Here is an 83,000-nt window from a genome sequence, read left to right as displayed (position 1 = left end):
AAGCAGGAAGGCGAGCGTGAGGCGGTCAGCAAGAGCAACATCAATATTGAAGCCCACGAGCAGACTAACTCCGTGGTGTTGTCTGGTAGCCCCCATATTATCCGTAATCTCGCGGATGTGATTTCCAGTTTGGATATTCGTCGGGCGCAGGTGTTGGTTGAAGCCATCATTATTGAACTGACAGATCGCCGCGCGAAAGAGCTGGGTGTGCAGTGGCTGTTCCGTGGAGACCCGAATGGCACGGCGCCGATTGGTGGTATTAATTTCGGTTCCACAACACCTGCAGGCATTTTCAATGTGGCTGGTGCGGCAAGTGCCGGTGGCGATGCGCTCGGCTCAGTACTGGGCAGCTTGCAAGGGGTCTCTTTGGGCGTCGGCAAAATTCGTGAAAACAGTTTCAGTTTCGGCGCGCTGATGACAGCACTGGCCAGCGATACCGAATCCAATATTCTGTCGACGCCGAGCCTGCTTACCCTCGATAACCAGGAAGCGTCAATCCTGGTGGGTAGCGAAGTACCGGTGATTACCGGGTCGACTGCCAGCTCCAATAACAATAACCCCTTTCAGACCATCACCCGTCAGGAAATCGGTATCAAGCTGACTGTAACGCCCCAGATCAATGAAGGGGATGCAGTACAGCTGAGCTTGGAGCAGGAAGTTTCCTCCCTCAGCGGACTGTCAGCTTCAGACATCATTACCGACAAACGGACCATTGCCACCACTGTGCTAGTCAATGATGCGCAGACTATTGTGCTCGGTGGTCTGATTGATGATGACATTCAGGAGTCGACGGAGAAGGTGCCGATTCTGGGAGATATGCCTATTATTGGTCGTCTGTTCCGTGCGGATCGAACCCAGAAGGTCAAACGTAACCTGATGGTGTTTATTCGCCCGACTATCATACGAGACTCGGAAACCCTCCGTGGCCTGTCGAGCGAGAAGTACAACTATATCCGCGCACAGCAGATACTGATGCACGATGGAGGCATCAATCTGTTCCCGGCCGCCAAAGCGCCGGTATTGCCGGTGTGGACTGGGCTTGATCCCTCACCGGCGGGCATGTTGCCGGAGCTTGAGGCCGAGGTTGATCCTAACGACATGCCCGAGGATTAAGGACGCGTATGCTTTCCTACTCCTACGCGCGCAAGAATCAGGTGCTTTTAAATGAAAGCACCTTGCTCTACTGCAGAGATACGCCGCCGGAGGCTTTGGCCGAAGTGCGGCGAGCGGTTGGCAAAGAGCTGGCGGTAGAGCTGTGTGAATCGGCTATTCTGGCCGAGAAGATCAATGCCAATTATCAGCAGCAGTCCGGTGCTGCCGGAATGGAAGCGATTGGTGATATCAGCAACGAGGTTGATCTCGACAAGCTGATTGAAGAAATTCCCGAATCACAGGACCTGCTGGAGTCTCAGGATGACGCACCGGTTATCCGGCTCATCAATGCATTGTTTGCCGAGGCCCTGAAGCTGGGCGCGTCAGACATTCATATCGAAACTTACGAAAAGACCATGTCGGTGCGGCTGCGGGTAGACGGCATTTTGCAGGAAGTGCTCAGCCCCAATCGTCGATTGGCACCGCTGCTGGTATCGCGTATCAAGGTTATGGCTAAGCTTGATATTGCTGAAAAGCGGGTGCCTCAGGATGGTCGGGTTTCGCTGAAAATTGCCGGGCGGTCGGTGGATGTGCGAATCTCCACCATCCCTTCAAGTTATGGTGAGCGAGTGGTTATGCGCCTGCTGGATAAACAGGCAGCTCGCATTGATCTGACGCATCTCGGTATGCCCAAGGGCACACTTGATCGCTTTACTCAGCTGTTGAAAAACCCCAACGGTATCATTCTGGTTACCGGCCCCACGGGCTCGGGTAAAACCACTACGCTCTATGCCGGTTTGACCCTGCTCAATGATCGCGTGCGAAACATCCTTACGGTAGAAGACCCTATCGAATACGCCGTAGATGGTATTGGCCAGACCCAGGTGAACAGCAAGGTCGGTATGACCTTTGCGCGGGGTCTGCGCGCAATATTGCGGCAGGATCCGGACGTGGTCATGGTGGGCGAAATTCGCGACGGTGAAACCGCAGAAATTGCGGTGCAGGCCAGTTTAACCGGTCACTTGGTGTTATCTACCCTGCATACCAACAATGCTGTTGGCGCCATTACCCGGCTGGTAGATATCGGGGTAGAGCCCTATCTGATTTCTTCCAGCCTGAAAGGCATTCTTGCCCAGCGACTGGTGCGCAAATTGTGCAGCACCTGCCGCGAGCCGCACCCGATGGATGAAGCAGAAGCGGCACTGCTGGGCGATCGGTCATTGGCAGGCAGCACCGCCTACCTGGCCAAGGGCTGCGAGGAATGTCATCACACCGGTTATCGTGGTCGCAGCGGCATCTATGAACTCTTGGTCATTGATCGTAAGGTCAGTGAGCTGATTCACAATGGCGCTGGTGAACAGGCCATTGTCGACGCCGCTAAGGGCCACATGACTCGACTGTTAGGCGAGGGACGCCGCCTGGTGCTGGAAGGCGCCACCAGTATCGACGAGGTACTGCGCAGCGTCCGCGAGGATACCGCTGATGCCGGCGTTTGATTACGTAGCCCTCGACGCCAATGGCAAGCGTCAGCGAGGCATTCTTGAGGCAGACTCCGACCGTTTGGCCCGACAGCAGCTGCGCGAAAAGCAGCTGATACCGGTCGAGGTCAGCGAATCGAGGAAAAAGCAATCAGGTAAAGCTGAAGGGTTTTCCCTGTTTCAGGGTATTGGTGTCAAAGACCTATCGTTGTTTACCCGCCACCTTGCCACCCTGGTACAGTCTGGCATCCCGCTTGAAGAAGCTCTCCACGCCACCGCGCGTCAAACCCGGCACCGCCGACTGCAGTCGGTTGTAATGAGTTTGCGCAGCCGGGTTTTGGAAGGGCATACGCTTGCCGATGGTTTGCGTGATTTCCCGCGGGTATTTAACCCTGTGTACCGCTCATTGGTGGCCTCTGGTGAACAGTCGGGTGATCTGGGGCAGGTACTTGATCAGCTGGCGGACTATACCGAAAACGCCCAGCAGCTGCGGTCTACGGTGGTGCAGGCAATGGTTTATCCATTGGCACTGACCGTGGTGGCGGTGCTGGTTATTGGTGTGCTGATGGTCTACGTGGTGCCTAAAGTGGTAGCGCAGTTCGATCACTATGGTCAGACCCTGCCGTTGTTGACACGCGTGCTGATCAGTATCAGTGAGGGCATGGCGGCATACTGGGTGCACTTTCTGATTCTGCTCGGTCTGCTGTTTATGGCCGGTCGCTGGTGGCTGCGCGATGAAAGCCGGCGCCGGCGTTTTCACAAGCGCCTGTTGCGGGTGCCGATAGTCGGCGACGTGATTCTGGCGGTGGACTCGGCTCGTATGCTGCACACCCTGGGAATCTTGCTGGCCAGTGGTGTATCGCTGATTGAAGCCATCAAGGTCGGCTTGGGCACCCTGAACAACCTGCATCTGCAGGAGGGAATGGCCCAGGTGGCAAATGATGTCCGCGAGGGCAAAAGCTTCAGTTTTGCGCTACAGCAAATGAATGAATTGCCGCCGATGGCGGTTTATATGATTACCAGCGGCGAACAGAGCGGCGAGCTCGATACGATGGTACGTCGCTCAGCGGACAATCTCGCGCGTGAGGTTGAGGCGCAGGTCAGTATCATGACCAGCTTGCTTGAGCCTCTGCTGATCGTCGGCATGGGTCTGGTTGTCGTATCGATTGTGCTGGCCATTCTTATGCCCATACTGCAATTGAATAATCTGTCCGGATTTTAGAGAGGTGTATTGTGAGTAGCGTTTTGAAAAGCCGCAGACAAGCGGGTTTTACCCTGCTGGAAATCATGGTGGTGATTGTCATTCTTGGATTGCTGGTGTCGATCGTTGCGCCCAATGTGCTGCAGAACCAGGATCGCGCGATGGTAGAAAAAGCCAAAGCCGATATCGCCATGCTCGAGCAGGCACTGGATATGTACAAGCTGGACAATCACACTTATCCGACGACAGACCAGGGGCTGGATTCACTGGTTAATAAGCCCACGTCCTCGCCCGAGCCGCGTAACTATCGCAGCGACGGTTATATCAAGCGCTTGCCGCAGGACCCGTGGGGCAATCAGTATCAGTACCTGCAACCGGGCGAACACGGCCCCTATGACCTGTACTCCACAGGCGCCGATGGAGACGAAGGCGGAGAAGGTCTGGCTAGTGATATCGGCAACTGGTAATACGCCACGTTACCAGCGCGGGCTGACCCTGCTCGAAATATTGCTGGTTGTGTTGATTATTGGATTGCTAAGCACCGTTGCAGTGCTGACCCTGCCCACAGATAACAGTCAACGTGAGTTGCGCCAGATGGCGGAAAGGATGACGGCTTTCTTTCGTTATGCCCGGCAGGAAGCTGTGTTTACCGGCACTACCCACGGTGTGTTGTGGCGCGAAGGTGAACCGCAGCTGGTAAAACGCTCGGTGGAGGGCTGGGAGATTCTGGTTGATGACCGGCTTGTAAACCTGCAGCAAGCGGCATCCAGACACCCCATGTTTCTTAAGCAATCCAAGCAACTGCTCGATCTTTCACAAGATTATGAAACCCCGCAGATTGTGTTCACTAACGATGGTCAGGTATCCCCGTTTACGCTGATTATTCGCGGGCCAGAAGGTCTTGAAGTCAGTCTGGATGACAGCCTGTCGCTGGCGCCGGAGGAGCAATGAGGCAGCGCGGCTTTACCCTCTTGGAAATCATGGTGGCGTTGCTGCTATTTGCGCTTGGCGCGGTATCGTTGGCCAAGGTAATTGGTGGTGGCGCGCGCCATGTGGATGAACTGGCACGACGCCAGTTTGCCTCACTGCTTGCCCATAATCAGATGGTGTTAATTCAGCTGGAGGGACGTATTGCCAATGACTCCGGCACCGCCATACAAGGGCCATTCGAGTTTCATTGGGAGCTGAATGTTAACAAGACGGATACGCCGCAAATTGTGCGGCTTGATCTGGATGTAAGGGATGATCCAGAAGATGCTCCACTGGCGAGCCTGAGCGCGTTTAGCGGGCAAGGTGGGTTGTGAAGCGACAGAGCGGCTTAACCCTGATCGAATTATTGATCGCCATTGCCATCATGGCGGTGCTGGCAATTCTGGCCAGTACCTTGTTGGGCAGCTCCCTGGAAAATCAGAAGCACCTCAAGCAGAGCAGTCGTAGCCTGGAAGATCTTGGCTTGTCGTTAACACTGGTGCGGCGCGACCTTGAGCAGATGTTAAACCGGGTCGGTCGCGACCAGTATGGTGAGAAGCAATTGGCACCCTTGCTGAGTTTTGCCGAGGGTGATCAGTTTCTACTGGAGTTTACTCGCGATGGCCGGCGGTTGCTGCCGGGTGAACAATTTGCCAGTTCGCTGGAGCGCATTCGCTATGCTATCGAAGAGAACAAGTTGATTCGCTACAGCGCTGCGGTGCCAGATCCCGCCGCCAATACCGAGTGGCGCAAGCAGGCTTTGCTGGACAACATTGAGGCGATCAATTTCGGCTTTCTCAATGAGGGCAAGTGGGAGCGGCAGTGGCCCCCGGAGAGCACGGGATTGAACACCAGCCCGGTAGCGTTGCCGCGCGCGGTTTCGCTACGCATCGAAACGCGGCAATGGGGCGTGGTGGAATTGCTGGCCTTGGTAGCGGGGGGTGGCAATGTATCCCCGTGAACGTGGCGCCGCCCTTATTTTTGTTCTGCTGATTATTTCAGTACTGTCGATTATCGCGGTTCAGATCAACGAACAATTGCGATTCAATGTAAAACGCTTGGATAACCAGCGGCAGAACGGCCAGGCCTACTGGTACAGTGTCGGCGGTGAGCAGTTGGCGCGGGCACTGTTGGAACAGATCGAAAAAGACAAGCCGGTGCACCTCGCGCAGCCCTGGGCCACCGAAGATGCGGTATTTCCCATCGAGGGAGGCGTGCTACAGGGACGTGTTGTTGATGCACAGGCCTGCTTCAACCTGAATAACTTGCTGGTGGTTCGCAACCCCGGTGAAGCGCCACCGGCAGAAACTGTCTACGAAAAGCAGTTTACGGCGTTGTTGGCCAGCCTCGGGTTTGATGCGGTGCGGGCCATGCAGTTGCGAGATCGCATACAGGATTGGCTAGACGCCGATTTTCAGGTCAATGGGCTCTATGGTGCCGAAGATCTGGATTACAGTGACCGGGATCTGGCATTTCAGTCGGCCAACGGATTGATGGCGGCGGTCAGCGAGTTAAATCTTCTGGTGCAGTTGAAGCCTGAAGAGCTCGATGCACTGTCTAACCTGCTGTGTGTGGTTCCGGAAACGGCTACGAAAATCAATATTAATACCTTAAAGCCTGAACAGGCACCCTTACTGGTGATCCTGTTGAATGGTGTGCTCAGTGAGGAAGCGGCGACACAGCTATTGCAGCAGCGCCCGGAGCAGGGCTGGGAGAGCGTTGCTCAGTTTCTCGAAGATCCCGCGCTGGCGGGGAAAACTCTACCAGAGGATTACCGGGACAAGCTGGCTGTGCAGTCCACCTTCTTTCGTGCCACAATTAACGTTTTATATTATGACACCCAATTCAGCCTGCAATCACTGATGGAAGTGCAAGATAAAAAATCGCGTGTCTTGTCACGCCGCTATGGAGAATTGTTTTGAGCGCCGTATTGTTGCTCAACCTGCGAGCCCCGGATGATGGTGAATGGCTGCTGTGGGACACCGAGACTGGTCGTGCCAGAGAGCAGGGCCAGCTCGGTGCGCTTGCTGAGTTGGAAAAACTCAAAGCGCATACTCGTCAAACACCTTGCCATGTGTTGGTGCCGGGCGAAGATGTGGTTCAACTGCAAGTAACGCTACCTGTTGCTGGTGCCGCGGCGCAATCGGCGTTGCCCTATCAGATAGAAGAAAAGCTCAGTGTTGATCTGGGCGAAGTGCACCTTGCCCATGAACGCATACGCGCTAACGTACCGTGCGAGGTTTGGGTGGTAAATCACGAGCGCATGGCCCACTGGCATAGCTGGTTGCAGAACAGCGGATTGCGGGTTGCGACTGTCATGCCTGATTATGCTGCGCTGCAGGATAACTGCGTGGTGCAGGACGAAAACCGCGTGCTTGCTCGTATCAAACATCGGGGCGCAACGCTGGAAACGTCGTTGTTTTTGCCTTGGCATGCATTGCAAAACGGCGATGCGTCAGAAGACTCCAGCCTGCGTCTGTATCAGGTGGTGGATGCAACGCCGGCGGTGAAGAATGCGGCACCGTCACACGCAAAGACGGTTCTCGAAGCGATCGCGAAAAATTTTGCGGCACCGGCCAACAGTTTGTGCCAGGGGGCGTATGCCCTGCACGATCCGGTTGGCGATGCGTTGCGTATGGTGCGTTGGCCCGCGCTGGCGGCAGCTGCGGTACTGCTACTGCACTGGATTTTGCTGGCGGTCAGTGCCATGCAATATGGGCAGCAGGCGGATCGTTTTGATATGGCGGCGGATGAGGTCTACCGGAAAACGTTTCCCGGCGCCAATCGCGTCGTAAATGCGCGTAGCCAGATGAAAAGTCAGTTAAACGCGCTGGAAGGTACTGGCAGCGGCAACGGCCTGTTACCCTTGCTCACGCCAGTGGCCCAGGCCTTTGAAGGCCAGGCAGAGATTTCGGTGACGCAATTGGTCTACCAGAATCAGAGCCGAAATTTGCGACTGGCTATCGACGCGAGTAATTACGCTGCCATCGATGGCTTTACCACCCGATTGCAGGAGCAAGAACTGGATGTGGGGCGCGGAACCTTTCGTCAGAATGGTGAGATGGTGAGCGGGCAATTGATAATTTCGCGGGAGCCCCAATGATGCAATGGCGAGATATTGACTGGAAACTCAGTCAGCGCACAGCACGGGAGCGGCAGATTGTGTTTGGCGGCGTCGCGGTTGCTATTCCCTTGCTGGTCTGGGCCCTCATCTGGCAGCCACTGCTGGACTGGCGAGCCGACGAGGCGCGCCGTTTTGAGGCCAAACGTCAAACGCTTGAATGGATGCACGGTGCGGCGGCTCAGATAGAAGCCTATCGCAAGGCCGGGCGGGCATCGGGAAATCGCATTGCTGGCTCGCCCGAGCAGGTGATTACTCGCAGCGCGGCTAGTTTGGGGCTGTCTGTGTCGCGGATCGAACCCAGTGGCGATCGTCGCTACAACGTGTTTTTTACCACAGCGGATTACAAAAACTTTTTGCGCTTTGTGGATCAGTTACAGCAGCAGGGGCTATCAATCGAATCACTGACCATGGGGCAGTTGCCTCAGCCGGGGCAGGTCTCCGTTCGGATGACGCTGGAGTCGGCGGCGTGACGATCAAACGTGCAATCCTGATATACGTTGTTGCCTTGCTGGTAACCTTGCCGGTGACATTTCCCGCAGCGCTGCTCGAGCGCTTTGTGACCCTGCCACCCAATATCAGTCACTCGCCACTGAGCGGGTCTGTCCTGGGAGTGAAGCTCGACTGGCTACAGATTGGCCCGCTGCGCTTGGCTGATCTCGAGGCTCGTCCGGCGCTGGCTGGATTATTGTCCGGTACGCCACTGAGCATTGTTATCGGCAAACCACTACCGCTCAAAGCCAAGGTGGGAGGCGGCGGCGATACCCTAGTGCTTGCTGAGGGTCACTCAACCACGCGTTTGGAAGCGCTGCTGCAAATTCTCGGCTTGCCTGGTGTCGGAGTGGATGCGTTAGTCGATGTCGTCGTGCATCAGGCGAAACTGGTACGGGAGCGCTGCGAGGAGCTGGACGGAACGCTGACGCTGAGTGATTTTAACGGCGAGGATTTTGCCCAGCTATCGGAGGTAGCTGCGACGCTTAGCTGCGCCAATGGTAATCTGGTCGTCACTGTATTGCCCGAAAACACGCTGCGGCTATCGGGTTCTGCAACCATCACACCCAATGGCCGCTATCAGGTGGATATGACAGCTCAACCCCCGCAAGGCCCTCTGTTTGACCTGTTCACCGATTTTCTTGGACAACCCCGTGACGGACGCAGCTTCCAGATTCGCTTCCGCTCCTGAGGCGATTGTCTGTCACGAACCTCCCTCCCAGGCTGTAAGTGACATCGCCCGCACTTTGGCGATTCCCTGTGTTGCAGTTGACCAGCTTGCTGCCGACGCTAGCGGTCTGTGTTTACACTGGCAATCGGGGCAGCTCGCGCTGGGCCGGTTTTTCGGCAAGGAAAAGCCGGTTGCTGTTGATTTTGTTGCTGCCCTCAGTCAGCGTCGCCAAGGGCCGGAACTGCTGTGGAAAGCTGTTGCCGGCGGCGCCAGTTTTAAACCCGCCGTGGTTGATGCGACCGCAGGTTTTGGTCGCGATACGTCGGTGTTACTGGGACGCGGCAGTGTAGTCAGTATGATTGAATCTCATCCGGTAGTGGTTGCGCTGCTGGGTGATGCATTGCGCAGGCTGCGGGAAGACCCTCGGTTTACTGCGGTAGCTCAAGCGGTGACCCTGTATCCGGCAAGGGCAGAAGATTTCCTTGGGTCACTAGCGGCGCAAGGAAAAGCGCAGGTAATCTACCTTGATCCGATGTTTGCGGCATCAGGTAAATCGGCGCTGGCGAAGAAAGATATGCAGCTGTTCCAGCAGCTTATGGGGCATGGCGGCGATGGCAGTGAGTTGCTCGCCACAGCCCTTGAGTGTGCTGAATACCGCGTGGTCGTAAAGCGCGCGCTTAAGGCGGCACCGCTGGCAGGCCCAGAGCCCGGCTTTGCGATTAAGGGCAAAGCCGTGCGGTTCGATGTTTATCCACTGAAAAGCCTGAAATACCTTCCCTGAAAATTATCTGACCAGATTTTCCAGTATTCCCCGATAAATCTCGCTTAAGGCTTCGATATCTGAGGCGCGGGCGCATTCGTCTACCTTGTGAATGGTGGCGTTTACCGGACCGAGCTCAACGACCTGGCTGCCAGTCGGTGCAATGAAGCGACCATCTGAGGTGCCACCGGCGGTGGAGAGTTTGCCAGGGTAGCCGGTAACGGCTTCGATGGCTGCGACAGTCGCGCTGACCAGTTCGCCCTCGGCGGTAAGAAAGGGCTGGCCGCTGAGATTCCACTCGAGCTCCACGTCCAGGCCGTGCCGGGCCAGGATGGCTTCAGTGCGTTGTCTCAGATCCTGATCGGTGGTTTCAGTGGAAAAACGGAAGTTGAAAATCACTTCCAGGGTGCCCGGAATCACGTTAGTTGCGCCAGTCCCAGCCTGGATGTTCGAAATCTGGAAGCTGGTGGCGGGAAAATGGTCGTTGCCCTGATCCCATTCTGTGGCCGCCAGTTCGGCCAGTGCGGGTGCGGCCAAATGAACCGGGTTCTTCGCCAGATGGGGATAAGCCACGTGACCCTGAATGCCGCGCACGGTCATTTTGCAGCCCAGCGAACCGCGGCGGCCATTTTTGATGATATCGCCAACGCGGTCAGTGGAGGACGGCTCTCCCACCAAACAGTAATCGATTTTTTCGCCGCGTTGCTGCAGCCATTCCACCACCTTTACCGTGCCGTTGACTGCAGGGCCTTCTTCATCGCTGGTAATGAGAAAAGCGATGCGGCCGTTGTGTTCAGGGTTGGCCGCTACAAAGTCCTCACAGGCGGTGACCATGGCAGCCAGGCTGCCTTTCATATCAGCGGCGCCGCGCCCATAAACGTAGTCGTCTTTAATGATGGGGGCAAAAGGGGGATGCTGCCACTGTGCAGCCGGGCCGGTGGGTACCACATCGGTGTGCCCTGCAAAGCAAAACAGCGGCCCGCTGTCGCCACGTACTGCCCAGAAGTTTTTGACCTCGCCAAAGTCAACCGATTCGCAATGGAATCCGATTGCGCGCAGGCGCTCCATCATCAGTGCCTGACAACCAGCGTCTTCCGGTGTGACCGACTCGCGGCGGATCAGTTCAAGGGTCAATGCAAGCGTGGGGGACAAGTCTGACGAAGTGGACATGGGGCTACCTTACTGTGAATTGCCGGCATTTTATCAGACTCTGCGGGCTAACCGCTGACTCTAGTGACATTAGCGCTCAAGCCCGCGCGGAATTTGACAAGAATCGTCATGGTTACAGGGCTGGCGCTTGGCTACCATGGCTTTCTTTTCAACTCAGGCAGCTGACGAGGACCCCATGAGCATCGATTTCGACGTGGCTAGCGCCGCCGCACACTACGATTTTGCCGATCAGGATATTCCCCAGCTGCTGCGCCATTGGGCAACCCATAAGCCGGATCACCCTTTTTTCGTGTGGGAGCCGGTATCGGGAAACGATAAAACCTGGACCTACAAACAGTTTGATGAAGATACCTCGGCGCTTGCCGCTGGGCTACATGCGAAAGGAGTGGCCAAAGGCGATAAGGTGTTGATACACGCTGAGAACTGTCCGGAAATGGTGCTAGCCTGGTATGCCTGCGCCAAGCTCGGTGCAGTGGCCGTAACCACGAATACGCGCAGCGTGGGCGGCGAAATAGAGTATTTTGCCAGCCATACGGGGGCTGTGGCAGCGATCACCCAGCCCAAATTTGTTGAGCAGATTCGCGACAACGCCAAAGGTGTGAAGTGGATTGCTGTGACTGCCGACAATGCAGGTGAAGCACCGGAGCCCGGCACTGACAGCCACGGTCTGGAATCCTTTGAGGCACTGTTTGGACAAGCCCAAGATCTGCCCGTTCGGCCAGCCGAACCGATGTTGCCTGCCGGTATCATGTTTACTTCCGGCACCACGTCGCTGCCCAAAGCCGTGGTCCATACCCACGCTAATGCCTTGTGGGCAGGCCGCACGGGGCCGCTTAACCTGAATATGACGGGCGACGATACCTATCTGGCTTACCTGCCATTTTTCCATGTAAATGCCCAGAGCTGGGCGTTCTGGAGTACCTTGGGTTGTGGTGGGACGGTAGTACTTCAACCGAAATTTTCGTCCAGCCGATTCTGGGAGGTAGTGAACAAGCACAAAGTCACTCACGTTTCCCTGATTCCCTTTGTGTTCAAGGCGATTGCGGCGCAACCGGTTCCGGAGCACACCATCAAGGTGGGTGCGTTGGGTATTATCTGGAACGAAATTAAAGGATGGCTGAATATGGATATTCTCGCCTGCTGGGGTATGACGGAAACGGTCATTCACGCCACCCGGTCCGATTTCAATCAGGTTTGGCCGCAGGGTTCCATTGGCAAGCCTACGCCGGGCTATCGTTTTGCGGTGGTGAACCCGGATACGGGAAAGCTTTGTGAAAAAGACGAAATTGGCGAGCTGTGGGTACATGGCACCCGTGGTATACAACTCTTCCTTGAGTACTACAACAATCCTGAAGCCAACGCCAAGGTCTTTACCGATAATGGCTGGTTCAAAACCGGTGACATGGTCAAAGTGGGCGACGAAGGTCATTTCTATTTTTGTGATCGCGACAAGGATGCGCTCAAGGTTGGCGGTGAAAATGTGTCGGCTCGTCAGGTTGAAGAAACCTGCATGCAGGTGGGAGGCATCGGCGAAATTGCGGTCGTCGCCAAGGCCCACGATATGCTCGACATGGTGCCAGTAGCTTTCGTGATCAAGGGGATGGGCGCGCCGGAAGACAATGAAGCCTTCGCAGCGCAGATAATCGATCACTGCAAGACCAACCTGGCGGATTTCAAAGTGCCGCGCGCGGTGTACTTTGTCGACGAATTTCCGCGTGCCACATTGGACAAAGTTGCTAAGAACAAACTGAGGGAGATGGCCGACGCAATGCCTGCTGTTTGATCAAGCGTGTTTGATCGAATTGGCATCTAATGGGAACCCTTGCCGGTGGGTTTTGCTACCGGCAAGGGCCTTCACATCATATTCATTTTCTCGTCGCATTATTGTCATCGCGAAATTCTACGATTGTGCCACTCACACACAGAGGAGCTCTCGTATGTTTGATCGTGCAATGGCCATTCGTCATCAGGAAACCGCGCACGAGCAGTTGCGCCGCGAAATTGAACAACAGGTCGATGCCTTTCTCGCGCAAGGTGGGCAGATAGACCGCTTGTCTTCACCGAACTATCAACCCAATCGCGTGGTGAAAGTGGGCAGCCTACACGTACTTGATTGATCATCGTCGCCCAACCCCGACACTGTTTTACTACAGCAACGTTCCTGACGTCCTTCAACGTTGCTGTTCTCACGCGTCCTCGAATCACTAACACCTTGTTGATGCTGGATAAAATCCAGTCTGATGTTGGTGATGCCAATCCCTTTAGCGCTTACTGACCGACCATATTTCCAGCCGGTTTTTCGCCCTGTGGCGTAATGGCGACAATTTCCCTGTGAGTTATCTCACAAGCCTTTGCCATTGAAGGTTACAGCGGGAGGCACAGTGAGTGAGGGCAGATTTACTGAACCGCCAAATTGCTCGGCTATGAACAGCATGCCAGAAACGGCAGCCCCCCCTTTATTGACTGGTCAAAAGAGGGGGCAAGCGATCAATTGTGCGCGTGCAGCGCCTCGTTCAGTTCGATCGCAGATTTATTGGTCAGTGCTTCAATGGCGCCAGTTTTGGAATTGCGGCGGAACAGCAGATCCGATTGACCGGCCAGATCACGGGCTTTAACACTTTTAACAGCTTGCCCCTTGTCGTCCAGCATGGTCACGACGGAACCGGCGGTGACATACAGACCAGCTTCGATTGTGCAGCGGTCTCCCAGAGGGATGCCCACGCCCGCGTTGGCGCCTATCAGGCATTCTTTGCCAACCGAAATGATCACGTTATTGCCGCCTGACAGCGTACCCATGGTGGAGGCGCCACCGCCGAGGTCTGAACCGCTGCCCAGAACCACGCCTGCAGAGATACGGCCTTCGACCATGCCCGGGCCTTCGGTGCCGGCATTAAAGTTGACGAAACCTTCGTGCATGATGGTGGTGCCTTCACCGAGGTAGGCGCCGAGGCGAACGCGGGCAGTGTGAGCGACACGGACACCGGCGGGCACCACATAATTGGCCATTTTCGGAAACTTATCGACCGACATGACTTCCAGCAACTCACCCTTCAGACGCGCCTCGAGCTGCTTGTCATTCAGTTCGTCGATAGCTACAGCGCCCTGGTTGGTCCAGGCAACATTGGGCAGTACGCCAAACATGCCGTCCAGCTTGAGAGTATGAGGTTTGGCGAGTCGATGCGACAGCAGGTGCAGTTTCAGGTAAACCTCTGGCACAGAACTCGGCGCTTCGTCGGTGCTAAGGATAGTGGCCACCAACGGTTGCGTGCTGTTGGACAGCTTCGCACACAAGGCAGAAAGCTCGTCGTCTACTCCTTTTAGGGTTTCCGACAGGGCAATCATGCGCGCAGGATCGAGACTGATGGCATGGTTGCCGCCGCTGAAAGCCAGCGCGTCGACAAGTACGCCGGTGACTTCTGCAGAAGGAGTAAGCAGCGGCTTAGGGTAGAAAACTTCCAGCCATTCGCCTTTGCTGTTGTGTGTGCCGACGCCGATGCCAACACTGAAAAGAGAGGATGTCATAGGTCTACCTGTTTAGTTTGCGGTTAACTGTTGATAATCCTTGTCGGCAAAGCCGACATGAACGGTGTTCCCGTTGACCAGCACCGGGCGCTTGATCAGGGTGGGGTGCTGGGCCAGCAGCGCGACGATGGCGGGCTTGTCACTGGCGCTGCGCTCGGCTTCACTGAGTTGTTTCCAGGATGTACTGCGTTTATTCAGCAGTTTGTCGCCGACTACGTCGTACCAGCTTTCCAGTTCACTTTTGCTGACCGGGTCGTCCCGGTAGTCGGTGAAGCTGTGCTCAATGCCTTGCTGCTCCAGCCATTTGCGGGCCTTTCGTACGGTGTCGCAGTTTTTGATGCCGTAAAGTTTGATCATGGGGTCGAAGATTGCTTTTTTGGGGGGCGAAGAATAGCAGATTGGGCCGGCGAGTTCACGGTGCTGGCAGCAGTGGAGGGACTGCCGAAGCGGCTGGAAATCAGGCCTTCTGCGTAATCACCGGGTTTTTGCGTTTCGGGTAGCAGGTTGTACAGATCTCGCACACCAGGCCGTGGCAGCCCCGAGCAGGGCAGTATTCCCGGCCGTAATAAATAATCTGCAGATGTAATGCGTTCCAGCTTTCTCTCGGAAAGAGTTTTTTCAGATCACGTTCGGTTTGAACCACGCTCTTTCCGGATGTCAGTCCCCAGCGCTGTGCCAACCGGTGAATGTGGGTGTCGACAGGGAATGCGGGCACGCCAAACGCTTGGGACATAACAACGCTGGCGGTTTTATGGCCAACGCCCGGTAGTTCTTCCAGTGCCTCGAGATTGTCCGGCACGTCGCCATTGTATTTTGCTACCAGAATTTCGGATAGCCGCTGGATGGCTTTGGACTTCTGTGGCGACAGACCACAGGGGCGAATAATGGCGCGAATGTCGTCGACAGATTGTTGCGCCATATCGAAAGGGTTGTCTGCCAGTGCAAACAGTGCAGGGGTTACCTGATTGACCCGCTCATCGGTGCACTGGGCCGACAGTAACACTGCCACCAGCAGCGTATAGGGATCAGTGTGATCGAGGGGAATCGGCGGCTCAGGGTAGAGTTCCTGCAGCCGCTGAAGAATATAGGCAGCGCGTTCTTTTTTCAGCATAGTGTGGGAGGGTCAACTTAAAGCGATTCAATAAAGCGGCGGATGCGGTGGGCGGCTTCTGTGCATTCTTCGGGCTCCGCGACCAGCGCCATGCGCACCCGGTTCTTACCGGGATTATTGCCGTTGACCTCGCGGCTGAGAAAACTGCCGGGCAGCACAGTGACATGCTGTTGCTGGTAAAGGCCACGGGCGAACGCCTGATCATCAAGCGGTGTTTCAGGCCAAAGATAAAATGCGCCGTCAGGTTGTTCGAATCTCAGCACTGGTGCCAAGATGTCGCTGACAGCCTTGAATTTGTTGCGATAAAGCCGGCGGTTTTCCACCACATGGGTTTCGTCATTCCAGGCTTGAATACTGGCAATCTGGTGTTGCACTGGCATCGCACAGCCGTGGTAGGTGCGGTATTGCAAAAAGGCGGCGAGGATGTCGGCATCGCCCGCGACAAAACCCGATCGAAGTCCGGGCAGGTTCGACCGTTTCGACAGTGAGTGGAAAACGACACAGCGCTGATAGTCATGACGACCCATTGCGGCAGCGGCTTGCAGCAGTCCGGCAGGCGGGTTGCTTTCATCCGGGTAGATTTCGGAGTAACACTCATCGCTCGCAATCACAAAATCGTGTTCATCGGCTAGCCCGATCAATGCTTGTAATTGTTCGATACTGAGCGTGGCCCCGGTCGGGTTGCCGGGGGTGCACAGGTACAGCAGTTGGCAGCGCCGCCACTGTTCCTCGGTAACCTGAGTGAAATCAGGTAGAAACTGGGTGTTCTCGCCACAAGGCAGAAACAGGGGCTCTGCGCCTGCCAGATACGCGGCACCTTCATAAATCTGGTAGAAGGGGTTGGGGCTGATCACCAGTGGCTGGCCGCGACGGTCAATAACTGCCTGGGCGAAAGCAAAGAGGGCTTCGCGCGTGCCATTGACTGGTAGCACCTGTTTTTCGGCATCAAGCCCCTCAAGCGCGAAACGGCGTGTTGCCCAGTGGGCAATGCTCTGGCGTAGCTCGGGCAGACCTTTGGTGTTGGGGTAATTCGCTAGGCGAGACAGTTCCTGAGCCAGGCGATCTACCACAAATGCTGGTGATGCGTGCTTGGGTTCGCCGATTGACAGCGCGATATGTGGCTTGTCAGGTGTTTCTACACCGCTGAAAAGCTCGCGCAGTTTCTCAAAGGGGTAGGGTTGCAGTCTTTGCAGTTCGGGATTCATGAAAAACGTGGTTCCGCTGAGGCTTGTTCATCCAGCTCTTTGCAGATGGCGCGCTGGATCTTTTCACAGAGCTCCGGATCTTTGATCGGTTTCTGTTTTTTGTTGGTGATGAAAAAAACGTCTTCAACTCGCTCACCGAGGGTGGCAATTTTGGCGTTCTGCAGTTTGATATCGTAGTCGTAGAAAATTCGCCCAATGCGTGCCAGCAGGCCGGGGCGGTCGGGCGTGATAACTTCCAGCACCGAACACCCTTTGTTGATGTCAGTGGCCATCGTGGTGCGGGTAGGGGTTGAGAAGAGGCGCATCTGCCGGGGAGTGCGCTTGCTCATAAATTCAGGGAAGCGATCGGGTTGCTCAATCTGTTGGCGCAGCCCATCGACGATAGCTTGGCAGCGCTCTTCGTCGTCGCTGATGGGTTTACCGTCAGCGTCAAGTACATAGAAAGTATCGAGAGAGTAGCCGGAAGTGGAACTGTAGATTCGGGCGTCGACAATGTTGAGGTCAAGCTGTTCCATGGTACTGGCTACCACGGCAAACAGATTGTCGTGCTCTAGCGTGTGAACGAAAATCTGGGTAGCGCCTTCAAGGTCAACGTTGCTGCTTTTCTTGACCAGGATCAGTGGCTTGCTCATATCGTGGTGGCGGGCAATGGCGCGCGTGTGCCAAACCACATCGTCTGAGCGCTCGCGCAGAAAGTAGTCTTCGCCGCGATCTTTCCAGATGGCTTGTACTTCTTCTTCCTCAAAGCCGTGGTCTTCGAGCCGTTTGAGGGCTTCGCGCTGAGTGTCGACAATCCAATCCTGCTTATCGATCACGTTTTCCAGACCGCGCCGCAAGGCGCGTTTGGTTTCGGCGTAGAGTTGGCGCAGTAGTGAAGCACGCCATGAGTTCCACAATGTGGGGTTGGTGGCATTGATATCGGCCACCGTCAGTGCATAGAGATAATCCAGGCGTACCTGGTCGCCAACTTCCAAAGAAAAGTCGCGGATCACTTCCGGATCCGATATGTCCTTGCGTTGGGCGGTGGCAGACATGAACAGATGCTTTTCTACCAGCCAGCACACCAGGTTGGTGTCGCGATTGGACAGTCCGTGGTTTTCGCAGAAGTTACGTGCGTCCACGGCGCCAAGTGACGAGTGATCACCACCCCGACCCTTGGCAATATCGTGATAGAGCCCCGCCAGGTACAGCAGCTCCGGTTTATCCATGCGCCGCACAATGCGCGAGGCGACCGGAAATTTTTCTTCATTATCAGGGTAGGTAAAGCGACGCAGGTTCTTAACCAGTTCCATGGTGTGGGCATCTACCGAGTAGATGTGGAACAGGTCGTGTTGCATCTGGCCGATAATCTGGCCGAATTCGGGCAGGTATTTACCGAGGATGCCAAAACGCATCATGCGGCGCAGGGTGAGTGCTACCTTGGTGCGCGAACGCAGTATTTCCATGAAAAAGCGGCGTACCCGTGGGTCGGCGCGAAATTTGTCGTCGACCAGGTCGCGATGGTCGCGAATCAGCCGGATGGTGGCCGCGCGAACGCCATCGATCGCATCGTTTTGCGCCATCAAGACAAAAATTTCCATCAGTGCCGATGGTGTTTTTTTGAAGACATTCTTGTTGGTTACTTCGATGTGACCATTGCGCACTCGAAAACGCGGGTTCAGCTCGAGAATGGTTTCGGCTTCGCAGGCCCGAAGGATGGCTTCGTCGAAGTGCTGGATCATCAGGTCGTTCAATTCACCCAGCGCCAGTGCCCAGCGGTAGTAACGCTGCATGAACTGTTCGACCGCGAGCCGGGCGTCGTCGTCTTCGTAGCCGAACATCCGTGCCATTGTGCGTTGGTGGTCAAAGAGCAGGCGGTCTTCCTCGCGGCCACTGAGTACGTGCAAGGCATAGCGAATCTGCCACAGGAAATCCTGGCCGCGGCGCAGCAGTGACAGGTCTTCTTCTCGCAGGAAGCCCAGTGGCAGCAATTCGGCGAGGGAGTCGACGCCATAGTGGCGCTTGGCAATCCAGCCAATCATCTGGATATCGCGCAGGCCACCGAGGCAGCTTTTAACATTGGGTTCGAGGTTGTATTCGGAGTTGGCAAATTTGCGGTGGCGGGCTATCTGCTCGTCCCACTTGGCGCGGAAGAAATCACGGCTTGACCAGATTTTGTCAGGGGCAGTCTGTGTCAGCAATTGCTCTAACAAAGCGCTGTTGCCGGCCAGGGTGCGCGATTCCATGATGTTAGTGGCAACGGTGATATCTTCGCTGGCAGTTCGTACGCACTGGCGGATACTGCGGACACTGTGGCCGATATCCAGATTCAGATCCCACAACAGGGCAATAAAGGATTCCAGTGAATCCCGGTAATCTTCGCTGTTGCTGTTTTCCAGCAGGATCAGCAGGTCTACATCTGAATAGGGGTGCAGTTCACCTCGGCCGTAACCGCCTACGGCGATCAGCGCGATATCTTCATTCCAGGGGTAAAGCGACCAGGCGGCCCGCAATACTTCGTCAACGGCGTTAGCCCGACCTTTTACGATGTCGCGGATATTGTCTTTGGCCTCAAAACGCTTATCCAATTGTTCGCGGTGGTTCTGTAGGTAGTTGCGAAATAGTGCAATGCGATCTTTGGGTTCGCCAAGGGCCTGTGCTTCGGTGGCAAGTGTGCTCAAGACCAGTTTCTCCGAAATTCGGTTTCGTCGCTGCGTGCGGTAAGCACCTCGACTCCGTCGGCGGTGACCGCCATGGTGTGTTCCCACTGGGCGGAAGGGCGGCGGTCTTTGGTGGTTACGGTCCAGCCATCTTTCATATTGAGTTTGGTGTGCTTCTTGCCTGCGTTGATCATGGGCTCGATAGTAAAGGTCATGCCTTCTTTGAGTACCAGATCATTGCGGGCAGTGTAGCCATTGCCGTAGTGCAGTACCTGCGGGTCTTCGTGGAAGCCGCGGCCAATACCGTGACCGCAGTATTCCTCTACCACTGAATAGTGATTGGCGTGAGCGTGTTTGGCGATGATCGTGCCGATATCGCTCAGGCGTGCGCCCGGCTTGACCAGGCGAATGGCCTGGTAGAGGCATTCCTGAGCCACTCGGCACAGGCGCTGGGCGTGTTCGGGGACCTCACCCACGTAGTACATGCGGTTGGTATCACCGTGCCAGCCATCCTTTATGACAGTGACGTCGATATTGAGAATGTCACCATTTTTCAGTGGTTTATTGTTTGGAATGCCATGGCAGATCACCTCGTTGGGCGAGGTGCATATGGATTTTGGAAAGCCGTTGTAATTCAGCGGAGCAGGAATGGCATCCTGAACGTCCACAATATAATTGTGGCAGATTGTGTTCAGTTCGTCGGTGGTCACGCCGGGTTTGATGTATTCCTCTATCATTTCGAGGACATCGGCTGCGAGACGCCCGGCGATCCGCATTTTCTGGACTTCTTCAGGGGTTTTGATGCTGACATTCATAGACTGGCGCTGGATTCCCTTGTCTGCCCTGCATAAACCGCAGGCTCAAAGGGGGGCCATTGTAAACCAAGGGCGGCGAACAGGCGATGTTTCACAGGGTATCTGCAGCGGCTTTTTGCTTTAGTTTGATCGGTAGTTGTGGTATAAAACGCGCCCCCGACGGGGACACCGCTTTTAAAGGGCGCATTTGTCGGGGAATTAACCTTAACGCCGCCCGTGTCTCGGCACATGATCCCGGGTGCTCGCCAGCCACTTCGTGTGAAGTGAAGGCTGCCGGGTTGGGTCATGGGAGATGCGCAAGCAAGAACCCGTAAAAGGAAAATCTGATGTCACATGTAAGCATGCGCGATATGCTGCAGGCTGGTGTCCACTTCGGTCACCAAACCCGCTTCTGGAACCCCAAAATGGCACCTTATATCTTTGGTGCCCGTAATAAGATCCATATCATTAACCTTGAGCACACTGTTCCGGCGTTTAACGAAGCCCTGGATAAGATTGTCGAGCTGGCTGGTAACCGCAACAAGATTCTGTTTGTTGGCACCAAACGCGCTGCCGGCAAAATCATTGCTGAGCAGGCACAGCGTGCCGGCATGCCATTTGTCAGCCACCGCTGGCTGGGTGGTATGCTCACCAACTACAAGACTATTCGCCAGTCAATCAAGCGTCTGCGTGACCTGGAAGCCCAACAGGCTGACGGCACCTTTGACAAGCTGACCAAAAAAGAAGCCCTGATGCGTCGCCGCGACATGGAAAAGCTTGAGCGCTCCATTGGTGGTATCAAAGATATGGGCGGTCTGCCCGATGCTCTGTTCGTTATCGACGTTGATCACGAGCGCATCGCGATTCAGGAAGCTAACAAGCTGGGTATCCCCGTTATAGGCATTGTGGATACCAACAGTGATCCGGAAGGTGTTGACTACGTAATTCCGGGCAACGATGACGCGATCCGCGCTATCAAGCTGTACACCACTGCGATTGCGGATGCGATTGCCTCGACTCGCTCTGATGGCGGCGTATCTGCCAAAGACGAATTTGTCGAAGTACAGGCTGACGACGCCGATCAAGCCTGATCGGTAGCGCAGGCCAAAGGGGCTGCGGCCCCTTTTTTGTAAGCACTCATTAGTGGGGCGGGCCTGCAACTTCAGCGTCTGAAACGCATTTGACTAACGGGCTCGGCATGGTCGGGCCAATTTCCGGAGGAATTTCAAATGGCTGCAGTATCTGCAAGCATGGTTAAGGAACTGCGCGAGCGCACAGGGCTCGGCATGATGGAATGTAAAAAGGCACTGGTAGAAGCCGGTGGTGATATCGAACTGGCGATTGAAGAGCTGCGCAAGTCCAGTGGCATGAAAGCCGCCAAAAAAGCAGGTCGTACTGCGGCTGATGGTGTGGTTGCAGCCAAAGTGGCGGAAGACGGTTCTTACGGTGTGCTGGTTGAAGTTAACAGCGAGACCGACTTTGTTGCGCGTGACGACAACTTCATGGGATTTGTGAGCAAGGTTGTTGAGAAAGCCTTTGAAACCAAGCAGGACGACGTTGCTGCCTTGATGGCTGGCGAGCTGGAAACTGCCCGTGAGGCACTGGTTCAGAAAATCGGTGAGAACATCTCTGTTCGTCGCATCAATGTGGTAACAGCTGAAGGTGGTGCGGTAGGCAGCTATGTTCACTCTAACAACCGTATTGGCGTACTGGTTGCGCTGAAAGGCGGTGACGTTGAAGTGGCGCGCGATGTAGCCATGCACGTGGCGGCGGTTAACCCTCAGGTTGCCAAGCCCGACGACATGCCTGCCGATATGATCGAGAAAGAGCGTGAGATCTACACCGCGCAAGCCCAGGAAAGCGGCAAGCCGCCGGAAATCATTGAGAAAATGATCGAAGGCCGTATTCGTAAGTTCCTGGCTGAAAACAGCCTGACTGAGCAAGCCTTTGTAAAAGATCCTGACACAACGGTTGGTAAGCTGCTTAAAGGCGCCGGCGCCGATATTCTCGGTTTTGTCCGCCTGGAAGTAGGTGAGGGTATCGAAAAAGAGGAAGTGGATTTTGCGGCAGAAGTAGCCGCACAGCTAAAAGGCTGATTCCTCTCCCAAAAAATGGGGCCTTCGGGCCCCATTTTCGTATTACAATACGCGCAATTTACAACGGGGCCGGATGGTTATGGGCAGTCAAAACCGCGACAAAAAGTACAAGCGTATATTGTTGAAACTGAGCGGCGAAGCGCTCATGGGCGAGATGGGTTTTGGTATTGACCCCAAAGTTCTGGATCGCATGGCGCTGGAGATTGGCCAGCTGGTCGGTATTGGCGTGCAGGTTGGCCTGGTCGTTGGTGGCGGCAACCTGTTTCGGGGTGCAGCATTGAACGCCGCGGGCCTGGACCGGGTAACTGGGGATCACATGGGCATGCTGGCCACCGTCATGAACGGGCTAGCATTGCGAGACGCGCTGGAGCGCAGCAATATCAAATCCCGTGTCATGTCGGCCATTCCTATGAGTGGTGTGGTAGATCACTATGACCGCCGCAAAGCCATTCGCTCGTTGGAGCGCGGCGAGGTGGTGATTTTTTCAGCCGGTACGGGCAACCCCTTCTTTACGACCGATTCCGCAGCCTGTCTGCGCGGTATTGAGATGGAAGCCAATCTGGTACTGAAGGCAACCAAGGTTGACGGTGTCTACAGTGCTGATCCGATGAAAGACCCCAATGCAGTAAAATACGATCGCCTTAGTTATGACGAGGTGCTCGATAAAAAACTGGAAGTGATGGATCTGACGGCGATCTGTCTGTGCCGCGACCACAGTATGCCACTGCGCGTTTTTGCGATGGAGCAAAAAGGCGCGCTGTTAAGTATTGTAGTGGGCGGAACAGAAGGTACGCTGGTATCTGAATCGTCAGGAGAACAGTAAGTGATTAACGAAATCAAAGAAGACGCCGCTGAGCGCATGAGTAAATCCGTGGACGTACTGGGAACGAATTTCAACAAGATTCGCACCGGGCGCGCTCACCCGAGCATTTTGGACTCCATCAAGGTCTCCTATTATGGGTCTGATGCGCCACTGAGTCAGGTGGCCAACATCAATGTTGAGGACGCGCGTACGCTGTCGGTGATTCCCTGGGAAAAGAACATGGTGCCGGAAATCGAAAAGGCGATCATGAAGTCGGATCTGGGTCTGAATCCAAGCACGGCTGGGGCTAATATTCGCATTCCAATGCCGATGTTGACCGAAGAAACACGCAAGGGCTACATCAAGCAGGCCCGTCAAGAAGCTGAGAATGCGCGTGTCTCGGTGCGTAATATCCGTCGCGATGCGCTGGCTGATCTCAAAGCGTTGCAGAAAGATAAGGACATCAGTGAGGATGAGGAGCGTCGCGCCGCCGATGATGTCCAGAAACTGACCGACAAGTATATCGCTGAAATTGACCGCGAGCTGGCGGAAAAAGAAAAAGACCTGATGGAAATCTGACGGTTTGATGAGTACTGAAACCGTTTCGCAGCCGGTACCCCGTCACGTCGCCATCATTATGGATGGCAACAACCGTTGGGCCAAACGTCGCGGACTTAAAGATTACGCTGGCCACCGTGCCGGCGTAGAGGCCATTCGCGAGGTATTGGCTGCGTTTCAGGACGCCGGGGTTCGCACGGTCTCGCTGTTTGCCTTTAGCAGTGAAAACTGGCGGCGCCCCACGGCCGAAGTGAATGCGCTGATGAAGTTGTTTTCCAACTACCTCGACAGTGAAATTCGCAAGCTCAAAGAGGACGGCGTCAGGCTGCGGTTTATTGGTCGACGCGATCGGTTGTCAAAGTCCTTATTAACAAAAATGGACTATGCCGAGCAGTCGACCCGATTTAACCGGGAAACAAGCCTGAATATTGCGCTCGATTACGGTGGGCAGTGGGATATTACCCAGGCTGCGCGTAACCTGGCTGAAAAGGTCAAGGCTGGTGAGCTGGCACCTGATGAGATCACCGAAGAGCGGCTGGCCGAGCAACTTAGCCTGGCGCACCTGCCTGACCCGGATCTGTGTATCCGTACTGCGGGTGAGCATCGCCTCAGCAATTTCCTGCTGTGGCAGTTGGCCTATGCCGAGTATTACTTTTGTGATGCGCTGTGGCCCGACTTTGACCGCGATCAGGTGGCACTGGCATTACAGAGTTATGCTGACCGTGAACGTCGATTCGGAGGCCGCTTGGACGCGTCCCCGAACGACAACAATAACACCAAAGGTCAAAATCTTGCTTAAACAACGAATTATCACCGCGATTGCGATCGTGGTTCCGCTGGTGCTGTTGCTCGCCGTTTTGGAGCCGATAGCGCTGATGGTGCTGTTCGCAGCGATTGTGCTGGGTGCGGCCTGGGAATGGTCGGACCTCTCGGGTATTGGGTCGCTGGTGTTGCGGGCGCTTTACACGCTGGCGATGGCGGCGGGGATGGGCGTACTGTTTCTCGAATCCAACCTTTCCAGCGTTGTTCCCGACAGCGAAGTGATTCGCGATGTATTGCATATAGCCGGTGTGTGGTGGGCGATTGCCTTGCTGTGGGTGATGGGCTATCCCGGTAGTGCCAGGTTGTGGGGTAACCTCGCGGTGAGAGCGCTGCTGGGCTTTGTTGTATTGCTGCCTACTTGGCTGGCACTGTGTTATCTGCGTCTGCAGGGTCAGGGTGTTTTGCTGATTATCTATGTGCTGCTGGTGGTGATTGCCGCCGATGTCGGAGCCTATTTCGCCGGGCGTGCCTGGGGTAAATCCAAGCTGGCTGTTAATGTCAGCCCCAATAAATCCTGGGCGGGTTTCTGGGGAGGCTTGGCGGCCAGTCAGGCGCTGGCGCTGGCGGCAGCCATGCTGTGGCCTGGTGGGCTGCCGGTCGCACTCGTTCCGTTCATGGTTTTGTCTGGTATCGCTTCCTTGGCCTCGGTATTGGGCGATTTGCTGGAAAGCATGTTCAAGCGTCACCGGGGAATCAAGGATAGCGGCAATTTGCTGCCGGGACACGGCGGCCTGCTCGACAGGCTCGACAGTCTGACAGCGGCGATTCCAGTGTTTACGCTGGGTATGATGTTGATCGGCTGGTAAGCGGCATAGTGCGGGCGCAGTAAATGGAAAATGTAACGATACTCGGATCCACAGGCTCAATCGGGCTCAGCACACTGGACGTGCTGGCGCGAGAGCCCGGGCGCTTTCAGATCTATGCTCTGACCGCCAATACTGGCGTGGCGGAAATGTTCGCTCAGATTGAAGCGGTTCGGCCGCGCTTTGCGGTGCTCCGCGACGCCGCTGCCGCTAGAGAACTGGCCGACAAGGTAAAGCATGCAGGTTTTGAAGAAACCCGGGTTTTGGCCGGTGAGAGAAGCCTGTGCGATGTGGCTTCAGCCAGTGAAGTGGACGTGGTCATGGCTGCCATTGTCGGCGCCGCAGGGCTCGAGCCAACGCTAGCGGCGGTGAATGCCGGCAAAAAAGTTCTGCTCGCCAATAAAGAGGCCCTGGTGATGGCCGGCCGCCTGTTTATGGAGGCTGTTGAGAAAGCGAACGCAGTTTTGTTGCCAATCGACAGTGAACACAACGCGATCTTCCAGTGTCTGGACGATGGCAGTCGCCGTGATCTGCCCGCACAGGGGGTTAGGCGTATTCTGCTGACGGGTTCTGGTGGCCCGTTCCGGGAGGTGCCCACCGAGGCGCTGGCAGGCGTAACGCCGGATCAGGCCTGCGCCCATCCAAACTGGTCCATGGGACGCAAGATATCGGTCGATTCGGCCACCATGATGAACAAAGGGTTGGAACTGATTGAAGCCTGCTGGTTATTCGATACTCCCCCCGAAAGCATTGATGTGGTGATTCACCCGCAGAGTATCATTCACTCCATGGTTGAATACGTCGACGGTTCGGTACTGGCACAATTGGGTAACCCTGATATGCGCACGCCGATTGCCCACGCGCTGGCCTGGCCCGAGCGTATTCCATCGGGAGTGGGTAGTCTGGATCTGATTACCCAGGGGCGTTTGGATTTTCAGGCACCGGATGAAGACAAGTTTCCCTGCCTACGCCTGGCGCGCGAGGCGGTTACGCGCGGTGGCACCGCTGCGGCTGTGCTTAACGCGGCTAACGAAGTTGCTGTGGCGGCATTTTTGGATGGCAAGCTGGCGTTCACCGCGATACCGGAGATCATAGAACGAGTGATGTCCATCGTGGCGGTGGTTGAACCGATCAGCCTGGACGATGTCAAACTCGCTGATCAACAGGGGCGTGCCGCTGCTGAGGCAGAATTGCAGGCCCTTCTGCCTTGCTAATGGCGTTAATAGAAGAAATGATCGTGCTGATTCGAACTTGATAGAGAACAACGATGCTTGATGCCTTGCAAACCATACTCGCTTTTGTCGTTACCCTGGGAATTCTGGTGGCGGTGCATGAGTTTGGGCATTTTTGGGTGGCCCGGCGCTGTGGGGTGAAGGTTTTACGTTTTTCCATTGGTTTTGGCAAACCGCTGCTAACTTGGCGTGATCGCCACAATACCGAGTTTTCACTGGCGGGTATCCCTTTGGGCGGCTACGTCAAAATGCTCGACGAGCGTGAGGGTGAGGTAGCACCGGAAGAAGTACATCTGGCATTCAATAGGCAGTCACCGGCTAAGCGCATTGCAATTGCTGCGGCTGGCCCTGTTGCTAACCTGGTATTGGCCGTGCTGGTCTACTGGCTGGTATTTATGGGTGGAACCCGGGGTGTTGCCCCTATTGTTGGTGAGGTTGAGCAGGGGTCTTTGGCGCAGCAGGCCGGACTGGCGGCTGGGCAAGAAATTGTCGCGGTCGATGGTAAGGAAACCCCGACCTGGGAGCAGCTCAATATCCGCCTGCTCGAGCGGGTGGGTGAAACCGGCGAGCTGTCGATAGCGGCCAAATACCCAGAGTCGGATTTGATCTACGAATCCACGATTGTTCTGGATGGTTGGCTCAAGGGCGTGGCGGAACCGAACCCTGTGGCCGGGCTGGGTATTGAACTGTACCGCCCGAAAGTTGAGCCCGTTATTCAGGAAGTAGTAGCAGACAGTGCCGCCGAGCGCGCCGGAATGCAGGCCGGTGATCGTCTGGTTGCTGCGGACGGCCAGCCAATCGAAGATTGGATGGCTTGGGTCGACTATGTAAAAAGCCGTCCCGGTAAAGCGATTGAACTGGGGTACGAGCGCGAAGGCACTCGTCAAAACACGACGATTACACCCGCCGGACGAGAGCAAAAGGGCGAATTGATTGGCTTTGTCGGGATGGCTGTAGTGCCGCCGCCACCGATCCCGGACAGTTGGTTCCGCGAGTACCATTACGGGCCAGTAGAGGCATTTATTGCTGCCTCACACAAAACGGTGCACATGAGCGTGTTCACGGTGGAATCCATCTATAAGATGATCACCGGGCTGCTCTCACCAAAAAACTTGAGCGGGCCCATAACCATTGCTAAAGTGGCCGGCGCTTCGGCCGAGTACGGCCTGTCGGCCTGGCTGAATTTGCTGGCTTTGCTCAGCATCAGTCTGGCCATTCTGAACCTGCTACCGGTACCGGTGCTCGACGGTGGTCATATTGTATATGGCCTGGTCGAACTGGTTTCTGGTCGTCCGGTCACGGAGAAAGTGCAGATGGTTGCCAACCAGGTGGGCATTGTCCTGGTGGTTTGCCTGATGGTGTTCGCCCTCTATAACGATGTATTGCGCCTGTAAGCTGACCGGCTTTCAGAATAATGAGTAAATAGCTGCCGCAAGGTGCGCGGTGGCCAAGGACTGTTGGTGTTCTCAAAGATTGTGAAGCGATTTCTTGTCGGCTTATTAGTGTCTGTGTCGCTGGGCGCGTTTGCGGCTGAGCGTATTGTGGTTTCTGACATTCGTGTGGAGGGCCTGCAGCGTATCTCTGCCGATACGGTGTTTGCGGCGCTACCGCTCAATGTGGGCGACCGGGTATCCGAGGATATGCTCGCCCAGGCGGCGCGTTCTCTGTTCCGTACCGGTAACTTCGACGATATAAAGATCGGCCGCGACGGCGACGTGCTGGTTATTATCGTGGCTGAACGGCCTTCGATCAGTGAGATCACCATTGACGGTAACAAGGCGATTAAGTCCGAGGCGCTGCTTGATGGTTTGAAAAACGCAGGGCTTTCCGAGGGGCAGGTATTCAAGCGATCTACCCTGGAAGGGATGCGCATGGAGCTCACCCGTCAGTATGTGTCGCAGGGGCGTTATGATGCGAGCATTGAAACCGATGTTATTGCCCAGCCTCGCAACCGGGTAGCGGTGAGCATTCACGTTAATGAAGGCAGCACCGCTGCCATCAAGCATATCAATATTGTCGGTAATCATGCCTTCTCAGACGATGAGCTGCTGGACGAGTTTGAGCTCAAGCCTTCAGGCATGTTCAGCTGGATTACCAGCAGTGACAAATACGCCAGGGAAAAGCTCAAGGGTGATCTGGAGAAGCTCAGTTCCTGGTATTTGGATCGCGGCTATATCAAATTCAATATCGATTCTACCCAAGTGGCCATCAGTCCTGATAAAGAATCGGTATACATTACCGCCAATATTTCTGAAGGTGATGTCTACAATGTGGGCAAGGTTGAACTGTCTGGCGATGTGGTACTGCCGGAAGACCAGCTGACCCCCTATTTGCTTCCTAAACCAGAAGAAACTTTCTCCCAGGTGAAGGTCACCAATACCGAAGAATTGCTTACCAAGCGCTTGGGTAACGACGGTTATAACTTTGCCCGGGTGTCGGCTATTCCCGAAATCAACGACGACGAAAAGCTGGTCGATCTGAAGTTCTTCATTGATCCGGGCAAGCGAACCTACGTGCGACGTATCGATTTCTCCGGCAACCACCGCACCTCTGATGAAGTGCTGCGTCGGGAAATGCGGCAAATGGAATCGGCGCCGGCGTCGCAATCCAATATTGAATTGTCACGTATTCGTCTGGAGCGCCTCGGTTTCTTCAAGGAAGCGAAGGTCGAAACCCGGGAGGTGCCGGGTACCGACGATATGATCGACCTTGAATACGTGGTTGAAGAGCAGAGCTCGGGCTCACTGGCTGCCAGTGTGGGTTTCTCTCAGGACAGCGGCCTGATCCTCGGTGCCAATATCCAGCAGAACAACTTTTTTGGTACCGGTAAGCAGGTGGGTATCGGCCTGTCCCGGTCAAACTTCCTGACCAATGTCAGCTTTAACTATATGGAGCCTTACTACACCGAAGATGGTGTCAGTCGTGGTTTCAGCGTGTATTACCGCAAGGCAGATCTCGATGAGGTCAATATCGCCAGCTACACCACGAATACCGCCGGTGCGGCGCTGAACTTCAGCTATCCGCTGTCTGAAATACAGCGCCTGGGCTTCAGTCTTGGCTTTGCCAATACCGAAATTGAAGCTGGTATTGGTGCGGTTCAGGAGATCAAGTCGAGCCCGCGCTTCTTTGATTTTGTAAATCAGTACTTTGTGTCTGAGTTCGATTCTGCGACCGGCAAATACAACGATGCTGATAACGATGGCAAAGAAGCCCTGTTGCCAATTTCCGCGCTGTCGCCCAGTGCAACGCCAAGCAGCGAGCCAGGATTCCTCGATCTCTACGGTGACGAGTTCGACAATTACACCATTTCAACCAACTGGCGGCGATCTACCCTCAACCGCGGTTTGTTGGCGACTCGCGGCACCTCTCAGACCCTGTCACTGGAAGTCGCGTTGCCGGGTTCTGACACCGAATATTACAAGTTGATGTATAACGGCCAGTTGCTGGTTCCCCTGGTCAACGACTTTGTGCTGCGCTTTAAAACTGAGCTAGGCTATGGCGACGGCTACGGTGATCTTGATGAGCTGCCGTTTTTCGAGAATTTTTACGCCGGTGGGTTTGGGTCTATTCGTGGCTACAAGAGCAATACGCTGGGGCCGCACAGTACACCGGCCCAGATTTACCGCATCTCGCAGGCCGCGACCGGTTACGATGCTAACAATCAGGCAACGGGTTTGTCTGGCGCAGCGTACGTGGTTGACCCGTCGACCGGGCAACTTGTGTCTACATCCTTCGAAAACGATACAGACCCCTTCGGTGGCAATGTATTGATTGAAACCAGCATCGAACTGCTGGTGCCGCTGCCTTTCGTCAAAGATCAGCGCTCGGTGCGCTCGGGCTTTTTCTTTGACGCAGGCAATGTGTTCAGCTCCAATTGTCGCAGCAGTCAGCTCAATTGCTCAGGTGTCGACCTGTCCAAGCTGCGCTATTCCGCGGGTTTCGGCCTGACCTGGATCACCGGCATGGGACCGTTGACCTTCAGTCTGGCGCGCGCGCTTAACGACGAAGCTATTGATGAGACCGAAGTGTTCCAGTTCTCACTGGGACGTACCTTCTAACTTGAACGTAACGAAATAACATTGGGAGAAGTATTGTGTTGAAACTGAAAACTGTCGCCTTTTCGCTGTTGCTGGCGATTGCAGCCAGCGCTTCAATGGCTGCGGAAAAAATTGTCGTGCTGGACGTGCAGGCGGCAATACTTAATAGTGACAAAGCGCAGGAACGCCTGAAAGCCATGCGCGAGCAAAAGGAATTCAAGGCCAACCTCAAAGAAGTTGAAAAACTGCAGGAAGAGCACAACGAGCTGGTCGCCAAGCTGAAGAAAGACAGCGCGGTGATGAGTCAGGAGCAGTTGCAGGCGCAAACCCAGAAAATCAGCGAAAAGCGTTCTGACATCGAGCACGTTTATCGCAAATTGAAGGCCGCCGAGCAAAAACTTGTGCAAGAAGTGGTTCAGGATTTAGGGCCCAAGTTGCAGGAAGTGGTCAACAAAATGATCAAGGATGATGATATCGGTATGATCATCGATGCTAAGGCAACGCTGCACGTGACCAACGCCTACAATATTACGGCCAAAGTGACCGATAAAATCAATCAGGCCAAGTAAATCATGAGCCAGTCCTCGACCTATACCCTGGGTGAAATAGCAGAAAGTCTGCAGCTCGAGTGTGTCGGGGACCCTTCCCTCAGGATTAATGGCCTTGGTACTTTGGCGAGTGCGGATTCACATCAGTTAACTTTCCTCGCCAACCCCAAATACCAAAAGCAGCTCGCCGACACGAAAGCTGGCGCGGTGATTTTGCACCGCGATCTGGCTGCTGGTACCGACCTTCCAAAACTGTTGTCTGATAATCCCTATCTCTCGTTTGCCCGAGCCACAGCACTGTTTGACGACACGCCTTCGCCGCAGGGTATACACCCTTCGGCTGTGGTCGCTGCTACAGCACAATTAGGCAAAGGGGTAAGCATTGGCGCCAATGTTGTTGTGGGTGAACACTGCCGTATCGGTGCCGGTTCTGCGTTACATCCCGGGGTGGCGCTGTCGGACAACGTGCAGATAGGCGAAGGCTGTGTGCTGTTTCCCGGCGTTACGGTTTATCACCGGGTCAAGATTGGCAATGATGTGCGCGTACACTCCGGCGTTGTTATTGGCGCCGATGGCTTTGGCTTTGCGCCAAGCGGCGGTGCGTGGAATAAAATTTATCAGCTTGGCGGTGTGCAAATAGGTGACCGGGTAGAAATTGGCGCCGGCACCACCATCGATCGCGGTGCGTTGGATGATACGATTATTGGTAACGACGTAATTTTCGATAGCCAGGTACTTATAGCGCACAATGTGGTGATTGGTGATGGGTCGGCTTTTGCGGGAAGATCTGCTGTGGCCGGTAGTACAGTTATTGGCAAGCAGTGCACCGTGGGTGGCGGTGCCGGCATTGTAGGCCATTTAACGATTGCAGATCGGGTGCATGTTACCGCTTGTACCTTGGTGACTAAATCGATTACTGAGCCAGGCGCATCTTTCTCGTCTGGGACGCCGATGATGCCAACTAGCGATTGGCGCAAAAGTGCGGTGCGTTTTTCGCAGCTTGATAGCCTCTCTAAGCGTTTGGGCGAAATAGAAAAGCTTTTAAACAAAAACTCTGGGAACTAAAGTTTCATGTTGATGGATGTTAACGAAATCCGGGAGTACCTCCCGCACCGCTATCCCTTTTTGTTAGTGGATCGCGTAACCGAGCTTGAGCTAGGGAAAAGCATCACAGCGATCAAAAATATCACTATCAATGAGCCGATTTTTACCGGTCATTTTCCCGAGATTCCCATCTTCCCCGGGGTATTGATTATTGAAGCCATGGCCCAGGCGGCCGGTATTCTGGGTTTCAAAACCATGGACAAAAAGCCGTCGGACGGGTCGATCTACATGTTTGCCGGCGTTGATAACGTGCGTTTTAAACGGCAGGTGGTTCCCGGTGATCAGCTGGAAATGAAAGTGCAGTACGTTTCTGACAAACGTGGCATCTGGAAGTTTGAGTGCCAGGCCTATGTGGAAGGTAAACTCGCCTGTTCGGCCACTATCCTCTGCGCAGACCGGGCTCGCTGATTATGATAGACCCACGCGCCATTATTGATCCCTCAGCAAAAATTGGTGAGAACGTCGAGATTGGCCCATGGACAATCATTGGGCCAGACGTGGAAATCGGTGATGACTGTGTGATCGCCTCCCACGTAGTACTTAAGGGGCCCACCAAAATGGGCCGAAATAACCGTATCTATCAATTTTCGTCCGTTGGTGAAGATACCCCTGATCTCAAATATCAAGGCGAGCGCACCACTCTGACTATTGGTGACAACAATGTCATTCGTGAGGGGGTGACTATTCATCGCGGAACCGTGCAGGATCGCGCTGAAACGGTCATTGGCAATCACAACCTGCTGATGGCCTATGCCCATGTGGGACATGATTCAGTGTTGGGTGATCATTGCATCATGGTGAATAATGCTGCGCTTGCGGGCCACGTGGTGCTGGGTGATTGGGCAATCCTGGGCGGCTATGCGCTGGTTCATCAGTACTGCAAGCTGGGCGCCCACAGTTTTCTTGGCATGGGTGCTGCGGTGGGTAAAGACGTGCCGGCCTATGTAACCGTTACCGGTAACCCGGCAGAAGCCAAAGGCGTAAATGTAGAAGGCCTCAAGCGAAGAGGCTTTTCAAGTGACGCCATCAGCGATATTCGCCGTGCCTACAAAGTTATATACCGCCAGGGGCTGACGACCGAAGAGGCGCTAGCCAGGCTCGACGAGCTGGCCGAGAAAACCCCTGAGATTACGCTGCTATCCGATTCGATTCGACAATCATCGCGGGGCATTGTCCGCTAGCGTTACGTCGCGACTTTGCTTAGCAGTCGAGTCTGTTTACCACAACAATAATGTTGCCGGAGCCCATGGCGAAACGAAGACTACACATTGGTATTGTCGTCGGGGAGGCCTCCGGCGATATTCTTGGCGCAGGATTAATTAAGGCCCTGCAGCTGCGCGCCGCTCAGATTGGTATCGAACTTCATATTGATGGGGTTGGTGGGCCGCGCATGATCGCTGCCGGTTTTAACTCGCTGTATCCCATGGATCGCTTATCGGTCATGGGTTTCACCGAGCCTCTCAAACGCTTGCCTGAACTGCTGGGCATGCGTAAACATCTGAAGCAGCACTTCCGCGAAACTCGGCCCGATGTATTTATCGGGATCGATTCACCTGATTTTACGCTCAATATTGAAGCTGACCTGAAAAGCGTTGGCATCAAAACGGTTCACTACGTCAGTCCGTCGGTCTGGGCCTGGCGTCAGGGTAGAATCAAGACGATCGCGCGCGCGGTCGATTTGATGCTGACGCTACTACCCTTTGAAGCCGCGTTTTATGAAGCGCACAGTGTGCCTGTGCGTTTTGTCGGGCATCCGTTAGCGGATGAATTTCCTCTCGACGATCAGCGAGACACATCGCGAAAAATTCTGGGACTGGGCGACACCGATCGTGTATTGGCTGTGCTGCCTGGCAGTCGCGCTGGAGAAGTTGGGCAGCTTGCCCCTGCCTTTCTCGATACAGTGGACTGGCTTATGCAGCAACGCCCTGAGCTGAAGGTTTTGGTGCCGGCGGCCAGTGCTGAGCGGCGCCGGCAAATTGAAACGCTGCTGATCGACCGGGCGACAACCGTGCAATTACTTGATGGTCAATCGCGCGAGGCGATGGCGGCCGCTGATGCCGTGCTTATGGCGTCTGGAACGACTACGCTGGAAGCTATGTTGCTTAAACGGCCAATGGTCGTGGCCTATAAGATGGGTGGCTTTAGTTATGCCATTCTTTCACGCTTGGTAAAAACCCCTTATATCTCCCTGCCGAACCTGCTGGCGACAGAGAGTCTGGTGCCGGAAATCATTCAGAATGATGTACGGCCTGAGGTGCTGGGGCCGCTACTACTGGAGCGGCTAGATGGAAGCGATGCTGTTGATGCACTGAAGGTTCGCTTTACCCAACTGCATCGAGAGATTGCCCTGAATGCCAGTGACAGTGCCGCCGAGGCGATTTGGCAACTGATGGAGGCAGAACATGGCTGATCTGTTTGATAGTTTCGAGTTTCCGCCGCTGACCGCGGGTGTGGATGAGGTTGGGCGTGGGCCATTGGCCGGTGATGTCGTCACTGCCGCAGTTATCCTTGATCCGAATAATCCCATTGTGGGTTTGAATGACTCCAAAAAGCTGACCGAGAAAAAGCGGCTGGCGTTGTTTGACGAAATTCGGGAAAAGGCCTTGAGCTTTAGCATAGCCCGGGCGTCGATCGACGAAATCGACAGCCTCAATATTTTACAGGCGAGCCTGCTGGCGATGAAGCGCGCAGTCGAGGCGCTGCCGGTGCAGCCGCAGTATGTGTTAGTGGACGGCAATCGCCTGCCCAAGTGGAGCTACCCGGCACAGGCGGTCGTAAAGGGCGATAGCCTGCATGCCTGTATTGGTGCAGCGTCGATACTGGCGAAAGTAACCCGCGACGCTGAAATGGATGCTTTGGCTGAGCAATACCCTCATTATGGTTTCGCCAGCCATAAGGGGTATCCTACCAAAGTGCATCTGGATGCTCTGCGTGAACATGGGGTGACGCCGTTTCACCGTCGCTCTTACGCGCCGGTACGCAAAATTGTCGAGGAGCTTTCATGACCGGTTTTGTCCATCTTCGAGTGCATTCCGAATATTCCCTGTCGGACGGCATCGTGCGGATCAAGCCGCTGATCAAAGCTGTCGGCGAGCAGGGTATGCCTGCGGTAGCGCTAACTGATCGCTGTAACTTCTATGCGCTGATCAAATTTCACAAGGCCTGCTACAACGCGGGTATCAAACCAATCTACGGCAGTGACTTTTACCTGCGCGATGAGCATGACCCGGAGCATTTCAGCCAGATTGTGCTGTTGGCTCGCAACAATACGGGATATGCCAATCTACGCGTGTTGATCTCCCGCGCCTATCAGGAAGGCCAACAGCAGGGTAAACCCTATATACAGCGGCAGTGGTTGAGAGAGCTGGGCGAAGGTCTGATTGTGCTGTCCGGTGGCCGCGAAGGGGATGTGGGTCAATACCTCCTGTCGGGCAAGCGTGAGCTTGCGGCTGATTGCTTGCGAGGTTGGCAGCAGGACTTCCCGGGTAGTTATTACCTGGAACTGCAGCGCACTCACCGGGAATATGAAGAAGACTACCTGCACGCGGCAGTAGAGCTCGCAGCGGAACTGGACTGCCCAGTAGTCGCGACCAACGATGTGCAGTTTCTCAAAGCCGAAGAGTACGAAGCGCATGAGACCCGCGTGTGTATCGCTGACGGCAGAACCCTGGATGACCCGCGTCGTGCGCGTCGCTACAGTCAGGACCAATACCTGCGTTCGCCCGAAGAAATGGCTGAGCTGTTTTCCGACATTCCAGAAGCTCTGGAAAACACAGTTGAAATTGCGAAACGCTGCAATGTAGAAATCGAGCTGGGCACCTACTACTTGCCTGAGTACCCGATTCCTGAGGGCATGACGCAGGATGAGTTTTTCCGTCAGCTTTCGCACAAGGGGTTGGATGAACGGCTGGAGTTTTTGTTTGACACCAGCGCCCCGGATTTTCCGGAAAAGCAGAAGGAATATCGCGACCGGCTCGATTTTGAACTCAATATTATTCTGCAGATGGGGTTTCCCGGTTACTTCCTGATCGTGATGGACTTTATCCAATGGGCCAAGGATCACGGTATTCCGGTAGGTCCCGGACGGGGGTCGGGTGCCGGCTCTCTAGTCGCCTATGCGCTGAAGATCACAGACCTTGATCCTATCGAATACGATTTGCTGTTTGAGCGCTTCCTCAATCCAGAGCGGGTGTCCATGCCCGACTTTGACGTTGACTTCTGTATGGAGGGTCGCGACCGGGTGATCTCCTACGTGGCCGATCACTATGGCCGCGAGGCGGTGAGCCAGATCATTACTTTCGGCACCATGGCCGCCAAGGCGGTGGTGCGCGATGTCGCGCGGGTTCAGGGTAAGCCTTATATGGTGGGCGATAAACTGTCCAAATTGATTCCCTTTGAAGTGGGCATGACCCTGGAAAAAGCCTACGAACAGGAGGAGGCGCTGCGCCAGTATCTGGCTGAAGACGAAGCCGGTCAGGAAATCTGGGATATGGCCCTCAAGCTCGAGGGTATTACCCGCGGGGTAGGTAAGCACGCCGGGGGGGTGGTGATAGCGCCCTCGCGCCTGACGGACTTCTCGCCGTTGTATTGCGATGAAACCGGCAGCGGCCTAGTCACCCAGTACGACAAGAACGATGTGGAAGAGGCGGGGCTGGTCAAGTTCGACTTTCTTGGCTTGCGCACCCTGACCATCATCGATTGGGCGCTGGAAATCATCAACGGCAAGCGCGAGAAAGCGGGCGAGGAAGCGCTGGATATCATGGCGATCCCGCTGGACGATGCCGACAGCTTTACGCTGTTGAAGCGCGCCGAGACCACAGCGGTTTTCCAGCTCGAATCGCGCGGCATGAAAGACCTGATCAAACGCCTGCTACCCGACCGCTTTGAAGATATCGTGGCACTGGTGGCTCTGTTCCGGCCGGGGCCGTTGCAGTCCGGTATGGTTGACGACTTTATCAACCGAAAACACGGGCGGGAAGAACCGTCTTATCCCCATCCCCAGTATCAGCATGAATGCCTGAAACCGATACTGGAGCCAACCTACGGCATTATTCTGTATCAGGAACAGGTGATGCAGATTGCCCAGGAAATGGGCGGCTACTCCCTTGGTGGCGCTGATCTGTTGCGTCGAGCGATGGGTAAGAAAAAACCGGAAGAGATGGCGAAACAGCGGGAGTTGTTTCTCGCCGGTGCAGTGGAGAAGGGTTTCGATAAGGACCTGGCCTCCAATATCTTTGATTTGATGGAAAAATTCGCCGGCTACGGTTTTAACAAATCTCACTCGGCCGCCTACGCTCTGGTGTCGTATCAGACCGCTTGGCTCAAGGCGCATTACCCCGCTGAATTCATGGCTGCGGTCATGAGTTCGGAATTGGACAATACCGACAAGATCGTAACCTTTATCGAAGAATGTCGGGCGATGAAGTTGCCGCTGAAGTTGCCCGATGTGAATCAGGGTGAGTACAAGTTTACGGTTAACGATGCCGGAGAAATCATCTACGGCCTGGGCGCAATTAAAGGGCTGGGTGAAGGGCCGGTGGAAAATTTGATTGCCGCGCGTAAAGCCGGCGGTACTTTCAAAAACCTGTTTGATTTTTGTACCCGAACTGACCCGCGCAAGGTTAACAAGCGCGCACTGGAGGCGTTGATTCGCGCAGGAGCCTTCGACTCTCTGGGTGAAGACCGCGCCGTGCTGATGGCGAGCCTTCCGGAAGCGGTGAAAGGTGCCGAGCAGACCGCCAAAAACGAAGAAGCCGGTATGCTCGATATGTTTGGTGAAACGCTAGCTGCTGACGAGCGCGACGTGTACGAAGATTTTCGCAATGTGCGCCGCTGGAATACCCGCGAGCGCCTGCAGGGCGAGAAGGATACTCTGGGCCTGTATGTTACCGGTCACCCGATAGATGATTACGAAGCAGAGATTCGTCAATTTGTTCCCAAGCGCATTGTCGATCTGAAGCCGGACAATCAGAACTGCAAGGTGGCTGGGCTGGTCGTGGGTATGCGGGTGATAAAGACCCGCCGTGGCGACATGGCAGTGGTTACCCTCGACGACCGCAGTGCCCGGATCGATGCGGCCCTTTACTCCGAGGCCTTCCAGCAATGCAAGGAGAAACTCGGTAAGGATCAGATCCTGGTGGTGGAAGGCAAGGTGTCACCGGATGACTTCACCGGTGGTCTGAAAATGTCGGTCGACAGCCTGCTGACGCTGGCCGAGGCACGCGAAGCTCGGGCACGTCGCCTGCGCTTGCAATTGAATGCCGAGCAAATGGGGCAATTTATCCAGCGGATTAAGTCCCACCTGCATCACGCTAAAGGTGGCTCCTGCCCGGTGGTCATCGCCTACCAGCGCGAAGAATGCAGCGCAGATATTCGCTTGGGGGAAGAGTGGCAGGTGCGTCCAAGTGACGAACTGATTCATCGTTTACGTGACGACTGCGGCATTAATAACGTGGTCATCGATTACGATTAACGTATAATGCTGTGCTCTTACGCATTGTTTTTTAAGCAAAAAAAAGTGTTCAGTGTTAACTCAGTAGAGACTCAGCAGAGAAAGCCCAGTAATGAATCCGAACTATCTAGACTTTGAACAGCCCATCGCCGAACTGGAAACCAAGATTCAGGAATTGCAGTTGGTGGGCAACGACAACGATCTCAACATTACTGAGGAAATCAACAAACTGCGGGAAAAGAGCACCAAGCTCACCGAAAAGATTTTCGGCTCGTTGACCTCATGGGATATCGTCAAAGTGGCGCGCCACCCCATGCGTCCCTACTCGCTGGACTACATCAATCGTATCTTTGATGATTTCGATGAGCTGCATGGCGACCGTCGGTTTGGCGATGATAAGGCCATCGTTGGGGGTATTGCCCGCCTTGGTGGCAAGCCGGTGATGGTGATTGGTCAAGAGAAGGGCCGCGGCGTGCAGGAGAAGGTCAAGCGCAACTTTGGTATGCCTAAACCCGAAGGTTATCGCAAGGCCCTGCGTCTGATGGAACTGGCTGAGCGTTTTAAATTGCCGGTGATTACGTTGATTGATACACCCGGAGCCTATCCTGGTATCGACAGCGAAGAGCGGGGCATCAGTGAGGCCATCGCCCAGAACCTGGCGGTTATGTCGCGCCTGAAAACCCAAGTTATCTGTGTTGTGGTGGGTGAGGGCAGTTCTGGTGGAGCCATTGGCATTGGCGTTGGTGATCACTTGGCCATGCTTCAGTATTCCACCTACTTTGTCATCTCGCCAGAAGGCTGCGCCAACATCATCTGGAAAACCAGCGAGAAAGCGCCGGATGCAGCGGAAGCCATGGGGGTTACCTCCACTGTGTTGGAAGAATTGGGCATTGTTGATGCCACCATTCCCGAGCCATTGGGCGGTGCCCATCGGGATATCGACCTGATGGCCGAGCGATTGAAGAAACACCTGTTGGAACAGCTGCAGGAATTGCAATCTCAGCCGATGGACGATTTGCTGGCGCGACGCTACGAGCGCCTGATGTCATACGGTAATAGCTAAGGCGCTTTGCCGGGTTCGCTATGGAATCCGTACTTCTAGACACACTGAAGCCATATCTCGACCGCCCACGCTGGGTGGTTGCCTTCAGTGGCGGGCTGGATTCCACGGTGCTGTTGCACGCACTTACCCGGTTAAAAGAGCATCCCTCCCTGCATGCCCTGCACATCCACCATGGGCTGCAGGCGCAGGCTGATGATTGGCAGAGACACTGTAAGCAGTTTGCCGAATCGCTGGGTGTGTCTTTTCACACCGCGAATGTGTCTGTTGATGACTGTGCCAGCGTTGAGGACGCAGCGCGTCGCGCACGCTACGCAGCCTTTGGTGATGCCCTGAATGCAGGTGATGTGCTGTTGCAGGCCCACCATTTGGATGATCAGGCGGAAACGCTGCTTTTACGATTGTTTCGCGGCACCGGTCTTGAAGGCTTGAAAGGTATTCCCACCGCCCGCGAGCTGGGCGATGCCATACTTGTTCGGCCGTTGCTCGGGCTGTCTCGCGCCGAACTTGAAGACTATGCCAGAGAGCACCAGCTCAGCTGGATAGAAGACCCCAGTAACCACGACACCGGCTTCGATAGAAACTACTTGCGCCACAACGTGCTGCCACAGGTGGAGGCCCGCTGGCCGGCCTACCGCGCTACGCTGGCCAGGCTAGCCAGCCTTGCGGAAAGTGCGCTGCCCGAAGATTCCATCAGCAACTTGACCTTTCACACTCGCACAAGCACCTGGTCCGCACTTGATCTTGAGTCGCTGCGCAGTCTGGATGAGGGCAGTCGCAATGCTGCGCTGCGCCAGTGGTTGTCGCAGACCGGGCTCACCCCTTCGCTGGCACAACTGCAGGCACTACAGAAATCCATGCTTTGGTCTTCCGCAGACGCAGAACCCGTATTCGAGCTGGGCGAGTTTCAAGTGCGCCGTTTTAAGGAAGTATTGTATATCACCAGCCTTACACCATTTGATCCGAGCCTTGAGTTGGCATGGGACGGTGGTTCGGTGTTGGATATTCCCGGCGTAGGCAAACTTAGTGCAGTCGGTGGCAGTCAGCCAGAGCGGTTTACGGTGCATTTTCGTCGTGGCGGTGAACGCTGTCAGCCTGCAGGTAGGGCGCATTCCCAACGACTGAAAAAGTTGCTCCAGGAAAGTGATGTGCCGCCTTGGCGGCGTGATCGGCTGCCGCTGATATATCTGGATGGGGAGCTAGCCGCCGTTGCCGACCTTTGGGTTTGCGCAGATTACGCCGAACGGCTGGCAGAGTGGCGTTTTGTCTGGGAGCCTGCAGGCTAAATTACGGTATATGCCGCAAAGCCCGCGACGGGCAACCGTATAGAGTTGTCTACGCCAGCTGCGCCACGCGCATTGAGATGCAGGCTAGCCGCCGACGGACTGCAGTACAGGTGGCTGTGCCGCGAGCTCCAAGCCGTCGGGCGGGGGGAGGTTGGTGAACACGCGCAGCAACTCCCGGCCGCATTCATCGGTTTCCCGGATAATATTCATCAAACTGGAAAAGCCCACCCCATCGACGCCATCAGAGCGGTATGCATCATCGCTCAGCCTTTGCATCTCCTTGCGATGTATGGCGTCTTCCTGCGCCAGAGAGCCGTGACTCAATTCGCCGTTAAGTGTTGCCTGCCCCATCGTCAGCAAATGTTCCATTCGTCGTTTCAGGGCTTCTCGAAGCGTTGTCGCACTGTCAGCGCTGTCGCTCCACAGTGGTTCCATATCGTCCTGCACGTCCTTGATGGACTTGGCCGCATACACGGCCTTGCGTACGCTCGCCAGGAGTGATTCGAGATGGTTTCGTTGCTCCGGCGCCAGGCCGTCTATCTGGTTGGCGTAGGCCGCGATCTCACCTTCCAGCTCTTTCAATGATTCATAGTGATCCAGATAAACACCCATGCCGGGAGGAAGGGGTGTTAAAGGATTGCCGTGGCTGGCGTAAAATTGCATTTGACTGTGATACGCCTGTCCGAGCAGCTGAAAAGTGCGCGCCAGCAGTAGCAGGGTTTCTTGATGGAGCGCGACGGCGGCGGCTTCGGGGATTGACACCGGGACCTTGTGGATAATCTCCGTCACGCCGTGATGCTGGCCGACATTCTGCTCCAGCCAGTCTGCCAGCCGGCGAATGATGGGCAGTACCAGAAAGATGCCGATGAAATTGAAGCTGCTGTGAAATACCACCAGTTGCAGCAGGTTGTCATTCAGGTCGACGCGATCAAAAACGTAGGGCGCCAGCGGTAGCATGACAAAATAGGCGAATAGCGCTGTGAGGGTGTTGTAGATCAGGTGGAACATCGACACCTGCCGTTTTACGGAGGCGCCTGAAGCACCCGCCAGCAGTAGGGTACTGGTCGTACCCAGATCAGCGCCGATCACCATGGCTGCTGCCGCAGTGAAATCAAACAGCCCGGCATGCAGGCCTGACAGCACGAGCATGACCACCGCCGATGACGACTGAATGACGGCCGCCAGTAGCAGGCCCAGGCCAAGAAACCAGATAATAGACCAACCCACCAGAAAGCTGAGGTCCGTGTTTTTGGCCAGATCTTCAACACCGGTTTTCATGGCGTCCAGACCAAATAGCAATAGGCCCAGCCCCAGCAGTAGATGCCCCAGGCTTTCCCAGCGCAGGCGACCGTCGAGCCATACCTTCAGTAGCGCACCGATACCCATCAGCGGTAGCGCGAAGGCGTCCAGTTCGAGTTTGAATCCCAGCCAGGTCACGATCCAGCCGGTCATGGTGGTGCCCAGGTTTGCGCCAAGAATTACCCCCAGTGCGTTGCGCATGGGCATGACACCAGCTCCCACGAAGGCCAGTACCAGTAGCCCAAGCAGGGAGCTGCTTTGCAGCAGTGCGGTGAGAATTACGCCCAGCGGCACGGCCAGCCACAGGCTGGCGGTGGCACCGCGTAAGGACTTGACCACGGCCCGGTTCAACAGGGATTTCAGTGACAACTCGAGAAAAAACATACCCAGCATGAACAGGCCGAGACCAGATACCAGCAAGCTCCAGTCAATCGAGAAACTCATTTGTTCTCCAGTTCGTTCAGGTACTGCTGTCGTATTGCCTGATCGCCAGACGGGTAAGGTCCGGCGAGCTTTTGTAAAGCTTCCAGCACGCGCAGGCAGACCACGCGACGGCACAGGCCTTTATCGTCGGCCGGCACAATATGCCAGGGCGCGTCGTCAGTGTGTGTCTGACGCAGGGCTTCGTCAGCATAACCCAAGTGCCGGGCACGTTCATGCCAGCTGTGAATGTCAGAGGGGTCGAATTTCCAGTGTCGCTCCGGGTCAGTTAGTCGCTGTTTCAGGCGCTCGCGCTGCTTTTTGCGTCCGATATGCAGCCAGAATTTCAACGTCGCAGTGCCATTGAGTGCCAGATGCTTTTCGAACTGTCGGATGGATTGGTACCGTGCCATCCAATGGCTGTCAGGCTCTGGCTTGTCGTCTGTAAGACAGCGTTCCGCCAACACGGCCTCATAGTAACTGCGATTCATCAACGTGACTTTGCCCACAGAGGGTAGGTGGGGTTGTACCCGCCAGAGAAAATCGTGCGCGCGCTCAAGGCTGCTGGGTACGCCAAATCCAACCGCCTGAAAGCCCATAGGGTCCATTCCTGCGCACACCGCACGAATGCAGCCGTCTTTGCCGCTGGTGTCCAGACCCTGAAAGATAATGAGCAATGCCGCTTTTCGCGATGCCCAAAAGCGGCGCTGTGCGGCGACAAGTGCGCCCTGCACGTCGGGCAGTTTCAGCGGCGAAAAATCGTCCGGAAAGCCACTGGCGTATTTCTCCAACGACCGGTCTGAGCCGCTCTGCAGTGCCCAAGAAGAATGGCCTAGCTTTAACATTCTGTTATCCAATCAAGGACATGAAGTCAGTATAGAACAGGGCTGAGCCGTGTGATGTGGTTAGATGATGAAATTCCGGGAGAGGCAGGCGGCGGTGTTAATAGCCCTTTTTGCTTTTCACCTGTGTCTGCGATGAAATGGCAGTGCAACTATCGACGAAAGTGTTGACCATGTTCAAACGTATCCATCATGTGGCGATCATCTGCTCAGACTATGTGGTATCAAAACGGTTCTATACTGAAATACTGGGTTTGAGGGTGCTTGCCGAAAACTACCGGCCGGATCGGGACTCTTACAAGCTTGATTTGTGTTTGCCTGATAACAGTCAGATTGAGCTGTTTTCTTTCCCGGGTAGCCCGGCACGTCCTAGTTATCCTGAGGCGCAGGGCCTGCGGCACCTCGCGTTTGCGGTAGATGATGTAGTACAGGCCGCCGCACATCTCAATAGGCATGGGGTCGAAACCGAAGCCATCCGTGTCGATGAATACACCGGGCAGCGCTTCACTTTCTTCCAGGATCCAGATGGGCAGCCGCTAGAAATTTACGAGTCAGTGTAGCGCCGTTTTGAAGCGTAGCCCCTGCGTTTGACTAAAACACATTGGCGCTACGCTGAGTGCTAGCGGCGACTTTTTAGTCATTGTAATAAGGGCTTTCACGGCTTTTAGAATATTGCTTCATATACCCCCTAAAGTTACTTCTCGTGATTCACCTCTTAACTATACTCTGCGTATCGTAGTGCCCGCCGGGGCCGTAACAGGTGACAGCACGAGGATAAGACCATGCTTACCATCACACCTACTGATCAAAATCGCGTTGATATTGAAATGCAGGGCTCTATCACAAAAGAGGAGATGCAAAACTTTCTTCAAGAGCTGCATCAGGTCGCTGCAAACATGGAGCACGGGCACATGGTATTCAATGTCAGTGACTTTCACTGGCCGTCGTTGGGCGCTATCGGTTTTGAGTTAACCCACATCGGTGCATTTTTCAAAGCCTATAAACACTTTGAGCGTATCGCGGTACTCTGCGATAAAACCTGGGTGCGCAAGGTGAGTGATTGGGAGGGGCACCTTCTGTCCTGGGTTGAAATAAAAGGCTTTACGTTGGATGAGCGGGAGCTGGCTATTCACTGGCTCGAGCACGGAGATGCTGAACAGGCTGCCTGAATAACGGCAGACGTACCGCCTTCCTGTCTTTTGATCTTCATGGCGCCGGGCTGGCTCCCGGTCGCTGTGATAGATGCTTCCCGTAAGTTAGTATTCGCTGATTTCCCTCCTCTATTGGCGCTGCTTCCGTCAGCGCTGATGCTTGAAATATGGCGTGAGCCGGTATGTGACTTCAGGCCACAAATCAGGCCTCTATAATAGTTGAGTAATTTACTAGGTTTTGTCACAATATAGGGCGCTTTCACGGCGGGCCCTGATATGCGTATAGCTGTCGGGGGCGGTCTTGTAGGTGAGCTGTAGTTAATTGATTTCTATAGAATTATTGAGTCCAAGACTATGTCACAAGGCGAACAGGCCCAAATCGATACCCTGCTGAAAAACGACTACGAGGCAGGTTTTTATACCTCGGTCGAGTCAGATACCTTGCCTCCCGGGTTGGATGAGGACGTCATCCGCTTTATTTCCGGCAAAAAGGGTGAGCCCGAATGGATGCTGGAGTGGCGTCTTGAAGCTTATCGCGGCTGGCTGGAAATGACCGAACCGGAGTGGGCGCACGTGCGTTACCCCAAGGTCGATTTTCAGGCCTTGTCTTATTTCTCTGCACCGAAAAGCATGGCGGACAAGCCCAAGAGCCTGGAAGAAGTTGATCCAGAGCTGTTGCGTACCTACGAGAAGCTGGGCATTCCGCTACATGAGCAGGAAATGCTGGCCGGTGTTGCCGTGGATGCGGTGTTCGATTCTGTGTCTGTGGCGACCACTTTCCGTGGCAAACTCAAAGAGGCGGGCGTCATTTTCTGCTCGATTTCAGAGGCGGTGCATGACTATCCGGAGCTGGTGAAGAAATATCTGGGGTCCGTGGTACCGCGAAAAGACAATTTCTATGCGGCGCTGAACAGCGCGGTATTCAGCGACGGATCCTTCGTTTACATACCCAAGGGCGTGCGTTGCCCGATGGAGTTGTCCACCTACTTTCGAATCAACGAAGCCAAAACCGGTCAGTTCGAGCGCACCCTGATTATCGCCGAAGAAGGCAGCCATGTGAGCTACCTCGAAGGCTGTACAGCCCCCATGCGCGATGAAAACCAGTTGCACGCCGCTGTGGTTGAGCTGGTGGCACTGGATAATGCGCAGATCAAGTATTCCACTGTGCAGAACTGGTATCCCGGCGACAAGGAAGGCAAGGGCGGTATCTACAACTTTGTGACCAAGCGCGGTGTGTGTCACGACAGCGCCAAGATTTCCTGGACTCAGGTAGAAACCGGATCTGCGGTTACCTGGAAATACCCCAGTGTGGTACTGCGCGGTGACAACAGCGTGGGTGAATTTTATTCGGTCGCGCTGACCAATAATTTCCAGCAGGCCGATACCGGTACCAAGATGATCCACATGGGCAAGAACACCCGCTCAACCATCATTTCCAAAGGTATTTCCGCAGGTCAGAGTCAGAATGCCTACCGCGGCCTGGTGCGGATGAGCCAGCGCGCTGAAGGCGCTCGCAATTACACTCAGTGCGATTCCCTGTTGATCGGTGATCGCTGTGGTGCCCATACCTTCCCGTATATCGAAAGTCGTAATCCGAGCGCGGTGGTGGAACACGAGGCGACCACGTCCAAGGTGAGTGAAGATCAGCTTTACCTGTGCCAACAGCGCGGGTTGGATGCGGAGAAAGCGGTATCGCTGATCGTGAACGGATTTTGTAAAGAGGTGTTCAAGGAGCTTCCCATGGAGTTTGCGGTAGAAGCCGGCAAACTGCTGGAAGTGAGCTTGGAAGGTTCTGTAGGTTAACAGTCTTAAGGGTTCGGTTGCTTAACACACCGTTAGCGAAATCAGAGCCTGTAAAAGTTTTTGGAGAAAATCAGTCCATGTTGTCTATCAAAGATTTACGCGCCAATGTCGGTGACAAAGAAATACTGAAAGGCCTCAGCCTGAATGTGAAGGCCGGTGAAGTGCACGCCATTATGGGGCCGAACGGTTCCGGTAAGAGCACCCTTGGTCACGTATTGGCCGGTCGGGAAAACTACGAAGCAACTGCTGGCAGCGTCGAATTTGATGGCAAGAATCTGCTCGAGATGGATATCGAGGAGCGCTCTCGCGAAGGCCTGTTTCTGGCATTCCAGTACCCGGTTGAAATCCCCGGCGTGAGCAATATGGAGTTCTTGAAAACTGCCGTCGACGCAGTGCGCGAACACCGAGGTCTGGAAGCGATTGATTCCGTACAGTTTATGAAACTGGCGCGGGAAAAGTGCAAAGCGGTAAATCTGGATGACCAGTTTCTTAAGCGCGGTGTAAATGAAGGGTTTTCCGGCGGTGAGAAAAAGCGCAACGAGCTGATGCAAATGATGCTGCTCGAACCCAAGCTGTGCATCATGGATGAGACTGACTCTGGCCTTGATATTGATGCGCTGCAAGTGGTTGCTGAAGGTGTTAATGCCATGCGCAGTGAAGATCGCGCCATTGTTCTGGTGACGCACTATCAGCGTCTACTTGATTATATTCAACCAGACTACGTGCACGTACTCTCCGGCGGCAGGATCATCAAATCCGGCGATCGCTCGCTGGCGCTGGAGCTGGAAGAAAAAGGCTACGGCTGGATCACGAAAGAGGTCGCGTAATGACAGCGTTTACCCAACAAGCGGCAGATTTAACGCCAGCGGGACTCGACTGGCTGGCCGACTTTAACAAGCGTGGCCGCGATCGCTGGAAAGTCACCCCGTTTCCAACTCGCAAAACCGAAAGCTGGAAATACACTAGCTTGCAAGCGTTGGCTGACGGTAGCTATTTGCGCTGGTCGCAGGCAAAAGGCGCTGAACTCTCCGAGCAGGTAGACGCCATTGAAGGTCTGGATGCCTGTGCGCTGGTTTTCGTAAACGGTGTTTTTGCCGAGAACCTGTCGTGCAATAAGTTGCCGGAAAGCGTGGAGATCGTGCGTTTTTCTCAAGCCAATGCCACGCAACAAAAGGTAATTCTGGCGAAGCTCGGTAGCATAGCCGACAGTGAAAAGCACCTGTTTGCGGCCCTGAACGACAGCTGGCTGCAAGAGGGCGTTTACCTGCATGTGGCGAAAAATGCCCAGGTTAAAACACCCATTTACATACACCATATTACGACGCCTGAGACCGAGAACTTTGCGGTGAATCAGCGCTTGCTGTTACATGTGGAAACGTCAGCTGAAGCGACAGTGGTTGAGCATTTCAGTAGCACTGATGAAGCACAAAACTGCTTTACCAATGCGGTAACCGAAGTGCAGCTCGATGCTAACGCACGCCTGACGCACTACCATCTGCATCTGGAGGAGGAGAATACCCTTCATATCGGTGGAGTGCATGTGAACCTGGAGCGCGATGCCACGCTCAACAGTTTTATGATGAGCCTGGGCGCCAACCTGCAGCGCACCGATGTTGTGGTTAATCACAAAGGCGAAGGCGCGCATTGTGGTTTGAATGGCATTTACCTGCCGAACCACAAACACACGGTGGATTTTCATACCTGTATTGAACATGCCGTACCCAACTGCACCACGCATGAAGTGTTTCGCGGCATTATCGGCGATCACGGCAAGGCGGTATTCAATGGTCGTATCCATATTCATCAGGACGCCCAGAAAACCGTTGCCGATCTCAGCAATAAAAATCTGCTGACGAGTCATAGCGCGGAAGTGGATACCAAGCCGGAGCTGGAAATTTACGCCGATGACGTAAAATGTAGCCACGGAGCGACCATAGCCCAGCTGGAGGAAAAGGCGCTGTATTACCTGCAAAGCCGGGGTGTGGATCGTGAACGGGCAGAAATTATGCTCAGCTTTGGTTTTATCAATGAGTTGTTGGAACAGCTGGCCCATATTCCGGTGCGCAATTATCTGACACCGCTAGTGTCTGAACTGTTCGAGAAAAAATTTGACCGGGCGAGGGCTGCGGCATGAGTGCGGCAGCGGCATCCATCAAGGGGTTTGATGCCAGTGCCCTGCGCAGTGACTTTCCAGCATTGCAGCAGGAGGTCAATGGTCAGCCCCTGATTTATCTCGACAATGCGGCGACCACGCAGAAACCGCAGTCGGTGATTGATGCGCTGTCTCATTACTATTCGCACGATAACTCCAATGTGCATCGCGGTGCTCACACGTTGAGTGATCGCGCGACGCTTGCCTTTGAAGATGCCCGCAAAAAAGTGCTGCAGTTTATTAACGCCTCCAGCACGAAGGAGGTGTTATGGACTCGTGGTACCACCGAAAGCATTAATCTGGTCGCCAGCAGTTACGCCCGTTCGGTGTTAAAAAAAGGCGACCGGGTTCTGGTGTCGGCGATGGAGCATCATTCCAATATAGTGCCCTGGCAACTCGCCGCGCAGGCATGCGGCGCCGAGGTTGTGCCCATTCCCGTATCCGAAAATGGCGAGCTTGAGCTGGAAGCATACAAAGTATTGCTCGATGAGCGGGTCAAGCTGGTTGCGGTAGGACATGTATCGAATGCGCTGGGCACGGTTAATCCTGTCAAGGAAATTACTGAGCTGGCCCACAAGGCTGGTGCAAAAGTCCTGATCGATGGCGCCCAGGGTGTGCCGCACTTTGACGTGGATGTGCAGGCGCTGGACTGTGATTTTTATGCTTTTTCCGGCCACAAAATGTATGCCCCCACAGGGATTGGGGTGTTGTACGGCAAAGAGTCATTGCTGGAACAGATGCCGCCCTATCACGGCGGTGGCGAAATGATCAAAACCGTGAGTTTTGAAGGTACGACCTTTAACGAACTGCCTTTTAAGTTCGAGGCGGGCACACCCAATATTGGTGGTGCCGTGGCCCTCGCGGCGGCGGTGGATTATCTGCAGGCGTTGGATCGCACGGCATTGGCCGCCCATGAGGCAGCTCTGATGCAATATGCTCATGATAAGGCTGGTCAGTTTGATGGGCTCAAGCGCATCGGTTGTGCCAAGACGATTGCTGGCGCCTTCTCATTTTTGCTTGAGGGCGTGCACCCGGCAGATGTCGGTATGTTGCTCGATCAGCAGGGCATTGCGGTGCGCACGGGCGATCACTGTGCCCAGCCCATTATGAAACAGTTTGGAATTCCGGGCACAGTGCGGGCCTCTTTTGCCCTATATAACACCTTTGAGGACATCGATGCCCTGTTTGCCGGATTGGCGAAAGCCAAAACTTTTTTGCTTTGAGTTGCTCTAAGTCAACAGTGGTTGGAGTGAGAGTATGAGTGTAGAAACCTTTATACCCGGAACAGAACCTTCTGGAACGGATGTGCCTGCCTTGAGCGTCACCGACGCGGCGCAGGAACACTTTCGCAAGCAGCTGGCCGAAAAGCCGGATGCTGCGATTCGCTTGTCGGTGAAGGAAAGTGGCTGTACCGGTTACAAGTATGTGATCGATATTGTCGAGCAGAAAACGGCTGATGATATTGCGATTGTCCTTGATAACGGCGTCAATCTGTATGTGGCGCCGGATGCCATGGCGATGATGCGTGGCACCACGATTGACTACACCCGAGAAGGCCTTAACCGCACATTGAAGTTTATCAATCCGAACGTATCGGATGAGTGCGGCTGTGGCGAAAGCTTTAGTGTGAATTGAGGTTAGCGAAACACATGGAACGCAGAATGGTGACCACAGTCACCGATTGTCCGGGGCGGATTGTTCCGGTGGGCACTCCCATTACCATCCCCAAGGACAACTTTGTCACTATCACCCAGGCGTTGGGAGGTAATTACACCGTAACCTACAACGGCAATATGGTGCGGGTTGACGGTACTGATGCGGCGGCGCTCGGTTTGGAACCGGAAGTTTTGGCGTTCGAGCAGCCCGATGGCGAAGACATCCTGGAGGAGCAGGTTTGGGATGCTCTGCGCACTGTGTTTGATCCGGAAATCCCCGTAGATCTTGTAAACCTCGGGCTGATATACAAAGTGGAGATTGATCAATCCGCGAAAGCAGTGGATATCGAGATGACGCTGACTGCGCCGGGTTGCGGTATGGGCCCTGTGCTGGTGGGCGACGTCGAGTACCGCGTGGCGCAGGTGCCAAATGTGCGGGCTGTGACGGTGGAGCTGGTGTTTGATCCGCCATGGAATCGGGAAATGATGTCGGAAGAGGCTCAGCTGGAAACGGGGATGTTTTACTGATGGATGCGCGTGTAAGCGACAACCCTTTTGGGCGCAGTATTACGGCAGACGATATTGTCGATACCCTCGGGTTTTTCGACAGCTGGGAAGACCGCTACAAATACATTATTGATCTGGGTAAGGAATTGCCCGATATGCCCGACGATTTGAAAACAGATGATCGTCTTATTCGTGGTTGTCAGAGTCAGGTGTGGCTGGAAACTGAGAAGCACGCCGACAGCTTCGAGTTTCAGGCAGACAGTGATGCCTTTATTGTGAAAGGGCTGCTGGGGGTAATCCTTGCTGCCTACAACAATAAAGCCGCAAACGAGATATTGGCGTTCGATATTGAACAGTATTTTGAACAGCTGGACTTGCTGCGCCACCTAAGCCCCACGCGCGGCAATGGTTTGCGAGCCATGGTGCAGCGTATCCGCGATATTGCTGCCGATAAGGCTGCAGGGCAGGCAGGTTAATCATGTCACTGGATAATATTCGCATTGTTCTGGTGAACACCTCCCATCCGGGCAATATCGGTGCGGTGGCGCGGGCCATGAAAAATATGTGTGTCAGTGACCTGGCGTTGGTGGCACCGAAAAAGTTTCCCCACGACGAAGCCACCTGGCGCGCCTCTAACGCGACTGATGTGCTGGACAACGCGACGGTGTTTGAAACGCTGGAAGATGCCATTGCCGATTGCGCTTTGGTGATCGGTACCAGCGCGAGAGGGCGGCGAATTCCGTGGCCGCTGCTGGATCCGCGCCATTGTGCGAAGCAGGCCTACGGTGAAGCCAGCAAGCACAAAGTCGCGCTGGTATTTGGTCGTGAAGATCGCGGTTTAACCAATGAAGAGCTGCAGCAGTGCAATCTACACGTCAATATTCCGGCGAATGAGGAATACAGCTCGCTGAATCTCGCGATGGCGGTACAGGTGCTTTGCTACGAGCTACGCATGACCTCGCTGGACGGCGAGCTCAGTGGCAATCCGTTGGAAGAGTGGGATCAGCCGCCAGCCACGGCTGACGCGTTAGAGCGCTATATGGAGCATCTCGAAGAAACCCTGATTGCACTGGGCTTTCTGCGCGCGGATGCGCCCAAGCAATTGATGACCCGGCTGCGCCGTCTGTATACCAGAGCGCGGCCAGATGAGATGGAAATGAATATTCTGCGTGGCATTCTTACCTCCACGCAGTATCAGCTACGCCAGCAAAATGCTGACACGCCATCGGCCGCTGCGGCCGACGAAAGCAGTTCTGCTTAGATAACTTGGGAGTCTCGTGTGCGATGCAGCACGAGGGGAGGTCATAGAGAACAATGCGATTGACCACAAAAGGCCGTTACGCGGTCACGGCGATGCTGGATCTGGCGCTGCACAGTGATCAGGGGCCGGTGAGCCTGTCCGAGATTTCCTCGCGCCAGCATATTTCCCTGTCCTATCTCGAGCAGCTGTTTGCCAAGCTGCGCCGCCGGGGGCTGGTAAAAAGTATTCGCGGTCCGGGTGGTGGTTACTGTCTCGACAAAGCAACTGAAGAGACCTTCGTGGCGGACATTATCGACGCCGTTGATGAGAGCGTTGATGCCACCAACTGCTCTGGAGAGGCCAACTGTCAGGAAGGAGAGGTTTGTCTCACACACCATCTGTGGAGCGACCTCAGTGACCAGATTCATACCTTTCTCAGCGGCATCAGCCTGGCAAGTCTGGTACAGCGCAGCGAAATTCAGCAGATTGCCAGCCGCCAGAATCATCGCGAAGCCGATCATATCGCTATGACATTGGTAGAGTGAGCCCAATGCAGTCACCGATCTATCTCGATTACGCTGCAACCACACCGGTTGATGCGCGTGTTGCCGACAAAATGGCTGCCTGTCTGACGCTTGAGGGTAACTTTGGAAACCCGGCGTCGCGCTCACACCTATTGGGTTGGAAGGCCGAAGAGGCGGTAGAAATTGCCCGCCGACAGGTCGCTGACCTGATCGGGGCGGATAATCGGGAAATTGTCTGGACCTCAGGCGCCACCGAGGCCGATAACCTGGCCATCAAGGGTATTGCAGAGGCTTACAGTGAGCGGGGCAAGCATATTATTACCTCGCGCATTGAGCACAAAGCCGTGCTGGATACTTGTGAGTACCTGGCCAGCCGAGGCTTCTCTATTACCTACCTAGAGCCCGACGCTGCAGGTGTGGTCAGCCCGGAAGCTGTGGCGACGGCGCTGCGCGACGATACGATTCTGGTCAGCCTGATGCATGTAAACAATGAGCTCGGTGCAATCAACGATATTGCCGCTATTGGTAGCGTTCTGAGTGAGCATCAGGCTTTCTTCCATGTCGATGCGGCGCAGAGTGTGGGTAAGCTGCCGATTGACCTGGCGACGCTGTCAGTAGATCTGATGTCGATTTCCGCTCATAAATGCTATGGCCCGAAAGGCATTGGCGCACTGTATGTGAAGCGTCGCAGCCAGTGTCAGCCACTGCCTCAGATGCACGGTGGTGGCCACGAACGCGGGTTGCGATCAGGTACATTGCCCACGCATCAGATTGTTGGCTTTGGCGAGGCTTGCGCATTGGCCGCAGAATCGCTTGAGGATGAGAGACAGCGACTGGCGGGGCTGCGCGAGCAGTTTCTCACTGGGCTACGGGCGCTGGATGGCCTGACGATTAATGGAGACGGTTGGCCCGGCATCGTCAATGTCAGCTTTGCCGGCGTTGATGGCGAGTCTTTGCTGATGTCGCTGCGCAATCTGGCGGTTTCTACCGGATCGGCTTGTGCTTCGGCTACTCTGGAGCCCAGCTATGTGTTGCGGGCGATAGGTATTAGCGACACGCTAGCGCTGAGTTCTGTGCGTTTCAGTTTTGGTCGCTATAGCACCGCTGGGGAGCTGGAGAGTGCGGCCAATCAGGTCGTGGATGCGGTAAGTCGGTTGCGCGGCAGCGCGCAGCAGGCGAACTAGGCTATTCACCGCCTGACTTCCCGTCATTCCTGAGGTCACGCCATATTCATTTAGCTCAGATAAGCTTATAATTAGCGGATTTTGTGAACGAACCAGCGGCTGTCGCTGGTTTTTTTAAATACTTTGTTTTTATTGGAGAAATTGACTGATGGCTGTGGAACGTACTCTTTCCATTGTGAAACCTGACGCGGTAGCGAAAAATGTGGTTGGCGAGATCTATAGCCGCTTTGAAAAAGCGGGTTTGCGTATTGTTGCTGCCAAAATGCTGCGCCTGAGCCGTGCGCAAGCCGAAGGTTTCTACGCAGAGCACAAAGGCCGTCCTTTCTTCCCGGCGTTGGTCGACTTTATGACCTCTGGTCCCGTGACTGTTCAGGTGCTGGAAGGCGAAAACGCTATTGCCAAAAACCGTGAGCTGATGGGTGCCACCAACCCGAAAGAAGCCGAGCCCGGCACCATTCGTGCTGACTTTGCGGAATCTATCGATGCCAATGCGGCGCACGGATCTGATTCAGCAGCCTCTGCCGAGCGTGAAATTGCATATTTTTTCGCTGCCAGCGAAATCTGCGATCGCGACTAAGATCAGCGCGCAAGGTAAAACGCCATGAGTGAATCTGCCAGCCAGCCGCCCCTGAACCCAGGGCAGGTGCAACCGGTCAACCTGCTGGGGATGACCCGCGCCCAGCTGGCAGAGTTTATGGCGTCGCTGGGCGAGAAGCCGTTTCGCGCCCAGCAACTCCTCAAATGGATGCATCATCGCGGTGTAGACGATTTTGAGGAAATGACGGATATGGGCAAGGCGCTTCGGGCCAAGCTCAAAACGGTGGCAGAAATACGGCCGCCGGAGATACTTCGTCAGCTGGATTCCAAAGACGGTACACGCAAGTGGGCGATCGGTGTCGGTGGCGGTAATGTGGTCGAAACCGTGCTGATTCCAGACGGTGAGCGCGCCACATTGTGTGTGTCGTCACAGGTTGGCTGTAGCCTTGATTGCAGTTTTTGCTCCACAGGTAAGCAGGGCTTTCAGCGCGACCTGACAGCGGCTGAAATTATTGGCCAGGTTTGGCAAGCTATTAAATCCTACGATGGCTTTGGGGCAAAAAAACGTATTGTCACCAACGTAGTCATGATGGGTATGGGTGAACCCCTGCTCAATTTCGACAACGTTGTTGCCGCTACCGATTTAATGATGGACGATTTTGGCTATGGCCTGTCCAAGCGGCGAGTGACCCTCAGTACGTCCGGTGTGGTCCCCAAACTGTATGATCTGGCCAAAGTTTCCCAGGTGTCGTTGGCGGTCTCTCTGCATGCGCCCAACGATGCACTGCGCAATGAATTGGTGCCAATCAACAAACGCTATCCCATTGCCGAGTTACTCGAAGCCTGTCGTCACTATATTGACTGTCAGCCTGATATTCATCGGGTTGTAACCGTTGAGTACACGCTCATTGCCGGTGTTAACGACCAGCCCGAGCACGCCCATGAACTGGCGGCTCTACTCAAGGATTTTCCCTGCAAAATTAACCTGATCCCTTTTAACCCCTTTTCACTGTCTGATTACTCACGCCCCAGCAAAAATGCGACGCGACGCTTTTGGGAGATTCTGACCAAGGCGGATTTCGTGACCACAGTGCGAACAACTCGCGGTGATGATATTGATGCAGCGTGCGGTCAGTTGGCCGGTGAAGTGGTAGATCGAACGCGGCGCAATGCGCGCCATGTATTGCGCGCGTCTCAGGGCAAGCAGCCCGGATTGCCAGAAGAAATCAAGGTGATGAATATTCCATGAGTGTGCGTAGTCTGATCCAACCCTGTTTGATTCTGCTTGGTAGCGCTCTGTTGTCCGCCTGTGTGACTACAACCGATTCGCCCTATAGTGACAAGAAAAATGAAGCCAAAGCATTGGAACTGTCATCGCAGTTAGCGCGTACCTACATCCACTCAGGTGAGTGGAATGCAGCCAAACGCCACTTGCGCTACGCGATTGAGACCGATCCAAAAAATGTGGAGGCACACGAGGGCCTCGCGCTGGTGTTTCAGAATACCGGTGAGCTGGAGCTGGCTGAGAAGCACTACCAGTCAGCACTCAAATACGGTTCTGAAAACTCACGGGTTCGGAATAATTACGCGGCCTTCCTCTTTGGTTTGGAGCGCTACAACGAAGCGGCGAAAGAGTTCGAACGTGTCGTTGAAGATGTGCTCTATGAAGGCCGCTTGAATGCCTTCCTCAACTTGGGCCGCTGTTACGAAAAACTTGATAGACCTAAAGACGCGGTGACCACCTACAAGCGCGCCTACTTCATGGATAAGGTCTCAAGGCCAGCGATGCTGGGTCTGGCGCGAAGTAACTACGCGTTGGGTGATTACCCCTCTGCACAGGCTTTCTACGATGAATACCGTCGGCTGTCAGATAAGCAGTCTGCCGCCAGCCTGTGGCTGGGGATTCGACTGGCCGATGTTTTTGGCGATCAGAATACGCATGCAAGTTATGCGTTGGCATTGAAGAATCTGTACCCAAAGTCTCGAGAATATCTGGAATACAAGGCATACCTCGCAGCGCAGAACGGAGGTGATGAAAGTGAGTGATCTTGAACCGGGCAGCAGCCTGCGCGAAGCGCGAGAGGCCGCCGGATTAACCGCGCAGGATGTAGCAGACAGCCTCAATCTATTGGTTTCCCATGTTGAAGCGATTGAAGCCAACGAATTTCAGCGGATGAACGCCGACATATTTGTGCGCGGCTATGTTCGCAGTTATGCACGCTTCCTGAATCTGTCACCCGAGCCTTTGCTGAGAGCAACCGAGCCCTATTTAAAGCCTGCGACTGCCAGAAAGGTAACGCGCGATATTACTGTTCAATCGCCGATCAAGCCCATGCACAAGGTCATCGCATCGCTGGTAGTCGCCGCGCTGCTTTGGCTCGGCGCGAACTGGATATTTGCGCACGCAGACACGGCATACCCTGAATCTGCGAATGCGACAGAACAGCACAACGAGGTCTGAACATGCTGCATGAATCTCCTATCGTCCGTCGCAAGTCCCGTCAGATAATGGTAGGCAATGTGCCGGTTGGGGGTGATGCTCCCATTTCTGTGCAAAGCATGACCAATACCGATACCTGTGACGTGGCGGCGACTGTCGCTCAGATACGGCAGCTTGAAACCGCCTGTGCTGATATTGTTCGGGTTTCCGTGCCTTCGATGGAGGCTGCGGAAGCGTTTCGAGATATACGTGCTCAGGTAAATGTACCGCTGGTTGCCGACATTCATTTTGATTACAAAATCGCGCTGAAAGTTGCCGAGTACGGCGTTGATTGTCTGCGGATTAATCCGGGTAATATTGGTCGCGAGGATCGAGTGCGCGCGGTGATCGACGCGGCGCGAGACAAAAATATCCCTATCCGTATTGGTGTAAATGCCGGCTCGCTGGAAAAAGACCTGCAGCGCAAGTACGGTGAGCCGACGGCCGATGCGCTGGTTGAGTCAGCCATGCGGCATGTCGATATTCTCGATAAGTTTGATTTCCCGAATTTCAAGGTCAGTGTCAAAGCTTCCGACGTGTTTCTGGCCGTGGGTGCGTACCGCAAACTCGCCACGTTGATAGAGCAACCACTGCATCTGGGGATTACCGAAGCCGGCGCACTGCGCGGTGGAACGGTTAAAAGCTCGGTTGGTCTGGGCATGCTGTTGATGGACGGTATCGGCGACACCATTCGGGTATCGCTGGCGGCAGACCCGGTTGAAGAGATCAAGGTTGGCTATGAAATTCTGAAGAGTCTGAAACTTCGCTCAAAAGGCATTAATTTTATTGCTTGCCCGAGCTGTTCGCGCCAGAACTTTGATGTTATCGGCACCATGAATGAGCTGGAAGCCAGATTGGAAGACGTCACTACGCCAGTGAATGTTGCGGTTATCGGTTGCTTCGTCAACGGCCCAGGTGAATCCAAGGAAGTGGAGATCGGTGTAACCGGAGCCAGCCCCAGTAACATGATTTATATCGACGGTAAAACCGATCACAAAGTGCAAAGCGGTGAACTGATTGATCATCTGGAGCATCTGATTCGCGAGCGGGTTGCGAAAAAGCAGGCCGAGGAAAACGACATTATTGTGCGTCAGGCTTGAGTGTCGACGCAGACAAGGATTTAGCACGTTGGCAAAGATTCAATCTATCCGTGGCATGAACGACCTGCTGCCCGAGGACTCCCCACTCTGGCAGTATTTGGAAGGCAAATTGCAACATTTGCTGGCGCGTTACGGCTACAGTGAAATCCGCTTTCCGATATTGGAGCAGACGGAGCTGTTCAAGCGCTCCATTGGCGAAGTCACGGATATTGTCGAAAAGGAAATGTACACCTTCGAGGACCGGAACGGCGATAGTCTGACCTTGCGTCCGGAAGGCACAGCGTCGTGTGTGCGAGCCTGCGAGCAGCACGGTCTGTTATACAATCAGGTGCAGCGTCTATGGTACACCGGCCCCATGTTTCGGCACGAGCGCCCGCAGAAGGGCCGACTGCGCCAGTTTCACCAGGTAGGTGTGGAAGCCTTTGGAATGGTCGGTCCGGATATTGATGCCGAACTGATCGCACTAAGTGCCCGTTTCTGGGAAGAGCTGGGTATCACCGAAGGCTTGACGCTGGAGCTCAATACACTGGGTAGCAGCGATAACCGAAAAGCTTATCGCGAAGCACTGGTGGCCTATCTTGCGCCGCTGAAGGGACAGTTGGATGAGGACAGTCAACGTCGCCTTGAGACTAATCCGCTGCGAATTCTTGACAGCAAAAGTGAACAGACTCAGGCCCTGCTAAGTAATGCGCCAGTATTTGACGATTACCTGGATGAGGCGTCCAAGACGCATTTTGATGGGCTCTGTGCGCGACTCGACGCGCTCGGTATTGCCTACGTGCGCAATCCGAAGCTGGTTCGCGGGCTGGATTATTACGGTCTGACGGTATTTGAATGGACCACCAATCTGTTGGGCGCCCAAGGGACGGTATGTGCCGGTGGTCGGTATGACGGGCTGGTCGAACAGCTCGGTGGTAAAGCCACCCCGGCGGTCGGATTTGCGATGGGACTGGAGCGCCTGTGCCTGTTACTTGACGCAACCGACAATCTGCCGGAGAAAACGGCTCAGGCCGATGTCTATCTGGTAAGCTCCGGCACCCAGGCTGAAATTGCCGCCCTTAAACTGGCGGAACAGCTGCGCGGATCGCTCGATGTAAAGGTGGTGACCCACTGTGGTGGCGGCAGCTTTAAAAGCCAGTTCAAAAAGGCTGACAAATCCGGAGCGTGGCTGGCGGTCGTGATTGGCGAGACAGAAGCCGAGCAGGGCAAAGTACAGCTCAAGTGGCTGCGGGAAACCCGCGAACAACAGGAACTTGGGCAGGGCGAGTTGCTTGCCCTGTTACAACGTGAATTAAATAAAAACTGAATATACACAGAGGTATGAGTGTGGAAACGTATCGCACGGACGAAGAACAGATTGAAGTACTGAAGAATTGGTGGCAGGAGAACGGCAAATCGATTGCGCTGGGTATTGTGGTAGCGATCGGTCTTGTTTTTGGCTGGCAGGGTTGGCAGAAGCAGCAGGACACGCGTAGTGCTGAGGCGGCGGCGACTTATCAAAGCTTGCTGGAAGCGGACGCGGCTGTTGAAAATGACAGCACCAAACTGTCCAGTGCAAAGCACTTTGCCGATACGCTTAAGGCTGAATTTGATGGCAGTACCTATGCTGTTTTCGGCGCGATGTACAAGGCCAAGTATGCAGCTCTGGAAAGCGACTGGCAGACGGCTGAGCAGGAACTGACTTGGGTTGTAGAGCAAAAGCCAGAAGCGCCGTTGTTGCTGCAGGCGAAGGTTCGGCTGGCACATGTGCTGCTTGCGCAGAAGCGATACGAAGATGCACAGCAGGCACTGGCAGGCACCGCACTTGGCAGTTATGCAGCGCTGATTGGCGAGACTCGCGGGGATATCTATCTTGCCCAAGGCGATAAGGCAGCCGCGCTGGCGGCCTATAAAGAAGCCAGAGCTGAGCTGGGCAAGCTGGAAAACGCTTCACCCAACCCCTTGTTGGACATGAAAATCCGCGATCTTGAATCAAGTTCCGAGGATGGAGCCGATACTGAATGAAACCCTTGGCCAGATATCTGATTGTACTGGCGCCGCTTATGCTTGCGGCCTGTGCCGGTACTCCGGAGGAAAACGAACCCGCTGAATTGACAGACTTTGTCATTGAACGCGACGTTGAAAAGTTGTGGTCTGCCGGTATCGGTAAAGGCCAGGGCAAAGGTCTGTACCAGCTGCGTCCAGCGATCGAGGGCGATACCATTTATGCCGTATCGGCTGACGGAAAATTGCAGGCTAGAGACAGCGCGACTGACAAAAAACGTTGGAAGCGCGATCTGGAGCTGGCCGTTAGCGGTGGTGTCGGCATAGACAGCGAGCGCCTTTATTTGGGTACGGCCGAAGGCAAGGTCGTTGCCTATGATCTCAAAGGCGAACAGTTGTGGGAAACACAGCTCAACGGTGAAATACTGGCACCTCCGGTAAGCGATGAGGAGATCGTTGTCGCCCAGACTTATGACGGTCAAGTGGTGGGGCTTGATGCGCTCACCGGCGAAAAACTTTGGGCCTTTGCGGCATCGGTACCTCGGTTGACTCTGCGCGGCACCTCTACGCCGCTGCTCGATGGTCAGACTGTCTATGCCGGCCTGGCCAATGGCCGAGTCGTGGCACTGGATCGAAAGACTGGCGAGCTGCGCTGGGAGCAGCGTGTTGCGGTGCCCAAAGGCAGTACCGAAATCGAGCGACTGTCAGACGTTGATGGCAGCTTGTTACTACACAGCGGCGTGCTGTATGCCGTTGGGTATCAGGGAAAGCTCGTGGCGATTGATGTTCGCAGTGGTCGGCCCCTATGGGAGCGCGATCTGTCCAGCTACAGTGGTGCAGTGGAAGGCTACGGCAATATTTATGTGGCGGACGCGCAGGGCAGTATTCATGCCTTCGAGCAGAACGGGCAGGGCGTTGTCTGGACTCAGACGATCCTGGCGCGCCGTAAATTGACCGAGCCCGCGATTCTCAGTGGCAGCTTAGTAGTGGGTGATTTCGAGGGTTATCTCCACTTTGTGTCACAGATTGACGGTCACCTGGTGTCCCGCGTACGGGTAGACAGTAGTGGTGTACGTGCCCCGATGAGTGTTGCTGATGACAAGCTGTATGTATTCAGCAACGATGGCAAGCTGGTGGCCTACACTTTCGAGCGCGATAAGCCTGGCTTTTTCAAGCGTCTTTTTGGCGCCGACGAATAAATGAGCATGATTCCGGTTGTGGCCCTGGTCGGGCGTCCCAATGTGGGCAAATCGACACTGTTTAATCGGCTGACACGCAGTCGCGATGCCTTGGTGGCAGACTTCCCGGGCCTTACTCGCGATCGCAAGTACGGCGAGGTAACCCATGGGCGCAACCGTTTTATCGCGATTGACACGGGTGGTATTACCGGCGAAGAGGAAGGCATCGACACCGTCATGGCTGAGCAGTCGTTGGCGGCAATCGACGAAGCCGATGCAGTGCTCTTCCTGCTGGATGCGCGCGCAGGCCTGACACCGTCGGACTACGCGCTGGCTGCCAAATTTCGCAGTTCCGGCAAACCCTTCTATTACGTTATCAACAAGGTCGATGGCGTTGACCCCAATACCGCCATCGCCGAGTTTTATGAGCTGGGTGTCGAAAAGCTATACCCGATCACTGCCACTCACGGTCGTGGTGTGCGCTCGCTTCTGGATGAACTTGTTGCCGGGTTTCCCGTTGTCGACGAGGAGCCAGAGGATGAGAAGGCGGCCCGCGGCACCAGAATCGCCATTGTCGGGCGGCCCAACGTTGGTAAATCCACGCTGGTCAATCGCTTGCTGGGCGAAGACCGGGTGGTGGTCTACGATCAGCCGGGCACAACCCGTGACAGTATTTATATTGATTACGAGCGCGACGGCACGCCCTACACGCTGATTGATACGGCCGGGGTGCGACGTCGTAAAAATGTAAAAGAAGTGGTGGAAAAATTCTCCATCGTCAAAACCCTGAAAGCCATTGATGACTCCAATGTAACCATTTTGGTAATGGATGCTCGAGAAGGTGTTGTCGATCAGGATCTGCACCTGTTGGGGCAGGTGGTGGAGTCCGGCCGTGCCCTGGTGCTGGCGGTTAATAAATGGGACGGGCTTGAGCCTGATCACAAAGAACGCGTCAAGTTTGAGCTGGAACGGCGGCTGCAGTTTATTGATTACGCGGAAGTGCACTTTATCTCTGCCTTACACGGCACCGGGGTGGGTCATCTCTATGAGTCGGTGGATAAGGCCTACCATTCGGCCACAGATAAAATGTCCACTCGCCATCTGACGACGATCCTTGAAGGCGCTGTGTTTGATCACGCTCCACCAATGGTCAATGGTCGACGCATAAAACTGCGCTACGCCCACGCCGGCGGACAGAATCCGCCGATTGTCGTGATTCACGGCAATCAGACCGACAAAGTACCATCCAGTTATCAGCGTTACCTGGAAAAGACTTTTCGCCGTCATCTGGACATGGTGGGAACGCCGATTCGTATCGAATTTCGTACCAGTGAAAACCCCTTTGAGGGTAAGAAAAACAAGCTCACTTCTCGCCAAGTGAATCGCAAAAAGCGGTTGATGAAATTTGTGAAGAAGCGAGATTCGAAGAAGAAGCGCGGCAAATAGCCGGTTTTTCTTCGGTTGGCCTCGGCCGAGCTGACCCGATTGGTAAAACCCTATGGCAAAACCCGACCTCGACACACCAGAGCGTATCCGAGACTTCGTGCAAGCCTTCTACGATAAGCTGCTGGTGGACGAACGTCTGGCGCCTATCTTTCTCGATGTGGCCAATGTCGATATTCGAGAACACTTTCCCCGAATCCAAGCTTATTGGGAAAAGCTTCTGCTTGGTGAGAACAATTACAAACGCCACACCATGAATATTCATCGCCAACTCCACGACAAGCGGGAGCTGCGCGGCGCTGATTTTGATCAGTGGCTGGCGTATTTTACCGAAACGGTCGACGAGCACTTCGCGGGCGAGAAGGCTGAGCGGGCGAAACGGGTAGCCGGACAGATTGCCACAAATATGCACAAGGCACTTGAGCGGGAGTCGGGCAAGCCGCTGTAGTCTTTCCACCCTCATCTCGCGCTTTCAATACCCTCTGATCGGATTTGTCACACCGATAGGCCACATTCGGTCATTGAGTTATCCCCCTTCCTGCTCAATACTTGTCCCATGGTCGGCTAACTGCCGGTTTATTACAAAAAGTTTAATTTTTTCAGTGGATTAGAGTCGTTCAATGCGACTCTGATTGTTGTTAATTCAAGCCAGTAAGCAAGGAGACAGGCCTATGTCCGCCCAAGCGGAAGTACTGCAACAGGCGTTTACCCTCGGCTATACCTATACACGCACCACCGGGCCGGTGGTAGGACGTTTTCTCACGGCCCTGCGCGATCGCAAGATCGTCGGGATCAAGGGAAGCGATGGCAAGGTGATTGTACCGCCGATGGAATATGACCCCGTTACCGCTGAGGAACTCAGCGAATTTGTGGACCTGCCGGATACTGGCGTGGTGCGAACTTGGGCCTGGGTTAAGCATCCCCGTGACAAGCACCTTTTGGATCAGCCCTTTGCTTGGGCCCAGATCCAGATCGACGGTTCCGACATCCCCATGATTCACATGGTTGACGCTGGTGACGAATCGAAAATGAGCACCGGCATGAAAGTGAAGGTGCGCTGGGCTGAAGAAACCAAGGGTTTCATCACCGATATCGCCTGCTTTGAGCCAGCTTGAGGAGACTGCCATGAGTGACGCAAACAAAGAGGCGCTGGAGCCGATCACCGGCATCGAATCGCCCGTTTATCTCGACTACAACTTTACCGCCGGCGCGGCGACAGCCCGCTACCTATCCAAGGTCAAAGAGGGCAAGCTTGTAGGGCAACGTTGCCCATCCTGTCGCAATGTCTATATCCCGCCGCGCGGCGCCTGTGCTGCCTGTGGTGTGGCCACGACAGAGGAAGTAGAACTGTCAAACAAGGCAACGGTACAGTCCTTTACCATCGTGCACATACCTATCCCTGGTAACCCCATCAAACCGCCCTATGTTATCGCCAACCTGATACCTGACGGCGCAAACATTTCTTTCCTGCATCTGCTGAGTGAGTGCAAGAACGAAGACGTGCGTATCGGTATGCGAGTAGAGGCCCAGTGGAAAGATCCCAGCGAGTGGACTTTCGCGATGGAAAACATCAAATACTACACGCCGATCGACGAGCCTGATGTACCGGCGGAAGAAATTGGGAGACTGAAAGATGCGTGATATAGCCATTGTCTCTTTTGTTCAGTCGGACTGTGTGCGTGATGCCGGTGCCCTGAACGAAGTGGAACTGATCATGCCGGTTATCCGCAAAGTGCTGGATAACGTGGGCATTCAAAGCGCCCAAGACGTGGACTTTACTTGTTCTGGTTCCTGTGACTACCTGCAGGGTGCCGCCTTTGCCTTCGTGCTGGGTGTGGATGCACTGGGTGCGGTTCCACCGATCAAGGAATCTCATGTTGAAATGGATGCGGCCTGGGCTCTGTACGAAGCAGTGCTGAAAATTCGTATGGGCCAGGCTGATTCTGCCCTGCTTTATGGGTTCGGAAAATCATCTCCCGGTGAGCTGCCAATTGTATTGTCGCAGCAACTCGATCCCTATTACCTGTCTCCGCTTTGGCTGGATACGGTCAGCAGCGCGGCCCTGCAGGCGCGCGCCATGCTCGACAACGGCGATATCACTGAAGCTGACATGGCCGAAGTGGTTGCACGCTCGCGCAAAAACGCCAAATCCAACCCCCACGCCCAACTTAAGGGTGATGTGAGTGTGGATGAATTGCTGGCGGAGCCGACCTATCTGTCTCCCCTGCGCATGCATGACTGCTGTCCGATTTCCGACGGTGCCAGTGCCATGGTTATCGCGACGGTTGAAAAAGCGAAGGAGTGGGGCAAGCCCTACGCCGTGCTGAAGGGTATCGATCATCGTATCGAGTCCCATCACTTTGGTGCCCGAGACCTGACCAAATCTGTATCCACCGAGATTGCCGCCAAGGCAGCTGGTGTGGCCAACGGCCCGGTTGAGGTCGCAGAGCTCTACGCTCCCTTCAGTCACCAGGAAATCATCTTGAAGAAAGCGTTGGGATTGGGTGATGACACCGTGATCAATCCGTCCGGTGGTGTCCTTGCGGGCAACCAGATGATGGCCTCTGGCCTGTCACGGGTTGGTGAAGTGGCCAATCGTATCATCAAGGGTGAAATCAAACGCGGCGTAGCGCATGCGACCTCAGGTCACGCGCTGCAACAGAACCTGGTCGCGGTATTGGAGGGAGAGTAATGGCTGAATTAGCTGCAGTCGTCGGTATTGGCCAGACCAAGTACCAGACCAAACACAAAACAGTATCCATTGCCGGATTGGTACGCGATGCGGCCCTCAAGGCCTTGCAGGATGCGGAACTGACTTGGGACGATATCGACGCGGTTATCGTCGGTAAAGCGCCAGATATGTTTGAAGGCATGATCATGCCTGAGTTGTATCTGACCGACGCGCTAGGCTGTAACGGCAAGCCGATGTTGCGGGTTCACACCGCGGGTTCGGTGGGTGGTTCAACTGCCATCGTCGCTGCATCCTATGTGCAAAGTGGCATGTTTAAGCGCATTCTCACGGTGACCTATGAGAAACAGTCTGAGTCCAACGCCATGTGGGCCTTGTCAAACGCACAGCCGTTTTCGGTTCACCTGAACGCCGGTGCCGGAGGCTTCTTTGCGCCGATTATTCGCGAATACATGCGTCGTACCAACGCGCCGAGCGATGCCGGTATCAAAGTGGCGGTGAAGGATCGTCTGCACGGCGCCCGCAACCCGCTGGCGCATTTGCAACTGCCTAATATCACTATGAAGGAAGTCGAAGACAGCCCCATGCTGTGGGAGCCGCTGCGCTTCTTGGAGTCTTGTCCGTCTTCTGACGGCGCTTGTGCGCTGGTGATTTCAAACGAAGAGCTGGCTAAACAGTCACCGAAAAAACCGGCTTGGATTCGCGGTACTGCAATGCGCTCCGAGCCAACCATGTATGCCGGCCGCGAGGAAGTTAGTCCGCAGGCGGGTATTGATTGTGCCAAGGATGTTTATGCTCAGGCAGGCATTACCAATCCGCGCAAGGATCTGGACTGTGCAGAAGTCTATGTGCCGTTCTCTTGGTACGAGCCCATGTGGCTGGAAAACCTCGGCTTTGCCGAAAAAGGTGAAGGCTGGAAGCTAACCATGGAAGGGGCGACCTCGCTGGATGAAAATGGCGACATCCCCTGGAACTGCTCGGGTGGTGTACTATCCAGTAACCCCATCGGCGCCTCCGGTATGATTCGCTTTGCCGAAGCGGCGCGGCAGGTGCGCGGCGACGCCGGCGATCATCAGGTCGACGGTGCCAAGCTTGCATTGGGCCACGCCTACGGCGGAGGTGCGCAATTCTTTGCCATGTGGGTTGTCGGATCAGAAAAAGCGTAGATATAACGCTCCATCAACCGGCCACGCATGTGGCCGGTGTCAGTTAACGGGAAGGGAAAAATGCAATTCAATCTGGCAGATATGTTTGAAGTGGTGGCGGACAAGGTGCCCGAGCGCGAGGCCTTGGTTTGCGGCGATCACCGCACGACGTTTGGTGAGTTGGACAAGCGCGCGAACCGCATGGCGCATTACCTGAAGTCGCAGGGCGTGAAGTCCGGCGATCATGTGGGTCTTTACATGTATAACTGCAATGAATACATGGAAGCGATGCTGGCTTGCTTCAAAATTCGTGCAGTGCCCATCAACGTCAACTACCGTTACGTCAAAGATGAATTGCTTTATATCTTCGACAATGCCGACATGGTGGCGTGTGTTCACCACCGTGAATTTGCGCCGCATATTGCGGAAATCCGCAGCGCAGCACCAGACCTGAAGACTTTTGTCGCTGTTGATGACGACAGTGGTGCCGACCTGAATACCATCGCAGCCGTTGAGTACGAATCGGCAATGGCTGGTCAGAGCGATGCGCGCGATTTCGAAGAGCGCTCGGGTGATGATTACTTCATCCTCTATACTGGCGGCACCACCGGTATGCCAAAAGGCGTGATGTGGCCGCACAAGAATGTCTTTTTTGCAGCGATGGGCGGTGGCGGGCACTTCTCGCCCAATGGTCCATGCGAAACACCACAAGACATTGCTACCCGCGTAGCCGAAAACCCATTGTGTGGTATTGCGCTGGCGCCGCTGATGCATGGTGCGTCCTGGTGGTACGCGTGTATCCAACTTCTGGCGGGTAATAAACTAGTCTTGAACGATCAGCACTCGCTTAATGGTGAGCACGTCTGGGACTTGTGTGAGCGCGAAAAAGTCAACGCGGTTCAGATTGTTGGCGACGCAATGGCAATTCCGCTGTTGGATGCGTTGGAAGCAAACCCGGGTCGCTGGGAACTGGGTACCATCTTTAATGTAGGGTCAGGCGGCGCGGTCTTCTCAGAAGCCAAGCAGGATGGGTTCCGTAAGCATTTCCCGAATGTCTTTATCACCAACAGTTTTGGCTCGTCTGAAGGCGGTCAGATGGGAATGGATAACGGTCAGAAAAAGTCGGAATCCGGCCTGGGTAATGTAACCCGCACCGAATACATGGACGTCATCATCGACGACGAAACGCCGCGCCGGCACGCTAAACCCGGCGAAACCGGCATTTTTGCCCGCTCTGGTTATATACCCAAGGGCTACTACAACGATCCTGAAAAAACGGCCAAAACCTTTGTCGAGGTTGACGGTAAAACCTGGTTGTTGACAGGCGACGCCGCAAAACTGGAGGAAGACACCTCCATCACAGTGTTTGGTCGTGGTTCGAACTGCATCAACAGTGGTGGTGAGAAAATCTTCCCGGAAGAAGTGGAAAACGCGCTGAAGGCCCACGAAGGTATTTTTGATGCCCTGGTTGTTGCCACGCCAGACGAGCGCTGGGGTAGCAAGGTAACGGCCGTTGTGCAGCTGCGTAGCGGTGTTAGCCTAACGCTTGAGGATGTGAAAGAGCACTGCCGCAAACATATTGCCGGCTATAAAGTGCCTCGCGCCATGCACGTGATTGCGGATATTCCCCGCGCGCCCAGCGGCAAGCCAGATTACAAGACGGCGAAAGCGTTTGCGCTCAGCGGCGAAGGCGCAGTGGCCTGATAGACGCTTAGGCGTATGCCTGTCATACGAATGCTTCGCGACCGGGCTTGCGCAAGACGTAATTGAATAACGATGGAGATTTCCAATGGCTGAACTCGATATCAGCACCAAAAACTGCATTATCGAACAGGAAGGCAAAACCCTGATTGTCACCCTGAACCGTCCGGAGGCAAAAAACGCCTTTAACCCGGAAATGTTGCTTGGAATGTACAAAGCCTGGCGTCGTCTGGACGAGGATGACTCACTGATGTGCGCCATCCTGACGGCTGTTGGCGATACCTTCTGTGCCGGTATGGATCTGAAAGCCGGGCCTGATGGCGACAATGGGGCGTCAGAAGAATTTATGAATCTGATGGGCACTGTACCGAATGTGCACTGGCAAGCTCTATTGCGTGACAATCGTCCAAGCAAACCCCTGATACTCGCTGTTGAAGGCTACGCATTGGCAGGCGGCACTGAGATTCTCGCGGGTACTGACTTGCGTATAGGTTCCGAAGATTCTATCTACGGCGTTACTGAGGTCGCGCGCGGTCTTTATCCGATGGCAGGTTCAAGTATCCGCTTGCCGCGTCAAATTCCGTATTGTCGTGCTGCCGAAATGGTGTTGTTGGGCCGTCACTGCACTGCCCAGGAAGCGTTGGAGTGGGGCTTGATCAATCGCATCGTACCCAAGGGGCAGGCGTTAGCAGAAGCCAAGAAAATGGCTGAAGAGCTGTGCAAAACTGGCCCGCTGGCGCTGAAAGCCATTACCCGCTCATTGCGCGAGCTGCAGACAGATATGGCGGAAGACGAGGCGATGCTGAAATCCGACGAGCTCGCCGGTCCGGTTTTCGCGTCGAAAGATGCGAAAGAGGGAATGCGTGCTTTCAAGGAAAAACGGCCGGCCAACTTTACCGGCGAATAACCCCCTGCGTTGTTGAACGTGAGCGCCTGTTTCGCGAGGAACGGGCGTTTTTTTTAGTTCGCTAAACCCTGGCTCACCGCAAGCGCGCTTTACCGGCTGTTCAGGTGTGGGCGACCGGCCAAGGAGTCAGCGATATAAGAGAGGATAAGCCATGTCTGGCCCACTAACGGGAATTCGTATCATTGAAATGGCAGGGATTGGTCCCGGACCTTTTGCCGGCATGCTGCTGGCAGATATGGGGGCGGATGTTATTCGTATCGATCGCGCGGCAGGCGCAGCGACGCCCTCTGATATTAGTGCGCGCGGGAAGCGCAGTATTGCACTTGACCTTAAAAAGCCGGAGGCGATCGATCTCGCCTTGACTCTGATTGCAGGCGCCGATGCACTGTTTGAAGGGTTTCGGCCAGGGGTAATGGAAAAGCTCGGGCTCGGGCCGGAAATATGCCTCGAGCGGAACCCGAAATTGGTCTACGGGCGGATGACCGGCTGGGGGCAGGAGGGCCCGCTGTCGCACAGTGCAGGCCATGATATTAACTATATTGCCGTCACCGGTGCCCTCGCAGCCATTGGTCGCAAAGCGAGCGGTCCGGTGCCACCATTGAATCTGGTGGGTGACTACGGTGGCGGTTCGTTATACCTGATTATGGGGCTGTTAGCGGCGTTGCTTGAAGCCAGAACGTCGGGCAAAGGGCAGGTGGTTGACGCTGCCATTACCGACGGTGTGATATCGCTGATGGCCCCAACCCAGGCCTATATGGCCGGAGGCACCTGGAGCCTGGAGCGAGAAGACAACTGGCTGGACGGCGGCTCGCACTTTTACGATACCTATCAGTGCGCTGACGGCAAGTATATTTCGATCGGTGCCATTGAGCCGCAGTTTTACGCGCTATTGGCGGAAAAACTGGAGCTGGACCTGGGGCAAGGTGGGTACTCGCACCTGTTTGAGAAGGATCAATGGCCACTGCTCAAGCAGCGCATAGCCGACAAGGTGAAGACCAAAACCCGCGATCAATGGTGTGGCATAATGGAGGGTACCGATGTGTGTTTTGCGCCGGTACTTGATGCAAACGAGGCGGTTCTCTACCCCCATAATCAGGCGCGCAAAAACTATGTCGAGATAGACGGCGTGACGCAATCAGCGCCGGCGCCACGGTTTTCGCGCACCCCCTCTTCGATACAGCGAGGGCCTTGTGCGGCAGGTGCAGATGCAGACAGCATTCTAGCTGAGGCCGGCCTTGGTCGAGGTGACATAGAATCTTATAAACAGGCAGGAGCCATTCGATATGAGTAAGGCGGCGACAGTCCCAAGTGAGACTTTTTCTGCAGCGCAATTTCAGGCGCTGGTTCGTGAGCGGCGCTCAGTGCGCGCTTTTCTTAAACAGCCAGTAGCAGACACTGTGTTGGCATCCGTATTTGAAACTGCTCAGCAGGCCCCGTCTAACTGTAATACTCAGCCCTGGAACGTGGCAGTGGTCAGCGGCGCTGCCAAGGAGCGCCTCAAAGCTCGAATCAGTAGTGATTTTGTGCAGGGTAAAATGACAATGGACTTTCCCTATGATGGGAAATACGAGGGTGTTTACAAAGAGCGTCAGTATGATGCCGCTAAGCAGCTCTACGACGCGCTGGGAATATCGCGTGAGGATAAGGCTGCCCGTGGAGAAGCGTTTTACCGCAATTTTGAGTTCTTTGGTGCACCACATGTGGCATTTCTGTTTTTGCCGGAACATTTTGGTATTCGCGAAGCGGCTGACCTGGGCATGTATGCCCAGAACCTGATGTTGAGCCTGTCAGCGCATGGATTGGCGAGCTGTCCGCAAACTGCGCTCAGCTTTTTTGCTGACCAGATCAGAGAAGAATTGGGCGTAGATTCAAGCAATAAACTGCTGTTTGGCATTTCCTTCGGCTACGAAGACCAGAATCACCCTGCGAATAACTGCGTTACCGGTCGGGCTGATCTGGCCGCGGCCGTAAACTTTATTAACGACTAGCCCGAGAACTACACCTTATGTCTGACACAATATTACAGCAATTGGATGAAGACGGCGTATTGCTGATTACCCTGAATCGTCCGGAAAAGAAGAATGCTTTTAACAAAGAACAATGGGTTGCCTTTCGCGAAGCCATCAATGCCGCGAAGGATAGCCCGAAGGTGGCCTGCGTGGTCATTACTGGTGCCGGTAAGGATTTCTCATCAGGCGTTGATCTAAATGACATGGCTAACGCTGATGGCGACAGTGAGCACCCCTTTGTCTCCAGCGCCCGTGCACTACTGGACTTTGACAAGCCATTGATTTGCGCAGCCAAGGGCGTTGCCGTAGGTGGCGGCGCAACCCTGTTGCTAAATGCTGATGTGGTCTATGTTGGTGACAGCCTGCGCATGCGTTTTCCTTTCGTTCAACTCGGGCTGGTGCCGGAGTGGGGCAGTAGCTATACCCTGCAGCAGGTGATTGGTGCGCGCCGTGCGGCCGAACTGATGTATACCGCTGAATGGATCAATGCAGATCGAGCCTGTGAAGTGGGTATTGCTACCGCGCAAGTCAGTGATGACGGCCTGCTTGATCAGGCGATGTGCAAGGCACGAGAAATTGCTCAGTGGCCGATCTCGTCGCTGGTTGCAACCAAGCGACTGATGCGGCAGGTGCATGTGAACAATGTGCATGCAGCTAATGATCGGGAGCAGGAGGAAATGATGCGGTTGGCCGGGTCGCCAGAAAATATCGAGTCGGTTATGGCGTTTCTGGAAAAGCGTCAGCCGGACTTCAAGCAGTTCCGGAAATAGGTATGAACAAGCATTTTATCAGTGCGCAGAGCCTGCTCGACGATGCCTACGAGCTGGCCGCGCGCGTTATCCAGAGTGATTTCCGACCAGACTGCATTATTGCTTTGTGGCGTGGCGGCACACCGGTGGGTGTGGCGGTGCAGGAGTTGTTTGAATACTGCGGCATAGCGGTGGATCATATCGCCATTCGAACCTCGCTCTACAGTGGAGTGGATCAGCGCGAGCGCCGGGTAAAGGTGCACAACCTTGACTACGTGTTTAACAATTTCACCACTGACAACAAGCTGTTAATTGTGGATGACGTATTTGATACTGGCTTGACGATCAAAGCAGTACTGGCTGAAATTCGCAATAATTTTGGCTCTGGGCAACACGGCGATATTCGAGTGGCTATGCCCTGGTTTAAACCCGCTCGAAATAAAACCGAACTCAAGCCTGACTATTATCTGCATGAAACCGATGACTGGTTGGTTTTCCCCCATGAGCTGTGTGATCTTAGCGACGAAGAGATCGCACAAAAAGGAGGGAAGGTCACTGCGGTAGTGCAGCGCCTGCGTCAGGACATGCCGAAAAAGCCACAGCTCTGATGGCCGCAGCAAACTACCGTGAGCCGCTTCCGGAAAAGCTCCATGCCGATATTCGGCGAGCTTTTGATGAGGCTTATGCGCGAGCGGTAGCTCATCTGCAATACCGCGATGGAAAACCTGAACTGTCTTTTGAACTACGCAGTGCACGCATGGCGGGCCGCGCAACTCCGCATAAAAACCTGATTGAAATCAACAAAGTGATATTCGCTAATAACGCCGAGTGGGATTTTGTCTACGACACGATTGCCCACGAAATGGCGCATATCGTTGCCAGCAGGATGTATCGTTCGCGAGGGCATGATAAGGCATGGAAGCAGGTGGCGTCGGCGCTGGGTGCAACACCGAAGGCCTCCGCAGCCTTTGATACGACGGGCGCAGAAGTACGCAAGCAGAGTAAGCGTAAGACATACCCGTTTGTCTGTCGGTGCCAGCAGTTTGAATTTGGTGCTCAGCGGTTTGCTAACTTTCTGAAGGGAAGTCGTTACCAGTGTCGCGCCTGTAAACACGAGATAAAGCCGGACGTAAAACAGACAGCGGCATTTGCCGATTTATCGTTTGCCAGGCGCGTAAAGTTGAAGGCGCGCAGTTTTTAGCATGCAATTTGTCGCACCCCTTCTTCTTAATTGAGAGAAGGGGTGCTCAGCGTTTAGTAACCGCTCAGACTGGCATAGCGGTCTCGATGGAAACCGCTGTCGCCTAATAACTGAATCGCCATCCGCGCACGCTTCAGAAAGAAGCCTATTTCCAGTTCATCGGTCACGCCAATGCCGCCGTGCATTTGTACGGCTTCGTTGCTCACCAGATAATACAGATCATTGACGGTGGCTTTGGCAAAGCTGGCCATCTGGGGGAGGTCGGCGCGCTCGTCATCTATGGCAGTGAAAGCATCGAGTACCACGGATTTCGCTAGCTCAATTTCGGTGAACATATGTGCTGCGCGGTGTTTCAGGGCCTGAAACGATCCGATTTTTACGCCGAACTGTTCGCGTTCTTTCAGGTAGTCAACGGTGCGTTCAAAGCATTCCTGCAGACCACCCAGCATTTCGGCTGCCAGGCATATACGGCCACGATCAAGGGTCGGATCCAGAATATCCCAGCCCTTGTTCAGCTCACCCAGCAGCCGTGTTTTATGAACTTTTACGTCGCTGAAAACCAGTTCTGCAGTGGCGCGGCTGTCGGCCATCCAGCGCCGGGTCCGTGTCAGTCCAGGGGCGCTTCCGTCGACGATAAACAGGCTGATACCGTCGGTACTGCCGGCCTCTCCTGCGGTGCGGGCGGCGACGATAATCTGATCCGCCGTATGGCCGTCGACCACGGTTACTTTTGTGCCGGTCAGTACAAAGTCATTGCCGTCTGCATTGGCCTTCAGGGTAGTGTTGGCCGGCCGGTGATGACTGTTTTCATCAACGGCCAGTGCGAGGGTTTTTTCACCACTTGCGACGGCGGGCAGGAGGGTTTGCTTTTGCTCGTTAGTGCCGCCCAACACAATGGCTGAGGCACCGAGTACCACCGTGGAAAACAAAGGGGAGGCGGTTAGGGTGCGACCTGTCTCTTCGATGACAGCCCCCAATCCCATATAGCCAAAGTCGAGGCCGTCGTACTCTTCCGGCAGGACCATGCTGGCCCAGCCCAGTTCGACCATTTGTTTCCACAGCGCGCTGTCGTAACCGGTTTCGTTTTTCTCGTCGCGAAGCTTGCGCAGGGCGGATACGGGTGCGCTGCTATTGAGAAATTCCTTGGCAGTGTCTTTGAGTAGACGCTGTTCTTCATTCAGTACCAGAGGCATTGTTTTAACTCCTGCTGTCTGCGCTTAGTCGGGCAGACCCAATACGCGTTTGGCGATAATGTTCAACTGTACTTCCGAGCTGCCGCCGGCGATGGACAGGGCTTTGGAAAATAGCCAGCCGCGTGTGGCAAGCAATTCATCCGAGTTAAAGCCTTCGCCTTCCCAGCCCAAGCCTTGAGTGCCCAGCATGGCAAGCAGGGTTTCTTCCCGTTCTTTGGTGCACTCAGTGCCTACGTATTTCATGATCATAGGTATGTTGCCTTCCCCGGCACCGCTCATCTTTTCTTCGAAGGAGCGGAAATGGGTGAGCCCCAGAGCCCGGTATTTCATTTCGTGCTTAACCAATTGTTCGCGCAAGGCGGCGTTGGCCACTTTTCCGCTGGCATCTGTGCCCACGTAATCCAGAGCTGCCTGCACTGGCGTCAATTGGGTGCCGGCCGGCGTTTCCTGTTCGGACATCAGCTTGCGCTCGTGCTTGAGCAGAGCTTTAGCCACTGACCAGCCTTTATTCAGTTCGCCGACGAGGTTTTCTTTGGGAACCTTCACATTATCGAAGAAAGTCTGGCAGAACTCCGACTCACCACTGATAAGTTCTATCGGTGTGGCGCTGACCCCATCGCTTTCCATGTCGATCAGGAGAAAGCTGATGCCTTCCTGCTTTTTTACGTTGGGGTCAGTGCGTACCAGGCAGAAAATCCAGTCGGATTTGTCGGCGTTGGTGGTCCAGATCTTGGTGCCATTCACCAGAAAGTGGTCGCCCTTGTCTTCCGCCTTGCACTGCAGGCTGGCTAGATCAGAGCCTGCACCCGGCTCGGAATAGCCCTGACACCAGCGAATCTCGCCGCGAACAATTTTGGGAATATGTTCCTGCTTCTGTTCCTCGTTGCCGTATTCGAGCAGGGCAGGACCCAACATCCAGATGCCGATATCCAGCAGGGGGGTGCGGCAGCCGAGCTTTTTCATCTCGTCTTTGAGCACTTTGGCTTCGGCGTCGCTCAAGCCGCCGCCGCCATACTCTTTTGGCCAATCGGGTACGGTCCAACCCTTATCGCGCATCCGCTCGAACCAGATTTTGGCATCTTGGCTGGGAAAGGTCTGATTGCGTCCGGCCCATACCTGTTCTTCACGGCTGGCCGGTTTACGTTGGGATTCCGGGCAGTTGGCTTCAAGCCACTCGCGGACTTCCTGGCGGAAGGATTCGAGCGTGTCCATTGGGGATCTCCTACTGGGATCGCCCCGCCGACTACATTTTTAAAGCTCAGGGAATCAATACCTTGAGGAAAAAAGAAGGCGCGGGCCGATCGTATGCCATCATCACAAATTCAATGCTGAAAGCTTAGCGGAGCGGCCCTTAAACTCAAGGGTGAATCAAGGCAGCTTTATTGGCAATTTCGGTCAGTACACGGTCATGAGATGGGAGCCGAGCCCGGCGCCCCAATGGCTCACCTGCTGCCTTAGGCCGTTCCAGGCCAGAGAAGTGGCTGTGGTGTGGCGGTAGTGTTCGCTGTCGAGTGCGAGCTCCGCGTCACATTGTGCCATGAGTTGCTCGCCAGACACACTGTCGCGCAGGCGCGTGTGTAGGTGGAGTTGGCCAGTATCGGTTGTCAGATCTTCAACATTGATACTGAGGCTGGCTACGGCATCGCCAGGTGCGTTGGCGCTGCGCCAGCCGAGACGCTCGAGCCACTCCTGTTCGATCGCGCTACGAATAAGTTTGCGCAGCGTGCCTTGTTCCTGATGGCTGAGTGATTCGGGATTGTTAAAGGAGATATCTTCAATCCATACAAATCGGTAAGAGTCAAAAGCCGTACTGTCCGTTATATAGAGGGAGGCTGCCGGTATTTCGCGTGCGCCCGGAAAAGCGCAGTGCGGGGTTGCTGCCATAACGGCTGCAGGCATGAGCAACGCGGCGCTGAGTGCCAGGGTAAGACGCATGGACAGGGACATTGGGCTCTCCTTTATTTGGTTTTTGTTATCGCCAGCGCAAAAGTACAAGAGATTAAACTCAGCATGGTTGACCCGCTTCACAGCGAGGGGCATGGTGATCACGTTTTTTTGGTAGTTATTCACAATCTGGAGAAGGCTTGATGAAACGATTTGATGGCAAGGTGATTTTGGTGACTGGTGCGGCGTCGGGAATTGGCGAAGCTGCTGCCTATCGTCTTGCTGAAGAAGGTGGCAAGGTTTTCTGCACGGATATCAATGAAGAAGCGCTAAGCGCAGTCGCTGAAAGAATCAGGGCGCAGGGTGGGGAAGCGATTGCCCATCGCCTCGATATCAGCTCAGAAACAGACGTGAATAACTGCGTGGCCGAATGCATTCGTGCCTACGGTCAGCTGGATACGGTGGTCAATATGGCGGGCGTGTTACGCTTTGATAACTGCCATGAGCTTGCGCTGGCGGATTGGCAACGGGTTATTGATGTCAACCTGACCGGCACGTTTCTACTGTGTAAGGCGACGTTGCCGGAATTGCTCAAAACCAAAGGTAATATTGTGAATGCCGCCTCGACTGCTTCGCTCAGTGGTCTGCCTTGGGGCACGGCTTACGGGGCCAGTAAAGGTGCGGTGTTGTCGATGACGCGCACAATTGCGGTGGAGTATGCCAAGCGTGGTGTGCGCGCGAACTGTGTTTGCCCTGGTGATATTTCGACCAATATGGCAGCAAATGTCACCTTCCCGGCAGATGCCGATATGGCCTTACTGGGAAGAATCAGTTCGCTTACCGGGCCTAAAGAACCCAAGGTAGTGGCGGGTGTCATTGCCATGCTGGCATCTGAAGATGGGGCGCATATTACCGGTGAGCATATCCGAGTAGACGGCGGAACCCTGTCCTGAGCTAACGTTTTCGCTGTCGGGCAGGTACGGTGTGTTTCCGAGCAGACCGCGCCTGTTGGTCAGTGTCTCCCGTCGCCCGCGCAATAGTGCTATCGTTCGGTTATCAATACCGCACGGATAACAACAATGACTGACTACCTGCTGGCTATCGACCAGGGCACAACCAGCTCACGCGCTATCGTTTTTGATAAACAGGGTGCCATCTGTGGCTTGGGGCAGCAGGAGTTTGCCCAGCATTTTCCCGCAGATGGCTGGGTTGAGCACGAGCTGGAAGATATCTGGGCGTCAACGCTCGCGGTTTGCCGTCAGGCACTGGCGGCGGCGGGCATTGAGGCGCGGCAGATCGCGTCCATCGGTATCACTAACCAGCGAGAAACCACAGCATTGTGGGAGCGCGATACCGGCAAACCGTTGGGGCGGGCGATTGTCTGGCAGGATCGTCGCACCGCAGCTCAATGCGAGCGTTTGCGCGCAGAGGGTGTGGAAGCGATGGTGTCGCGACGTACAGGTCTATTGCTCGATCCGTATTTCTCTGGCACCAAATTGGGCTGGATGCTGGATAATATTCCCGGCGCCAGAGAAAAGGCGGAACGCGGGCTATTGGCTTTTGGTACGATCGACACTTTCCTGTTGTGGCGTCTCACGGGGGGGAAAGTTCACGCAACCGACGCCACCAACGCATCGCGTACGCTGTTATACAACATCCATCGACACTGCTGGGATGATGAGCTGCTGTCGTTGCTGAATATTCCTGCCGCAGTGTTGCCTGAAGTTAAAAACTCCGCCGACGATTTCGGTACTACCAGCCCGGAATTATTTGGCGCCGCAATTTCGGTGGGGGCATTAATTGGTGACCAGCAGGCGGCGACGGTTGGTCAGGCCTGCTTTGCGCCGGGCATGGTGAAGAGCACCTACGGCACGGGCTGCTTTGTGATGCTCAATACCGGTGTGCAGGCGATCACTTCTGGCAATCGACTGTTGACGACGATTGCCTATCAATTGGACGGTCAGACAACCTATGCTCTTGAGGGCAGTATCTTTGTTGCCGGTGCGGCGGTGCAGTGGTTGCGTGACGGCCTGCATCTGATTGGCAGTGCCTCGCAGATGCAAGAGCTTGCCGAAAGTGTCAGCAGTTCTAATGGCGTCTATATGGTGCCCGCCTTTACCGGTCTTGGCGCGCCCTACTGGGACCCGGATGCCAGGGGAGCCATTCTCGGGCTGACCCGTGATACCCAGATTGCCCATATCGCCCGCGCGACCCTGGAAGCTGTGTGTTATCAGTCGCGTGATTTACTCGATGCGATGCGTAATGACGGTGCAGAAATAGAAACGCTGCGGGTGGATGGCGGTATGGTGGTAAACGACTGGTTGGTGCAGCGACTTGCCGACACAGTGGGCTGCGAATGCCAGCGCCCTGCGGTGATCGAGACAACGGCGCTGGGGGCTGCCGGCCTGGCCGGTCTGCAAGCGGGACTCTACGGTTCGCTGCCCGATTTTAATCAACTGTGGCGTGCTGAGCAGACCTTTAAGCCAGCAATGTCAGAAGCGGATCGGGAGCGTCGTTATCACGGTTGGAAAAAAGCAGTAGCCCGGGTTCGCAGCTGATTACTGCACGGTCATCGTGTAGTTGAGATCAAGTTCAGATACGCGGCGCGGGCGGCTGATGTAGTAGCCTTGTAAATAATGTACGCCCATATTTCGCAGCAGGTCGGCGCTACCGTCGTCTTCGACACCTTCTGCGATCACTTTTTTACCCAATGCCAGCGCCATATCGACCATGGATTTCACCAGCAGTTGGTCGCTTTTGCGCTTATACAGGTAGCGGATAAAGGACTGATCGATCTTAATGTAGTCTACTGGCAGGTCGCGCAGGTATTCGAAGGAAGTAAAGCCAATACCAAAATCGTCGAACGCAATCTGTACGTTGAGCGACGCCAGTCTTTCGCAGAGTTCGCGTGCAGTTTCAAGGTTATTTATGGCTTCTGTTTCTACAATTTCGAAAATGAGCTGACTGGGGCGAGCACCTGTTTCCAGCAGCAGCGACTTCAGCTCTTTGATAAACAGATCGCTTTCGAATGTGGCCGCGGTGATGTTGACGCTCAGTTTTAAGTCTACATCCTGCCGGTGCCAGGCACCAAGTTGTTCCAGCGCCATGCGCAGCACCAGCAAGTCCAACCGAGCCATCAGGCCGTTTTCCTTGGCAATATCCATAAACGCAGCGGGCGACACGAGGTGGCCGTCTTCGGAGCGCATGCGCACCAGGCATTCGCAGTGGGATATGCGTTCTTTACTCAGGTTGTAAATAGGCTGGTAGAGAAGGACGAAACGTTCATCAGACAAGGCTTTGACAATGCTGTCGTGTACCTGCAGCTTTTCCTGACGCAGTGCCCGGCTATCAATCGACTCGGATATACGATTGATCTTGCCGCGCTCAATGGGTTTCAAGCCACGCAGAGCAGCGGCAGAATTGCTCACCAGTTCGTCGATGTTATAGCCGTCTTGGGCGTACGTTGCCAACACGCCGGTTAGCGTAATTTCTACAGTGTCATCGTCCAACACCGAATAAAAATGCAGCGGCCGATTATGCAGCGGGTGGCCATTTTGCTCGTAGTCCTCCTTGTCAATAATCAGCAGGGCACAGAATTCGTTGGCACCGGTGCGCGCAATAATGGTGTCACAGGTAATCAGGCGTTCAACAAAGCGTGCGGCTTCGCGCAGGATCGAATCGCCACTGTGGAAACCGTACATATCGTTAATGGATGCAAACTTATCAATGTCCAGCAACATCAGATCTACTAAATGGCTGTCGCTGTACTGCTGTATCAGCAGGCTGGCTTCCTCGTGAAAGGCTTCGCGATTCAAAAGGTCGGTGACATTGTCGTGTTTGCTTAACCAGCGCAAACGGCTCTCTGTTTTGCGGCGCTCAGTGATATCCAGGCCAACTGACAGAATCAACGGCTCATTGTTCGCCTGAACTCGGGCATGCACCCACATCAGATCGCTGACGGTACCACTGGAACTGCGGATAAGTTGCTCAGTTTGCAGTCGGGTTTGCTTGCCGCTGATCAGTGGTGTCAGGTTTTCCGTAATGGAGTGGCCGGACAGGTCGGGAAGGATCAGGTCAGTGATTTTGCGGTGATCTACGTCAAGTCGCGTCCAGCCTGCCATTTCACGGCCGTAATTATTCAGCAATTTGATGTCACCCTGCAGTGTGTGGGCGGCAATAACCAGGGGTGAATCATTGACTAGCACATCATTGAAATCCTGTGCTTCGCGGTGCTCTGCAATCTTGTGTACCAGTTGCTGGCGGTGCTCGGCGACAGCAGCCTCCATTTCTTCCAGTGCGTCGGCTACTTCCAGCACGGTGAAGTTCAGCTGATCAACCTCGTCCAAATAGCCGGGCTTGCGGGTGTAACGCTGCAATGAATCCCGCAGTCGATCGTAGTTCGACTCCGACAGCATGGGTATTGCCTTGGATAGGTTTACCAGCTTTTTCAGGGCAGTGCGCAGCGCCAAGTAAGTGAGCAAGATCGTGATGAGTAATGCGATGGCTGAGGCGATCAAACCACCCTTGAGTGAATCTTGGATTTGAGCTTGGGCGTCACTATCGTCTGACAGAATGACAGTATTGATAGGTGTGACGGTGTAGCGGCTTGGCAGAGGCTGGCGCGCTGCGGCGTATAGTCCGGCGCTGGTGCGCGTGTAAACTGTTTTATCCTGGCTCAGGAAGCCGGTGAGAGACTGTATTTCCCGTATGAGCGGGCTGGTGGATGCGGCATTGCTGGAAATGGTTGGTTCCAGGCGGCTGCTATCACTCTTGAGAAACGCAACGTCGGCTCCTGTCAGTACCGCAAAATCCACAAATATCTGCTGTAGATTGCGCACGGCTGACAGGATAAAAAGGGTGCCGTCACTGGAGATGACCGGCACAAAACTGATCTGGTAGCAGCTGGTTGTGCAAAAGATGCGGCTCAGTGGCTGCTGCTGCTCGGAGACGATGGTGATAAGGCGCTCGTCCAGCGTTTCGCCGGGTGCGCGTGTTGGGCTGTCAGCTTGCCATTGCCGCACCCGGCGCCCATCGAACTGATGCAGTGCCATCGATTCAATGCTGGGATTGAGTGATAGCAGCGCGGGCGGTTGCGAAGAGGGTTTATCGCCGCTGTAGGCATCTACCGGAACCTGCGTCAGGATATCCTCGAAACTTTGGGTAGAGCGCTCCACCAGCTTTTCAAATATACCGAAGAGTTCACCAACCCGCTTTGCGCTGGCCTGCTCATTGACGCGCACGGCGCTGATATAGGTCAGAGCACTGTTGCCCAATAGGGCCAGTGTGGTGATCAATGTAATAACAAACAGGAGCTTGGTCTGTAGACTAAGCTTTACCTGCTTCTGCGGGCTGGTCATGAATAAGAGTGACTGTCAGAAACGGTATCCCGCCATCATAACAAACAATTCGGACCTTTCGCTGATTTGCCGGTTGGGATTGTCAATATTGGGAACAGGCGCTGATCCTCTAACACCGTGCACCTCGGCTGCGAGCAACCAATTTGGCGCCGGGGCCCAGCGACCACCCAGGGTGAGCACCGTGGAATCGGTTTCGTTGGGACGATTGCGATCGCCGAGCTGGTGGTCAATGCGCGTGTACCATGTCAGCGTGCCAGTTTGCTGGTAGTCGGCCTGAAGGTAGGCAGTTTCACCCTTGCTGGCGAAGTTGCCCGCAGCACCGAACGCAGGGCTAGCGAACAGTCCATTGGTAGACAGTAGGGAGTATTCCAGTGTGTAAGAAATTTTCTCGCGGTTGTGCTGCAGTGACAGGGCAATGATATTGGCGTCGAGCTCTGCGATTGCCTGGGGGCTGTCAAAGGTGAGCGTGGCATCGTAATAGCTCATCGCCGCGCGCCAACGCCCGCCCATAAGGTCAGTGCTCAATTGGGCGGCGAAAGGGCGGCGCAATTCTGCCTGACCACTGAATAAGCCACCTTGGCCGCCAAATATGTTTTCAAACGTATTGGAATCAATATCGTCGGTTCTACCGAAGGTGGCTATAAAATGTGTGGATTGCTGGTCGCTATCCCAATAGTTGTAGAGCTGTAGGCCGTCTGATGAAAAAAACAGCTCGCGGATACCGTAACCTTCGTAATACAGCTGTGGCAGCAAGATGGAGGGGCGAGTGAAGAAAATATCCCGGGTTGAGTTATAAAAGCCGTAGGGGTTACGCACGCGTCCGGCCCGAAAACCGGCGCCAGACTGTGCGGACTGGAAGAAGCGATAGTCTGCATAGAAGTAATCAGTGCGAATACTACCGTCGTCGCCGCGTCCGGCGTCACGGGCGTAGAGTTGCCCGGCGATGCTCAGTTTAGGGTCGACGCGATAAATGCCGCCCACTCCCGCTTCGTAAAAATCCCAGGAGCCGTCAGTGCTTTCGCCATAAAAGTTGTTTTCTTTGCTGTACAGATATCCTTGGCTGACAAAGCCATGCAGATTTATTCCATTCAGGTCTTTGGCGTGGAGAGCGGGTGCTCCCGACACAAGTAGCATGAGAAGTGCGGCGACTGTGCAGGCGAGTTGTGGATATCTTATGGTCATTATCAGAACCTGAATTTCGGGTCGGTAAGCTGAGTATTGCTACCGACAAACTTAACCGGGCTATCGTTGCCGGGGAGTTGGTTGGCGTAACCAATGGCGCCAGGCGTGGAGCGTACTTTGTCGTAGAGTTGGTAGGTGGTGGCAACGACCGTTGGTGCATTGCCGGAGCCGGTGAATGTCAGTTGGTCCCATTGTTTGCGAAGAACATAGGGGAAAGTTTTCAGGAAGGTGATGCAAAACGTCTTGTGCGCCGGATGCGATTCAGGCAGAACAAATACCGTGACCGGTGTCCCGTCAGGCCAAGACTGCATACGTCCGAAAAACACCGAACGCAGGGTTCCTGAGGATAGGCTGGGTGGTAATTCCACCGCATCATTGACGATCACCTGCACGGCGCCCGTCGCTTCCTCCGCAGCGAGGGGAAATGTCGCCACCAGCCAGAAAATAAGGCTCGCTAACAAGG

Annotated in this window: 82 protein-coding genes (1 of these 82 only partly in view); 67 read left to right on the top strand and 15 right to left on the bottom strand. The window is 54.7% G+C overall.

The features are described from left to right. The 12 genes from AC222A_RS02175 to AC222A_RS02120 all read left to right on the top strand — a co-directional run. The coding region (locus AC222A_RS02175) for a secretin N-terminal domain-containing protein (RefSeq protein WP_372810387.1) at nucleotides 1-1,113 on the top strand (1,113 nt) is incomplete at its 5' end. A gap of 8 nt (nucleotides 1,114-1,121) precedes the next feature. Next, nucleotides 1,122-2,588 (top strand): type II secretion system ATPase GspE, encoded by a 1,467-nt coding sequence (gspE, locus tag AC222A_RS02170; RefSeq protein ID WP_372750208.1) that lies wholly within the window; start codon nucleotides 1,122-1,124, stop codon nucleotides 2,586-2,588. After that, on the top strand, nucleotides 2,575-3,792 hold the full coding sequence (gspF, locus tag AC222A_RS02165) for a type II secretion system inner membrane protein GspF (protein WP_372750207.1): 1,218 nt from the start codon (nucleotides 2,575-2,577) through the stop codon (nucleotides 3,790-3,792). Before gspE ends, gspF begins: the two co-directional genes overlap by 14 nt. A gap of 23 nt (nucleotides 3,793-3,815) precedes the next feature. Further along, the gene (gspG, locus tag AC222A_RS02160) at nucleotides 3,816-4,238 is read left to right on the top strand and encodes a type II secretion system major pseudopilin GspG (RefSeq protein ID WP_372764460.1); all 423 of its coding nucleotides are present in this window, start codon (nucleotides 3,816-3,818) and stop codon (nucleotides 4,236-4,238) included. Beyond that, a complete protein-coding gene (gene gspH / locus AC222A_RS02155; RefSeq protein WP_372749144.1) occupies nucleotides 4,219-4,722 on the top strand; it encodes a type II secretion system minor pseudopilin GspH in 504 nt (167 codons plus the stop codon). Before gspG ends, gspH begins: the two co-directional genes overlap by 20 nt. Next, nucleotides 4,719-5,075, top strand: coding sequence for a type II secretion system minor pseudopilin GspI (gene gspI / locus AC222A_RS02150; RefSeq protein WP_372749143.1), 357 nt, complete (start codon nucleotides 4,719-4,721; stop codon nucleotides 5,073-5,075). Before gspH ends, gspI begins: the two co-directional genes overlap by 4 nt. Then, nucleotides 5,072-5,701 (top strand): type II secretion system minor pseudopilin GspJ, encoded by a 630-nt coding sequence (gene gspJ / locus AC222A_RS02145; protein WP_372749142.1) that lies wholly within the window; start codon nucleotides 5,072-5,074, stop codon nucleotides 5,699-5,701. Before gspI ends, gspJ begins: the two co-directional genes overlap by 4 nt. Continuing rightward, nucleotides 5,688-6,662 (top strand): type II secretion system minor pseudopilin GspK, encoded by a 975-nt coding sequence (gene gspK / locus AC222A_RS02140; protein WP_372749141.1) that lies wholly within the window; start codon nucleotides 5,688-5,690, stop codon nucleotides 6,660-6,662. The genes gspJ and gspK overlap by 14 nt, the downstream gene beginning before the upstream one ends. After that, nucleotides 6,659-7,843, top strand: coding sequence for a type II secretion system protein GspL (gene gspL / locus AC222A_RS02135; RefSeq protein ID WP_486774591.1), 1,185 nt, complete (start codon nucleotides 6,659-6,661; stop codon nucleotides 7,841-7,843). Before gspK ends, gspL begins: the two co-directional genes overlap by 4 nt. Beyond that, on the top strand, nucleotides 7,840-8,334 hold the full coding sequence (gspM, locus tag AC222A_RS02130) for a type II secretion system protein GspM (RefSeq protein WP_372749139.1): 495 nt from the start codon (nucleotides 7,840-7,842) through the stop codon (nucleotides 8,332-8,334). Before gspL ends, gspM begins: the two co-directional genes overlap by 4 nt. Beyond that, nucleotides 8,331-9,044: a type II secretion system protein N gene (gspN, locus tag AC222A_RS02125; RefSeq protein WP_372749138.1), complete on the top strand. Its 714-nt coding sequence runs from the start codon at nucleotides 8,331-8,333 to the stop codon at nucleotides 9,042-9,044. The genes gspM and gspN overlap by 4 nt, the downstream gene beginning before the upstream one ends. Beyond that, nucleotides 9,007-9,804 carry a class I SAM-dependent methyltransferase gene (locus tag AC222A_RS02120; RefSeq protein ID WP_372749137.1) on the top strand — a complete coding sequence of 266 codons (798 nt, stop codon included), beginning with the start codon at nucleotides 9,007-9,009 and terminating at the stop codon, nucleotides 9,802-9,804. The genes gspN and AC222A_RS02120 overlap by 38 nt, the downstream gene beginning before the upstream one ends. 3 nt (nucleotides 9,805-9,807) lie before the next feature. Here the strand turns inward: AC222A_RS02120 and dapE are convergent, their stop codons facing one another. Next, complete coding sequence (dapE, locus tag AC222A_RS02115) at nucleotides 9,808-10,935, bottom strand: succinyl-diaminopimelate desuccinylase (RefSeq protein WP_486774593.1); 1,128 nt, start codon at nucleotides 10,933-10,935, stop codon at nucleotides 9,808-9,810. 193 nt (nucleotides 10,936-11,128) lie between these two features. Here dapE and AC222A_RS02110 point away from each other — a divergent pair, with 193 nt between their 5' ends. Then, on the top strand, nucleotides 11,129-12,736 hold the full coding sequence (locus AC222A_RS02110) for a class I adenylate-forming enzyme family protein (RefSeq protein ID WP_486774590.1): 1,608 nt from the start codon (nucleotides 11,129-11,131) through the stop codon (nucleotides 12,734-12,736). 154 nt (nucleotides 12,737-12,890) lie between these two features. Continuing rightward, complete coding sequence (locus AC222A_RS02105; RefSeq protein ID WP_372747448.1) at nucleotides 12,891-13,070, top strand: hypothetical protein; 180 nt, start codon at nucleotides 12,891-12,893, stop codon at nucleotides 13,068-13,070. 370 nt (nucleotides 13,071-13,440) lie between these two features. Here the strand turns inward: AC222A_RS02105 and dapD are convergent, their stop codons facing one another. From dapD to map, 6 genes are all read right to left on the bottom strand, one after another. Further along, nucleotides 13,441-14,475: a 2,3,4,5-tetrahydropyridine-2,6-dicarboxylate N-succinyltransferase gene (gene dapD, locus AC222A_RS02100; RefSeq protein ID WP_372747449.1), complete on the bottom strand. Its 1,035-nt coding sequence runs from the start codon at nucleotides 14,473-14,475 to the stop codon at nucleotides 13,441-13,443. Nucleotides 14,476-14,487: 12 nt separating this feature from the next. Next, nucleotides 14,488-14,832, bottom strand: a complete 345-nt coding sequence (locus AC222A_RS02095; protein ID WP_372798710.1) for an arsenate reductase — start codon at nucleotides 14,830-14,832, stop codon at nucleotides 14,488-14,490. A 100-nt stretch (nucleotides 14,833-14,932) separates the two neighbouring features. Then, the gene (gene nth / locus AC222A_RS02090; RefSeq protein WP_372747451.1) at nucleotides 14,933-15,586 is read right to left on the bottom strand and encodes an endonuclease III; all 654 of its coding nucleotides are present in this window, start codon (nucleotides 15,584-15,586) and stop codon (nucleotides 14,933-14,935) included. A gap of 17 nt (nucleotides 15,587-15,603) precedes the next feature. Then, nucleotides 15,604-16,791 (bottom strand): succinyldiaminopimelate transaminase, encoded by a 1,188-nt coding sequence (gene dapC / locus AC222A_RS02085; protein WP_372747452.1) that lies wholly within the window; start codon nucleotides 16,789-16,791, stop codon nucleotides 15,604-15,606. Continuing rightward, nucleotides 16,788-19,451, bottom strand: a complete 2,664-nt coding sequence (locus tag AC222A_RS02080) for a [protein-PII] uridylyltransferase (RefSeq protein ID WP_372747453.1) — start codon at nucleotides 19,449-19,451, stop codon at nucleotides 16,788-16,790. Before AC222A_RS02080 ends, dapC begins: the two co-directional genes overlap by 4 nt. After that, nucleotides 19,448-20,245 (bottom strand): type I methionyl aminopeptidase, encoded by a 798-nt coding sequence (map, locus tag AC222A_RS02075; RefSeq protein WP_372747454.1) that lies wholly within the window; start codon nucleotides 20,243-20,245, stop codon nucleotides 19,448-19,450. Before map ends, AC222A_RS02080 begins: the two co-directional genes overlap by 4 nt. A gap of 326 nt (nucleotides 20,246-20,571) precedes the next feature. On the opposite strand from map, the gene rpsB reads away from it, so the two are divergent. The 18 genes from rpsB to tilS all read left to right on the top strand — a co-directional run bounded on the left by rpsB (nucleotide 20,572) and on the right by tilS (nucleotide 41,023). Then, complete coding sequence (gene rpsB, locus AC222A_RS02070; RefSeq protein WP_372747455.1) at nucleotides 20,572-21,315, top strand: 30S ribosomal protein S2; 744 nt, start codon at nucleotides 20,572-20,574, stop codon at nucleotides 21,313-21,315. A gap of 138 nt (nucleotides 21,316-21,453) precedes the next feature. Continuing rightward, complete coding sequence (tsf, locus tag AC222A_RS02065) at nucleotides 21,454-22,320, top strand: translation elongation factor Ts (RefSeq protein WP_372747456.1); 867 nt, start codon at nucleotides 21,454-21,456, stop codon at nucleotides 22,318-22,320. 79 nt (nucleotides 22,321-22,399) lie between these two features. Next, complete coding sequence (gene pyrH, locus AC222A_RS02060; protein WP_372747457.1) at nucleotides 22,400-23,143, top strand: UMP kinase; 744 nt, start codon at nucleotides 22,400-22,402, stop codon at nucleotides 23,141-23,143. Further along, a complete protein-coding gene (frr, locus tag AC222A_RS02055) occupies nucleotides 23,144-23,701 on the top strand; it encodes a ribosome recycling factor (RefSeq protein WP_372747458.1) in 558 nt (185 codons plus the stop codon). It begins immediately after the preceding gene. A 7-nt stretch (nucleotides 23,702-23,708) separates the two neighbouring features. Continuing rightward, nucleotides 23,709-24,479, top strand: a complete 771-nt coding sequence (gene uppS / locus AC222A_RS02050) for a polyprenyl diphosphate synthase (protein ID WP_372747459.1) — start codon at nucleotides 23,709-23,711, stop codon at nucleotides 24,477-24,479. Next, nucleotides 24,472-25,308, top strand: a complete 837-nt coding sequence (locus AC222A_RS02045) for a phosphatidate cytidylyltransferase (protein ID WP_372747460.1) — start codon at nucleotides 24,472-24,474, stop codon at nucleotides 25,306-25,308. Before uppS ends, AC222A_RS02045 begins: the two co-directional genes overlap by 8 nt. Before the next feature lie 23 nt (nucleotides 25,309-25,331). Beyond that, entirely contained in the window at nucleotides 25,332-26,519 is a 1,188-nt protein-coding gene (ispC, locus tag AC222A_RS02040) for a 1-deoxy-D-xylulose-5-phosphate reductoisomerase (protein WP_372758206.1), read from the top strand. Between the two features lie 53 nt (nucleotides 26,520-26,572). Further along, nucleotides 26,573-27,931, top strand: coding sequence for a sigma E protease regulator RseP (gene rseP / locus AC222A_RS02035; protein ID WP_372747462.1), 1,359 nt, complete (start codon nucleotides 26,573-26,575; stop codon nucleotides 27,929-27,931). A gap of 81 nt (nucleotides 27,932-28,012) precedes the next feature. Further along, nucleotides 28,013-30,595, top strand: a complete 2,583-nt coding sequence (gene bamA, locus AC222A_RS02030) for an outer membrane protein assembly factor BamA (RefSeq protein ID WP_372780760.1) — start codon at nucleotides 28,013-28,015, stop codon at nucleotides 30,593-30,595. Between the two features lie 35 nt (nucleotides 30,596-30,630). After that, nucleotides 30,631-31,143 (top strand): OmpH/Skp family outer membrane protein, encoded by a 513-nt coding sequence (locus AC222A_RS02025; RefSeq protein ID WP_372750293.1) that lies wholly within the window; start codon nucleotides 30,631-30,633, stop codon nucleotides 31,141-31,143. Nucleotides 31,144-31,146: 3 nt separating this feature from the next. After that, nucleotides 31,147-32,187 carry a UDP-3-O-(3-hydroxymyristoyl)glucosamine N-acyltransferase gene (lpxD, locus tag AC222A_RS02020; RefSeq protein ID WP_372759238.1) on the top strand — a complete coding sequence of 347 codons (1,041 nt, stop codon included), beginning with the start codon at nucleotides 31,147-31,149 and terminating at the stop codon, nucleotides 32,185-32,187. A 9-nt stretch (nucleotides 32,188-32,196) separates the two neighbouring features. Further along, nucleotides 32,197-32,634 (top strand): 3-hydroxyacyl-ACP dehydratase FabZ, encoded by a 438-nt coding sequence (gene fabZ, locus AC222A_RS02015; RefSeq protein ID WP_372748458.1) that lies wholly within the window; start codon nucleotides 32,197-32,199, stop codon nucleotides 32,632-32,634. Then, nucleotides 32,631-33,407 carry an acyl-ACP--UDP-N-acetylglucosamine O-acyltransferase gene (gene lpxA / locus AC222A_RS02010; protein WP_372748459.1) on the top strand — a complete coding sequence of 259 codons (777 nt, stop codon included), beginning with the start codon at nucleotides 32,631-32,633 and terminating at the stop codon, nucleotides 33,405-33,407. Before fabZ ends, lpxA begins: the two co-directional genes overlap by 4 nt. A 65-nt stretch (nucleotides 33,408-33,472) precedes the next feature. Next, the gene (gene lpxB / locus AC222A_RS02005) at nucleotides 33,473-34,636 is read left to right on the top strand and encodes a lipid-A-disaccharide synthase (protein WP_486774589.1); all 1,164 of its coding nucleotides are present in this window, start codon (nucleotides 33,473-33,475) and stop codon (nucleotides 34,634-34,636) included. Then, complete coding sequence (gene rnhB / locus AC222A_RS02000) at nucleotides 34,629-35,231, top strand: ribonuclease HII (protein WP_372748454.1); 603 nt, start codon at nucleotides 34,629-34,631, stop codon at nucleotides 35,229-35,231. Before lpxB ends, rnhB begins: the two co-directional genes overlap by 8 nt. Beyond that, on the top strand, nucleotides 35,228-38,698 hold the full coding sequence (gene dnaE, locus AC222A_RS01995; RefSeq protein ID WP_372748455.1) for a DNA polymerase III subunit alpha: 3,471 nt from the start codon (nucleotides 35,228-35,230) through the stop codon (nucleotides 38,696-38,698). The genes rnhB and dnaE overlap by 4 nt, the downstream gene beginning before the upstream one ends. Before the next feature lie 91 nt (nucleotides 38,699-38,789). Next, the gene (locus tag AC222A_RS01990; RefSeq protein ID WP_372748456.1) at nucleotides 38,790-39,740 is read left to right on the top strand and encodes an acetyl-CoA carboxylase carboxyltransferase subunit alpha; all 951 of its coding nucleotides are present in this window, start codon (nucleotides 38,790-38,792) and stop codon (nucleotides 39,738-39,740) included. Between the two features lie 20 nt (nucleotides 39,741-39,760). Next, nucleotides 39,761-41,023: a tRNA lysidine(34) synthetase TilS gene (gene tilS, locus AC222A_RS01985; protein WP_372748457.1), complete on the top strand. Its 1,263-nt coding sequence runs from the start codon at nucleotides 39,761-39,763 to the stop codon at nucleotides 41,021-41,023. 84 nt (nucleotides 41,024-41,107) lie between these two features. On the opposite strand, the gene AC222A_RS01980 is transcribed toward tilS, so the two are convergent. Next, a complete protein-coding gene (locus AC222A_RS01980) occupies nucleotides 41,108-42,766 on the bottom strand; it encodes a Na/Pi symporter (protein WP_372748789.1) in 1,659 nt (552 codons plus the stop codon). After that, entirely contained in the window at nucleotides 42,763-43,587 is an 825-nt protein-coding gene (locus AC222A_RS01975) for a polyphosphate kinase 2 family protein (protein ID WP_372748788.1), read from the bottom strand. The genes AC222A_RS01980 and AC222A_RS01975 overlap by 4 nt, the downstream gene beginning before the upstream one ends. A gap of 170 nt (nucleotides 43,588-43,757) precedes the next feature. Here AC222A_RS01975 and gloA2 point away from each other — a divergent pair, with 170 nt between their 5' ends. The 33 genes from gloA2 to AC222A_RS01810 all read left to right on the top strand — a co-directional run bounded on the left by gloA2 (nucleotide 43,758) and on the right by AC222A_RS01810 (nucleotide 72,921). Next, nucleotides 43,758-44,144 (top strand): SMU1112c/YaeR family gloxylase I-like metalloprotein, encoded by a 387-nt coding sequence (gene gloA2, locus AC222A_RS01970; protein WP_372748790.1) that lies wholly within the window; start codon nucleotides 43,758-43,760, stop codon nucleotides 44,142-44,144. A 222-nt stretch (nucleotides 44,145-44,366) separates the two neighbouring features. Continuing rightward, nucleotides 44,367-44,753, top strand: coding sequence for a SpoIIAA family protein (locus AC222A_RS01965; protein WP_372748787.1), 387 nt, complete (start codon nucleotides 44,367-44,369; stop codon nucleotides 44,751-44,753). A gap of 336 nt (nucleotides 44,754-45,089) precedes the next feature. Beyond that, nucleotides 45,090-46,538, top strand: coding sequence for a Fe-S cluster assembly protein SufB (sufB, locus tag AC222A_RS01960; RefSeq protein ID WP_372748786.1), 1,449 nt, complete (start codon nucleotides 45,090-45,092; stop codon nucleotides 46,536-46,538). Nucleotides 46,539-46,615: 77 nt separating this feature from the next. Further along, complete coding sequence (sufC, locus tag AC222A_RS01955) at nucleotides 46,616-47,365, top strand: Fe-S cluster assembly ATPase SufC (protein WP_372748785.1); 750 nt, start codon at nucleotides 46,616-46,618, stop codon at nucleotides 47,363-47,365. Next, nucleotides 47,365-48,672, top strand: a complete 1,308-nt coding sequence (gene sufD / locus AC222A_RS01950) for a Fe-S cluster assembly protein SufD (protein WP_372748784.1) — start codon at nucleotides 47,365-47,367, stop codon at nucleotides 48,670-48,672. Before sufC ends, sufD begins: the two co-directional genes overlap by 1 nt. Then, the gene (locus tag AC222A_RS01945) at nucleotides 48,669-49,913 is read left to right on the top strand and encodes an aminotransferase class V-fold PLP-dependent enzyme (RefSeq protein WP_486774588.1); all 1,245 of its coding nucleotides are present in this window, start codon (nucleotides 48,669-48,671) and stop codon (nucleotides 49,911-49,913) included. The genes sufD and AC222A_RS01945 overlap by 4 nt, the downstream gene beginning before the upstream one ends. Nucleotides 49,914-49,947: 34 nt before the next feature. Then, entirely contained in the window at nucleotides 49,948-50,325 is a 378-nt protein-coding gene (locus AC222A_RS01940; protein ID WP_372748358.1) for a HesB/IscA family protein, read from the top strand. 14 nt (nucleotides 50,326-50,339) lie between these two features. Next, nucleotides 50,340-50,873, top strand: coding sequence for a putative Fe-S cluster assembly protein SufT (sufT, locus tag AC222A_RS01935; protein WP_372748359.1), 534 nt, complete (start codon nucleotides 50,340-50,342; stop codon nucleotides 50,871-50,873). After that, nucleotides 50,873-51,328 (top strand): SufE family protein, encoded by a 456-nt coding sequence (locus AC222A_RS01930; protein WP_372748360.1) that lies wholly within the window; start codon nucleotides 50,873-50,875, stop codon nucleotides 51,326-51,328. Before sufT ends, AC222A_RS01930 begins: the two co-directional genes overlap by 1 nt. Before the next feature lie 2 nt (nucleotides 51,329-51,330). Then, nucleotides 51,331-52,113, top strand: coding sequence for a tRNA (cytosine(32)/uridine(32)-2'-O)-methyltransferase TrmJ (gene trmJ / locus AC222A_RS01925; protein ID WP_372748361.1), 783 nt, complete (start codon nucleotides 51,331-51,333; stop codon nucleotides 52,111-52,113). A gap of 53 nt (nucleotides 52,114-52,166) precedes the next feature. Beyond that, nucleotides 52,167-52,637 (top strand): Fe-S cluster assembly transcriptional regulator IscR, encoded by a 471-nt coding sequence (gene iscR, locus AC222A_RS01920; protein ID WP_372748362.1) that lies wholly within the window; start codon nucleotides 52,167-52,169, stop codon nucleotides 52,635-52,637. A 5-nt stretch (nucleotides 52,638-52,642) separates the two neighbouring features. Then, nucleotides 52,643-53,800 carry an IscS subfamily cysteine desulfurase gene (locus AC222A_RS01915; protein ID WP_486774587.1) on the top strand — a complete coding sequence of 386 codons (1,158 nt, stop codon included), beginning with the start codon at nucleotides 52,643-52,645 and terminating at the stop codon, nucleotides 53,798-53,800. A gap of 148 nt (nucleotides 53,801-53,948) precedes the next feature. Beyond that, nucleotides 53,949-54,377 (top strand): nucleoside-diphosphate kinase, encoded by a 429-nt coding sequence (gene ndk, locus AC222A_RS01910; RefSeq protein ID WP_372748364.1) that lies wholly within the window; start codon nucleotides 53,949-53,951, stop codon nucleotides 54,375-54,377. A 24-nt stretch (nucleotides 54,378-54,401) separates the two neighbouring features. Further along, entirely contained in the window at nucleotides 54,402-55,586 is a 1,185-nt protein-coding gene (rlmN, locus tag AC222A_RS01905; protein WP_372748365.1) for a dual-specificity RNA methyltransferase RlmN, read from the top strand. Then, nucleotides 55,583-56,383, top strand: coding sequence for a type IV pilus biogenesis/stability protein PilW (gene pilW, locus AC222A_RS01900; protein WP_372748366.1), 801 nt, complete (start codon nucleotides 55,583-55,585; stop codon nucleotides 56,381-56,383). Before rlmN ends, pilW begins: the two co-directional genes overlap by 4 nt. Further along, complete coding sequence (locus AC222A_RS01895; RefSeq protein WP_372748367.1) at nucleotides 56,376-56,798, top strand: helix-turn-helix domain-containing protein; 423 nt, start codon at nucleotides 56,376-56,378, stop codon at nucleotides 56,796-56,798. The genes pilW and AC222A_RS01895 overlap by 8 nt, the downstream gene beginning before the upstream one ends. 2 nt (nucleotides 56,799-56,800) lie before the next feature. Next, nucleotides 56,801-57,916: a flavodoxin-dependent (E)-4-hydroxy-3-methylbut-2-enyl-diphosphate synthase gene (gene ispG / locus AC222A_RS01890; RefSeq protein WP_372748368.1), complete on the top strand. Its 1,116-nt coding sequence runs from the start codon at nucleotides 56,801-56,803 to the stop codon at nucleotides 57,914-57,916. Nucleotides 57,917-57,944: 28 nt separating this feature from the next. Next, entirely contained in the window at nucleotides 57,945-59,222 is a 1,278-nt protein-coding gene (gene hisS / locus AC222A_RS01885; RefSeq protein ID WP_372758240.1) for a histidine--tRNA ligase, read from the top strand. A 14-nt stretch (nucleotides 59,223-59,236) separates the two neighbouring features. After that, a complete protein-coding gene (locus AC222A_RS01880) occupies nucleotides 59,237-59,920 on the top strand; it encodes a YfgM family protein (RefSeq protein ID WP_486774586.1) in 684 nt (227 codons plus the stop codon). Continuing rightward, nucleotides 59,917-61,098 carry an outer membrane protein assembly factor BamB gene (bamB, locus tag AC222A_RS01875; RefSeq protein ID WP_486774585.1) on the top strand — a complete coding sequence of 394 codons (1,182 nt, stop codon included), beginning with the start codon at nucleotides 59,917-59,919 and terminating at the stop codon, nucleotides 61,096-61,098. The genes AC222A_RS01880 and bamB overlap by 4 nt, the downstream gene beginning before the upstream one ends. Before the next feature lie 6 nt (nucleotides 61,099-61,104). Next, nucleotides 61,105-62,523 (top strand): ribosome biogenesis GTPase Der, encoded by a 1,419-nt coding sequence (gene der / locus AC222A_RS01870; protein ID WP_372758242.1) that lies wholly within the window; start codon nucleotides 61,105-61,107, stop codon nucleotides 62,521-62,523. 52 nt (nucleotides 62,524-62,575) lie between these two features. Beyond that, nucleotides 62,576-62,968 carry a group III truncated hemoglobin gene (locus tag AC222A_RS01865; protein WP_372748981.1) on the top strand — a complete coding sequence of 131 codons (393 nt, stop codon included), beginning with the start codon at nucleotides 62,576-62,578 and terminating at the stop codon, nucleotides 62,966-62,968. Between the two features lie 223 nt (nucleotides 62,969-63,191). Further along, nucleotides 63,192-63,635, top strand: a complete 444-nt coding sequence (locus AC222A_RS01860; protein WP_372748980.1) for a Zn-ribbon domain-containing OB-fold protein — start codon at nucleotides 63,192-63,194, stop codon at nucleotides 63,633-63,635. A 10-nt stretch (nucleotides 63,636-63,645) separates the two neighbouring features. Then, nucleotides 63,646-64,161: a Zn-ribbon domain-containing OB-fold protein gene (locus AC222A_RS01855; RefSeq protein WP_372748979.1), complete on the top strand. Its 516-nt coding sequence runs from the start codon at nucleotides 63,646-63,648 to the stop codon at nucleotides 64,159-64,161. Then, nucleotides 64,154-65,212, top strand: a complete 1,059-nt coding sequence (locus AC222A_RS01850; RefSeq protein WP_372748978.1) for a thiolase domain-containing protein — start codon at nucleotides 64,154-64,156, stop codon at nucleotides 65,210-65,212. The genes AC222A_RS01855 and AC222A_RS01850 overlap by 8 nt, the downstream gene beginning before the upstream one ends. Further along, nucleotides 65,212-66,375, top strand: a complete 1,164-nt coding sequence (locus tag AC222A_RS01845) for a thiolase domain-containing protein (RefSeq protein ID WP_372748977.1) — start codon at nucleotides 65,212-65,214, stop codon at nucleotides 66,373-66,375. Before AC222A_RS01850 ends, AC222A_RS01845 begins: the two co-directional genes overlap by 1 nt. A 60-nt stretch (nucleotides 66,376-66,435) precedes the next feature. Beyond that, entirely contained in the window at nucleotides 66,436-68,058 is a 1,623-nt protein-coding gene (locus AC222A_RS01840) for an acyl-CoA synthetase (RefSeq protein ID WP_372748976.1), read from the top strand. Nucleotides 68,059-68,143: 85 nt separating this feature from the next. Beyond that, on the top strand, nucleotides 68,144-68,962 hold the full coding sequence (locus AC222A_RS01835; protein ID WP_372758237.1) for a crotonase/enoyl-CoA hydratase family protein: 819 nt from the start codon (nucleotides 68,144-68,146) through the stop codon (nucleotides 68,960-68,962). A 151-nt stretch (nucleotides 68,963-69,113) separates the two neighbouring features. After that, nucleotides 69,114-70,253 (top strand): CaiB/BaiF CoA transferase family protein, encoded by a 1,140-nt coding sequence (locus AC222A_RS01830; protein ID WP_372747992.1) that lies wholly within the window; start codon nucleotides 69,114-69,116, stop codon nucleotides 70,251-70,253. Beyond that, entirely contained in the window at nucleotides 70,246-70,950 is a 705-nt protein-coding gene (locus AC222A_RS01825) for a nitroreductase (RefSeq protein WP_372747991.1), read from the top strand. The genes AC222A_RS01830 and AC222A_RS01825 overlap by 8 nt, the downstream gene beginning before the upstream one ends. A 17-nt stretch (nucleotides 70,951-70,967) precedes the next feature. After that, on the top strand, nucleotides 70,968-71,741 hold the full coding sequence (locus AC222A_RS01820; RefSeq protein WP_372747990.1) for an enoyl-CoA hydratase/isomerase family protein: 774 nt from the start codon (nucleotides 70,968-70,970) through the stop codon (nucleotides 71,739-71,741). Between the two features lie 2 nt (nucleotides 71,742-71,743). Next, nucleotides 71,744-72,328 (top strand): phosphoribosyltransferase, encoded by a 585-nt coding sequence (locus AC222A_RS01815; protein ID WP_372747989.1) that lies wholly within the window; start codon nucleotides 71,744-71,746, stop codon nucleotides 72,326-72,328. Further along, nucleotides 72,328-72,921: a SprT family zinc-dependent metalloprotease gene (locus AC222A_RS01810; protein WP_372797418.1), complete on the top strand. Its 594-nt coding sequence runs from the start codon at nucleotides 72,328-72,330 to the stop codon at nucleotides 72,919-72,921. Before AC222A_RS01815 ends, AC222A_RS01810 begins: the two co-directional genes overlap by 1 nt. Before the next feature lie 53 nt (nucleotides 72,922-72,974). Here the strand turns inward: AC222A_RS01810 and AC222A_RS01805 are convergent, their stop codons facing one another. From AC222A_RS01805 to AC222A_RS01795, 3 genes are all read right to left on the bottom strand, one after another. Then, nucleotides 72,975-74,114 carry an acyl-CoA dehydrogenase family protein gene (locus AC222A_RS01805; RefSeq protein ID WP_372797416.1) on the bottom strand — a complete coding sequence of 380 codons (1,140 nt, stop codon included), beginning with the start codon at nucleotides 74,112-74,114 and terminating at the stop codon, nucleotides 72,975-72,977. A 24-nt stretch (nucleotides 74,115-74,138) separates the two neighbouring features. Then, a complete protein-coding gene (locus AC222A_RS01800) occupies nucleotides 74,139-75,326 on the bottom strand; it encodes an acyl-CoA dehydrogenase family protein (protein ID WP_372747986.1) in 1,188 nt (395 codons plus the stop codon). 183 nt (nucleotides 75,327-75,509) lie between these two features. Next, a complete protein-coding gene (locus tag AC222A_RS01795; RefSeq protein ID WP_372763977.1) occupies nucleotides 75,510-76,061 on the bottom strand; it encodes a hypothetical protein in 552 nt (183 codons plus the stop codon). Between the two features lie 140 nt (nucleotides 76,062-76,201). Here AC222A_RS01795 and AC222A_RS01790 point away from each other — a divergent pair, with 140 nt between their 5' ends. Both AC222A_RS01790 and glpK read left to right on the top strand, forming a co-directional pair. Continuing rightward, nucleotides 76,202-76,951 (top strand): SDR family NAD(P)-dependent oxidoreductase, encoded by a 750-nt coding sequence (locus tag AC222A_RS01790; protein ID WP_372759098.1) that lies wholly within the window; start codon nucleotides 76,202-76,204, stop codon nucleotides 76,949-76,951. 126 nt (nucleotides 76,952-77,077) lie between these two features. Continuing rightward, entirely contained in the window at nucleotides 77,078-78,556 is a 1,479-nt protein-coding gene (glpK, locus tag AC222A_RS01785) for a glycerol kinase GlpK (RefSeq protein WP_372763976.1), read from the top strand. Here glpK and AC222A_RS01780 read toward each other — a convergent pair whose 3' ends face one another. The 3 genes in view from AC222A_RS01780 to AC222A_RS01770 are tightly spaced (at most 15 nt apart) and all read right to left on the bottom strand, a layout consistent with a single transcriptional unit that may run on beyond the window. After that, the gene (locus AC222A_RS01780; RefSeq protein ID WP_486774584.1) at nucleotides 78,557-81,355 is read right to left on the bottom strand and encodes a putative bifunctional diguanylate cyclase/phosphodiesterase; all 2,799 of its coding nucleotides are present in this window, start codon (nucleotides 81,353-81,355) and stop codon (nucleotides 78,557-78,559) included. 15 nt (nucleotides 81,356-81,370) lie between these two features. Further along, nucleotides 81,371-82,537 carry a hypothetical protein gene (locus AC222A_RS01775; RefSeq protein ID WP_486774583.1) on the bottom strand — a complete coding sequence of 389 codons (1,167 nt, stop codon included), beginning with the start codon at nucleotides 82,535-82,537 and terminating at the stop codon, nucleotides 81,371-81,373. A gap of 2 nt (nucleotides 82,538-82,539) precedes the next feature. Beyond that, nucleotides 82,540-83,000, bottom strand: partial view of a hypothetical protein gene (locus AC222A_RS01770; RefSeq protein ID WP_372747868.1) — the 3' portion only. The gene runs 31 nt beyond the window's last position; 461 of the gene's 492 nt are visible here — the last part of the coding sequence; its start codon lies off the right edge, out of view; it ends in the stop codon at nucleotides 82,540-82,542.

This window comes from Litorivivens sp. (genome assembly GCF_057445395.1).
The sequence above is the reverse complement of the archived record's forward strand: the minus strand, read 5'-3'. Positions and strand labels throughout refer to the sequence as shown.

Excerpts from the sequence above, each read along its gene's own strand:
- gspE (WP_372750208.1), top strand. The coding sequence starts at position 1,122 with ATGCTTTCCTACTCCTACGCGCGCAAGAATCAGGTGCTTTTAAATGAA.
- gspF (WP_372750207.1), top strand. The coding sequence starts at position 2,575 with ATGCCGGCGTTTGATTACGTAGCCCTCGACGCCAATGGCAAGCGTCAG.
- gspI (WP_372749143.1), top strand. The coding sequence starts at position 4,719 with ATGAGGCAGCGCGGCTTTACCCTCTTGGAAATCATGGTGGCGTTGCTG.
- gspK (WP_372749141.1), top strand. The coding sequence starts at position 5,688 with ATGTATCCCCGTGAACGTGGCGCCGCCCTTATTTTTGTTCTGCTGATT.
- gspM (WP_372749139.1), top strand. The coding sequence starts at position 7,840 with ATGATGCAATGGCGAGATATTGACTGGAAACTCAGTCAGCGCACAGCA.
- AC222A_RS02110 (WP_486774590.1), top strand. The coding sequence starts at position 11,129 with ATGAGCATCGATTTCGACGTGGCTAGCGCCGCCGCACACTACGATTTT.
- AC222A_RS02105 (WP_372747448.1), top strand. The coding sequence starts at position 12,891 with ATGTTTGATCGTGCAATGGCCATTCGTCATCAGGAAACCGCGCACGAG.
- dapD (WP_372747449.1), bottom strand. The coding sequence starts at position 14,475 with ATGACATCCTCTCTTTTCAGTGTTGGCATCGGCGTCGGCACACACAAC.
- AC222A_RS02095 (WP_372798710.1), bottom strand. The coding sequence starts at position 14,832 with ATGATCAAACTTTACGGCATCAAAAACTGCGACACCGTACGAAAGGCC.
- nth (WP_372747451.1), bottom strand. The coding sequence starts at position 15,586 with ATGCTGAAAAAAGAACGCGCTGCCTATATTCTTCAGCGGCTGCAGGAA.
- dapC (WP_372747452.1), bottom strand. The coding sequence starts at position 16,791 with ATGAATCCCGAACTGCAAAGACTGCAACCCTACCCCTTTGAGAAACTG.
- map (WP_372747454.1), bottom strand. The coding sequence starts at position 20,245 with ATGAATGTCAGCATCAAAACCCCTGAAGAAGTCCAGAAAATGCGGATC.
- rpsB (WP_372747455.1), top strand. The coding sequence starts at position 20,572 with ATGTCACATGTAAGCATGCGCGATATGCTGCAGGCTGGTGTCCACTTC.
- tsf (WP_372747456.1), top strand. The coding sequence starts at position 21,454 with ATGGCTGCAGTATCTGCAAGCATGGTTAAGGAACTGCGCGAGCGCACA.
- pyrH (WP_372747457.1), top strand. The coding sequence starts at position 22,400 with ATGGGCAGTCAAAACCGCGACAAAAAGTACAAGCGTATATTGTTGAAA.
- uppS (WP_372747459.1), top strand. The coding sequence starts at position 23,709 with ATGAGTACTGAAACCGTTTCGCAGCCGGTACCCCGTCACGTCGCCATC.
- ispC (WP_372758206.1), top strand. The coding sequence starts at position 25,332 with ATGGAAAATGTAACGATACTCGGATCCACAGGCTCAATCGGGCTCAGC.
- rseP (WP_372747462.1), top strand. The coding sequence starts at position 26,573 with ATGCTTGATGCCTTGCAAACCATACTCGCTTTTGTCGTTACCCTGGGA.
- lpxD (WP_372759238.1), top strand. The coding sequence starts at position 31,147 with ATGAGCCAGTCCTCGACCTATACCCTGGGTGAAATAGCAGAAAGTCTG.
- lpxB (WP_486774589.1), top strand. The coding sequence starts at position 33,473 with ATGGCGAAACGAAGACTACACATTGGTATTGTCGTCGGGGAGGCCTCC.
- rnhB (WP_372748454.1), top strand. The coding sequence starts at position 34,629 with ATGGCTGATCTGTTTGATAGTTTCGAGTTTCCGCCGCTGACCGCGGGT.
- dnaE (WP_372748455.1), top strand. The coding sequence starts at position 35,228 with ATGACCGGTTTTGTCCATCTTCGAGTGCATTCCGAATATTCCCTGTCG.
- AC222A_RS01990 (WP_372748456.1), top strand. The coding sequence starts at position 38,790 with ATGAATCCGAACTATCTAGACTTTGAACAGCCCATCGCCGAACTGGAA.
- tilS (WP_372748457.1), top strand. The coding sequence starts at position 39,761 with ATGGAATCCGTACTTCTAGACACACTGAAGCCATATCTCGACCGCCCA.
- AC222A_RS01980 (WP_372748789.1), bottom strand. The coding sequence starts at position 42,766 with ATGAGTTTCTCGATTGACTGGAGCTTGCTGGTATCTGGTCTCGGCCTG.
- AC222A_RS01975 (WP_372748788.1), bottom strand. The coding sequence starts at position 43,587 with ATGTTAAAGCTAGGCCATTCTTCTTGGGCACTGCAGAGCGGCTCAGAC.
- gloA2 (WP_372748790.1), top strand. The coding sequence starts at position 43,758 with ATGTTCAAACGTATCCATCATGTGGCGATCATCTGCTCAGACTATGTG.
- AC222A_RS01965 (WP_372748787.1), top strand. The coding sequence starts at position 44,367 with ATGCTTACCATCACACCTACTGATCAAAATCGCGTTGATATTGAAATG.
- sufB (WP_372748786.1), top strand. The coding sequence starts at position 45,090 with ATGTCACAAGGCGAACAGGCCCAAATCGATACCCTGCTGAAAAACGAC.
- sufC (WP_372748785.1), top strand. The coding sequence starts at position 46,616 with ATGTTGTCTATCAAAGATTTACGCGCCAATGTCGGTGACAAAGAAATA.
- sufD (WP_372748784.1), top strand. The coding sequence starts at position 47,365 with ATGACAGCGTTTACCCAACAAGCGGCAGATTTAACGCCAGCGGGACTC.
- AC222A_RS01945 (WP_486774588.1), top strand. The coding sequence starts at position 48,669 with ATGAGTGCGGCAGCGGCATCCATCAAGGGGTTTGATGCCAGTGCCCTG.
- AC222A_RS01940 (WP_372748358.1), top strand. The coding sequence starts at position 49,948 with ATGAGTGTAGAAACCTTTATACCCGGAACAGAACCTTCTGGAACGGAT.
- sufT (WP_372748359.1), top strand. The coding sequence starts at position 50,340 with ATGGAACGCAGAATGGTGACCACAGTCACCGATTGTCCGGGGCGGATT.
- AC222A_RS01930 (WP_372748360.1), top strand. The coding sequence starts at position 50,873 with ATGGATGCGCGTGTAAGCGACAACCCTTTTGGGCGCAGTATTACGGCA.
- trmJ (WP_372748361.1), top strand. The coding sequence starts at position 51,331 with ATGTCACTGGATAATATTCGCATTGTTCTGGTGAACACCTCCCATCCG.
- iscR (WP_372748362.1), top strand. The coding sequence starts at position 52,167 with ATGCGATTGACCACAAAAGGCCGTTACGCGGTCACGGCGATGCTGGAT.
- AC222A_RS01915 (WP_486774587.1), top strand. The coding sequence starts at position 52,643 with ATGCAGTCACCGATCTATCTCGATTACGCTGCAACCACACCGGTTGAT.
- ndk (WP_372748364.1), top strand. The coding sequence starts at position 53,949 with ATGGCTGTGGAACGTACTCTTTCCATTGTGAAACCTGACGCGGTAGCG.
- rlmN (WP_372748365.1), top strand. The coding sequence starts at position 54,402 with ATGAGTGAATCTGCCAGCCAGCCGCCCCTGAACCCAGGGCAGGTGCAA.
- pilW (WP_372748366.1), top strand. The coding sequence starts at position 55,583 with ATGAGTGTGCGTAGTCTGATCCAACCCTGTTTGATTCTGCTTGGTAGC.
- ispG (WP_372748368.1), top strand. The coding sequence starts at position 56,801 with ATGCTGCATGAATCTCCTATCGTCCGTCGCAAGTCCCGTCAGATAATG.
- AC222A_RS01880 (WP_486774586.1), top strand. The coding sequence starts at position 59,237 with ATGAGTGTGGAAACGTATCGCACGGACGAAGAACAGATTGAAGTACTG.
- bamB (WP_486774585.1), top strand. The coding sequence starts at position 59,917 with ATGAAACCCTTGGCCAGATATCTGATTGTACTGGCGCCGCTTATGCTT.
- der (WP_372758242.1), top strand. The coding sequence starts at position 61,105 with ATGATTCCGGTTGTGGCCCTGGTCGGGCGTCCCAATGTGGGCAAATCG.
- AC222A_RS01865 (WP_372748981.1), top strand. The coding sequence starts at position 62,576 with ATGGCAAAACCCGACCTCGACACACCAGAGCGTATCCGAGACTTCGTG.
- AC222A_RS01860 (WP_372748980.1), top strand. The coding sequence starts at position 63,192 with ATGTCCGCCCAAGCGGAAGTACTGCAACAGGCGTTTACCCTCGGCTAT.
- AC222A_RS01855 (WP_372748979.1), top strand. The coding sequence starts at position 63,646 with ATGAGTGACGCAAACAAAGAGGCGCTGGAGCCGATCACCGGCATCGAA.
- AC222A_RS01850 (WP_372748978.1), top strand. The coding sequence starts at position 64,154 with ATGCGTGATATAGCCATTGTCTCTTTTGTTCAGTCGGACTGTGTGCGT.
- AC222A_RS01845 (WP_372748977.1), top strand. The coding sequence starts at position 65,212 with ATGGCTGAATTAGCTGCAGTCGTCGGTATTGGCCAGACCAAGTACCAG.
- AC222A_RS01840 (WP_372748976.1), top strand. The coding sequence starts at position 66,436 with ATGCAATTCAATCTGGCAGATATGTTTGAAGTGGTGGCGGACAAGGTG.
- AC222A_RS01835 (WP_372758237.1), top strand. The coding sequence starts at position 68,144 with ATGGCTGAACTCGATATCAGCACCAAAAACTGCATTATCGAACAGGAA.
- AC222A_RS01830 (WP_372747992.1), top strand. The coding sequence starts at position 69,114 with ATGTCTGGCCCACTAACGGGAATTCGTATCATTGAAATGGCAGGGATT.
- AC222A_RS01825 (WP_372747991.1), top strand. The coding sequence starts at position 70,246 with ATGAGTAAGGCGGCGACAGTCCCAAGTGAGACTTTTTCTGCAGCGCAA.
- AC222A_RS01820 (WP_372747990.1), top strand. The coding sequence starts at position 70,968 with ATGTCTGACACAATATTACAGCAATTGGATGAAGACGGCGTATTGCTG.
- AC222A_RS01815 (WP_372747989.1), top strand. The coding sequence starts at position 71,744 with ATGAACAAGCATTTTATCAGTGCGCAGAGCCTGCTCGACGATGCCTAC.
- AC222A_RS01810 (WP_372797418.1), top strand. The coding sequence starts at position 72,328 with ATGGCCGCAGCAAACTACCGTGAGCCGCTTCCGGAAAAGCTCCATGCC.
- AC222A_RS01805 (WP_372797416.1), bottom strand. The coding sequence starts at position 74,114 with ATGCCTCTGGTACTGAATGAAGAACAGCGTCTACTCAAAGACACTGCC.
- AC222A_RS01800 (WP_372747986.1), bottom strand. The coding sequence starts at position 75,326 with ATGGACACGCTCGAATCCTTCCGCCAGGAAGTCCGCGAGTGGCTTGAA.
- AC222A_RS01795 (WP_372763977.1), bottom strand. The coding sequence starts at position 76,061 with ATGTCCCTGTCCATGCGTCTTACCCTGGCACTCAGCGCCGCGTTGCTC.
- AC222A_RS01790 (WP_372759098.1), top strand. The coding sequence starts at position 76,202 with ATGAAACGATTTGATGGCAAGGTGATTTTGGTGACTGGTGCGGCGTCG.
- glpK (WP_372763976.1), top strand. The coding sequence starts at position 77,078 with ATGACTGACTACCTGCTGGCTATCGACCAGGGCACAACCAGCTCACGC.
- AC222A_RS01780 (WP_486774584.1), bottom strand. The coding sequence starts at position 81,355 with ATGACCAGCCCGCAGAAGCAGGTAAAGCTTAGTCTACAGACCAAGCTC.
- AC222A_RS01775 (WP_486774583.1), bottom strand. The coding sequence starts at position 82,537 with ATGACCATAAGATATCCACAACTCGCCTGCACAGTCGCCGCACTTCTC.